Source organism: Campylobacter aviculae (assembly GCF_005406215.1).
GTDB classification, from domain to species: Bacteria; Campylobacterota; Campylobacteria; order Campylobacterales; family Campylobacteraceae; genus Campylobacter_D; species Campylobacter_D aviculae.
Genome location: NZ_NXMA01000001.1, coordinates 57,672 through 173,014 on the forward strand (window position 1 = coordinate 57,672; position 115,343 = coordinate 173,014).

The following is a 115,343-nucleotide window of genomic DNA, read 5'->3' on the forward strand; positions in this document are numbered from 1 at the left end:
GATTTGGATAATTTTAAGGAAAATGTTTCTAGGGAATGGCTTTTAAAGATTAAAGGTTTAGGTTTTGAAAGTGTGGATAGCATTTTAAACTATCTTTGCAAAAGAGAAATTTTGGTTGTCGATAGTTACACTCATAGACTTGCTTTATTTTTAGGATATGAATTTGAAGATTATGAAGAATTAAGGGAATTTTTTCAGAGTGGTATAGAAAACGAACAAGAAGATTTATGCAAAATTTTAAACAAATCTTATGAGCTTTATGAGCTTTATCAGATTTTTCATGCTTTGATTGTTGCTTTTGGAAAACTCGCTTTTAAGGGTAAAAAATTAAGCCTTGAGGGTGAAAAATTAATTCAAATTTTAAAGGAGGGATGATGAGAGCAAAAGGGAGTGATTTGATTCCTATTTTAACAATAGCGGGAAGCGATTGTAGTGGTGGAGCTGGAATTCAAGCAGATCTAAAAACTTTTAGTGCTCACGAGCTTTTTGGCATGAGTGTGATTTTAAGTGTTGTGGCTGAAAATACTGCAAGGGTTATTTCAGTACATGACGTGCCAACTTCAAGTGTGGATGAGCAAATGTTAGCTGTTTTTGAAGATATAGTGCCAAAAGCAACTAAGATAGGAATGATAGGAAGTTGTGAGCTTATGAGCTGTGTTGCGAAAAATTTAGAACTTTATAAACCACAAAATTTGGTTATTGATCCTGTGATGTTTGCTAAAAATGGCTACGCTTTAATGCCTGAAGAAAATTGTGATTTTTTTAAAAAAACGATTGTTGCTTTTGCGGATTTACTCACTCCAAACATACCAGAAGCGGAATTTCTTTGTGGTTTTAAAATCAAAAATGAAGAAGAAATGATAGAGGCGGCAAAATATTTATGTACTTTGGGTGCTAAAGCCGTTTTACTTAAAGGTGGACATAGTGAAAATAATGCCAATGATATACTCTTTGATGGTAAAGAAATTCATGTTTTAAAAGGTGAGCGTATAGAGACTAAAAATACACATGGAACAGGATGCACTCTTTCTTCGGCTATTGCAAGTAATTTAGCCAAGGGTTATGATTTGTTAGAAGCAGTTAGTAGTGCAAAAGAATACGTTAAAAATGCGATTTATTATTCTTTAAATTTAGGAAAAGGTTGTGGGCCAACCAATCATTTTTATAGGTTTTTAAGTGAAAAATAATCTTGATTTAAAATTATATCTTGTTGCAAGCAGGGGAAAAAGAAGCGATGAGGTATTTTTAAATATACTTGAAAATGCTATTAAGGGTGGAGTTGGTATAATTCAATTGCGTGAAAAAGAACTAAATTCTCGTGAGTTTTATGAGCTAGGAAAAAAGGTGCAAAAACTTTGTAAAACTTATAAAATACCTTTTTTAATTAATGATAGAATCGACATAGCCTTAGCTTTAAATGCTGATGGCGTGCATTTGGGACAAGAAGATTTAGAAGTTAAGATCGCAAGAAAGCTTTTAGGAGAGGAAAAAATCATAGGTTTAAGTTTAAAAACCTTAGAACAACTTGATTTTATAGAAAGTGCTGATTATTTAGGTTGTGGTGCGATTAGGACAACGCCAACCAAAGAAAGCTCCCTTATAAGTTTAGAAACTTTAGAGCAAATTTGCAAAAAAAGTCCCATACCTGTAGTGGCTATAGGTGGGATTGATGAAGAGGTGATATCTGAATTAAAAGGTATTGATTTAAGCGGAGTGGCTGTTGTTAGAGCTATTATGGATGCTAGTGATCCTTGTTTAAGCGCAAAGAAACTTAAGGAAGCTTTTTGTGCCAATTTATCTTCTAAATAAAGCTCCTTTTGAAGGAGTGAAAAATCTCATTTTAAATGAGATTATTTTTTTTAATATTGATATCAATTTAAGTTTATATGATGCTTTAATTTGTACTTCAAAAAATGCCTTAATAGCTCTACAAGAAAACAAAATTCCTTTAAATTTGGATATAGAAATTTACACTATAGGTGAGAGCACAGCTTGTTTTGCCAAAAAATTAGGATTTAAAAATATCAAAATTGCTAAAAAATCTTATGGCAGTGAATTTTTTAAAGAATTTAAAGAAGAATTGAAAAATAAAAAATGTCTTTATTTAAGAGCAAAAATTATAGCTTCGACTTTAAATTCAGATTTGAAAAATAACGGTATTGATTTAGATGAAGTTATTGTTTATGAAAATATTTTTAAGCCAAGCAATGAAAAATTAATTCATCCTTCGATATTTATTTTTACCTCTGCTTTGAGTGTGGAGAATTTTTTTAAAAATTACAGCTTACATGAAGATGATATTGCTATAAGTATTGGAAAAAGCACAGCAAAAAAACTTTCAAATTTTAAAAATCTTTTTGTGTGCGAAAAACAAAGCATTGAAAATTGTGTCACTTTGGCTAAAGAATTATCCCTTAAAACAAATTTTTAAAAATCGATAAGCTAGAAAAATGCTTAAAAATTCAGCTACAACACAACTTATAAATATCCCATAAAAATTAAATAAGAAAGCAAAAATCAATAAGCAAATTATAGGTATGAAAAAACTTTGCATAAGGGAAAAAACAAAGATTCCTTAACTTTATTTGCAGCTAAAAGATAAGTCGCAACTAAAGAATTAAACCAAGCAATTTGAACAGATGAACCTATGGCTATTAAATCACTCAAAGTAAAAAGTATAAAGATAAAAGGCATTGATAAACCCATTGCCGCCAAAGATTTTGTGCCCAAAAATTGACCTACAAAAATACCATTTACGATAATATAAAGTGAAAAAAATCCGGAACTTATCATGTTTGGTAAAGTGTATTTAAAAATAATTTTGTAATTTTTGATTTAAACATAAGTATTCTTATAAAAACTAATCGAGTATTTTTTGAAAATAAGTTAAGAAGTTTATAAATCAAATGAGAGCAATTTGCATAAGAGGTATATGCCAAGCAAATGACCACTTGATTTTATATTTTATTATATCCTCCATTATGAGCGAAATTTCTTGCTCCTACAACAAATATTTTTACATCTCAATGTTGCAAATAAGGGTTTACCATGCTAGCACTTTTATCATTGCTAGCACTTTTATCATTACCCATTATAGGCTTACGTATATAGAGAACCATACCAACCATTGCTAATCACATCATAATCAGCTAATTTTGGAGAAGTATAAAGGTTCTCTAGCCTCATCTCCTGCATTATGCCTTTTAATTTTGGATATCATAAATTCATAGAGCTTTTTTTATTTTGTGTAATTATAAGTTCTTAAAAGAGGTAAACTAAATTATTTACATGAGGTATAGAAATACCTTGTATGCTTATATAAGTTTATAAACAGAAGTGTTCTCAAATTTAGTTCTCAACCTCATATCCTGTTTACAGGATTTGATGTTATAGGTCTTGTTACGTTTTATCAAGCCTAAAGCTAACTCCAAAATCTAATCTGGAATGATCAAAATCGTAACAAATCGTAACAAATCGTAGCTTATACTCATTTTAAATTTGAGTTTAGAATCAATTTTAGTTATTTTTAAATTTTCTGTAGTTAGAATTGATTTAACTCAAATATACGAAACGTTTACGAAATGTTTCGGATTAACACTAATACATACTCGAAGGAGGAGATGTCTTATGATTTCAGATTCAAGGTACTGCAGACTGAGCAGCTCTCGTTCTGATTTAATTATTAAAACCCATCCACATGCAGAGATTATCTGGTGGGGCTCTGCACTGAAACATTTTTCACCGGATGACTGTGATAGCTTGGAAAGACCGGTTGCGAATGCTCGTCTGGATATTGATACACCGCTGACACTGATGGCTGAAAATGGCCTGGGACTTTTTAGTTCTCCGGGCCTAGAAGGACACAGAAATGGACTAGATGCATATCCTGTCTTTCATACAGTTGATGTGGAACATACCGAAAATACTTTGAGACTTACCAGTGAAGATTCAGTAGCGGGTCTGCGTATGATCAGTGAGCTGATTATGACATCGTCTGGGGTTTTGAAAGTTCGTCATGCACTAACAAATCTTAGAGAGGATGACTGGTGGATAAATCGTTTCGCCATCACTTTACCGGTAGCTGAACGTGCACAAGAAGTCATGGCCTTTCACGGACGCTGGACTCGTGAGTTTCAGCCGCACAGGGTGCGTGTCACTCATGATGCTTTTGTGCTGGAAAATCGCAGAGGACGGACATCTCATGAGCATTTTCCAGCACTTATTGTCGGTACACCTGGCTTCTCAGAACAACAGGGGGAGGTATGGGCAGTGCATCTGGGGTGGAGTGGAAATCATCGCATGAGATGTGAGGCAAAAACTGATGGCAGACGTTATGTACAGGCAGAGGCTCTGTGGATGCCCGGTGAAAAGGCTCTTAAGAAGAATGAAACCCTGTACACACCTTGGTTATATGCCTGCCACTCTGCGAATGGTCTTAATGGAATGAGTCAGCAGTATCATCGTTTTTTGCGTGATGAAATTATCCATTTTCCTGATCAAAAAAACCGCCCCGTACATCTTAATACCTGGGAAGGTATTTTTTTCAATCATAATCCTGATTATATCATGCAGATGGCTGATCGTGCAGCATCGCTAGGTGTTGAGCGTTTCATTATTGATGATGGTTGGTTTAAAGGACGTAATGATGACCGTGCTGCTCTTGGTGATTGGTATATCGATGAGCAGAAATACCCAAATGGACTGATGCCGGTTATTAAGCATGTGAAATCTCTCGGTATGGAGTTTGGTATATGGGTTGAACCAGAAATGATTAACCCCGATTCCGATCTGTTTCGTCTTCATCCAGACTGGGTATTATCAATGCAAGGATATTGCCAGCCAACCGGAAGATATCAGTATGTTCTTAATCTAAATATTCCAGAGGCCTTTGATTATATTTATGAGCGTTTATCATGGTTATTAGGAGAACATCCGATTGATTATGTGAAATGGGACATGAATCGTGAGCTTGTGCAAGCAGGTCATGAAGGCCGTGCAGCAGCAGATGCACAGACCCGTCAGTTCTATAGATTGCTTGATCTTCTTCGTGAACGTTTTCCAAATGTTGAATTTGAGTCTTGTTCTTCCGGTGGTGGGCGTATTGATTTTGAAGTCCTCAAACGCACACACCGGTTTTGGGCATCTGATAATAATGATGCTCTGGAGCGTTGTACCATACAGCGTGGCATGAGTTATTTTTTCCCTCCGGAGGTGATGGGGGCTCATATTGGCCCTAGTCGTTGCCATACAACTTTCAGACAGCACAGTATCGCTTTTCGTGGTCTGACTGCATTGTTTGGTCATATGGGACTAGAGCTAGATCCGGTGGCTGCAGATGAGATGGAGTCTGATGGTTATCGTAGGTATGCCTTGCTCTATAAAGAATGGCGACAACTGATTCATACAGGTGTTTTCTGGCGCGTGGATATGCCAGATTCTTCAATACAGGTTCAAGGAGTAATCAGCCCTGATCAGTCTCAAGCACTTTTTATGATCAGTCAGCTTGCAATGCCGGATTACACCTTGCCCGGCATACTTCGTTTTCCTGGACTGATACCAGAAGTGCGTTATCGACTTCGGGTTGTTGATCATCCAGAAATTCAGGTGGTCGGTGAAGGTGGTCATACCATGCGCAAATTACCAGCCTGGATGAACCAGCCTTTAGAGGCTAGTGGTGAATGGCTAACACAGGGAGGAATTCAGCTGCCTATACTGGATCCTGAGAGTGCGATTTTGATAGCACTTGAAAGAGTGGATGGTAAGAATAATGAATTCTGCAAACATGTATAAAAATCCAGATTTCTGGATTTTTGGTCCGTTTTTCTTTATCTACTTTTTCATCATGGCAATCTATTTTCCATTTTTTCCTATATGGCTGTCCGATGTGATTGGACTGAGTAAAACAGAAACTGGTATAGTTTTTTCATGTATTTCGTTGTTTGGTATCTGTTTTCAACCATTGTTTGGATACATATCAGATCGCCTAGGACTTAAAAAAAATTTGATCCTTAGCATCAGCCTGTTATTGTTATTTTTCGCTCCATTTTTTTTATATGTGTTTGAGCCTCTGTTGAGCTTCAATATCTGGATAGGTGCACTGACTGGCGGTGTTTTTGTTGGTTTTGTGTTTTCTGCAGGTGCTGGAACTGTTGAGGCCTATATCGAGCGGGTCAGTCGTAGTAGTGGATTTGAATACGGTAAAGTGAGAATGTTTGGATGTGTGGGTTGGGGGATATCTGCGAGTATGACCGGAATACTTTTTAGTATCGATCCTTCTTTAGTTTTCTGGATAGGATCCGGGTTGGGTGCATTATTGCTTTTTCTGTTGTATCTGGCGAGCCGTACCAGTCAAACGGCAATGGTTATAAATGCACAGAGTACCAACTCTTCTCCGATTTCTGCTAGAATGGTTTTCAGTCTGTTTCGCATGCGTCGGATGTGGATGTTTATTTTATATGTGATTGGCGTTGCTTGTGTCTATGAAGTATTTGATCAGCAGTTTGCCACGTTTTTTCGTTCATTTTTTGACAATCCTCAAGCAGGAACAAGGGCATTTGGGTTTGTTACTACTGCAGGTGAGTTTTGTAATGCCATTGTTATGTTCTTTGTACCATGGATAATTAATCGCATTGGTGCCAAAAATGCCCTGCTTATTGCGGGGGCAATTATGACCATCCGCATTACCGGTTCTGCTTTTGCCACTACTGTTACAGAAGTTGTGATTCTTAAAATGCTTCACTGTCTTGAAGTTCCATTTTTGCTGATTGGAGTGTTCAAATATATTACGACAATATTTAACACCCGATTGTCAGCAACCGTTTATTTGGTCGGTTTTAACCTTTCTAAACTACTTGCTGCAATACCTCTTTCTACTCTTGCTGGTTACTTGTATGATCGTATGGGATTTCAGAATACGTATCTTGTGTTGGGAATGATTACTCTGATTGTTACCGCGATATCAGCTTTCACACTGAGTACTTTAAGGAAAGACTAATGTAGAGAATTTGAAAAGTTAAAATAAAGAGTTTGAGGTCTCCGCGGATTTCTTTTTACAATACTTTCAAACCCTTACTAGTCCAGATTATCAAAAAGTTTGATCTGTTTGGGTTTGTTTGCTTTTTCTTTTGATTGTTTTAATTTATCTATAATACATCTCATATTGATTCTTATGGTTTGAATTTTCTGTTCGTCGTTTTTAATTGAAATACTAGAATAGTCTTCTTAGCTTTGTATAAAAATTTTTGATTTGTGAAATTATCTTTAATTATCTATTTTGGTTTCTGATAATAACTATTTTTTTAGATCATTATATTACTATTTAATTCTCTTTTGAGTCATTAGGGTTAATTTTAAATTTAAATATTTTATCTTTATTTTCAGACATTAGAAATTATTTTAGTAACTATTCTTCTCTAAATTTTTCAGCACATAAAGGTAAATTTTATTTTTTAAGCCAAAAATTCTTTTTTGTGTGTAAAATAAAAGTCTTGTTGATTAAAATTTCATCATTAACCCCTTTTTGTGAATTTAATGCTACGCTAATGTGGGCAATTATAATTCCATCTTTACTTAAATTTGCATCTTGGTTTATAGATGTGAGTTTAAAATTTTGACACTGAGCGATAGGGTAATGATAAGTGATTTGAATTTTATCGTTTGGATTTGGATAATTTAAAGTGATAGAATTTAAACATTCTTTATTTTCTAATTTAGCTCTATATAATAAATATTTGACAAGTTTTTCATCAATAAGCATTTGAGCTTGTAGATAATAATATGTATCCCTTATAAGCCTTGGCGTGTAACTTAAAAGTGTGGTGTTTAAACTTAACCAAAATCCTAAATAAGAGATTAAAAGGATAAGGGTGATTAAAATATATGCTTTTTTCATAAAAATAATCTTTTTTCAAGGCAATATTCTTGAACTTGATCTTTTATACATATTTTTAACTTAGAATTTTGTATTTTGAAAAAACTTATATTTTCAGCTAAAATAGCACTTTGTTTCAATTCATCATTAAATTTTGGTTTGATTTCATAATAAATCTGATTGTTTTTAAATGCGAGATTTAACTCAGCACTTATAGGGATAAAGCTTCCTTTAAAAGAACTAGATAAATTGTTTTCTTGAGAAACGAAAATTTTTTGAATTTGATGATTAACTAAAGCATAAAGGATATTTTGCTCATCTTTATAAAGCGCTTTTCTATTTTGCAACTGAGTTTGCAAATCGCTTTTTGGAGAATATAAAGTGGTATTGTTTTCTAAAATCAAAGTAGAATTAAGCAAGTGTGCTTTTTTACCATCAAGAGTCAATAAGTCATCTTTTAGAAAACAACTTAGCGAATAATTATCTGTGTCTATATTGATACAGGATTGAAGTAATTTTTCTATCCTTAAAAGCGTTAAGTGAGTTTTGAGTATAAGATCGTTTGTTTTTAAATTTTGATGATTAAAATAGTAAATTTCCCATAAGGGTTTAGAAAGTATGCTTGCTATAAACCCTAGCAAGATAAGTACAATGATCAATTCAAAAAGACTAAAAGCTTTACTCATTAGAAAAATAAATATTATAATTTTGATCTTGAATATGAAGTCTTTTAAATTTAAATAATCCATCATCAAGATAATATTCTTTTATGTTTATAGGCTTTAAATGCTGATTATAAATGATGATATCTTTTTGGTTAGGATGAATATAAAGTTCATTTTGTAGCCCATATAGCTTTTCAAAAAGATTTAAATTTTTGTAATTTCTATCAAAATAATAGAACAATTTTGAAATGCCTATAAAAATAATACCTAAAATAATCATAGAAATAACCAATTCTAAAAGTGAAAAAGCATTTTTCAATATTTTTTACCTTAATTGTTGAAACATTTTTTATTAACTTTTCAAAAAACAAGCTTTACGATCTTAAATTTTTAAAATCATAGTATTTATCTTGAGGTAGAAAGAAAAATACTATAAAATATTTTTTACTTAGTATTGATTAAATTTCTAAAATAAGCAATCAATTCTAATTAATTGTCATTCTTTTTAATATAGTTTGAAATTTGATCAGCTTGAAAAAAATCAGGATAATTGACCGTATCAAGGATAACTTGCACCATAGTATTGTTATCAAGATTGATAACCACAGGGGCTAAAAAATTTACAGTTGATTCTTCTATACTTTTAGCAATGGCTACTATATTGTATATTTTCATATTAGAATCAGGTGTTAAGGAAAGTAATTCTTGATAATAAGTAGGTATATCAAATTCATAATCAGGTCTTATAAGATAAGGATTAATAAGCACAAATGAAAAATTTTTCCCATCAAGGCTTTTTAATCTTACAAATACTTCGTCTATAGTTGAAAATTCCATATTTTTAGTTTCTTCAAAACCTAAAATGGGACATTTAACAGCTAGAGTCATTTTTTCTCCTCAAGATTTATAATTTATTATTCTATCATAAAATAAGCAATATTAGTTCCAAATTTTGAATTTATTTATCTAAATTTATTATAATTTACAAAAAATAATCATAAAATAATGATTTTAAATTAAGATATTTAAGTTAAATTATAAGGTAGCAAATTATGAAAAAAAATATTTTTTTTCTTATTTTATTAGGAATTTTAATCAATGCTTGTAGTACAAAAAGTAATGAAGGGTTATATAACTTAACTGCAAGCGAATGGTATCAACAAATCATTAAAGATTTGCAAGATAAGGATCTAGAAAAAGCTGATGAGCATTATAATGGTATGGCGAGTGAACATATAGCTAGCCCATTATTGGAAACTACCTTGATTATTTTAGCACAAGCACATATTGATGAAGAAGAATATCAATTGGCTGAATTTTATTTGGATGAATACAATAAAAAATTTGGAAGTTCTCGCAATGCTGATTATATCCGTTATTTAAAAATCAAGGCTAAATTTGATGCTTTTGCTGTACCAAATCGCAATCAAGCTTTAATGCTCGAGAGTCAAAAAGAAATAGGTGCTTTTTTACAAGATTATCCTTATACGGAATATGAACCTTTAGTTCAAACAATGCTGACTAAATTTAATTTAGCAGTTTTTTATCTTAATGATACAATACGAGATTTATATAATAGAACAGGACGTATTGAAAGCGCAGATGTTTATCAGCAGAAATTACAAGAAAGCGAATTTTATAAGCAAAACATTATTAAACCCGAACTTCCTTGGTATAGAAGTGTATTTGAAAAATTTTAGAAATTAAAGGAAAAAGATGCAAATAGAAGAAATGCAAAATTATCCAGTCGATTTGCCTATTTTAGTAGAGGACGAGCTATTTTTATATCCTTTTATGATTACTCCTATTTTTATAAGCGATTCTGAAAATATGAAAGCTTTAGATCTTGCAATCAAAAAAGATTCTATGCTTTTTGTCGCTCCTTCAAAATTTGAAAATGGAAGAGCTTTTGATGAAATTTATGATTGTGGAGTAGTTGGAACTATTATGAGAAAAGTTCCATTGCCTGATGGTAGGATAAAGATTTTATTTCAAGGTTATGCTAAAGCTAAAATCATAGAACCTATTTCAAATAAGCCTTTAGAAGCCAAAATAGATTTGATTCGAGAGGAGCCTTTGGATGAGGCCAAAAAAGAAGCTTTGCTTGATGTTTTAAAGGAAAAAATTAAAATTTTAGCCAATATAAGCCATTATTTTTCCCCTGATTTACTTCGAACTATAGATGAAGGAATGGATGCTTCTAGAATTTGTGATTTGGTCTTAAATATCGTTCGTATTAAAAAACAAGATGCTTATGACTTTTTTATTTTAACCAATTTAGAGGAAAAGCTTTTAAAGTTAATCGATTTAATAGCTCAAGAAATAGAAGCAAATAAAATTCAAAAAGAAATTAAAAATAAAGTTCATTCTCGTATCGATAAAGTCAATAAAGAGTATTTCTTAAAAGAGCAACTCAGACAAATTCAAAAGGAATTAGGAAGTGATACTCAAAAAGAAGATGAGATTAGGGATTATTATAAGAAGTTAGAAAGCAAAAAGAAATTTATGCATGAAGATGCTTACAAAGAAATCAAAAAGCAAATCGAAAAATTTGAACGCATCCATCAAGATAATTCTGAAGCCTCTATGATACAAACTTATATTGAAACAGCCTTGGACGTTCCATTTGAAAAAGTAGCAAAAAAGAAACTTGATATTAAAGAAGTTTCTAAGCATTTAAATAACGATCATTATGCCTTAAACAAGCCAAAAGAACGCATAGAGGAGTATTTTGCTGTAAGAGAGCTTTTAGAAAAACGTGCTATTGCAGATAAAGATGGGGCTAAGGTTATACTTTGTCTTTATGGACCTCCAGGAGTAGGGAAAACTTCTTTGGCTAATTCAGTTGCAAAAGCGTTAAAAAGAGAGCTTATTCGTATCGCTTTAGGTGGGCTTGAGGATGTAAATGAACTTAGGGGTCATCGTCGTACCTATATAGGAGCTATGCCAGGACGTATCACTCAAGGGCTTATAGAAGCTAAGCAAATCAATCCCGTTATTGTATTGGATGAAATTGATAAACTAAATAGAAGCTTTAGAGGGGATCCAAGTGCGGTGCTTTTAGAGATTCTTGATCCAGAGCAAAATTCTAAATTTAGAGATTATTATCTTAATTTCAATATCGATTTAAGTAAGATTATTTTTATAGCAACAGCTAATGATATAAGCAATATCCCTGCACCTTTAAGAGATAGGATGGAATTTATAGAGCTTAGTTCTTATACACCGAATGAAAAATTTCATATTGCTAAAAAATATCTTATTCCAGATGAGCTTAAAAAACATGGATTAAAAACTAATGAATTGAATATAAATGATGAAACTATAGAACTTATCATTAGTGAATATACAAGAGAATCAGGCGTTAGAAATTTACGCAGAAAAGTTGCTGAACTTTGCCGAAAAAGTGCAAAAAAATTACTTTTAGAAAATATTAAAAAGGTTAATATTAATACTAAAAATTTAGCAGATTTTTTAGATAAAAAGGTTTTTGAAATTGAAAAAAATGATGGAGAAAATCGTATAGGTCAGGTTAATGGACTAGCTTGGACGAGTGTGGGTGGTGATGTATTAAAGGTTGAAGCAATTAAAATAAAAGGTAAAGGAAATTTAACCCTTACAGGAAGTTTGGGCGATGTGATGAAAGAATCGGCAAAAATTGCCTTTAGTGTGATTAAGGTTTTAATCGATCAAGGCAAAATAAAAGTTCCTAAAAAATTTATTTTAGATCCTAAAGCAAATGTTTATGATAGCTATGATTTACATATCCATGTTCCAGATGGTGCTACACCTAAAGATGGACCAAGTGCAGGTATCACTATAAGCACTGCAATTGCTTCTGTTTTTAGTGACAAAAAAGTTTGTGCCGATGTAGCTATGACAGGAGAAATCGATTTAGCGGGGAATGTCTTACCTATAGGTGGATTAAAAGAAAAACTTATCGCTGCTTATAAAGCAGACATAAAAATTGCTTTAATTCCAAAGAAAAATTATAAAAGAGATTTAAAAGATATTCCTGATGAAGTTAAAGAGAATATGAAAATAATTGCTGTAGAAAATTTTGATGAGGTTTTGAAATACGCTTTGGTAAAATAAGGATTTTTGCAAAGGTAAATAATACCTTTGCTTACTTCCTATAATCCTTCAAAAGGATTGTTGATCACTTCTTTTCTATCAACTATATAAGGAATCAGTGCAACATGTCTAGCGCGTTTAATTGCAACTTCTACCATTTCTTGGTATTTTTTGCTTGTACCTGTTAAACGACGAGGCATGATTTTAAATCTTTCAGATAAAGCATGTTTTAACATAGCCGTATCTTTATAGTCTATAAATTCAACTTTTGCTTCTGTATATTTGCAATATTTGCGAGAATATTTTCTTTTTTCTGCCATAATTAATCCTTTTTAAAATGGTAAATCGGTGTCGTCACTATCATAAGCATCGACATCAATTTCTTTAATTTTTTCTTGGTTCTGGTTAGAATTTTGCATTCTTTGTGGAGTTTTTTCAAAATTATTTTGGCTTGCATAAGGATCATAGCTTTGATTTTCATAATTTCCATTGTTAAAATTTCCACTTTGTGTAGGAGCGTTATTTGATCCTAACATTTCCATATTTTCAACTTGGATGCTATGTTTGGAACGATTTTGACCATTTTGATCGCTCCATTGCTCAAATCTTAAACGTCCTTCTATAAGAACTTTTGATCCTTTTGTAAGATATTGATTTGCAACTTCTGCTGTTCGACCATAAAAGCTGATATCAATAAAGCAAGTTTCTTCTCTTTTTTCTCCATTTGTGGTAAAGCGTCTGGTTACAGCAATGGCTGAAGCACCTATGGCATTACCATTTTGTCCGTAACGCATTTCTATATTACGCGTAAGATTACCAACCAAAACAACTTTATTAAACATTTTTTTCCTTATTGAATTTCAGGGGTATCTAAAGGTTTGATCTCTTTTTTAGATTGCTTGATACCATGACTTAGTTTTTCCCAAGCCGCAATCTCTTTTTTATTTTCATATTTTACAATTAAAAATCTAATCACTTCTTCTGTAATTCTTAAAACCCTTTCTAATTCAGCAATGAGTTTTGGAGGAGCTTTAAAATAGATTACAAAATAAGTTCCACGTTCATATTTTTTGATTTTGTAAGCGAGTTTTCTAGTGCCCATCGGAACGACAGTTTCAATTTCTGCACCATTCTTTGTAAGGACTTCTTTTACGAATTCCAACTTAGTATTGACTTCCTCTTCTGTAAGAGTCGGTTTTAAAATAAATAAAACCTCATAGTGTTTCATGTATTCTCCTTGTGGATATTAAGCCCATTAAACATGAGCAAGGATTTTGCAAAGTTTTATAATGCAAACCTTAAATTATAGCAAAATATACTTAATCTATACTTGAATTGGAAATTTTATTACCGAAAGTAACACAGATATTTATAAAACATTAAAATATAATTTAATACAACGTAAATAAAATATTTTTATGTTATTATTCATATTATTTAGAATTTTCACTAAATTAATAATTTTTTTCAAGGAGGGCAATATTATGCAAACAAAGCCTATTCGCTGGTTTACTTTCATTGTTTTAGTCATAGGGGGGGGACCGTCTTTAAACTCTCTTCCTTAAAGGATGCTTTTTATGTTCCTATGCAAGAATTTATGAGTCTTAGTAATACTCAAATTGGTCTTGCACTTTCAGTTTATGGTATAGTCCAAACGGTTGGAAATTTCGCTTCAATTTACATAGCAGATAGATTTTCTAAGAAAATTCTTATTCCATTTTCCTTAGTATGTGTTGGTTTGGTTGGGATTTACATCTCTACTTTTCCATCATTTTATGGTATTTTAATCGCTTGGGGATTATTGGCTTTATTTGGCGAGGTGGTTTATTGGCCTGTTCTTTTAAAAGCGATTCGCTTGCTTGGAGATTCTACGCAACAAGGAAGACTTTTTGGTTTTTTAGAGGCTGGAAGAGGGGTGGTAGATACCATTGTCGCTTTTAGCGCTTTAGGAATTTTCTTACTTTTAGGTTCGGGTGCAGGTGGATTAAAAGCTGCTATACTTTTTTATAGCGTCTGTGTGATTGTTGCAGGTGTTTTGGCTTATTTTTTACTTGAGGATGATAAGATCAATACCACCGATGATCAAGGTAATGAAATTAGTAAAAATCAAGCTGCTTGGAATGGAGTTATAAAAGCTATAAAAACTCCTGAAATTTGGGTGGTTTCTTTAACTATTTTTACTATTTATTCTATTTATTGTGGTTTGACTTCATTTATACCTTTTTTAAAAGATATTTATGGTATGCCGGTAGCTTTAGTAGGGGCTTATGGAATCATTAACCAATACACCTTAAAATTAGTCGGTGGTCCAATAGGTGGATATTTGGCAGATAAAAAATTTCATTCATCAACTAAATATTTAAGATTTGCCTTAGTCTTAGCAGCTTTTGCGATTTTAATTTTTATTTTTATGCCTCATGAAAAATTAAATATTTATTTTGGAATGTGTTTAACCTTAGGTTTTGGAGCGATTGTATTTACTATGCGTGCGACATTTTTTGCTCCTGTAGATGAGATTAAAATTCCTAGAGAAATCAGCGGAGCGGCTATGAGTATCGCTTGTATTTTTGGATATTCTCCTCAACTTTTTTGCTTTGCGTTGTATGGTTTTATCATTGATCATTTTGATAAAAGTTTATTAGGCTATAGAATCGTTTTTGCTTTGATGGGATTTTTTGCAATTTGTGGTGTTGTGGTAACAACTATTTTATTAAAAATGATAGCTAAGAAACAAAATAATTAAGGATAAAAAATGAAAATTGGTTTAGAAAGTGAAAGTATGCATTTATGGTTTCAAAATGGTAGAATGGATATATTTTCTTATATTGATTTTGCAAAAGAGTTAGGTTGTGATGGGGTGATTATAAATATTATTAAAGATTTTGGCTTGGATGAGGAATGGGGGTGTTTGGGAAGTAATGAAGAACATCATCTTAAAAAGATTAAAGCAAAACTTGATGAATATAATATGTATTGCGAAATTGATGCTAAGGGTTTTGATAAAAATAAATTTGAAAAAATTGCTAAAGTAGCACAATTTTTAGATGCAAAAATTATCAGATCTTATGTGCCTTTAACAGATAGCAATAAAAAGGTTAAAAGTGCAAGCGAGGGTAGCTTTGATGATTCTAAGATCACGGCGCTTTTTAATAAAGAAGAATTTTTAAGCTCATCGGATGAAATTAAGGCCTTAATTGACATTTTGGAAACATACGATTTAAAACTTGCCATAGAAAATCATGAATATCAAACTTCAGGTGATTTACTTGAATTATTGGCTTTAATTAATCATCCTAGAATAGGATTTTTATATGATTTTGGAAATTCTATGATGGCTTATGAAGATCCTATTAAAGCTTGTAAGGATATGGCAAAATATACTTTTAGCACACATTGTAAGGATCACATTGTTTTTAATGAAGACGGGGTGGATTATGTTTGTGGTGTGCCTTTGGGTGAAGGAAATATTGATATTAAAGCTTGTGTGGAAATTTTAAAAAGTGAAGGTTTAGATCGTATTAATATAGAGCAATGCTATCCTTATTGTGCAACTTTTAAAAGAGAAAAAGGAACCGGTGGGGTTAGTGAGCTGGGTGAGGGTGCTTTTAAAATCGAAAAACCTTTATTTGAAGGCTTAAAAGCTATGCAATATTATTATCCTCAAGAGGTTTCAAAAGAACATTTAGAAAAGCTTTTAAAGCTACAAAAAGAAGGTTGTAAAAAAAGTGTTCAGTATTTAAAAAGCATTATTTAGAAAAAATTTCATTGATTTTTTTCTCAATTTCATCAAGTATTGCAAAACGCTTTTTATACATAGAGCGTTTTTGACTTGGAATTTCTTCAATCTTTTTTCTCAAATGAGAGAGTTTATAATAATTGCGTTTATTTATTTTTATAAGCTCTCCACCATTTTCAAGCCAAATTTTTTGATAATTTACATAATAACCTTTGCTTTGTCCTTTTTTGGATCGAATTTGATTTTTTTCATAAACGCCGAGTGTGGTATCGCAATTTAAAACTTTAGTTAAAATTTTAATGCATTCTATGATTAAATCTATAGGTCTTAATCCAAAAAATTTTTTAGTACAAATTTTATTGATTTTCAAAGAATCTAAATTTTCATGTTTATAGCCTTGTATACAAGCGATTAAAATATTATTTTCAAGGGTAAAGCAAAAACTTGCTTGTAGGATGACTTGAGTGTTAAATTTAAGCTTAATAGCCCAAAAACCTTCCTCGCAAACATGATAATTTTGATCAAGATCGATTTCAAAAATATTTTCTTCATCTTTAAGTGTAAAAATATTTTTCTTTCCTGGAAAAAAATGAAATATTTTTAAGCCTTTATTAACATCATAAAGTAGAGTCCTTACTCTTTCATCGGCATTAAAACTTTTATCACAAAATCTTCTAATAACATTATAACAGGCATAAGGCCTTTCTTGAAAAAAATATTTCAAATGATTATTTTTTTCTTCATTGAGTGTTTTAATGAAAAAATTTACTTGAGAAAAATATAAAATTTTTCTAGCCCAAAAACGAGAATAACGCCAAAAAATAATACTCTTTTTTTGATCGGAAAAATCAGGCAAAGGATAGGTGAAATTTTGACTCATTGCAAGGCTCTTAAGATATCATTAAAAGTAGCAAAAAGCATCAAGCTTAAAAGTATAGCCATTCCTCCATAACTTAAGTATTCAAAAGCTTTTTGTGGCACTTTGCGTCTAAAAATAATTTCATAAATATTAAATAGTATGTGTCCACCATCAAGCATAGGAATAGGCAAGAGATTTAAAATTCCTAAATTGATAGAGATTAAAGCTGTAATGAGTAAAAGTAGAGTAAAGCTAGTTTGTGCTGCTTTTGAAGTGATGTTTGCCATAGTGATAATACCACCTAAATTCTTAGCTTCTACTTCCCCAACGATAAGCTTTGCTATACCTTTAACAATAAGTGTTGAAGCTTTGATGCTTTCATCTAAAGCATAATTAAAACTTTGCAAACCGCTATGATAAACTAATACACTTGTGCCTTTTGGACTAACTCCAAGTTGTGCTTTTGGGACCAATTGTCCAAAATCATTATACCCTTGTCCTATTTTTGGAGTGAGATTGAATTCTATTTTTTTACCATTTCTATCTATAAGAAGTCTTAAAGGTTCTAATTTTACATGTTCAGAAATTTCATCAAAACTTTGAATTTTAACTCCATTGATAGCTAAAATGGTATCATCAGGTTTTATACCTGCCATTTGTGCAGCAGAATTTGGCATAATAGTGCCTATTTGGGCTGAGAGTTTTTGTATGCCTAAATTTCCTATGAGAATATAAAGTATAAAGGCTAAAATAAGATTAAAAAAAGGTCCTGCAAAAAGAATATAAATTTTTTTAAAAGGATTTAAAACGCTATAGCTATCCGGATCTAAATTTTCAAAACCTGGACGCATATCATCTTGTCCTTTAAGTTTTACATAGCCACCAAAAGGTAATGCGCTTAAACGATAAATCGTATTTTTAAAATTAAATTCTAAAAGACTTTTTCCAAAGCCTATGCTAAAAACTTCCACTTTTACACCTAAAGATTTTGCCGCTAAAAAATGCCCTAATTCGTGAAAAAATATTAAAAAAGAAATGACCAAAATCGTTGCTAAAAATTCAATAGAATAAAATTTAAAGCCGAGTATTAAAATAAGAATTAAAAAAATCAAAGATTTCATTATTTTCCTTTATTTTGCTGTATATAATCAAAGACATACTGAAAACCCGAATAAAGGGTTAAAAATAAAGCAATATAGAGTAAAATTTCACCTAAAAACCAATCCATAGTTAAAAAACCTATAGCTATCATTTGAAAGGTGGTTTTTAATTTACCTGTAAATGATGCTCTTACGTCTAAATTTTCACTCACCATTACGACACGAAAACCTGTGATAAAAAACTCACGCACGAGTATAAGATAAATCACCCACTCATTAGCTCTACCTGCCATCAATAAGCCTAAAAATGCAGCTAAGATTAGCATTTTATCTGCTAAAGGATCTAAAATTCCGCCTAATTTTGTGGCTTGATTCCAAGTTCTTGCTATATAGCCATCAAAAAAATCGCTTATTGCTGCTAATGAAAAAGTTAAAGCAGCAAAATAATTGATCCAGCTTTGATGAATTTCCTTAAAAGAATAAGTCAATAAAAAAAATAATAAAGGTGCTAAAATAATTCTTAAAAATGCCAAAGCATTGGGTAAATTCATATATAACCTTAATGAAAATATTATGAAATTTTAAAAATTATACAAAAATTTGGCAAAGTCTTGGTAAAAAATTCAATATTTTGTATTTAATAAAACTTGGTCTATTTTAGAAATTATAAAAATCGAACCACTTCATCAAATTTAAAACGATTTTTTTGGGGAAGTTTATCATCGTTAGAATAACCTAAAGCTACTACCAAGGTAACCCCTTCAACTTGTGTATTAAGGGATAAATAAGAATCGAGCTTCTCCTTATTAAAACCACCTATAGGACAACTTGCTATATTTAAAGCATTGGCACTATAAAGTATGCTTGCTAAAGCAATGTGTGCTTGTTCTCTTGCATAGGCAATTTTTTGTTCATTATTTAATGATTTTAAAAAAGGCATGTAAGTATCTAGACGTTTTTGAATTTCAACTTCGCTCATATCTCTTTTTCTAAGTTTTTCTTCAAAATAGTCTAAAAAATCAAATCTTGAAATAATAATGATCAAAGCAGAGCAATCTTTAACATGATTTTGATGATTGCAAATTTGAAATAATTCTTCTTTTTTATTTTGATCTTGCACGACTACAAATTTCCAAGGTTCCAACCCTAAAGAGCTAGGGCTTAAGCGAGCCATTTCTAATATAGTTTGTAAATCCTGTGGATTTAATTTTTTATCTTTTTTAAAATTTCTACAAGAATATCTATTGCTAAAAATTTCAAGCTCTTTTTTCATCATTTTCCCTTATAAAATTCAATCACTTCGTTAAAATTTAGACGTTTAGTTGTATGTTTTGGCTCTTGCGCCCTATATCCAAGAGCTAAAACAACAGCTGTTTCAAAAGGATGTTTTAGTTTTAAAAATTGATCTATTTTGTCTTTTTCAAATCCACCTATCATACAAGAATCAATCCCTAAGCTGATTGCTGCTAAAGACATTTGCATCATTGCAAGATAGCATTGAAGTTGAGCGTAATGATAAAGTTCTTTATCATTCATAGTATCAGTTTTTTGAGTATAAATTTGTAAAATTTTTTGAAATTTTTCTTCATCAGAATCAGCAAAACGACGCACTTGTTTTTGGGCAAAATCATCTTTGCTTTGTAAGTCTTTTCTAGCAACGATAACTATATTATGGCTTGCACTTGCAACATTTTGCTGGTTAAAACATAATTTAGAAAGTTGTAAATTATCTTCTTGTTTTTCAAAAATAACAAATTTCCAAGGTTCAAAACCATAAGAACTAGGGGTTAAAATTCCGCTTTCTAAGATGAAATTTAAGTCGTTGGTATTGATTTTTTTATCACTAAATAATTTACAAGCATGGCGTTTTGAAATAAGCTCTTTAAAATCCATAATCACCCCTTCATAATATTTTAGATTTACTGCATTATAAGTTATAAAAGTTTAATTGTTTATTAAAACTTAAAATTCAAAAATTTCTGGCTTGAGTTTTAAAAGTAAGCAAAAAGCAGCTATCATGGCTTGTTTTTGAATGAGTTTTCTATCGCCATCTAAGTAAAGAGTTTCTTGGACAAATGTTCCATCTTTAAACATTGCTCCTATATAAATAGTACCTGATTTAACTAATCCTTCGTCATTTTCTCCAGCTACTCCACTAATTGCCAAAGCAAAATCAGGTTTTGCAGTTTTAAAAACACCTTTTAGCATAAAATATACACAACGTTCACTATACTCTTTACCATCTTGCAGATAGCTTTCGCTAATTCCTAGCCATTCGTGTTTTATGCGATTGGAATAACTGACTATTGATCCTTCAAAAATTTGACTCACTCCACTAAATTGAGTGAGTGTGCTAGCACAAAGTCCGCCAGTGCAACTTTCTGCGAAAGAAATTTTAAGATTTTTTTCTAAAAGTTTTGAAACAATCAATTCAATTGGATCTTTGCCTAAGAATATTTTTTGCCCGAAAAGATTTTTTACGCTAGTTAAAAACCCATCCAATTTTCCAAAACTAGCACAAGTTGCTTTTATAAGAGTAAGATTTTCTAGTATTTTACTCGATTTAATTTCAACTTCATAAGATTTTGTTAATGTATCTAAAAGTACTACCGCACTTTCATCATCAATGCCAAAAAGACAAAAATAAGTAAAGTTTGGTTTTATATCTCCAAGAATTTCAGGAAGTTTTTGTCCTATAGTAGCTTTTATGACATTAATTTTTGAATGGATGAAATCACATATAAAACTATCTTTAGAAAAATATGCCTTATCAGGAACTAAATTATCTTCTTTTAAAACCAAAGCATCTTCATTGAGTGTTGCAAGAATTTTTGCTATGGTGGCGTAATGATTAGGTGTAGTAAAAAGAGTTATAAAATCATATTCCATAAGTAATTTTTCAAGTAAAAAAGGTAATTCTTTGTCAGTTTTATTTTGGAAGCGAATTTCACAAATTTCTTTAAATTTTTTTTTATAAGAACGATAGATGTAGTCTCTAAAATTATCATTCATTTCTAATTCATCACCAACAAGAAAAAGCAAATGTCTCATAAAATTTCCCTTTTTTATGTAATTATAGCTAAATTTTAAACTAATTTTAGTAAAATTTATAATTATAAAAAATTTAGGTGGAAAAATGGATTATAAAGATACCTTGCTTTTACCCAATACTACTTTTTCAATGCGTGCGAATTTAGCTGAATTTGAGCCTCAAAGATTTGAAAAGTGGTTTAAACAAAATTATGCCTATGAAAAAATGAAACAAAGCTGTAAAGATGTTTGTGCTACCTTTACTCTGCACGATGGCCCCCCTTATGCTAATGGTCATATACATATCGGTCATGCTTTGAATAAAATTTTAAAAGAAACTATCGTTAAGCTGCATTATTTTAATGGAGAAAGAATTCGTTTTACCCCAGGTTGGGATTGTCATGGTTTGCCTATAGAGCAACAAGTTGAAATTAAACTTGGTGAAAAGAAGAAAAGTCTAAGCAAAAAAGAGATCCGAGAATTTTGCAGAAAACATGCTGATGAGTTTGTAAATATCCAAAGAGAAGAATTTAAAAAACTTGGTATTATTGCAGATTGGGATAAGCCTTATCTTACAATGAAATTTGAATTTGAAGCAGCAATTTATAGGACTTTATGTGAGATTGCTAAGAAAGGGTTGCTTTGCGAGCGTTCCAAACCTGTTTTTTGGAGCTGGGCTGCAAAATCAGCTTTGGCAGAAGCTGAGGTAGAGTATGAAGATAAAGAGGACTATTCTATCTTTGTAGCTTTTGATTTGGATGAAAATGCTTGCAAAAAAATAGGAGTTTCAAAAGCTAGTGCGGTTATTTGGACTACTACGCCTTGGACTTTGGTGGCAAATCAAGCCATTGCTTTAAATCCTAATGAAAATTATGTGATTACCAAAGAGGGCTTTATTTTTGCAAGTGCTTTGCTTAAAAGTATGGTAGAAAAAGGCTTAACAAAAGGAGAGGTACAAAAAGAACTGAGTGCAAAAGAATTTGAAAGATTAGAAGCGATCAATCCTTTAAATTCTAGAAAATCCACTCTGATTATGGGTGATCATGTGTTGATGGATGGTGGAAGCGGGCTTGTCCATACTGCTCCAGGTCATGGAGAAGATGATTATTATGCTTGTTTGAAGTATAATATTGAAGTTTTAATGCCCGTAGATGATGCAGGATGTTATGATGAAACTTTAAGAACTAAAAAACTTTTGCCAGAAAATTTGTTAAATGAGTTTATAGGACTTCATATTTTTAAAGCCAATGAGAGAATTTTAGAGCTTTTAGGATCTCATTTACTCCATTCTTCCAAATTTATACATTCCTATCCGTTTTGCTGGAGAACTCACAAACCTGTTATTTATAGAGCAACCAAACAATGGTTTATTTTGATGGATGAAGCACTTTTGGAGGGTAAAACTTTAAGGGAATGTGCAAAAGAGCAAATTTTAAAAACAAAATTTTACCCACAAAGCGGAGTTAAAAGAATAGGAACTATGGTTGAAAATAGACCTGATTGGTGTATTTCAAGACAAAGAGATTGGGGAACGCCTATAGCTTTTTTTAGGGATAAAACTACTAAAGAAGTGATTTTTGACACTGAACTTTTTGATTTTGTGGCAAATATTTTTGAAAAACATGGAGCCGATGCGTGGTGGGAATTTGAAATCAAAGATTTAATCCCTAAAAATTCAAAATATAATCCAGAAAATTTAGAAAAAGTTTATGATATTTTAGATGTTTGGTTTGATAGTGGAAGCACTTGGAATGCGGTTTTAAACAGCGGAGTTTATGATGCTGGAGAAAAAAGAGCTAATATGTATTTAGAAGGAAGTGATCAGCATAGAGGTTGGTTTCAAAGTTCTTTACTTATTGGAACTGCTATTAAGCAAATCGCTCCTTATGAAAGTATTTTAACCCACGGATTTACTACGGATGAAAAGGGACAAAAAATGTCTAAATCCAAGGGTAATGTTATAGCGCCAGAATACGTAGCTAAAACCTATGGGGTTGAAATTTTAAGACTTTGGATACTTTTAAGCGATTATTCTAGTGATTTAAAAATTTCTGATAATATCTTAAAGCAAGTGAGTGAGCAATACCGCAAAATAAGAAACACTATAAGGTTTTTACTTGCAAACACTCATGATTTGGAAAATTTAGAGATTAAAGAATTTAGCTTTATAGATAAATGGATACTCACACGTGCAACTCGCGTTTTTAAAAATGTTAAAGAAAATTTCTTAGCCTATGAATTCGCTAAAGGTTTTAATACACTTTTAAATTTTTTAAGTGCGGATTTGAGTGGAATTTATCTTGATATTAGCAAGGATAGATTGTATTGTGATACTAAAAATAGTGATCGTAGAAAATCAGCTCAAGTGGCGATGGCTTTAATTACTAAAGAGCTTTTAAATTTACTTGCTCCAACTTTAACTTATAGCGTTGATGAGGCTTTAGAACACGCTAATGATTTAATTAAAGACAATATTACTGATGTTTTTGATCTTAGTTTGAAAGAAAAATTTGAATATGATTTTGGTATAGATGATAAATTTTTACTCAATGTGCGTGAGAAATTTTTTGAAAGCATTGATACACTCAAAAAAGATAAACTGATAAAATCAACTTTAGAATTGAATCTCATCACAGATTCTAAACGATTTGATTTTATACCAAAAGATGATTTAAATGATTGGTTTATAGTGAGTGGTGTTAAAGATAGTTTTGGTGAAATTTTATGTGAATTTGAAATTGAGGGTGAAAAATTTAAAATTGCTAAAGCCGTACTATGCAAATGTCCTAGATGTTGGAAGGTTGAAAGCTTGAAAGAAGACGAACCTTGTATGCGTTGTAGCGAGGTTTTGAAAAATGCTTGAAAATCCTATTTCAAATAGTATAGTGATTGTAACTATTTTTACAATCGCTTTTTTTTGTGGTGTATCAATTGTTTTGATTAAAAAATATGCAAAAAAATATAAGGAAAAAAAATGATAACTTTAAAAGAAGCTTTGAAATTGTCTCAAGAAGAAATTCAAAATTTAAAAAAAGAATTAAACGAAAGGGCTAAAAAAGAAAGTCACCTAGGAGCTTATATAGAACAATTTTTAGGTAAAGATCTAAGTCAAAGTTGCGAAGGGGTACCTGTTGCTATTAAAGATAATATCAGTGTAAAGGATTGGGAATTAACCTGTGCGAGTAAAATTTTACAAGGTTATATAGCACCTTATGATGCAAGTGCTATTGTGAATTTGAAAAAAAATGGTTTTGCTCCTTATGGGCGAACTAATATGGATGAATTTGCCATGGGAAGTTCAACGGCGACTTCTTGCTATGGAAAGACTTTAAATCCTTTTAATTTAAATAAAGTTCCAGGAGGATCAAGCGGAGGTAGTGCCGCAGTTGTCGCAAGTGGTTTGGCTTTAGCAAGTTTAGGCAGTGATACAGGTGGATCTGTGCGTCAACCTGCTGCTTTTTGCGGTTGCGTTGGGTTTAAGCCAAGTTATGGTAGAGTGAGTCGATACGGTTTAGCTTCTTATTCTTCAAGTCTTGATCAAATAGGTGTTTTGACACAAAATGTTGAAGACGCTGCGATTTTGTATGATGCTATCGCGGGATACGATAAAATGGATAGCACAAGTGCAAATATTGAATTTATAAAAACAGCACCTAAGTTAAACGCAAATAAAAAACTAAAAATTGCAGTGATTGAAAATTATATCAATGATGCAAGCGAAGAAGTTAAAAAAGCTCTTTTAAAAACCATAGATATGTTAAAATCACATGGACATGAAATTATTTATAGACAAATGCTTGATTGTAAATACGATATAGCCGCGTATTATATTATTGCTACGGCTGAAGCGAGTGCGAATTTAAGTCGTTATGATGGCGTGCGTTATGGAAGACGTTCTGAAAATATAGAAAATCTTAAAGATATGTATATTAATACCCGCAGTGAAGGTTTTGGAGAGGAAGTAAAAAGAAGAATTTTGCTTGGAACTTTTGTATTAAGTAGTGGGTATTATGATGCGTATTATATTAAAGCACAAAAAGCTCGAGCACTTATAAAGGCTAAGTATGAAGAAATTTTAAATGATTGTGATTTGATTTTTATGCCTGTAACTCCAACAACTGCTTTTGATTTTAATGCTAAAAAAAGTCCTATGGAAGTATATTTAGAAGATGTTTATACCATTTCCTTAAATTTAGCTGGTCTTGGAGGTATTAGTGTACCTGTAGGTAAGGATAAAGATGGACTTAATATTTCAGCTCAGCTTATTTGCAAGGCGTTTGAGGAACAAACCTTACTCGATGGTGCGTTAAGTCTTGAAAATATTATAAAGGAAGGAAAATAATGAATATAATCAAACGTGCTTTAACTTTTGAAGATGTACTTTTACGTCCTTGTTATTCTGAAATTTTGCCAAAACAGGTTAAAATTCATACTCAACTTACGAAAAATATCACTTTAAATATGCCTTTGATTTCTGCTGCAATGGATACGGTAACTGAACATAGAGCTGCTATTATGATGGCAAGACTTGGTGGGCTTGGAGTGATTCATAAAAATATGGATATTGCTTCTCAAGCAAGAGAAGTTAAAAGGGTAAAAAAAAGTGAAAGTGGCGTGATTATAGATCCTATTTTTATTAGTCCAAAATCAAGCGTAGCTCAAGCTTTAGAAATAATGGCAGAATATAGAATATCTGGTGTTCCAGTGGTTGATGAGTCAAGAAAATTAATTGGAATTTTAACCAATCGTGATTTAAGATTTGAGAGTGATTTTTCAAATTTAGTTGAAAATGTCATGACAAAAGCTCCTTTAATCACTGCTCCAAAAGGATGCACTTTAGATGATGCTGAAGAAATTTTTAGTAAAAATAAGGTAGAAAAATTACCTATTGTTGATAGCGAGGGTCATTTAGAAGGGTTGATTACCATAAAAGATCTTAAAAAACGTAAAGAATATCCGGATGCAAATAAAGATAGCTTTGGAAGACTTCGCGTTGGTGCTGCTATAGGTGTAGGGCAAATCAATCGAGTGGATGCTTTGGTAGAAGCCGGGGTTGATGTTGTCGTGCTTGATTCTGCACACGGGCATTCTAAGGGGATTATTGATACGATAAAAGCTGTAAAACAAAAGTATCCAAATTTAGATTTGATTGCGGGCAATATCGCTACTGCAGCAGCAGCGAAAGCTCTTTGTGAAGCGGGTGCGGATGCTGTAAAGGTGGGAATAGGACCAGGAAGTATTTGTACCACACGTATAGTTTCTGGCGTGGGTGTTCCTCAAATTTCTGCGATTGATGAGTGTGCTATAGAAGCTAAAAAATACGGAGTTCCAGTGATTGCTGATGGAGGGATTAAGTATTCAGGTGATATAGCCAAGGCTTTAGCGGCGGGTGCGAGTTCTGTTATGATAGGGTCGCTTTTAGCAGGAACCGATGAAAGTCCTGGAGAGCTTTTTACCTATCAAGGAAGACAATACAAGTCTTATCGTGGAATGGGGTCGCTTGGAGCTATGCAAAAAGGTAGTTCTGATCGTTATTTTCAACAAGGAACGGCTCAAGATAAATTAGTTCCCGAAGGCATAGAAGGACGTGTGCCTTATGTGGGTAGTATTAAAAGTGTGGTGCATCAACTTTTAGGAGGACTCCGTTCTTCTATGGGTTATGTGGGTGCTAAAGATATACAAGATTTTCAAGCTAGAGCTGAATTTGTGGAAATCACAAGTGCGGGTCTTAAAGAAAGCCATGTCCATGATGTAACTATAACTCATGAAGCACCAAATTATAAGGTTAATCAATGAGTTTTGAGGAAAAATTAAAAAAAGCTAATGAAGCTTTAGATAAACTTAATAGTGATGAATTGACTTTAAATGAAAGTATAAAAATTTATAAAACAGGTTTAGAAAATATCAAAAAAGCTAGAGAGGAATTAGAAAAAGCAAAATTAGAAGTGGAGAATATCGATGAGTAAAATTTCAGCCTTGCAATTTCCTACTTTAGCTTTAAGTGAATCAAGATTGGATTATTATTTAAAAGCTTCAAAAGATAGTGGAGCCGATCTTGTTGTCTTGGGTGAATATGTTATCAATAGTTTTTTTACCGAATTGCTTTTGATGCCAAAATCTATGATAAAAGAGCAAAGCGAGGCTAAAAAAGAAAGCTTAATGCGCCTTTCAAAAAAATATGAATTAGAAATCATAGCTCCATTTGTAAGTGTAGAAAATAAGGGTTATAAAAAACTTTGCTTAAAAGTTTCTCCAAATGGGATAAAAAGCTATGAACAGCAAATTCTTATGCCTTATACTCATTGGAATGAAAAAAGCTTTTTTAGTAATAAATGTGATAAATATAAACTTTTTACTTTTTCTTATGCAGGATTAAAATGTGCTTTACTTTTTGGTTTCGAGGCTCATTTTGATGGCTTTTGGAAAATGATCATGCAAAAAAAGATTGATTTGGTTATCATTCCTACAGCTTCGACTTTTGAAAGTCAAAAAAGATGGGAAGAGCTTTTAAAAACGAGAGCTTTTTTAAATTCAACCAATATTTTAAGGGTTAATCGCATAGGCAAGCTTAAAGAGGATTGGAATTTTTATGGCGATACCATGTTTATCGATGCTTTTGGAGAAATTCAAGAAAGGTTGGGTAATGAAGAGGAGATGTTGATCATAGAGCCTAAAAAGACCGATGAAGCAAAGAAGCTTTGGTGTTTTGAAAAAATGGCAAAAGGTTTCGAAGGATAATAAGCGCATAATTTAAAAATATTTATTTTTATATGTTTATAATATAATTTTTATACTTGAGGTTTTATATGAGAAAAGTTTTACTGCAAATTATCATTTTTAGTTTATTATTTATAGTCGTTTTTACCATCAATAGAGCTTTAATGCAGCTTAATTTTATCCCTGGTAATTTAGTAAGTGATAAAAATGAATTTATACAAATGTATCTTTTAGGAGCTTATCATGACATAAGATTTTTAAGTGTTGCATTTTTACCTCTTTTACTTTGTAGCTTTATAGCTTTGGTTTTTTCTAAAAAAAAACGAAATTTAACAATTGGGGGGGGGGTATTAAAGACTTACCGCATTGCCTCTAGTTTTTATATAGCTTTTATTTCCTTTATTTGTATAGGTTTTTCTTATGCAAAATATTATTATTACGAAATTTACAAAAGTAAATTTGATATTTTTATATTCGGTTTAAAAGATGATAATGCTCAAGCGATTTTAAATATTATCTACAACGATTATCCTATTTTAAAAATTCTTATTTTGATGTTTGTTTTTGGAATTTTTTGTGTTTTTATCAATTTAAAAATTTTAGGATTAAAACTGAAACCAATCAATTTAAAATTTTCTATGTTGATATTGTTAAATTTTATATTGATTGGAATTTATATTCTAGCTTTAAGAGGTCCTTTTAGACATGTAGCCATTAATGTACAAAATTATTCTTTTAGCCAATTGAGTGTTTTAAACGATACTATGCTAAATCCTATAATGGCTTTTTCTTGGGCGTTTAAACAATATCGCCAAGAAGAAAGTTTTAAAACAATCAGTTCTTTAAAAGCACAAGAACTTAAAAATAAACTTTTTGATGATTTGCATACAAGTCCTAAAAATATACAAGCTGAAAAAATTCATCCTAGTGTTTTTGTCAATTTAATGGAAAGCTTTGGGCTTAATTTGGCGGATTTTTCAAACGAGGAACATAATTTCTTAGGTGCTTTGCAACCGCATTTTGAAAAAGATTTTGTATTTAAAAGATTTTTAAGTGCTTATAATGGAACTATACCAAGCTTTGCTAATTTGTTCTTTTTAAGTCCCTTTCAATACATTTCTACAAGTAAATTTCAAAAAACTTATCTAGATTTAACCCCTATTGCTGTTTATAAAAAAGCAGGATATAGAGTTATTTTTGTAAGTGCTGGGAATGGTTCTTGGCAAAATGTTAAAAATTATTTGGGTGTTTTAGGTGTTGATGAAATTATTGATGAAAATGTTTTAATGAAAGAGTATAAACAAGCTAAAATAAGTGAAAATGGTTATGGGATAGCTGATAAATATTTATATAAAAAAGTTTATGAATTATTGCAAGAAAATCCGCATAATACCTTGATCATCGGCTTAACAATTTCCAATCATCCTCCTTATAAAATCGCACAAGAAGGCTTACCTAAGCTAGAAAATATCCCACAAGCTTTACTTGATTTACTTCCTTATGAGAAAAGTAAGCAAGAAAATATTATCAAAGCTTATACCTATGCAAATAATGAATTTGGTAAATTTTTAGATAAAGTCAAGCAAAGCTCATTTAAAGATAGTGTTATCATTGCAGCTACTGGAGATCACAGGGTTCGTGAAATGGGGATTGATTTAAATTCTCAAAAGGCTTTTGCTTATAGTGTGCCTTTTTATCTTTATGTGCCTAAGATTTTGCAAAATGATATTTATTATGATAAAAATCGTTTAGGATCTCATAAAGATATTTTTCCAACCCTTTATGCTTTAAGTCTTAGCAATGTTCATTATTTAAGTCTTGGTGGAAGAAATATGTTAGCAAAACCTAAAGATGAAAAATTAGAATTTGCTTTTAATGATGTAGTTTGGGCAGATAAAAATGGAGTTTATATAGGAGATAAGGGGTATTTTTTTGAAAACAATCATACTTTAAAAGATAACAATAAAGCTTTTAAACTTGACGAGTATCATAAAAATTTTGCTCAATTTTACAATGAGTTAAATTTTTATCAACTCGGACAACGTTTAGGTATAGCAAAATAGAATTTATATTTTCTTTTTAGTAAAGAAGTGTTAGAATTTAGCCTTTTAAAATAAAGGCTAAAAATATGCAAAAGATTCATTTTATCGGTATAGGTGGTATAGGAATTTCTGCACTAGCGAGATTTTTAAAGGAGAAGGGTTATGAGATCAGCGGGAGCGATCTTAAAGAAAGTAAGATCACTAAAGAGCTTGAAAAAGAAGGCGTTAATATAGCCATTCCTCATCATCAAGATAATGTTTTAAATAAAGACTTAGTCATTTATTCAGCGGCTATAAAAGAAGAAAATCCTGAATTTAAATACGCTAAAGAACTAGGCATTAAATGCCTTTCGAGAAAAGAAGCTTTACCGCTTATTTTACAAGATAAACGTGTTTTTGCCGTTGCTGGAGCACATGGAAAAAGCACAACTTCTAGTATTTTAGCATCCTTAATAAATGATAGTTCGGTTATTATCGGTGCTATTTTAAAAGAATTTGGTTCTAATATGATCTATAAAGAAAGCGAAGATCTGATTTTCGAAGCCGATGAAAGCGACAGCTCTTTTTTAAATTCCAATCCTTATTTGGCAATCGTTACCAATGCTGAAGCAGAACACTTGGATCACTATGGAAATGAACTTTCAAAACTACATAATGCATATACTCAGTTTTTAGATATAGCTAAAATTCGCGTGATCAATGCAGAAGATGATTTTTTAGATGATTACAAAAATGAAGCAACTCGATTTTATCCTAGTAAAGATATTAAAAATTGTATTATGAAAGTTGAAAATTTTAAACCTTTTACAAGTTTTGAGTTAAAAGATTTGGGAAAATTTAGCGTTTTTGGTATGGGCTATCATTTAGCTATTGATGCTTCTTTAGCGATTTTGGCGGCTTTAAATTTTATAGATGTAGAGACTATAAAAACTAGACTTAAAAACTACCAAGGAATTAAAAAAAGATTTGACATTTTACATGCGGATGAAAGTTTAGCTTTAATCGATGATTACGGCCATCATCCAACGGAAATCAAAGCGACTTTAAAAGCTGCTAAAGAGTATGCTAAACTTGGTGGTTATACTAAGATCACGGCTATTTTTGAGCCTCATCGTTATACGCGTTTGTTAGCAAATTTGCAAGATTTTGTCCATGCTTTTGATGGGGTGGATGAGCTTGTGATTTTACCGGTTTATGCCGCAGGGGAAGAAAAAGTCGAAATTGATCTAAAAAAATACTTCCCTAAGGCTTTATTTGTGGAAGATATCAAAAGAGAGGGTAAATTTTTAGTCAGTGATAAAGGAAGAGTTTTTGATAAAGGACTCATTATAGGATTTGGAGCGGGAGATATTAGCAATAAACTAAGGAAATTTAATGGGTAGAATTTTTTTCTATATCCTCGTTATTTTTATTTTAGCTTTGATTGTTTATTTTTTACGTGAAAAATTAGGAAATAAGACAAAACCTTTTTTTAGTTTTTTGCTTGTATGCTTCATCGCTTTAGCTGTGTTTTTTGAATTTAAAAATTCACAACAAAGCCGTTTAATAAATGATATCATTGTGGCTTTTGATCAAAATAAAAATATTTCATGTAAAGATATTAATGTTTCTAAGGCTTATTTTAATTATGAATTTGGCACCCAAAGTTTTATTTCAAAAGACAATAATGAAAGTTTGAAATCTTTGATTATAGATATTAAAGATTGCAGGTTAAACAATGAATGATTTAAAAGATGAGCTAGTTTCAAAACTCGATCTTAATAACTATTTAGCTGAAATAAGAGAACTTTTTTCAAGAGATAAAGATATATTTTTGCAAGGAGATTCTCATCTTCATTTTAAGCGAATCGGTGAGCTTTGCGAAGTAGAATTTCCTACTATGCCAGAAGTAACCAATCTAGATAAAGCTTTAACTCATTTAAGCAAGCAAGGAATTTTACATTTAGAAGAAATTTATGAATTGGTTAAAATTTTTCTTTACTTTGATAAAATAAAAAAGATAAATTTTGGATCAAATCTCAATGCTTGGCTTGAAAAAATTGAATTTCCGAATGGAATTTTAGAGCTTTGTGAAAAATTTGATGACAAGGGCGAGTTAAAAGAAAACCTAGATGAAAGACTGATAAATCTTAATACAGCTTTTAAAATGAAAAATGAAGCCATACAGACCGAATTTAAAAAGTACTGCTATAGCAAATCCTTAACCCCTTATCTTATGGATACTCAAATTCATCTTGTTAATAATTTAGAATCTTTACTCGTTAGAGGCGGGTTTAATCACGCTATAAAAGCAAAGATTATAGGAAGAAGCACCGGAGGAGGCTTTTATATCATTCCTGAAGGTGTTGAAAAATTGCAAAATGATTTAGAAAAATTGCAAAATCAAAAAGAAGAAATTTATTATGAATATGCTAAAAATTTTTCCATTTTTTTAGCCAAAAATTTATTGTTTTTAAAATTTATCAACAACGCTTTTGATTTGTTCGATCATTATAGTGCTAGAGTTTTGACGGCTAAAAAGAAGGATTATGAATTTGTTTTATGTGAAAATTCAGACACGATTGTTTTAAAAGATTTTGCCCATCCGGCTTTAAAAAATCCTAAAAGCGTTTCGCTTGAATTTAAAAAGCAAGTTTTGATTATCACTGGGGTAAATGCTGGTGGAAAATCGATGCTTTTAAAAAGCATTTTAAGTGCTTGTTTTTTAGCCAAACATCTTTTGCCGATGCACATTAATGCAAATGAAAGCAAAATAGGAACTTTTAAGGAATTTGATACCATTATCGAAGATCCGCAAAATGTGAAAAATGATATTTCTACCTTTGCTGGAAGAATGCTTCATTTTTCCAAACTCTTTACAAAGAAAAATTTACTTTTAGGTATAGATGAAATAGAGCTTGGGACAGATTTTGAAGAAGCGGCTTGCTTGTATAGCACTTTGATCTCTCATTTGATTTGCAATAAACTAAAAATCATCATCACTACACACCACAAACGCCTTGCTATGCTTTTAGCTGAAAATGAACAAGTTGAATTGATAGCGGCTTTATATGATGAGGAATTTTCAAGACCAAAATACGAGTTTTTAAAAGGCACCATAGGAAAATCTTATGCTTTTGAAACGGCTTTGCGTTATCAAATTCCGCCAAATTTAGTTAAAAAAGCCAAAGAGCTTTATGGGGAAGATAAGCAAAATTTAGAAGAAATGGTGAGTAAAAATATCAATCTTGAGCTTGATTTAAAGCTAAAATTAAATGAAGTGGATAAAAAAGAACAAAAGATTGATGAAATTTTACTTTCTTTAAAAGATCAAAAAGAAAAAAATGAAAGCGAATTGCGTCAAAAACTAAGGGACTTAGAGCTTAAATTTTATCAAGCCATAGAAGAAGCTAAAAAAACTATACGCTTAAAAGACACTAAAGAAAAACAAAGAAGTTTAAACAAAGCTAATGAGCTTAAGAAAAATATCGTTTTGCCAAGTATGGATCAAAATGAAGAGTTAAGGGTTGGGGATTTTGTAAAATATGAAAAGATCAAAGGAAAAATCGTAGGAATTTCTAAAAATGATGCTTTAGTGGAAAGTGAAGGGATAAAACTTCGTGTGCCTTTAAAACTCCTTAAAAAAAGCGGTGCTATCCCTAAACCTAGTCCAAAAACAAGTATAAATATCACAAAGCCTAGTAATTTGGGCGTGAGTTTGGATTTGCACGGGCTTAGAAGTGATGAAGCGATTTCAAGGCTTGATAAATTCATTTCAGATGCTTTGATAGCGGGTTTTGATGAGGTGATCGTTTATCATGGTATAGGTACAGGAAAACTCGCTTTTGCGGTAAGAGAGTTTTTAAAAACACACAAAAGCGTAAAAAGCTTTAGTGATGCTCCGATCAATCAAGGCGGCTTTGGTGCTAAGGTAGTGAGATTATAAAAATTAGAAAAAATCTTGCAAAAATATTTATTTTCTTAAAGTATTTTGTGCTAGACTTTGAAAAATTCAAGGTTTAGTGATGAAAAATATAATGATATTAAGCGGAGCAGGCTTATCTGCTCCAAGCAGACTTAAAACTTTTAGGGATAATGACGGACTTTGGGAAGAATACGATGTGATGGAGGTTTGCTCCGCAACAGCTTTTAGAAAAAATCCTAAAAAAGTGCTTGATTTTTACGATGAAAGAAGAGAACAACTTAAAAATGTAGAGCCAAATCACGCCCATAAAAAAATAGCAGAACTTAAGCAAAAATGGGGTAAAAATCTTTTTGTGATTACGCAAAATGTCGATGATTTGCTTGAGCGTGCAGCGTGTAAAGATGTGATCCATTTGCACGGCTTTTTACCTGAACTTCGTTGCCTAAAATGCGGTGAAATTTTTAGCATCGGCTATGAGAAAATGGCGGGTAAAATTTGCCCTAAATGCAAAAGTGAAAATTTAAGACATAATATAGTAATGTTTGAAGAGGCGGCACCTATGTATGCCACTCTTTATTCTTTGCTTGAGCAAACCTCGCTTTTTATCAGCATAGGCACAAGCGGAGCGGTTTTGCCTGTTGGATACTATGCTAGTATGTGTGAAAAAAGTATTTTAAATATTTACGATAAAGATGATGATTTGGAAAAATATTTTGATAAAATTTATATTGAAGATGTTGTAAGTGTGATTGATAAAATTGCACTAGATATTGAAGAATTTATGGAGAGTTGATGTTTGATTCTTTATTAAATGGCCTAGCTTTGGGTTTTGGAGTAAGTGTTCCTTTTGGTCCAGTAAATATTTTAGTTTTAACTTATGCGTTAAAATCTTTTAAAAATTCATTAGCGGTTGGTTTTGGTGCTTTTAGTGTCGATATGCTTTATCTTTTTTTATTACAATTTGGGCTTTTAAGCTTTTTAAATAATGATATTTTTAAATACATTTTGGCGATTTTTGGTTTTTGTTTTTTAAGCTATATGGCTTTTTTGATGGTTAGAAAAAAAAGTGAGGCTTTAGATGTGCAAAATCAAGAATTTAAAGAAAGTCTTTTAAAAAGTTATATTAAAGGATGTTTTTTAAATGGATCTAATCCTTTTGTTATAGGATTTTGGTTGAGTGCAGCGGGTATGATCGTTGGCGATATACATCCTTATTTTATGACCTTAGGACTTGTTGTTTCGATTATCTCTTGGGTTTTTGCTTTATCTTTTTTTGTTGCAAAATATAAGCATTTTTTTAATGCAAAAGTTGTTAAGATTGTCAATATAGTTTCAGCTTTAATTATAGAATATTTTGCTATTAGTTTATTATATAGAACTTTTATAGGATAAAAAATGAATGCTAAAGAACTTTTAATCGAACTTTTAAAATTTAAATCCATCACACCAAAAGATGATGGAATTTTAAATTTTATCGCCTTAGAACTTAGCGATTTTGAAGCTTTTTTTGTGGAAAAAGAGGGTGTGAAAAATTTATTACTGACAAAAAAATTTCAAGATGAAGGCGATCATTTAGCATTTTGTGGCCACATAGATGTTGTTCCTGCGGGTGAGGGTTGGCAAAGCGATCCTTTTAAGCCTGTAGAAAAAGATGGGTTTATTTACGCAAGAGGCGCACAAGATATGAAAAGTGGTGTGGCGGCTTTTATTGATGCGGTTAAAAATGCAAATTTTAAAGGTTCTAGGCTTTCTTTAATGCTAACAAGTGATGAGGAAGGAGAGGCAAAATACGGAACTTTAGAGCTTCTTAAATTCATGCAAGAAGAAAATATCTTGCCTGATTTTGCCTTAGTGGGTGAGCCAACTTGTGAAAAATATTTAGGAGATAGTATCAAAATAGGACGCAGAGGTTCAATCAATGGTAAAATTCTCATACGCGGAAAGCAAGGACATGTAGCTTACCCTGAAAAATGTATCAATCCTATCCATGATTTTTCTCATGCTTTGAAATTTTTAGCGGGTTTTGATCTTGATCCTGGTAGTGCAGATTTTACTCCTTCTAAGATAGTCATTACTGATATTAGGGGAGGACTTGAAGTGTGCAATGTAACTCCAAATGATCTAAAATTGATGTTTAATGTTAGAAATTCTCCAGATACGACTTTAGATGATGCGAAAAATTATATCGATAAAATTTGCCATGGTTTAAATTATGAATTAGAAATCAAACAAAGTTCAAAACCTTTTTTAACTCATCATGATAATAAAGTGGTGCAAAAATTAAACGAAAGTATCCAAAAGATCACGCAACGCGTTCCAAGTTTCAATACCAAAGGCGGCACAAGTGATGCAAGATTTTTAGCAGAATTTGGTATAAGTGTATGCGAATTTGGAGTATGCAACGATAGAATTCACGCTATTGATGAAAGAGTAAGTGTGGAAGATCTTGAAAAACTTTGTGAAATTTATAAAGATTTTATAGAAAATTTTTAGAGGTTAGTAATGATTATCAATGGTGAAAAGCTTGATTTAAAAGAATTAAGATTGATGGATTTTTTAAAAGAAAAGGGTTATAAAACCGAACTCATCGCTTTAGAATTAAACGGAGAAATTATCCCAAAGGATCGTTTTGAAAATTTGATTTTAAAAGAAAATGATAAGGCTGAAATTGTAAGTTTTGTAGGGGGTGGCTGATGAAAATAAAATTCAATGGTAAAGAGCTTGAAACCTCTTTTAAAAGCACTTTGGAATTTTTTCAAAGCGTGAGTGAAAATGAAAATGATGTTTGGATAGTCAATGGCTTTGCGACAAAAGAAGATCTAAATTTAAATGAAAATGATGAGCTTTTTTGCATACAAAAAAATACTTTGCCTCCAAAAGATGCACTTGATGCGATGATGAGAGCAAGACACACCCCAAAACTTCACGATAAATTAAAAAATTCAAGCGTTGCAGTGTGTGGCTTAGGTGGCCTTGGCTCTCACATAGCCATCATGTTAGCAAGAAGTGGAATAGGGGCTTTAAAACTCATCGATTTTGATGTGGTAGAGCCTAGCAATCTTAACCGCCAAGCTTATCGTGTGTGTGATTTGGGCAAATTTAAAACCGAAGCTTTAAAAGAGCAAATCAAAGAAATCAATCCTTACACACAAGTTGAAATCGAAACTTTAAAGATAGATGAGCAAAATTTAGCCCATTTATTTAAGGGTGTAAATATCGTTTGTGAAGCCTTTGATACGCCTTTAGCAAAAGCTATGATCGCGCAAAATTTTCATAAATTTTATCCTGATATAACTTTAATCTGTGCTTCAGGACTTGCAGGTTATGGCGATAGCAATAGCATACAAACGAGAAAAATTGCAAAAAATTTCTATGTTTGTGGGGATTTGGTGAATGCAGCACAAGTTGGAAATGGACTGATGGCACCACGGGTTAATATTTGTGCGGGACATCAAGCTAATTTGGTTTTAGAACTTTTAGCTAGCAAGGAGTAAAAATGGATGATAAATTAAAAATTGGAAAATATGAATTTAACTCACGTTTTATTTTAGGATCGGGTAAATTTTCACTTGAGTTGATCAAATCAGCCATCGAAGAAGCAGGAGCACAGATCATCACTCTAGCTTTACGCCGTGCTTATACGGGAGAGGTTGAAAATATCTTAGATTATATTCCAAAAAATATTACTCTTTTACCTAACACTTCAGGAGCAAGAAATGCTCAAGAAGCTTTACGCATAGCAAGGCTTTCAAGGGAGTTAGGATGCGGAGAGCTTATAAAGATCGAGGTGATCAGTGATAGTAAATATTTATTGCCGGATAATTACGAAACGATCAAAGCTTGCGAGCTTTTAGCAAAAGATGGTTTTACGCCTTTGCCTTATATGTATGCTGATCTTTATGCAGCTAGAGCGATGAGAGATGCTGGAGCGGCGGCTATTATGCCTTTAGCTGCACCCATAGGAAGTAACAAAGGCCTGTGTGCTAAAGAATTCATACAAATTTTACTTAATGAAATCGATCTTCCTATTATCGTAGATGCGGGCATTGGCAGTCCATCTCAAGCTTGTGAGGCAATGCAAATGGGAGTGAGTGCTGTTATGGCAAATACAGCTATAGCTGAAGCAAAAAATATCGCTTTAATGGCTAAAGCTTTTTCTTTGGCAATAAAAGCGGGAAGAGAGGGTTATTTGGCCGGTTTAGCAAGTGTGAGTGAGGCTAAGGCAAGTTCTCCTTTAACAGGATTTTTAAGGGATTGATCATGCAAGATTTTATGCAATATTTGCCTCACATGCAAGAAATAAAAAGTGATATTTTAGATAAAGTTTTGTTTGAAATAAAAGATTATGATGAGGCTAAATTTAGCGTTAAAGATGTTGAAGAGGCTTTAAATTCTACGCATTTAAGCATAGAAAATTTAAAAGCTTTGCTTTCAAGTGCGGCTGAAGAATTTATCGAGGAATTAGCTTTTAAGTCATCAAAGACAAAAATAAAATATTTTGGAAATTCTATATCGCTTTTTACTCCGCTTTATTTGTCAAATTATTGTAATTCTAAGTGCGTGTATTGTGGTTTTCAAAAAGGCAATAAAATCGCAAGAGCAAAACTTAATGAAGATGAAATTCATCAAGAGATGAAAGCGATTGCAAAAACAGGTTTGCAAGAAATTTTGATGCTAACAGGCGAGGGAAGAGAATTTGCAAATGTAGAATACATTGCAAAAGCTTGTGCTATCGCAAAAGAGTATTTTAAAGTCATAGGGGTTGAAATTTACCCTATGAATGAAGATGAGTATAAAATTTTGCATGAAAATGGCTGTGATTATGTGACTATTTTTCAAGAAACTTATAATCCTTTAAAATATTCCAAAATTCATCTTGGCGGTGAAAAACGCATTTTTCCTTATCGTTTTAACGCTCAAGAAAGAGCTTTAAAATCAGGGATGAGAGGGGTTGCTTTTGCTGCGCTTTTGGGCATAGATGATTTTAGAAAAGATGCTTTAGCGACGGCTTTACACGCGTATTTTTTACAGCAAAAATATCCACATGCGGAAATTTCTCTTTCTGTACCACGTTTAAGGCCTATCATTAATAATGTCAAAATTCATCCTAAAGATGTAAATGAAAAACGTCTTTTACAAGTGCTTTGTGCGTATAGGCTTTTTTTACCTTTTGCAGGAATTACTATATCAAGTCGTGAAAGAATAGGCTTTAGGGATGAGGTGATTAAGCTTGGAGCGACTAAAATGAGTGCGGGAGTTAGCGTAGGGATTGGTGAGCATAGCGGTGAAAAAAAAGGTGATGATCAGTTTGAAATTTCAGATGAAAGAAGTGTAGAAGAAATTTTAACTATGCTTAAAAATGCAAATTTGCAGGCTGTGATGAGTGATAGTATCTATGTGGGATAAAAAGATTATCGCTATAAGCGATCGAAAAATTGTTGAGGGTGATTTTTTAACACAGGTTGAAAAAATCGTCAAGTCAGGCGTAGATGCTTTTGTACTTAGAGAAAAAGATTTGAGCGAGTTTGAGTATTATGACTTGGCACAAGAAGTTTTAAAAATTTGCTCTAAGCAAAAAGTTACTTGTATTTTGCATTTTTTTGACAGACAATGCTTGAAGTTGGGTCATAAGTATTTTCATGCACCGCTTAATCTATTAAGACAAGATCCTAGATTGGCTCGGTATTTTCATTTGCTTGGAACTTCCATCCATAGCAAAGAAGAACTTTTAGAAGCTATGAATTACAAAGTTAATTATGCTTTTGCTGGACATATTTTTGAAAGTTCTTGTAAGAAGGATTTAAAGCCTAAAGGAATTGAGTTTTTAAATTCTTTACTCGCTTTTAGCAAAATTCCACTTTATGCTATAGGCGGGATTAATCTAGAGAATATCGAAAAGCTTAAAAATTTAGATATAGCTGGAGTTTGCATGAGAGAAGCTTTGATGAATGGAAAAAAATTGAAAGTTTATTTAAATGAATGCAGGCAAAAATGCGAGTAAGTGGTTTTTGGTGTTTTATAAAACTATAAGAAGGTAAAGGATAAAATATTTTTTCTTAGACTTTAAAGATTAAGGAATTTATGCTCTCTTTTAAGAAAATTTTTTGGCTTAATGTTTTTATCGTTATTATTATTGCTTTTAATCTTAGAGCTCCTATTACGACTATAGGTCCAATGGTTGATGCAATAAAGAATGAATATGGTTTAAATTCTACCTTTATAGGAATTTTGACAAGCTTACCTTTAATGGCCTTTGGAAGTATTTCTTTTATCGTAGGTTATTTTTCTCCTATTCGTGCAGTTATCGTAGGAATTTTTTTAATTTTCATTGGAGAGCTTTTACGTTCTTATGTTGGAATTTACGGCTTATTTATAGGAATGCTTGCTATAGGCTGTGGAATAGCTATTGCTAATGTGGTTTTACCAAGTTTTATTAAAGAAAAATTTCCTAAACAAATGTCTAGTATTATGGGTATATATAGTTTTATTTTAAGTGTTTCTTCTATAGCAGGGATTGCTTTAGCTACACCCTTACTTCATATATTTAATTTACCTTTAGCTATGGTATTTTGGGCTATTTTTGCTTTTATAGCTTTAGTGATGTACTTTCCTCAAGCGAAAAATGGAAGGTTTTTTAGAACCAAAAAACCATCCTCTAAACAAGTGAGTATTTTAAAACATCCTACCACGTGGAAAATCACTCTTTTTATGGGTTTTCAAAGCTTTTTAGCCTATTCTTTGTTTTTTTGGTATGTTGAGATTATAACCGAAAAAGGTTTTAGCGAGGATTTTGCTACAAATATGCTTTTATTTGGACAATTAGTTGCTATGCCAGTTTCTCTTTTTGGACCTTTGCTTTTGGGAAAAATAAAAAAAGAATATCATACAAGCTATATTGCGGTTTTATGTGCTATGTATGCTATATCTTTTGGAATTTTATTCCTCTGTGATAGCAAAATAATGATTATTTTAGGTGCGTTTGCTATGGGTTTTCCTTGGGGCGGGGTTTTTGGTATAGTTTTGCTTTTTATTGCTCAAAAAAGCCATAATGCACAAATAGCAGCGAGGCTTTCAGCTTTTGCTCAAGGCTTTGGATATTTAATTGCTGCACAGGGGCAATGGATTATAGGAGTTTTACACGATAAATTTGGAAACTTTTCGGGTTCTATTTTTATGCTTTTTGTGGTTGGTATCATAGTCAATGTTGTTGGGTATTTATCTTATAAAAGCGAAATTATTAAATAAATGCTAACACTTTTTCAAGTAAAATATCTGCACCATTTTTTTGAGTGATATTTTGCAATCTTATCGAGATATTTTCTAAATTTAGCTCTAAAATTGTTTTTAAAATTTCATCTATATTAGCATTATTTTGTGTAAAAATTTTACATAAATTTTGATCTTGTAAAAATTTGGCGTTAAAATATTGATGATTTTTTGCTGCATAAGGGTAAGGGATGAAAATAGCAGGCAAAGTATTAGCACACAGTTCAAAAAGCGTGCTTGCACCCGCTCTTGATATAGCTAAATCAGCCGTATGCATTTTTTCTTCTAAATTTGGACTAAAGTCAAATATATCAGCTTTAATATTTAAGTTTTGATAAATTTGCTTATATTTTTCTAGATCATTTTTCCCACACTGATGGATAATATTAATATTTTTTTCATTTAAACTAGGTGCTAATTGTATGGCTAATTCATTGATAAAACTAGCTCCTTGAGAGCCTCCTAAAAAAATAATATTTTTTAATTCTTTGCGAATTCTTGCGCGATCAAAAAATTTATTTGCCACAGGATAAGGCGTAAAATCTTCTTCAAAAGCGCTAAAAAACCTTTTAGAAAAAGGTTTTAGAAGCTTATTTAAAGAGCCGCTTTTTGAATTTTGTTCATGTATAAATAAAGGTATATGGGAAAACAAAGCGCCAAAAGATGCAGGAGCAGCACTATATCCTCCTACGCTAATAACAGCTTTTACTTTATAGTCTTTAAAAATTTGTCTGCATTCTTTAGAAAGCTTTAAAATGTGTAAGAAAGAATTAATTTTATTAAATTTGCTTTGATTAACAACTCCTTGAGAGCTTAGAAAAAATTTATCTCTAAAACGCGTTTCTTTTTCAAACCACGCTTTATCCTGCCCATTTTGACTGCCTATATAAATACAAGCTATATTTTTTTGATTAAGACTTTCTAATAAACATCTTACTATGGCTAGATGTCCTCCTGTACCACCTCCAGTTAAAACTATCATAATTTAACCTTTTTGGAAATCATCAACACATATCCTATACCTATACAAATTGCCCACATAGAACTTCCGCCATAGCTTAAAAGTGGAACCGCAACACCCTTAAGTGGGGTAAGAGAAATAATACCAAAGGCATTCATGAAAAATGAAAAAAGCAAAAGTAAAGCTATGCCAGAACAAAAAATAAAATGTTCTTTTTTTTCACAGCGTCCTGCTATTCTAAAAATTCTTAAAATCATCCAAAGATAAATAAAGCAAATAATTCCAAGTCCAAAAAGTCCCACTTCTTCTGTGATACCAGAGAGGATAAAATCAGTATGCACTTCGCTTAAAAACCCTAGTTTAAAAGTTCCAAGCCCCAAGCCTTCTCCAAATATTCCTCCATGAGCTATCGCATTTAAAGAGTGTGAGATTTGATAAGGCTCTGTATTGGTGCTTACTCTTAAAGCATTTGCCATCCAATCAGGAAGCATTGGCAAAAATGCATCCTGTATATTACCCCACCAAGAAGCGATTCTTTGAATACGTCTTTGGTTGCTAAAAATTACCATTATCCCTACCATCATAATAATCAATATTCCAAAAGCAAAAAGCCTTTTGCTTGCTCCTGCAAAAAAAGCTAAAGCTAAGATTAAGAAGAAAGAAATAACGCTTTGTCCTAAATCATTTTGGGTAGTATAGATATATCCTATAACTATAGTCGCAACTATACAATAGGGTAAAAGGATTAAAATTTCGTGTTTGATAGCTTTTTTATTATCATCAATACGTCTTGTATAACTCCAGGCTAAAAAATAAATGAGTCCTATTTTAAAGAATTCAACTGGAGATATAGAAAGAGGCCCCAAACGAATCCATCTTTTAGCGCCCCCACTGGCTGTTGCCAAAGCAGAAGGTAAAAAAGGTAAGATGATAATAAAAATAAAAGAAATGATAAGTATTGCTAGAATTATTCTTTCAGAGTTTTTCTTATCAGGATCAAGTCTTGAAATAAAAAACATGATTAAAATTCCACTCACTCCAAAAAAAAGTTGACGTGCAAAAAAATGAAATTCGCTATAATTAAAAAAAAGTACAGTAAAAACCGTAAGTGAATATGAAAAAACTATCCCTATGGTGATCAATATACAACTTAAATAAAATAATTTTTTATCAGCAACCATATAAAATTTACTTTTCTTTCAAGACAAATATTTACAAGAGCTTATTATAGCTAAAATAAATTAATTTTTTTGCTAAGTTTTTATAAGGATATTTTGATAGAATTGCTATAAGATTATTTTTAAGGGCAAGCTGTGATGCAAATTTATAAAATTCTTATAGCAAATCGTGCTGAAATAGCAGTTAGAATTATCCGTGCTTGTAGGGATTTGCATATAAAAAGTGTTGCAATTTATACCGAACCTGATCGCGAGTGTTTGCATGTAAAAATTGCTGATGAAGCTTATCAAATAGGTAGTGATGCAATAAAGGGTTATTTAGATATTGCAAAGATTATAGAAGTTGCTAAGGCCTGCAAAGCTGATGCTATCCACCCAGGCTATGGATTTTTAAGTGAAAATTATGAATTTGCTAAGGCTTGCGAGCAAGCAAATATTGTTTTTATAGGTCCAAAATCTGAAGTGATTCATAAAATGGGCAATAAAAATATTGCACGTAAATTAATGACACAAAATGGAATTCCTATTGTCCCAGGAACTGAAAAATTAAATTCTTATAGTATAGATGAGATTAAAACGATAGCAGAAAAAATCGGATATCCTGTAATTTTAAAAGCTTCAGGTGGTGGAGGAGGGCGTGGAATTCGTGTTGTTTATAAACAAGAAGAACTTGAGAATGCTTTTGATTCTTGCAAAAGAGAGGCGTTTGCATACTTTAAAAATGATGAAGTATTTATGGAAAAATTTGTCACAAATCCCCGTCATATAGAATTTCAAATTTTAGGCGATAATTATGGCAATATAATACACCTTTGCGAAAGGGATTGTTCTATACAAAGAAGACATCAAAAAGTGATTGAAATCGCTCCTTGTCCAAGTATTTCTGATAATCTTAGAAAAACTATGGGTGTAACGGCTGTTGCAGCTGCAAAAGCAGTGGGTTATACCAATGCAGGGACGATAGAGTTTTTGCTTGATGATTGCAATCATTTTTATTTTATGGAGATGAATACAAGAATTCAAGTTGAACATCCTATCACTGAAGAAATTACCGGAATTGATCTTATAGTGCGTCAAATTCGCATTGCCGCTGGAGAAATTTTAGATTTAGAACAAAGCGATGTTAAGCCTAGAGGTTTTGCCATAGAAGCTAGAATTACAGCTGAAAATGTATGGAAAAATTTTACCCCGAGTGTAGGTAAAATCGGTGAATATTATCCTGCACTCGGACCTTCTGTAAGAGTGGATAGCCATATTTATAAAGATTATACCATACCTCCTTATTATGATTCTATGCTTGCTAAATTAATCGTTAGAGCAACGAGTTATGATTTAGCGGTTAATAAACTTGAAAGAGCTTTAAAGGAATTTACTTTAGATATTAGAACAACGATTCCTTTTTTAATCGCCATAATAAGGACAAGAGAATTTAGAAGAGGGTATTTTGATACTTCTTTTATAGAAACCCATCTTCAAGAATTGTTAGAAAAGACGCAAGATCATCCTCAAGAAAATAAAGAAGAGATAGTGGCAGCAATTGCAATAGCTCTTGAAAAAATTAAAAAAGGATAATAATGGATTTTTTAGATAGCTTAAAAAATATTAAAAAAGAAATGCAGGCTAACTCTCATAAAGTGAGTAAAAAGTCAAGTAAAATAAGTATGAAAAATTCAGAGAAGTTGGCTAAAGATATTCACATCAAGACGCAAGAGACTGATTTAAATAAAGAAATGCAAGATATTTTTTTAAAACAAGAAAAATTACAAGATGAATTTTCTGAATTTATAAAAAATTCAGATATTAAGAAAATTTAATGCTTGAAATTGGATTTTGTACTCTTGAAGATCAATGTCCATATTTAGAAGCAAAACGCTCAAGAATAGAATATAAATATATACAAAATTGCTCCAAAAAAGTCAATACAAAATTAATTCAATGTGGATGGAGACGTTTTGGAAGATATTTCTCCCGTCCGATTTGTAAGGATTGTCAAGAATGTCTTAGTCTTAGAATTTTAGCGGATGAATATAAATTTTCTCGTAGTGAAAGAAGAGTCTTTAAAAAAAATATCAACACCAAAATGATACTTAGAAGACCAGCCTTAAGCAATGAACACTTATTTTTGTATGATAAATACCATCGTTTTATGGAAGAAAAAAAGAATTGGAAAAGGTATGATTTAAATTTCAGACAATATTATAATCTTTACATAGATGGATTTATGGATTTTGGATACGAGCTTGCTTTTTATGTAGAGGATAAATTGGTTTGCGTAGATCTTATAGATGAGGTTGAAGATGGAATTTCAAGTATTTATTGTTTTTACGATCCTGATTTTTCACATCTTTCTTTGGGTAAATTTTCTTTATTAAATGAAATTAAATTGGCCAAAATTAAAAAATTAAAATATATTTATTTAGGATATTTTGTAAAAAAGTGTCAATCTTTATCGTATAAAGCCGATTATACACCCAATGAAATTCTAAAAGGAACAAGTGATCTTTTAGAAAATGAGATTTTATGGGAGAGAGAAGATGCAAATTGTGCAGACTTTAGAGACGATCAATGTTAATACTGATGATATTAGCGTTTTTCAGTATTTTAAAGACTTAATTACCAAAAATTTCACAAAGGTAATAGGACGTAAGAATAAGATTTTTTCTTTTTTTGAAGAAAGTGAAATTCCTCAACGTCGTTATTTTTTAAAGGTTTTAGATCAAAAATACCGCAAAAGTACTAACGAAAGCATAGAAAATTTAAAAGACGCTCATTTTAAGACTTTTAGATTGAATTTTGAACAAAGCAATACTTTAAAGCCTATGCTTTTTATTAAGACTGAATTTGCGGCAAATCAAATTTTATTGCAATTAAGTTCCAATGAAAAATTATTTGCGACTTATGCAAAAAATTATTTTAAGGATCATCATATAGAATATGATGAAATGACTAATATTTTGATGCTTAAATACAAGAATGAAAGCACTTTAGAGCTTTTTGAAGCTTTTGCAGATGAAAGTGACCATTTAAAGTATTGTGTTAATTTTGAAGTGAATCGAGATGAGTATAAAAATTTCCGTCAAAATATTAATCATAAAGAAAACTCAAAATGGAAATTTAATGCTTTAGCAAAGCTTTTTAATAATTATTTTACAATTTTAGAATGCACTCCACAAAATGATCTTAGCGAAATCAGACAAAAATATTTAATGCTAGTAAAACTTTATCACCCTGATTTTTATCAAGGTAGAAGTGCTATAGAAAAAGCTTACGCAAGAGAACAATTTGAAAAAATCCAAATTGCTTATGATAATCTTAAGGCTCTTTATAAAAACAATACCTAAAAGACTGGTTTGGTCTTTTAGTCTAATTTTTCCCTTTCGTATATCTTTCTTAATTTGCTATCTAAAATATAACAAAATTTAAAAAGAGCTGGTACAACAAGTAAGGTTAAAATTGTAGAACTTACAAGACCAAAGATAATTGCTATCGCCATAGGAGAATTAGACTCGTATCCCGCACCTCTTGAAATAGCAAGAGGAAGCATGGCAAAAATCATCGCAAAAGTAGTCATTAAAATAGCTCTTAAGCGAGATTTTCCAGCAATCAATAAAGCCTTGTCAGGTTCCATACCCTCATGACATTTTTTATTGGCTACATCCACTAGTAAAATCGCATTTTTACCTACCATGCCAAAAAGTAAAATAATGGCAATTAAAACAAAAAGTGAGAAATTATGTCCGGTAATAAAAAGTCCAACAGATGCTCCTCCAAAGGCTAAGGGCATTGTTATCATTATAATAAGTGGCAAAATAAGGCTTTCATAGAGTGCGGCCAAAACAAGATAGATGAGTACAAAAGCCAAGATTATAGCCATACTAAAACCTTGTACGGTTTCGCCCAAAAGATTGATAAAACCTGAAAAGGCATAATTAAGATTTGTATTTTTGCCTAAAATATAGTCCATATTATCAAGCAATAGTTTTTGAACAGCACCTAAAGAAAGATCATTCACTCCAGCTGTAACTTTTACTGAACGATTTTTATTATAACGATTGATGGTTTTTAAATCTTTACCATAAGAGAAATCAACAACACTTGAAAGTTCTAAATTAACGCCTTGATTATTTTTTATACTGATGCGTTTTAATGCTTCTATATCTTTTTTAAAGTTTGGCGAGAAACTTAAAATAAGATCATCTTTTGAATTTCCCCTATCCATGCTACCAACACTAAGTTGTGAAAAAGAATAACTTAGCACAGCGGCTATATATTCTGGATTGACATCTAAAAGTTTGGCCTTTTCTTTGTTTATATGTAATGCAACCGCATCTTTAACGGCATTTGCATTATCACTTATATCAACAATGCGAGAATTGCTTCCTAAAATTTCTTTAGCACGATCAGCTGCCTCTTTTATGGTATTTAAATCATCGCCTAAAACCAAAAATTGAACAGGATCATCAATTCCAGCACCTTCAATTTTTGGAAGTTCTAAAACTTTAATTTTTAAACTATCATCTTGGAATTTATGGCGATATAGATTGACTATTGCACTTTGTCTTAGCTTTCTCTCGTCCAAATTTTTAAGCTTTATATAGATTTTGGCCTTTGTAGCATCTTTAGCATCATCGTATCCTACAATTAAAAATGCATATTTTACATTTTCATCTGCTTGAATTTTTTCAAGCAAATCAAAACTTTTTTTACGCATAGCTTCAAGGCTTAAATCCTTTTTGCTTTCAAGCAAGACTTGAATTTCACTATCATCTTCCATAGGTAAAAAATCAAGTCCAATACGCGTTGCTAGGCCAAAGGATAAAACAACAAAGATAAGGCTTGCTAAAATAAATTTAGTTTTATTTTGCAAAATCTTATAAAGTGTATTTTGGTATTTTTGTTCTATATTTTGAAAAAATAATTCACTTTTTTGATAAAATTGGCTTTCTTTTGGATTTAAAAATCGAGCACTTAGACTTGGAATTAAAAATATAGAGACAAAAAAACTGATAACAATACCACTTGCAACGCTTATTCCTAAAGCATTAAAAAAAAGTCCCGGAATGGATTTCATATAAGAAATAGGGATAAAAACACAAAGCAAAACAATGCTGATACTCAATACACTAAAACCTATTTCACTTACTCCTAAAAAAGCGGCCTGTAAAGGCGAATGCTCTTTTAGTTTTTTAGCTATATTTTCAATTACAACGATAGCATCATCTATAAAAATTCCTATACTTAAGGTTAGAGCAATAAAGGTAAGACGATTTAAATCATAACCTAAAAGATCAATGATAAAAAATGTCGAGATGATTGAAGTAGGTATCGCCACACAAGCAATAAGAGTAGCGCTTAAATTTCTTAAAAATAAAAATACAATCACAAGGGTTAGAAAAATTCCTAAAACCATATCGAAAATAACTTGAGAAAGGTGTTTATAAATGTTTAAACTTTTATCATAAACGATATCCAATTTAATATCGCTAGGAAGTTGTTTTTCTAACGTGCTTAGAGATTTTTTAACATTTTTTATCATTTGCAATGTATTGTAATTACTTACTTTGCCAAGTTCTAAAAGCACACCTTCTTTACCTTGATAAATCGCACTTTGTTTTTCATCCTCATAAAGGCTTTTTATGTCTGCAATATCGCTTAAGAATACACCCGTTTTGATGCGTAAATTTTTTAACTCATCTAAATCATTAGCTTCAAAATAACCCTTAATAATATAATTATCATCTTGATTGTTTAATTCTCCTAAGGCTTGTTTAAAATTTTGACTTTTGATGATATTGGCTACATCATAGGCGTTAAGATTGTATTTTCTTAATTGTTCTGGTTTAAGATTGATTCGAATTTGAGGTTTTAAAAAACCTTTGGTATCTATTTTTCCTACTCCATCTATCCTTTGTAAAAAAGGTTTGATCTTATCATTGATATTTTGCATAAGGGTAAGTTTATCTGGCGAGTATAGAAAAATTGAAATAGCAGAACCGGAGTCAGAACTTATTTTTTCAACTTCAGGTTTGGTTGGAAGACTTAGAGTTCCGATTTTATCACGAACATCATTAGCAGCAACTTCTAAGTTTTTTCCGAGCTTAAACTCGACTACACTAACGCTAAAATTATCATAAGCGGCCGAAGAAATCGTTTTCACTCCATCTATCTCACTTAAAGCATTTTCTATTTCTTTGGTGATTTTTGATTCTATAAAATTTAAATCCCCATTTGCCTTACTCGTAATCTTAATAAGTGGGATAGAGACATTAGGAAATAAATTAACACTCATGCTAAAAGCAGAAATAAGTCCAAAAATAATGAGTGCTAAAAAAAACATTAATATAGTGATAGGTCTATTAATAGCTAATTTAAACATATTTAATCTTTTGTGATAATTTTACCTTCTCCAAAAAGTCCAGGCGTAAGCTCTGAAGCTTCAACTTCTGCATAAATCTTTCTTGTTTTAACTTCTATACTAGGATAAATAAGACTGATTTTTCCTTTGATTTGATTATCGCTTTGATCTATTTTATAGATAAATTCATCCCCAACTCTTACTTTGTCTTTGTATTTTTCATCAAAACTTAAAACAAGCTTACTTTGTGGATAAGAAAAAATTTCTACTAAAGGTTGGGCTACTCCACCAACCCCTTCTCCAATCTGTATAAATTTATTTGCAATGATTCCATCATAAGGTGCTCTTAGCTCTTTTTTTTCAAGTATGTTTTTATAATAATCTATATTGATTTTAGCCTTAGTCAGATTTAAATTAGCAGCGTTAAATTGAGTTTTCATATCTTCATAGCTTTGTTTATCAATTACATCTTGAACAGAATTAATTTTTTTCATCTTGCTTTTAGTATTTTTATATTGAGCCAAAGCCAAATCGTATGAATTTTTAGCATTTTCAAGTGCTATTTTTTCGCTAGTTTGATCAAGAGCAAGCAAAAGATCCCCTTTTTTAACCTTTTGTCCAATTTGAATTGGAATTTGAGAAACTATTCCTATGCTCTCAAGGGCTAATTTGCTTTGCTTTGAAGCTTCTACGTTAAAACTTGCGTAAATTTCTTCCGCAAAAACTATATTGAAAGAAAGCATTAAAAATAAAAACATTTTCATTGTTTTACCTTTGAAATGATTTGTATTCCAGCATTGAAATAATAATTTGCTTTTGTAATTTCAAATTCATTGCGTGCGAGCTCTAAATCACTCTGTGCTTTAAATTTTGCTTCTAAAGCTTGTAAATATTCTACATAAGAAACAAGTCCCGCGCTATATTTTTTATCTATACTTTCAAAAGCTATATTAGCAGCTTTAAGGGCTGATTTTAAAGCCATAATTTGTTCTTTTAAAACTTCTATATTTTTTAATAAAAACAATAATTCTTCTTTGTTTTTGCGTTCCTGTAGTCTTGCATTTGCATTAGCAATCTGCATATTTAAACGTTCTTTTTCTACTTCTTTAACTCTTGAATTGAAGTCAAAAATTTTCCATTCTACGCCCAAAATAATTTGATTATTTTGTGAATATTTTTGTAAAAAATTATTAGCTATGCTAGTATATGGAGCTGGAACTTTTGGGTTATAGTTGTTTTTATAAAATCCAAAATTATCTTGTATGTAAAATTTAGGGTAGTATTGAGATTTAGCTAAGTTCACACTTTCTTTAGCTAAATTTATATTTTCTCTAGCTATTAGCACATCGTAGTTATTTAAAACCTTGTCAAAAAAAGGTTTTTCCAATGTAGCATATTCTTTAGGATTAAAATTTTGTCCTGTTAAAACTCTAATTTCTTTTTGAATATTTTCAAGCTTCAACTCATTTTGATGTAAGGCTAAAACACTCAAATGAAATTTAGCTTCTATGCTTTCTAATTCATCTTTAGAGCTAAGTCCAGCAGAATAAAATTTTTTCAATCTTTGCAAGGTAGAATTCAAAAATTTAATCTTTTGTTGATCTGCAAGTATAATTTTTTTGAGACTTAAGAAATTAAAATAAAGAGTGGTTGCGTTTAGGGCTAAATAATTTCTAGTTTGTTCTTTGCTGAGTAAGCTTATTTTTTCTTTATTTTTTAAAGCCCTTAAATTTGCTTCTCTAGCGCCTCCATCAAAAAGTAAAAGATTTAAGGAAAATTTAGCAAATAAACTTTCTTGTGGATCAATAATAAAACGATCTTTATTGTTAGCAACATAGGCCGAATTTAAACTAAGACTCGGCAAATAGCTTCTAAAAACTTCACTGCTTTTTAATCTTGCTTGTTCATTTTGTATTTGTTTAATAAGATATTGTTCATTATTTTGACTTAGGGCTATTAATTCACTTAAATTTGAGCCAAACACTATCAAAGGTAAAAATAAAATGATAAAAAGTCTCATAAGCTAAAGTATATCACACTAAAGCTTAAGAGTATTTGCTTTTTATTTTAATATTTATAAGAGACGGATAAAATTCCTCTAATGCCTTCTCCGTAATAACAAGAATAATAACATCCACTAACATATTTTTTATCAAAAATATTATCGATATTGAGTTGAAATTGCCATTTGTCATAATTATATCCAAAGGCAAGATCATAAAGTGTATATGAAGGTACTCTAATACCAATATTCCCAGCCTCATCAGTGCTACTTCCTACATAGCGTATGCCAAAGCTGCTTTTAAAATTTTGTTTATGATCAATTTTAAAAGTATGAGAAATTTTGGTAGCTAAAACATTTTTTGGCATCATAGGCGTTCTTATTTCTCTTGTTGCGTCTAATGAAGTATGAGTTTGAAAATAATGATTATATGCCAAAGAATAATCAATATTTTCGCTTAAAGCTATACTTGAGCTTAGTTCTAAACCTTTGGCATTTTGCTTTCCAGCTTGTATGGATACAGGTATAGCTGCACTTGGATCCGCATTAACTAGAGCGTTTTTTTCTTGTATATCAAAATAAGACAAATTAATTTCCCCATCCATAAAAAAAGGAAGATATTTAATACCGGCCTCATATTGCCTACTTTGATAAGGTTTGTAATCCTTGCCATCTCCATCACTTCCAGCTATGGGTCTAAAGGCTCCAGAATAGCTTACAAAAGGCATTAATCCTAAATTTTCAAATACATACATTAGACCTGTTTGAAAACTTGTATGATTTACATTATAGTCACTTTTACTTCCAAAGCTTTTTGCATTGCTTTTAGCTTTATCAAAACGCATACCAAGATCTAAAATCCATTTATCATATAATTTAGCTCTATCTTGAACATATAAACCTAGTTGAGATTGCTTGACTAAATACGTAGGTACTTTGCTTTTGATTTGTGGAGTGTGATCAGGATTAAAGATATTGACATTGTCTGCACTTCCATAACCATATTTTCCATTCACATAGATATATTGATAATCTATCCCACCTGTGAGGGTATTTTCAAGTTCTTTATAAGTATTTTTTAAAATCAGCCTATTATCTAAGGTATGGCTTCTTGCTATACCATCTAAGATAATGGAACTTCTTGTAGCCATATTGGAGTTATTTGGATCTAAAGCCGAAAAGCTCACAGCAAATTGCTCTTTATCTTCCATATTGTAACGATAGTTTTGCATAAAGGATAATTCATCGTTAAAATAATGTATAAATTCATATCCTAAGGAATATTGCTTTCTTTTTAGATAATCACTCAAAGGCGATCCTAAATTGGTACTCGGTTTAATTGTTCCTTGTGGTGTGTCAATGAGAGTTCCATAAATAGGAAAAAATCCGGTTGTAGGGACTCCTTGATCATATTGAAAACTTGCAAGAAGTGTTAAGAAAGTATCATCATCTATATCTATAGCCAAACTTGGAGCAAAATAATAATGCTCTTGCCATGTTCCATCAAGCTGTCCATCTTGTCTGAAATAATTTCCAACAATTCTAAAATGACTATTTGTATTAAAAACCCTATCTCCAACATCAAAAAATAAACCATTTTGAGACGAATTTCCTATTTTGGCTCCAATTTCTGCTATAGGAGTTTTTTGAGGCCTTTTGCTGACTAAGTTGATCACGCCACCGCTTTGTGAAGATCCGTAGCTTAAAGAATCAGCTCCTTTAATAACTTCTATTTTTTCTAAACCATATAAATCAGGAGACCATCCAAAATATCCACCCTTATAAATGGCTGTTCCATCTAAAACTAAGCTTGCATCAAATCCTCTTAATTTAAGCCAATCTGTCGTATCCAAATCCGCACCATAAATTTGGGAAACAAACCCACTTTCATAACGGGTAATCTCATCAAGCTGTTCCACACCTTGTTCTTTGATTTGTTCAGAATTTACAACAGAAACACTTTTTGGACTAAGATATTCTACCTTATCATTCCCTTTTTCAACAGAGCCTACAACACTAATGGCATTAAGTTCGTAAGAGGATTCTTTGGCTAAAGCTAAACTTGCACTTATTGAAATAAGTAAAAAAGAATTAAATATTTTTTTATGCATAAAAGTATAGTTTCCTTTCTGATGATTTTCAAATATTTTGGATTTTTTAATTATAATAATGAAATTGACTTTCAAAATGTGAATTATATAATTTTAAAATTTAAAGAAAAATTATTTTTTATTTATTTTTTATTTTTCTTTATGTTATAATCCGAGCTTAAGTTTTTCAAAGAGGATATGATGAGTAATGGCACTCATAAAAAGTTGCAATGTAAATTTTAAAAATCAAAATCAATATATTATTTATCCTGCAAATTTATGTTTTGAAAACGATAAAATTTATGCTCTTATGGGGCATAATGGTTCAGGAAAATCTACTTTGTTGAAAATTTTAGCCAGACAATTAAAACCATCTTCTGGAAAAGTTTGCTTTAATGATGAAGATATAGCCAAATTTCCTTCAAAAAAATTAGCCCAAAAAATAGCTTATTTACCGCAACATTTGCCTAATTTAGGATATTTAAGCGTAAAAGAACTTGTAAAAATGGGGCGTTATTCTTATGAAAAATTGTTTTTTAAAGATCAAGATGAGGGATTGATTGAGGAGGTGATGAGATTGACAAATACCTTAAGTTTGTCAAATAGAGAAATTCATACCCTTTCTGGTGGAGAAAAAACAAGGGCTTTTTTAGCTATGCTTTTAGCTCAAAAAAGTGAATTTTTATTTTTGGATGAACCTTTGGCTGCTTTGGATATCGTGTATCAATTTGAATTGATGGAATTAATATCTAGATTAAATAAAGAATTTAAAGTGGGTATAGTGCTGATTTTGCATGATATTAACTTAGCGGCATTGTATTGTGATGAAATCGTTGCCTTAAAAGAAGGAAGGGTTATTTTTAATGCAAGCAAGCAAGAATTTATGCAAGAAGAAAGATTGAAAGATATATTTAATATTGATGCTAGTATTATAAAACACCCTAAAAGAAAGTCTCCTATTGCGCTTTTTTGATATGAAAAAAATTGCTGTTTTATTTTTAATTTTATTTGAATTGATACAAGCTAAAGAATTAAAAATCATTGCTTTAGATTGGACTATGGCTGAAACAATGATGATGTTAAATTATCAGCCTTTAGCGGTTGGAGATAAAAGGATATACAATACTTGGGTGAAAGAACCTGCTTTGCCTAAAGATGTAAAGGATGTTGGTCTTAGAGTTCAACCTAATATAGAATATATGATCAATTTAAAACCTGATTTAATCATCACTTCATCTTTATTTAGCATTGATAATCATATTTTAAAAAATAAAATCAAAATTATTGATTTTTATCAAAATAAAAAAGATGTGTATTCTAGTATCAACGAAGGTGTTTTACAGATAGGAATTCTCTTAAATAAAAAGCAAGAAGCCTTAGATCTTATCGAAGATACAAGAATCTTTTTTGAAACTTCTAAAAAGAAATTGCGTTATACCAAACCCATTGCTATAGTTCAATTTATAGATAAAAAACATTTAAGAATTTATAATAAACATAGTCTTTTTGGTGCAGTCTTGGATCAACTTGGTTTAAAAAATGCTTATGATAAAAATACAAACAATGCTTGGGGCGTTGATACGATAAGTTTTTTAGATCTTTTAAAACTTCCAAAAAAGACAAAATTTATAGTGATTAAGCCAACTCCTTTTGTGCTTGATGAAGAATTAAAGCAAAATCCTTTTTATCAAAAAATGAATATTTTTAAAGATTATAATGAATTAGAGCCTATTTGGAGTGCAGGATCATTGATGAGTATGAGACGTTTTGCTAAAGATCTTTTGAAGGTGATTGAGTGAAAAAAATTATTTTTTCATGTACATTTGTATCGGTTATTTTGCTTTGTATTTTTCTTTTTTTGGAATTTGATTTTTTAAAAAAATATAATCAAGAAAATTTACTTTCTTTTGTTTTTGTAAATTATAATTTAAGCCGTTTTTTTATGTGTTTATTGTGCGGTTTTTTACTCGCTTTTTCTTCTTTGATTTTACGTATCGTGATGCAAAATCCTTTAGCCAGTGATACAACCTTAGGTGTAGCTCCAAGTGCTAGTTTTGCTATTTTAATCGCTACTTTATTTTTTCCTGATTTTTTAAATATTTCAAAAGTATTGATGGGCTTTTTAGGGGCTTTTTTAATTTTGTTTTTAATTTTTATTTTTATGCTTAAAAAGCATTTAAATTCTACAAGTATCATCCTTTTAGGTCTCATAAGCGGGATGGTTTTTGGTGCTTTAAATTCTTTGATGATTCTTTTTTATCCAGAAGAAAGCAAGGCTTTTTTACTTTTTAATAGCGGTTATTTTACTCAAAGTGGTTTTAAAGATGTTATAGAGCTTTTTTGTTATTCTAGTATAGCGTTGATTAGCTTGTATTTTTTTATCCCTTATTTGAAAATTTTAAATTTAGGAGATGAGCTTGCAAGCAGTGTTGGGCAAAATATCTTTTATGTTAAATTTTTTGCCTTGTGTTTGAGTGCTTATTTTATCACTTTGGTGGTTTCTTTTGTAGGGGTGATTAGTTTTTTAGGTTTGTTTGCGAGTATTTTTGTGGAATTTTTTAAGATAAAAAATGCAAGAAAAGAGTTTTTGATTTGTGGCTTTTTAGGCTTTTTTTTATTGTTTGGAGTGGATTTATTTTTGCAAATTTTGCAAATTACAAAAGGGACTGATTTACCTACCGGTGGAGTTTTGGCGCTACTTGGTTCTCCGCTACTTATTTTTGCTGTTTTTAAGATGTTGAAGGAGAATTTTAACAATGATGATATTTATATTTTTTCTTATTTTAAGGAAAAATATATCATTTTAGGTTTAACCTTGCTTGTTTTGATATTATTTTTTCTTAATTTGTATTTTGATTTTTCAACTTTGAGTTTTAAAAATATATCGAATGAAATTTTAGCATTAAGATTAAATAAACTTATTATTTTGCTTTTATGCGGTGTTTTACTAGCCTTGGTTGGTTTTATCTTGCAAAGATTGAGTTTTAATCCTATGGCATCGCCTGAAATGCTAGGGGTTAATTCCGGAGCAAGTTTGGGTGTCTTGTTTGCTTTGTATTTTTCTTTAGAATATGTTCAAATTTTTGCTATTATAGGAGCTTTATCGGTTTTATGCTTTTTATTTTTTTTAAGCTTTAAATTTAATATCAATATGCAAAAAATCATCCTTATAGGTATAGCTATAATGTTTTTTGCAGATGCTTTGGGTAAAATTTTTCTAGCTAGTGGAGATTTTAAAGCTTATACTTTTTTAGCTTATACTCAAGCAGGACTTATTAATATAGATGAAAATTTAAGTTTATTTTTGTTAATTTATACAGGTATTTTTTTATCGGCTTTGTATATATTGTATCCTAGTTTAAAGATTTTTTCTTTAGGAGAAAATTGTGCTTTAAGCGTAGGACTTAATGTAATAAAAATTAGAATTATCTTTCTTGTTTTAAGTGCCTTTGCTTGTGCTTTAAGCACTTTGTGTATAGGTCCTTTTAGTTTTGTGGGTTTATTGGCTCCTCATATTATGAAATTATTGGGTATTAAAAAGCTTTATAATCAACTTTTTGTGGCAGCTTTGCTTGGAATTTGCTTAATGTTTTTAGCTCATTTTATATCTAAAATCGCATTATTTCCTTATGAAATTCCTTTGGGTATTGTAGCGACTTTACTAGGAAGTATTTATTTATTTTTTATGATAAAAAGATATTAAAATTTTTTATTAAGCTCGTATTAAGTATAATCAAATTTTGATTTCACCATAAAGGATTTTTTTGCTCACCCACATCTATGACTTCTTAGAAAAAAGTGTTGAAAACTTTAGTGAAAAAATAGCCTTTGTTGAACCCTTTGCTAAAGAGGGAAGAAAGGAAATTACTTATAAAGAATTTGATCTTTATTCTAAAAAAGTTGCCAGTGAAATTTTAAGAACTTTAGATAATGATACCCTACCTTTACAAAAAGCCATTCTTATTATACTGCCTAAAGGCATTGATTGTTTGATTTCTTTTTTTGGCGTAGCCTTAAGTGGAAACTTTTATACACTCTTAGATGAAAAAAGTCCTAAAGAAAGAATAGAAAAAGTTATAGAAGTTTTAAAACCAAAACTTCTAATCACTTCTAAAGAATTAAAATTAGATTTAAATTTGACTACTCTTTATACAGAAAATTTTAAAAATTTTAATATCGATGAAAATCTAATCACTAAGGCTAAAGAAAACCATATCGATACTAATTTACTTTATGTGCTTTTTACGAGTGGGAGTACTGGAATTCCTAAAGGAGTGAGTATAGCTCATAAGAGTGTGGTGGATTATACATTTAGTATTTATCAAATATTAGAAGTTGATTCTCAAAGTTTGTTACTTAATCAAACTCCATTTGACTTCAGTGCTTCCGTGAGAGATATTTTTTCAAGTGTAAAAGCAGGTGCAACTTTACACATTATTCCTAATCATCTTTTTGCTTTTCCAAATGAAATTTTTTCTTATATTGAACAAGAAAAAATCACTATCATTTCTTGGGTACCTTCAGTTTTAACCCATCTTTGCAAAGGAAACGCTTTAGAGAAATTTAGGCTTGATTCTTTAAAAACTGTAGCTTGGGTGGGTGAGATTATGCCTACTAAAACTTTAAATATTTGGAAAAATCATCTTAAGGAAGCTAAATTTATCAATCTTTATGGCCCTACTGAAATTACAGGTGTTTGCACCTACTACATCATCAACCGCCCCTTCAAAGATGATGAACTCTTGCCTATAGGTAAAGAATTAAAAAATGTTCAAGTGATGGTTTTTGATGAGAATATGAATTATATAAGTCCTAAAGAAATAGGTAAAAAAGGAGAATTGTATGTAAGAGGTTCATTTTTATCCTTAGGATATTACAATGATAAAGAAAAAACCAAAAAAGCTTTTATACAAAATCCTTTACATGATAATTATTTAGATTTACTCTATAAAACAGGAGATATTGTTGCTTATAATGAATTTGAAGAATTATTGTGTTATGGAAGAGCTGACAATCAGATCAAATACATGGGTCATAGAATAGAACTAGGAGAAATAGAAAGTATTATTAATTCTCATGATAAAGTAAGAAATTCTGCTTGTATTTTTAAAGAAGAGATCATTTGTTTTTATGAGAGTAAAGAAGAAATTGATTTTAGAATGTTTTTAAAAGATAAATTACCTCTTTATATGATACCTAAACATTTTAAAAGAATCGATGGTTTTAAACTCAATCAAAATGGTAAGATTGATAGGAATTATTATAAAGAACTTTAAGGAGAGAAAATGGAAGAGATTAAGCAGTTTTTTATCAATATAGGCAGAGCTGATGTTGATGAAAATATGCAAAATTTGGTTAGTGATAATATCATCGATAGCTTAGATGTAATGAATTTAATCAATGAGATAGAAAAACATTATAATAAAACTTTAGATTCTGATTTTATGCGACCTATGTATTTTGAAAGCTTTGAGAGCATTAAGCAAATGTTAGAACTTGCCATGAAAGATTAATTTGTTTGAATTTATTTCAAACAAGTTAAAAAATCTAATATAAAGTTAAATTTGGGATAAAAATTTTTATCTTTTAAATAATTTCTAGCTTAAATTTATCCCCTTCATCTTTAAATTTGAAAACTTTGTTTTTGCAAGGATAAGAAATAGAATTTTCCTTCATAAGAAATTTTCTATCTTTTAATTTTTCAAGCATTAAAGGAAGCTCTTTTTCAAATAATGCCCTATTGTTTAATCTCATACCATGTTCCAAACTTTTAATATATTTACCATCGATATCCTTTTCATCTTGGATTAGGTGTAAAGTTGCATCAAGATTAAGTTGCTTAAGACATTTATAAAGTTCTATTTTATCTTTAGCTGGAGTATTTGCATCTTTAACGCTATGGTAAGAAACATAAATGATGTCTGGATTAGCATTAGCCCCAAGAATAAGATGAGAAGAATTTAAAATCGCTCTTATCATATAATTTTCATCTTTAAAATAATAAGGAGAATTAGGATCTTTTCTTGTCCAATGGGTTTTTACAAAACAATTTATTATGGTATTTGGATCATCAAAAATATAGTCATATAAATTTGCATCTCTCCCTATTATCAATCTTAACGAGGGTAATATTTCTCCTGAATTGCCAATCACTCCATCCACATACCAAGGAGCAATTTTGGCTATAAGCAAAGATAGGTATTCTCCATGAGACCCCCCCCCGTAGATCTTTGGTAAATTTGCAAATTGTGGATAATTTTTAGCAATGTCTTTTAAGGCATTAATATGATCAATAGCGGCCATAATGCCATAGTTTTGATATTCGTCATTAGGAGGGATAAAAGTTGAAGTAAAATAAGCCTTATAATCTTGTGGAATTTGATGGTTCGATTTTAAATTTGATATTGTTTGATTTAGGATTTGATAGTAACTATTTGCATTATAAATGCTTAAATCTTGCGCATCTATATTTATATCGTTTAAGGCTTTTCGTAAATTTTCTAAATCATCTTCCGTAAACATTGTTGTAGCACTGTATTTTTCTATATTTGATCTTCTTTGACAAAAGCAATGATAAAAAACATTTACTACGACTACATTAAATTTTTTAGCAATATATTCTCGATCAAAATCTAAAAAAGAAATATCAGCATTAGCCCCATATCCTTTTAGAACAAAAACTATAGCCTTTATTTCTTTTTCATCATCATAAGTCATGCGGTATTCTAGTTTTGAAGTTCTTTTGATATTAAGCTCTACATCATCACAAGAAGAAATTTCATAAGTTTTATCAACGATCATTAATAACCTTTTAATATTTTAAAGATGATTATACTTAAAATTTGGTAAAAATAAAAATATACATCCATCTAAGATTAAATTTAATCATTTCTGAAAAATATTTTTGCTAAAATTTTATAAAGTATATTTTTTAGGAAAACTATGGAAAATATTAGAAATTTTTCAATCATAGCACATATTGATCATGGAAAAAGCACTCTAGCGGATAGAATCATTTCAGAATGTGGAGCCATTAGCGATAGGCAAATGAGTGCTCAAGTTATGGATACTATGGATATAGAAAAAGAACGAGGCATTACGATAAAAGCTCAATCTGTTCGTTTAGAATACACCTTTAATAATCAAAAATATATTTTAAATTTGATTGACACTCCAGGTCATGTGGATTTTTCATATGAAGTAAGCAGATCTTTGGCAAGTTGTGAAGGAGCTTTGCTTGTAGTGGATGCTTCTCAAGGAGTTGAAGCACAAACCATAGCCAATGTTTATATCGCACTTGAAAATAACCTTGAGATTATTCCAGTTATCAATAAAATTGATCTTCCAAATGCGGATGTGGAAAAAGTTAAGCACGAAATCGAGCACATTATAGGTATAGATTGTAAAGATGCAATTTGCGTGAGTGCTAAAACAGGCTTAGGAATAAAGGATCTTATAGAAACGATTATCACTAAAGTTCCAGCACCAAAAATAGACAATGAAGCTCCAACTAAAGCTTTAATCTATGATTCTTGGTTTGATAATTATTTGGGTGCTTTGGCTTTAGTGAGAATTTATGAAGGGCAAATTTCTAAAAATGATGAAGTTTTGGTAATGAGTACTGATAAAAAGCATATTGTTCAAGATCTTTTTTATCCTCATCCTCTAAGTCCGGTAAAAACTCAAAGTTTAAAATCAGGAGAGGTTGGAGTTGTCGTTTTAGGGCTTAAAACTGTTGGTGATGTTCAGGTTGGAGATACCATCACTTTAACTAAAAATAAAGCCAAAGAAGCTATAGGAGGCTTTGAAAAAGCAAAAGCCTTTGTATTTGCAGGACTTTATCCTATAGAAACGGATAAATTTGAGGATTTAAGGGATGCCTTAGATAAATTAAAACTTAATGATAGCTCCATTACTTACGAACCAGAAACTTCTTTGGCTTTAGGTTTTGGCTTTAGGGTTGGTTTTTTAGGTCTTTTGCACATGGAGGTTATCAAAGAAAGACTAGAAAGAGAATTCAATCTTGACCTCATTGCGACAGCTCCGACAGTAACATACGAAATTTATCAAACCAATGGAGAACTTTTGAAAATTCAAAATCCTAGCGAACTCCCACCGGTTAATAAAATCGATCATATTAAAGAGCCTTATGTTAAAGCTACGATTATCACTCCGAGTGAGTTTTTAGGAAATTTAATCACTCTTTTAAATCGCAAAAGAGGGGTGCAGGTGAAGATGGATTATATCACACCTGAACGTGTTTTGTTAGAATACGATGTGCCTTTAAATGAAATTGTGATGGACTTTTATGATAAATTAAAATCTTTAACTAAAGGGTATGCGAGTTTTGATTATGAGCCGATCGAATTTCGTATTGGGGATTTGGTTAAGCTTGATATTAAAGTAGCAGGAGAAAACGTCGATGCTTTAAGCATTATCGTGCCAAATGAAAAAGCACTTAGCAAAGGAAGAGAGCTTGTAAGTGCGATGAAAGAAATCGTTCCTAGGCAGCTTTTTGAAGTTGCTATTCAAGCAAGTATAGGGAATAAAATCATTGCAAGAGAAACGGTTAAATCTATGGGAAAAAACGTAACCGCAAAATGTTACGGCGGGGATATTACCAGAAAAAGAAAGCTTTTAGAAAAACAAAAAGAGGGTAAAAAAAGAATGAAGGCCATTGGTAAAGTCCATTTACCTCAAGAAGCCTTTTTGAGTGTTTTGAAAATCGATTAATTTTATATAAATAAAAATTTATTTCAAAATTAGACTTGAATTTTATTGATAATTTTAATACAATGCTTGAAAAATAATTTTCTATAAAATAAATCTAAGGAGAAGAAATGATTAAAAAGTTTTTACTTTTTACACTTGTAGCTTTGTTTTTAAATTCTTGTGCTAGTAAGAATACTTTTGATCAAGTTAATCAAATTTCTAAAGATTCAGCGTGCAGTCCTTGTGAGAGTCCAAATGGCTATGAAGCTAAAATAAAAGGTCTTTTATATATAAGCGATATTGGAATTCAATGTTGTGCTAATAAACGTACTTTAGATACTGCAGTGGCTTTAAAAAAGGTTTATTTGCATCGTTTTTATGATTTAAAAGAAAATCAAAAAGTATTTTTTACGAAAAATCAAAAATTACTTGTAGATCTTAATTTTAATGCTATTTTTTATACATACTTAAAACAAGAACTTGAAGCTCGTGGTATTGTAGTACTTGATGACAATAGTGCAGATTCTCCTTATGTGACTAAAGTAGATCTTGCTTTTGTTGGATATAGTGCAAAGCAAGACGGAATAGGATTGCATTCAAAGCTTGTTGGAGTTTTAAATTTAAGTGATGTAAATAAAAATAGAAAATTCACCTTACGCACAAAGCAAGATGTACAAGGTTTTGAAAATTTAAAAGATATTACTTTTTATACACATTTACTTATAAAACAAATGGCCAATAAAGCAGCAAGCATCATTTCAGAACTTTGAAATGCTTAAATTGCGGAGGCTTTACTCTGCTTTGTTTTTGTGATGATTGTTCTCAAGAATTATCCGATTTTTCTTTAGGGATAAGAATTCTTGAGGATGATTTTAAAGTATATTCTTTTTATAAATACCATGAAATAAAACATTTATTGCACTCTAAGCATCATTTTTATGGTTATTTCGTTTTTCATTTTTTAGCAAGGCTTAGTTTTGCTAAATTTAAAAATTTCTTTTCTCCTGATGAAAAAATTAATGCTATAGCTTTAGATGACAAGGTGGAAAATTTACTTTATTCTCATTCGGCTATTTTGGCTAAATATTTAAAAACTCAATTCATTAAGCCTGTATTTGGAGCTTTACATTCTCAAAATTCTTTAAAATATTCTGGAAAAAGTTTAGAATATAGGCAAAAAAATAAAAGAAATTTTAAACTTTTAAAAAGAATTTCTCATCCTGTGATTTTGGTTGATGATATTGTAACTTCAGGATCTAGTTTAATAGAAGCTAAAAATTTTTTAGAAAAAAATGAAATTTCTGTTCTTTTTGCTCTTGTTTTAGCTGATGCAAAAGTTTAATATGGTAAAATAAAAATTTCAATATTGTGGAAGGATTTTTATGGAAAATATTTTTAACAAAGATTCTGATATTGAGATTGTCGATATAGAAAATTCCATTAAAAGTAGTTATTTAGATTATTCTATGAGTGTTATTATCGGGCGTGCTCTTCCGGACGCAAGAGATGGTTTAAAGCCTGTGCATAGAAGAATTCTTTATGCTATGAATGATCTTGGTGTTGGGAGTCGCAGTGCTTATAAGAAATCCGCACGTATTGTCGGGGATGTGATCGGTAAATACCATCCACATGGCGATACCGCTGTTTATGATGCCTTAGTAAGAATGGCGCAAGATTTTTCTATGCGTTATCCAACCATAGATGGGCAAGGAAACTTTGGATCTATAGATGGAGATGGTGCGGCTGCAATGCGTTATACTGAAGCTAGAATGACGATTTTAGCTGAAGAACTTTTACGTGATATTGACAAAGATACGGTGGATTTTATTCCAAATTATGATGATTCCATGAATGAGCCGGATGTTTTACCTGCTAGGGTGCCAAATTTATTACTTAATGGATCTAGCGGTATTGCAGTGGGTATGGCAACCAATATTCCTCCACATAGTTTAAATGAATTAGTTGACGGTCTTTTATATTTACTTGATAATAAAAATGCCACTTTAGAAGAATTGATGCAGTTTATCAAAGGCCCTGATTTTCCAACCGGTGGTATTATATATGGTAAAAAAGGTATTATTGAGGCTTACCAAACAGGACGCGGTCGCGTAAAAGTTAGAGCAAAAACTCACATAGAGAAAAAGTCAAATAAAGATATTATTGTTATAGATGAACTTCCTTATCAAACTAATAAAGCAAGACTCATAGAGCAAATTGCCGATCTTGTAAAAGAAAAGCAGATTGAAGGAATTTCTGAAGTTAGAGATGAAAGCGATAGGGAAGGAATTCGCGTTGTTATAGAGCTTAAACGTGAAGCAATGAGTGAAATTGTTTTAAACAATCTTTTCAAATCCACGACGATGGAAAGCACCTTTGGTGTGATAATGCTTGCTATTCATAATAAAGAACCAAAGATTTTTTCTTTAAGTGAACTTTTAAATCTCTTTTTAACTCATAGAAAAACAGTTATTATAAGAAGAACTATTTTTGAACTTCAAAAAGCAAGAGCAAGAGCACATATTTTAGAAGGCCTTACAATTGCACTTGATAATATCGATGATGTGATAGCTTTGATTAAAAATAGTCCTGATAATGCTAGCGCAAGAGATGCTTTAGTAGCTAAATTTGGTTTAAGCGAAATTCAGGCTAATGCCATTTTAGATATGAAACTAGGTCGTTTAACAGGACTTGAAAGAGAAAAGATTGAAAATGAACTTGCGGATCTTATGAAAGAAATTACAAGATTGGATGAAATTTTAAAAAGTGAAAAATTGCTTGAAGATTTAATTCGCGATGAATTAAAAGAAATTAAAGCCAAATTTAATGTGCCACGTATCACTCAAATAGAAGATGATTATGATGATATTGATATAGAAGATTTGATTCCAAATGAAAATATGGTAGTGACTATCACTCATCGTGGTTATATTAAGCGTGTTCCAAGCAAGCAGTATGAAAAACAAAAACGTGGCGGCAAAGGTAAACTTGCTGTTACGACTTATGATGATGATTTCATAGAAAATTTCTTTACGGCAAATACGCACGACACTTTGATGTTTGTAACTGATAGGGGTCAGCTTTATTGGTTAAAAGTTTATAAAATTCCAGAAGGATCAAGAACTGCTAAAGGAAAGGCTGTTGTTAATTTGATCAATTTGCAAGCTGAAGAAAAAATTATGGCGATTATTCCAACGACTGATTTTGATCAAAGCAAATCTTTATGTTTCTTTACAAAAAATGGTATTGTTAAACGTACTAATTTAAGCGAATACCAAAATATACGTAGCGTAGGTGTAAAAGCGATTAATCTAGATGAAAATGATGAATTAGTTACAGCAATCATTGTTCAAAGAGATGATGAGGAATCTAATCATTTAGATAATGAAGAAGGTATAAATACGGAAGTTGATAATGAAAATATCGAATTAACAGGTGAAGAAGTAAAAGGAAAAATGCTTTTTGCGGTTACAAAAAAAGGTATGTGTATTAAATTCCCTCTTGCAAAGGTGCGTGAAATTGGCCGCGTAAGTCGTGGGGTAACGGCTATTAAATTTAAAGAAAAAAATGATGAATTAGTAGGAGCAGTCGTTATAGAAAATGACGATCAAGAAATTTTAAGCGTGAGTGCTAAGGGTATAGGAAAACGTACAAATGCTGGAGAGTATAGACTTCAAAGTAGAGGAGGTAAGGGTGTTATTTGTATGAAACTCACTGATAAAACCAAAGAGCTTATTAGTGTGGTGATTGTAGATGAAGGTATGGATCTAATGGCTCTTACAAGTAGTGGGAAAATGATTCGTGTGGATATGCAAAGTATTCGTAAAGCAGGACGCAATACTAGTGGGGTTATTGTCGTCAATGTGGAAAGTGACGAAGTGGTGAGTATTGCTAAATGTCCTAAAGAAGAAGTTGATGAAGATTTTATTGATGAAAATTTAGATTTAAGATGATTTTTTAGTTAAAAAAGTTGGAACGATTTTTGCTTAATTAAAAATAATTACAATAAATTTGAAGGTGTGAATATGAAAAAAATATTTGTGATGCTAGCAATAGCAGGAATTTTTGTTGGTTGTGTGCCAAGCATAAAAAGCATGAGTAAAAGTGCAAATAAACCTAGCACAAACTCTCAGGCGTCTGATATTATCGTACAGAAAGTAGATAAAGATGATGTTCGCGACATCATAAAGCAAGAAAAAATGTTAGCTCCTGATGCAACTGATAGTGAGCTTAGTTTTACAGCAGTTGGAGAAGGTATTGCTCCTATGAATACGGTTTCTTCCGCTCAAGCACTTGCATTAGCAAAAAGAGCTGCAATTACAGATGCTTATAGACAACTTGCAAGTAAGCTTTACGGCGTGAAAGTTAATGGTAAAGATACTGTTAAAGATGCTATGCTTAGAAGCTCAACTATCACTGCACAAGTGAATGGATTGATTAAAAATGCTAGTATCATTGATGAAAGTTTTAATCAAGGTCTCTATAGAATAAATTTAGAACTTAAGATTGATGCGGACAAGTGGAAAGAGTTGTTTGCTTATTAATCTTATTGAGTTTTAAAATTTTTGCCCAAGATGAATTTATATTTTGGGCAGAACTTTCTAGTAGAAATTTAATTCTTTTTCATCAAAATCAAAATATATCTCTTGCAATGACTAAAAGTGATAAGGCTATAAGCGAATTTGCTTGCGAGGTGTCTTATAATGATAATGATTTGAAAAAATTTCCAAGAACAGAACTCGGTATGATTGATGATTATATGCCTAAATCTATTAAACTTGATTTTTTAAATTCTCATAAAGAAGAATTAAGCGATTGTTTTACTGGTGCAAATATTTCTATAAAAGATATTACAAAAACCAATTTTATGAAAGCACAAAATGAAACTTATGTAAAAATATTACCTCTGCGTTTTAGTGTAGATTTTAAAGAACATAGTGCTTTAATTTATTATCTTAAAAAAAAGTGAATTTAAGTCATTTTTTGCTATTATTCTAAAAAAGTTAAAGGCTAATAATGAATTTGGTGATTGTTGAAGATGATATCAATATGAGAAAATCTCTAGAAATAGCTTTGGGTGAATATGAAGAATTTAAAATCAAATCTTATAAATCCGCTACAGAAGCTCTAAAAAAAATAGATTCTAATACAGATTTAATCATTACAGATATAAATATGCCTGGTATGGATGGACTTGAATTTGTTAAAGCTTGCGAAGATAAATATGATTTCATTATTATGACCGGAAATGCAACTTTAAATCGTGCTATTGAAGCTATGCGACTTGGAGTGAAAGATTTTTTGACTAAACCTTTTGATATAGAAACTTTAGTTGAAGCTATTAAACGTGCAAAGATTATACGTGAAAAAACTTCTGATAGAAAATCTAAAAGTCAAAATACCCATAAAAATACAGGCTTTTTTTCTACATCTGAAAAATTAGAACAAACTTTAAATTTAAGCAAGAAGGCAGCTAAAACTGATGTTTCAGTAATGTTTTTTGGAGAAAGTGGGGTAGGTAAAGAGGTTTTTTCTCGTTTTATCCATGAAAATTCGCAACGTTTTGATAAACCTTTTGTAGCTATTAATATGGCTGCAATTCCTGCAAATTTAATAGAAAGTGAATTATTTGGATTCGAAAAAGGAGCTTTTACGGATGCTAACACAACCAAAATAGGTCTTTTTGAAATGGCCAATGGAGGAACTTTATTTTTAGATGAAATTGGTGAAATGCCTTACGAGATACAAGCAAAACTTTTAAGAGCCTTACAGGAAAAAGAAATTACAAGACTTGGAAGTACAAAAAATATCAAAATAGATGTAAGAATTATAAGTGCAACCAATGCTAATTTGGACGAAAAAATAAAAAATGGAGATTTTAGATCAGATCTTTATTATCGTTTAAATACCATTCCTATTAACATTCCTCCTTTAAGAGAGCGTAAGGAGGAGATTTTAGAAATCGCAGATAAAGTCCTTGAACAAACCTGTCAAGAGTATAATTTTGAAAATAAATGTTTAAGCAAAGAGGCTGAAAAAACTTTACTAGAATACAATTATCCAGGTAATATCAGGGAGCTTATTTCTATAGTACAACGTGCTTGTATTTTAAGCGAAGGAAATGAAATTTTATCACAAGATTTATTTTTAGAAGCTAGAACTTTTAAAAAAGATGTGAAAAATTTAGAAAAAGAGTTGCTAGAACAAATTCTAAAAGAGGTTGGTTTCAATAAGCAAAAAGCAGCTAATGAGCTTGGAATGAGTCTTGAAATTTTAGAGAAAAAAATTGGACAATATCAAATAAAGGAATAAAATGGCAAAAAAACAAAAAATAGCCATAGTAGGTGCAACCGGTGCTGTCGGTGAAGAACTTTTAAATGTTTTGGAAGAACTTGAATTTCCAGTTGAAAGTATCTTGCCTTTAGCAAGTGCTAAAAGCGTAGGCGATGAGATAGAATTTAAAGGAAAAGTCTATAAAGTAAAAGAACTAAAAGAAGATACCTTTAGAGAAAATCCAGTAGATATCGCTTTTTTTAGCGCAGGTGGAAACATAAGCAAACAATACGCTAAATTTGCCGTTGAGTGTGGTGCTGTGGTTATTGATAATACAAGTCATTTTAGAATGGATAAAGATGTTCCTTTGGTTGTTCCAGAATGTAATTTTGAAGATATTAAGAATTGGAAAAAAACAGGTATTATTGCAAATCCAAATTGCTCAACAATACAAATGGTACATGTTTTAAAACCACTTGATGATGCTTTTGATCTTAAGCGAGTGGATGTAAGCACTTATCAAGCTTCTAGTGGTGCAGGTAAAGAAGGAATGCAAGAATTAGTTGAGGGAATGCAAAGTTTTTTTGCTTTTAAATTAGACGAGTTTAAAGCTAAGGCTTTTCCATATACTTTAGCTTTAAATTTAATCCCCCAAATAGATGAATTTGCAGATAATGGCTATACTAAAGAAGAATTGAAAATGATCAATGAGACTCAAAAAATTTTACATAAAAAGCTTCAAATTTCAGCAACTTGCGTAAGAGTTCCAGTTTTAAGAAGTCATAGCGAGTCTATTACAATGCATTTTAATCAAGAGGTAGATGTTGCTAAAATATATCGAATTTTGAAAAAGGCTCCAAACATTGTGGTTTTAGATGATCCAAAAAATAAAAAATATCCTATGCCTTTAACTACAAGCGATACCAATGAAACCTATGTGGGAAGAATTCGTTTAGATCAATATGATAAAAAAATACTTCATCTATGGTGTGTTGCCGATCAAATTCGTGTAGGAGCAGCAACTAATGCTGTTAGAATTGCTCAGAAATGGTTGGAATTAAAAAATAAGTAGGAAAAATTAATGTTAGAAAAAATTTTTGAATCTTTATTGGTTAAAAGTCGTATGGTTACAATTTTACCAGTGATTTTTGGACTTATAGGTGCTTTTGTGCTTTTTATTATAGCAAGTTATGATGTTTTAAAAGTTATTTTTTACACCTATAATTATTTTTTTACAGGCTTGAGTGTAGATTTGCACGAGGATGTCGTTGGTTTAATTATTGGAGCTGTTGATCTTTACTTAATGGCCTTGGTTTTATTTATTTTTTCTTTTGGTGTTTATGAGCTTTTTATTAGCGAGATTGAAGAATTTAAGCAGATGAAACAAAGTAAAGTTTTGGAAGTACATAGTTTAGATCAGCTTAAAGATAAGCTTGCTAAGGTTATTATTATGGTTTTGGTAGTAAATTTTTTTCAAAGAGTTTTACAGATGAAATTTACAACACCAGTTGATATGGCTTTTTTAGCAGGTTCTATTTTAGCACTTTGTGTTGGACTTTATTTTTTACATAAGGGAAATCATTGAGTTTGGTTATCTTTTTTTGATATAATTAAGTCTTTATTTTTATTAAGGGTTTTTATATAGTGAAATTGATTATAGCTTTTGTGCTACTGGGTAGTTTTAGTTTTTCTGAGGCGACTTTTTTGGATGATACTTTTAAGGATATTGAAGTGTCTGGAACTGTGCGTTATCGATATGAAACAAAAAATAAGAAAATAAATAAGAAAAATCAAAAACATAGCATCAAAAATCAAATTCAAATTACTATAAAGTAGAAGGTAGGATATGTTTCGTTTTTTGTTTATAAGTTCAGTTTTTATTGTTGCACTTTTTGGAGTAAATTTAAAGTCTTTTTTGACTTATACTTTTGACACTAATAAGCAATATGATATGGCTAAGGCTAAAGATTTATATTTTAAAAATAAATGCAATACGTGCCACGGAGATAATGCGGAAAAAAGCACAGCCAGGTTTAAGGCATTAAAAGATATGTCCGCAGAAGATATTAAGACGGCCTTAATAGGATTTACTTTAGAAAATAGTTCAACTAGAACTTCTCAAATGGCTTTGGTTGCTAAGAATTTAAGTCATGATGATATAGATAATATTATTGCTTATATTAAGGGCGATGATTTTGCTATAGAATTACAAGTTAAAGATCTGATAGAAGAGGAACCGGAACAAAAAACTAAACATAATATTTTTTTAAAATAAAATATTAAATTTTTAAATTAAGGAAAGATTAATGAAAAAAACAACTTTAATAATAGGCATTTTGCTTTTAATAAACTACCACTTATGTGCAAAAACGATCAATTTAGGAGTTATTTTACCATTAACAGGATCTGTGGCTGCATATGGACAAGACGTTTTTAATGGGATTGAGCTTGCGAACAAATTAAATTCAAAACTTGATAACGGAGATATAGTTAAATTGGTTGTTATTGATACTAAAGGCGATAAACTTGAAGTAGCAAGCAGTATTAATCGTTTAATTACACAAGATAAAGTATTGGGAATTATCGGAGAAACAACTACTCCAAATACGATTCAAGCAATTTCCATTATCGAAAATAAAAAAATTCCTTTAGTAGCTCCAGTAGCTTCAGGAGATAAGCTTTTAGATGGTAAAAAATATGCTTCACGTGTTTGTTTTAATGATAGTTTTCAAGGAGACAAATTTGCCTCATATGTTACTAAAGAATTAAATTTGAAAAATGCTGTAGTTATTATTGATCAAAGTAATGTTTATTCTTTGGGTTTAGCAAAAGCTTTTGAAAAATCTTTAAAAGCAAATGGTGGTAAAGTTCTTAAGAAACTTGTGATTAATTCAGGAGATAAGGATTTTAGAGCAGTTGTTTCTCAGCTTAAGAGCCTAAATCCGGATTTTGTATATATGCCAATTTACCATCCAGAGGCAGCGTTGATTGCGAGACAGGCAAAACAATTAGGATTTGACAAATTGTTAACCGCGGGAGATGGAGTGAATAATAAAACTTTCATAGAGTTAGGTTCTAGTGCAGTAAACGGTGTAATTTTTACTGATAGCTTTGATTCTAGTAATCCTTCAACAAATCGTGGTAAAAAATTCATTGCTGAGTATGAAAAAAAAGAAGGAGATAAAAATCTTCCTGCTTTTTCAGCAATGGGAGCTGATGCCTATTTTGTAATGTTTAATGCTATGAATGCATGCAAAGACACTCTTACAAGCGAATGTATCAATAATAAAATTCACCAAACTAAAAATTACGAAGGCGTTGGAGGTTTTATAAGTATAGATGCCAGTGGAAATGCTTTACGTCCAGTTGTCATAAAGGAAATTCAAAATGGTAAACAGGTTTATAAAACCTTGATAAATCCTTAGGAGCACCAATGAATAAAAAAATTATTTTATTAGCGTTTTTAGCTTTTAATTTGGAAGCTAAAGATATTAATATAGGAGTCGTTTTACCTTTAAGCGGATCTACGGCAGCTTACGGACAAAGTGCTTTAGACGGTATTGAAATTGCAAATAAAATGCAAGGATCTTTGCAAAATGGTGATAAGATAAAATTAATTGTTTTGGATACTAAGGGTGATAAAATAGAATCTTCAAGTGCAGCAACTCGTCTTGTTACACAAGATAAAGTTTTAGGACTTATTGGCGAGATGATTACTGCCAATACTTTGCAGGTGATGCGAGTGGCTGAAGAAAATAAAATTCCACTCATTGCGCCTGCAGCAACTGGAGATAAACTTTTGGAAAATAAATTCTATTCTAGCAGAGTATGTTTTACAGATAGTTTTCAAGGTTCTTCTTTAGCAAAATATGTTAGCCAAAAGTTTGGTTTTAAAAGAGCCGTTGTAGTGGTGGATCAGAGTACAGATTATTCTTTGGGTTTGGCAAAAGCTTTTGAAAAGGAATTTAAAGCAAGAGGCGGAAAAATCTTAAAGGTGTTAAGAGTAAATTCAGGAGATAAAGATTTTAGAGCTATTATTACTCAGATTAAAATTTTAAATCCAGATTTTATTTATTTACCACTTTATTATAGTGAAGCGGCTTTGTTTGCTAGACAATCAAAAATTATAGGCTTAAATACTCCTATGGGTTCTGCTGATGGTGTTGCGGATGCTACTTTTATAAAATTAGCTAAGGAAGCATCTGATAACTATATTTTTACTGATAGTTTTGATTCTTATAATCCTGTAACAAAATTAGGCAAAGATTTTATTTTGGTTTATGAAAAGGAGAAAAAAGACAAAGATGTCCCTGCTTTTTCAGCAATGGGAGCTGATGCCTATTTTGTAATGTTTAATGCTATGAATGCATGTAAAGAAACTCTTACAAGCGAATGTATCAATAATAAAATTCACCAAACTAAAAATTACGAAGGTGTTTCTGGAATTATTAGTATTGATGAAAGCGGTAATGCAATTCGTTCTATTATCGTAAAAGAAATTAAAAATCAAAAACCAATATATAAAGATATAATAAATCCTTAGGACTAAAATGGACTCTGTTTTATTTTTACAACAAATTGTTAATGGCTTAAGTTTGGGGAGTATGTATGCTCTTATTGCTGTAGGTTATACTATGGTGTATGGTGTTTTAAGACTTATTAATTTTGCACATGGCGATATCATGATGGTGGGAGCCTATATTGCACTTTTGCTTATCAATTGTTTATCTCCATTTGTAAATATTTCTTTGGTTGATGATGGAATTGGAAAATATGTTTTAGCAATTTTTATAGTTGCTTTAATAGTTTCTATGTTTTTTTCTTCTATGGTTGGAGTTATTATTGACAAAATTGCTTACAAGCCTTTAAGAAAAGCTCCTAGAATTTCACTTTTAATTACAGCTATTGGAATCAGTTTCTTTTTGCAAAATTTATTTAATATGATTTTCACTTCAACAGAACAGCAATTTCCAGTTCCTCCTGTTTTTGAGAAAATGATAACAATAGGTAAGATCAGTATAACTTTAGGTTCTTTATTGGTTCCTTTAGTAACATTATTTGTAATGACAGTTGTACTTATTCTTCTATATAAAAGTAAATATGGTATAGCTATTCGTGCTTTAGCTTTTGATATACAAACAGTAAATTTAATGGGTATTAATGCAAATCGTATTATAGCTATTGTTTTTGCTTTAGGTTCAGCTTTGGCGGCTATAGCAGGAATTTTTTGGTCCAGCAATTATTATTCTGTTTACCCTACTATGGGAACATTGGTTGGACTTAAAGCTTTTGCAGCTGCTGTTTTGGGTGGAATTGGATCTGTCGTCGGAGCTGTTTTGGGAGGGTTAATCATCGGTCTTACCGAGGTTATGGTTGTTGCTTTTTTTCCGGATCTTTCAGGTTTTAAAGATGCTTTTGCTTTTATTTTTTTAGTGCTTATTTTACTTTTTAAACCAACAGGAATTTTGGGTATTAATTTTGAAAAAAGTAGGTTTTAGATGACAAAGATAAAAATTTCTGCCTTAATTTATATTATTTTAGCGATTGCTTTTATAAGTCTTTCTCCATATTTTTTTGATAGCTATGGAATGGGTATATTGAATCAAATTGCTATCTATATTACCTTAGCTGTTAGTTATAATCTTATCAACGGGGTAACAGGACAATTTTCTTTAGGACCAAATGGTTTTATAGCTATTGGAGCTTATGCAGCTGCTTTAGTGCTTTTAAGTACTGACCAAAAAAATGATTTGTTTAATTTAGAAGATCCAAGTCCTATAATCTTAGCCTTGCATACTAATTCTTTTATTTTAGCTCTTTTAATGGCAGGTATTAGTGCTTGTATTTTATCTTTAATCCTTTCTTTTGCGGTATTTCGTGTAAGAGGTGATTATTTAGCAATTGTAACTTTAGGTTTTGGTATTATCATACAAAAACTAGCAATTAATTTCCCAAGTTTAACCAATGGTTCTATGGGGTTAAATGGAATACCTTTATTTTCAAATTTGTATTGGACGGGTGGAATTGCCATCATTTCAGTTATTTTGATTTTAAATTTAGTTTATTCTAAATTTGGTAGAGCTATGAAAGCTGTAAGGGATGATGAAGACGCTGCAAGTGCTATGGGTATCAATACTTTTTGGATTAAAACTCTCGCTTTTACAGCCTCTGCTTTTTTAGAAGGTATTGGCGGAGGGCTTTTGGTTTGTTTGCTTGGTTCTGTTTCACCTGAGCAATTTGGTTTTGAATTCACTTTTATACTATTAACTATTATAGTATTGGGAGGATTAGGTTCTACTACAGGAGCTATTATAGGTACAATTTTGATTGTAGGCGGTAGAGAATGGCTAAGATTTTTAGATGAAATACAAATTAAAATTGATATTTTAAATATTGATATACATTCTATGCCAGGTCTTCGTATGGTTGTTTTTTCTTTAATATTAATCTTAGTTATGCTTTTTGCAAGACGAGGAATTTTTGGAGATAAGGAGTTAAATTCTTTCTTTAAAAATAAACAATGCTCTAAAAAGGAATATAAATGATACTAGAGCTTAAAAAAATTACTAAAAAATTTGGAGAAATTCAAGCAATTAATGAGACTTCTTTTTGTATAAAAGAAGGAGAAATTTTTGCCCTTATTGGTCCAAATGGAGCTGGAAAGACAACTCTTTTTAATATTATCACAGGAAATTATAAACCAACCAGCGGAGAAGTTTTTTTTCAAAAGCAAAGAATTAACCATCTTAAACCTTATGAAATTGTACATTTGGGTATAGCAAGAACTTTTCAAAATATAAGACTTTTTTCAAGTATGAATGTTCTTGAAAATGTAATGATAGGCTTTAATAAGCAGATGAAATATAGCGTTTTAGAAGCATTCTTTCATTTTGGTCGTTTTTGTAAAGTTGAAAAAGAATTTAATCGTAAAGCCTATAGTATTTTAGAAGAATTAGGAATTGCTGATTTGGCAAATGAAAAAGCTACGAGTTTAAGTTATGGACAGCAAAGAAAGGTTGAAATTGCTCGTGCGATGGCGACAAATCCGAAACTTTTATTATTAGATGAACCAGCTGCTGGAATGAATTCAAGCGAAGGTGATGAATTAGCTGATCTCATTTTAAAACTTAGAAAAGACTATAAAATCAGTATTTTACTTATAGAGCACGATATGAAATTTGTTAATCAATTATGTGATAGGGTTTTAGTTCTTGATTATGGAAAAACCATTTTTGAAGGAAAGTTAAGTGATGCAGTGGAACATAAAGAAGTTATAGCTGCTTATTTAGGAGATTTTGATGCTAGTAGTTAAAGATTTGCACGTATATTATGGCTTGATTGAAGCAGTCAAAGGTATTGACTTTAAGGTAGAGACAGGTCATATAGTATCGCTGATTGGATCAAATGGTGCTGGCAAAACTTCTACTTTAAATGCTCTTTTAAATTCGGTTAAACGCACAGGAGAGGTTAATTTTTTAGGTTACGATACAAAAAGACACTTAACACATACTTTGGTTCAAAAAGGAATCGCTTTAGTTCCAGAAGGAAGGCGTGTTTTTATTAATCTTAGCGTAGAAGAAAATTTAAAGATCGGAGCCTACAACAATAGTGAAAATTATGAACATTTAAGAGAGCAAATGTATAAATTATTTCCAAGACTTGCAAGCAAAAAGCACTCTATGGCTGGAAGTTTAAGTGGTGGGGAAGCTCAAATGTTGGCTATTTCAAGAGCCTTGATGAGTGAACCTAAGCTTTTGATGCTTGATGAGCCTTCTTTAGGACTTGCTCCTAAAATTGTTGGAGAGGTTTTTGATATTATAGTGCGTTTAAAAAATGAAGGAATAACTATACTTTTGGTGGAACAAAATGCTTATTCTGCATTAAAAATAAGTGATTATGCTTATGTTTTAGAAAATGGTAAAATTGTAATGCAGGGAGAAGCTAAAAGCTTGGTAGGCAATGATGATATTAGAAAAAAATATTTAGGACTTTAAAAAGGATTATAGCAATGAAAAAAATTGTCAAAAGTGTAGGAGATTTAAAAATTTCTATAGCTTTATTTTTGCTTTTTGCATTATTTTGTGCTTTAGCAACTTTTATAGAGAGTGCTTATGGTACTTCTACAGCTTGGGCGATGATTTATGATACCTTTTGGTTTGAATATATACAATTATTACTCGGAATTAATTTGTTTTGCGGTATGTTTCGCTATAAGATGTTTAATTTAAAAAAAATACCTTTGATAATTTTTCACATATCTTTTCTTTTCATCCTCGTCGGATCTGCAATTACCAGATATTATGGATTTGAAGGGAGTTTATCCATAAGAGAACATACTCAAAACTCACTTATAGAGAGTTCAAAAACTTCGCTTAGAATTTCTGCTATTAAAGATGGAGAACGCTATACAGCGGTCAATGATCGATATATTGGAAATTTGCCTTTTGCTAACTCTTTCAAACTCAGTTTAGATATAGGTGGTGATAAGGCGGTTTTAAAATATAAAGACTTGATTTTAGATGCAAGCTATGTTTATAAAGAAAATAACACTTCAGATCCTTTACTTGCTTTAACACTTTCTCAAAAAGACATGCAAGGCATTACATTAGAATTTAAAAAAGGGGAAATTCGCAATATAGATGGAATTAATTTTGCTTTCATGAATGATAATGTTTCTAAACCTTATATTAAAATAGATGAAAATTTAAAACTAAGCTCTAGTGAAAATTTAAATGTTTTTAATATGAAAGAAAATGAAAATTTGACTTTAAAATCCGGAGAAAGTGAAAATGCAAAAGAACTTAGACTTTATAGTCTAAATGATTTAAATTTTGTTGTTAAATTTGCTTCTTTACATGGAGTAAAAGAAATTCAGGGTGTAAATAGACCTCAAGATGAAAGTTTTTGGTTATGGTTTAAGTCTGCTTGGTTGGAATTTATTAGAACAATGATGGTTTCTACTTTTGGGGAACCTCAAAATTGGAAAACTTCCTGGCTATTAAAATTTAAAGATTTTGCAATGAGTAAAGAATATCAGGCTTTAAATTTAAAAGGTGTTTATGCTTTAAAACTTGAGCTAGACTATAAAAATCAAAAAAAAGATTTTTATATTTTTGAATATGATAAACCAATTATGGTTGAAATTGATGGGCAGAAATTTTTTATCTCTTGGACGCTTTCTTACAGGCAACTTCCTTTTGAAATTTATTTAAAAGATTTTATTATAGATCGTTATCCGGGTTCTATGTCTCCTGCTTCTTATGCAAGTGAAATTACAGTTAAGAATGGTAATGAAAATTTTGATTACAGGATATTTATGAATAATGTTTTAGATTATCATGGTTATAGATTTTATCAGAGTTCTTATGATCAGGATGAAAAAGGAACCATACTTTCAGTCAATAAAGATCCAGGGAAAGTACCTACTTATATAGGTTATTTTTTACTCATTCTTGGAATGTTTTTAAATTTTTTAAATCCAAATTCAAGATTTAGAACTCTAGCGAGACTTATAAATCAGGACTCTTTAAAAAATATTGGATCTTTTTTATTGATATTTTTTATATTTTTTGGAGTTGATAAAATTTTTGCAAAAAATATTGATTTACCCATTGTAAATTCAGAACATGCCAAAGCCCTTGGATCGCTAGTTTTGCAAAAGTCGGTAGACGGTAGAATGATTCCTTTTGACACTTTAGCGAGAGAAATTCTGGAAAAAATTCACCAAAGTGAAAGCTATAAAGGACAGAGTGCTAATGCTATAATGCTTTCTATGCTTGTTGATGTAGATAAATGGGAAAATGAACCTTTTATTTTGATGCCTCAAAATAAAATTGTTCGTGAAAATATTGCTAAAATTTTAGGAATTTCTAATCAAAAATATATTTCTTATAAAGATTTTTTTGATGAAAATAGACATTATAAACTTCAAAAATACGTTGAAAATGCAAATCGCAAAAATCCAAACGCAAGAAGTGTTTTTGACAAAGAAATGATCAAATTAGACGAAAGAGCCAATATAGTGAATTTAGTTTTTAGCGGAGAACTTTTTAAATTTATTCCTATGCAAAATAGCGAGAATAATATTTGGTTGGCACCTTTTTCTGCTGTTACAACTTTAAAAGGGGAAGAGGGTCAATTTGTTTTGGCATTGATCAGGAATTATTTTAATGCCGTAGATCAAGCTTTTGAAGATAATAATTGGACTGGAGCTAATGAGGGCTTAGCACTAATCAAACAATATCAAGAAAAAGTAGGATATAAGGTTATGCCTAGCAAAACAAGAATCGACCTGGAAATTTTTTCAAATAAGGCTAAAATATTTGTAAAACTTTCACCTATTTATTTGCTTGCGGGATTTTTGCTTTTAATTCTTGTTTTTGCAAAGATGATTGCACCAAATTTAAAAATTGCTAAGATATTCAAAGTAGTCTACATCTTAAATATTTTAGCTTTTTTGATCCATACTATAGGCCTGATATTGCGTGCTTATTTGGCAGAACATGCTCCTTGGAGTAATGGTTATGAAAGTATGGTTTATATTGCTTGGGCTTTGTCTTTATCTGGGATATTCTTTTCCAAAAAAAGTCCTATAGCACTCTCTCTTACTTCTATTTTATCCGGAGTTGTGCTTATGGTGGCATATTTAAGCGAGATGAATCCACAGATTACAAATCTCGTGCCAGTTTTAAATTCTTATTGGCTTAGTATTCATGTATCTGTAATTACTGCTAGTTATGGATTTTTAGGGCTTTGTGCCTTACTTGGTATTTTTGTTTTATTGTTAATGTGTTTTCTTAAAACAGATGGAAAATATAATTCGCATATTTTAAGAAATATTACAGAAGCGACAAGAATTAATGAAATGGCGATGATTTTAGGTCTTTGTCTGCTTACAGTTGGAAATTTTTTGGGTGCAATTTGGGCGAATGAAAGCTGGGGAAGATATTGGAGTTGGGATTCTAAAGAAACTTGGGCTTTGATAAGTATTTTAGTTTATGCGGCAATTTTACATCTTAGAATGATTCCAAAATATTGCAATCAATTTATATTTTCTTTATGGAGTATGTTTGCTTATTGGGTGATAATCATGACTTATTTTGGTGTAAATTATTTTTTAAGCGGACTTCATTCTTATGCAGCAGGAGAAGCAGTCCAAATTCCTGATTATGTTTATTGGGGTTTTGCTCTTATGTTGATTTTGGCATTTTTTGCAAGAAGAAAACGCTATTTTGTAGGTAAACTTTAATGGGTAGTTATATTTTTTTAGCAATATTTTGTGTTGCCATCTTTCTTTTGTTATTTCTAAGCTTAATTGCTTATCTTATTACAAGTGGAGATAAAAAAATATCTAAAAAAAATAAAAACACTCCTTCTGTTAAGCAAAAAAAAGCTAAAAAAGTATTTGATACCGATTTAGATAATATGATTGCAACGGCGGCTGATTCAAATTTAACGGATTCTGACTTGCAAGAACTCGCTAAATTGTATGTAGCTACACATAAATTAGGATCTAAAACTTCTAAAGAATTAGATGACGCTGTTAAGAAAAAATTGGAGTTTGTCTCTGCATTGGCTTCAAATATGAACGCAAGCGCACAAACTGTGAGTTTTTTAAATAAAGAACTTAAGAAAATTTCTGGTTCTTATAAAAAAGAAATCGATGCTTATGAGCAAATGGGATTAGCAAAGAGAAAGATCAAAGAAGAGCAATAAAAATGGTGCGCTCAAGAGGATTCGAACCTCTGGCCTTTTGAACCGCAATCAAATGCTCTATCCAGCTGAGCTATGAGCGCAAAGATGTTATTATATAATATTTTTCTTAAAAATAAGTTATTTATGGGTTTTTTTAGATATCTTATCATCAAATTCTAGCTCTTTTTTCCTTTTTTTATAATAAACAACGAGTCCAATAATTAAAATGAAGCATATAAGAGTAAAAATATACCAAGTAGCGTTTTTATTTCCATTTAAAAACAATCCATTGGTATTCATTCCAAAAAATCCCACGATTAAATTTAGAGGTAAAAATATTGCAGAAAGTACGCTTAAAAAATATAAACTTTGATTGATTCTTTCATTTTTTATGGCACTGATTAATAAATGCAATTCATTTAATCTTGTTAAAATTTCTTTGCTATTTTTTAAAGCTATATTAACACCAAAAATTAAGGGTCTTAAAGCTTTTTTATGAGGACTTGTTTCAGCAAGTAAATTTAAAGCTTCATTAAGCAGAGAAAGATTTTTTAAATTCCTATTAATTTTTTGCTTTAAAATAAAGCTTTTTTTAAAAAAGTTTTTAATTAAATTTCCTTTTAAAAGTATATTTTCTTTATGTTCTATAATGCTTTCAAAATGAGCATTTTCAGCTTTATATTCGTCTAAATTTGTGCGAATAATATTTAAAAAATCATTAAGACTTAAAGGTTTAAATTCTACATTATCTAATTTAAAAATATTTTCTTCTTCAAATCCGAAAACATATACTTTTTCTTTCTCATTCTTGATATTTAAAGAGGATAAAATCAAAATTTTTTGTCCTAAAAAGTCTATATATAAAGTGTTAGGATTTTTACTTAGAAATTTGGCTAAGTTTTCATCATATTGCATTATTTAGCCTTTTAGAATAAAAATCTTTTTTAAATTGTTCAAATTTATTTTTTTTAATCGCTTCTCTCATTTGTTTTACTAAATCAAGATAATAATGTAAATTATGCAAACTTGCTAAACGGAAAAAAGTTAGTTCCTTAGCTTTAAAAAGATGGTTTAAATAAGCACGTGAGAAGTTACAGCAAGTGTAGCATTGACAAGTTTTATCTATAGGATCATGATCGTTGATAAATTCTGCTTTTTTGATATTAAATTTACCAAAACTAGTGAAAAAAGTTCCATTTCTAGCATTTCTTGTTGGCATAACACAATCAAACATATCCACTCCACGTGCAACATTTTCTACTAGATCTTCAGGAGTGCCAACACCCATTAAATATCTTGGTCTGTTTTCATCTAAAAAAGGATTTAAATTTTCTACAGTTTCATACATGAGAGCATTTTCCTCCCCGACACTAAGCCCTCCTATAGCCAGTCCATCAAATTCCATTTCATTTAAAGCTAAAGCACAACGTTTTCTTTCCTCATAATCAGTTCCACCTTGGATGATTCCAAAAATATTTTGATCTAAACCTATATTTTCATTTTGCATTTTTTTATGGTATTCTATGGCTTCTTTTGCCCATAAAATAGTTCTATTGACAGAAATTTTTATCCTTTCTTTGGTTGCAGGCAGGGCAACTAGATCATCTAAGATCATCATAATGTCTGATTTAAAAGTGTATTGGATATCCAAAACGCTTTTAGGGGTAAAAAGATGTTTGCTTCCATCAATATGGCTTTTAAATTCTATACCCTCGCTAAAATGTTTTGAATTTTTACTTAAAGAAAAAGCTTGAAAACCACCACTATCGGTTAAAAAACTTCTATCAAATTGAGTAAAACCATGCAAACCCTTAAAATTTCTAATCACCTCCAAACCAGGACGTAAATACATATGGTAAGTATTAGCAAGAATAATTTTTGCATCTAATTCATTTTTAAGATCATTAGCATCAAGACTTTTAACCGCACCTACTGTTCCAACAGGCATAAAAATAGGAGTTTCGAAGATGCTATGTGCTGTAGTGATTTCACACACTCTGGCTATGCCATCCTTATGCTTTAATTTAAATTCCATTTGATATAATTCCTTTTTTTGGAGATAAACACAATGAATCATATTTTAATTATAATTGATGGAATTTTAGCAAAGCATTTCTTAGAAAGGCTTTGTTTTGAAAAGGGATTGGGTTATTTTTTTACTATCGTTTGCCAGAATAAGGAAGAACTAAATATAAATAACGATTCTTTTGAAATACATTATTTTGATCCTACAAGCACTGCACGTTTTGAAGTAATCATAGGTAGAAATTTTAAACAAGCTTTTATTTATATGCAAGATGAGTTTGAAACAAGAAAGAGTTATGAAGCTCTGCGTTTATTGGATATTAATTTAGAGATTGAAATTATGGATTTTTGGGGTTTAAATATTAATGATTCTCGTGTGAATTTGATTGATGCTAGGATGACTTTAAGTCGCAGACTGATGAATTTTTTCCCAGATATTGCACTTACAGCTCAATACATAGGTCTTGGTGAAGGTGAGATTATGGAAGTAAAAATTCCCTCAGGATCTATTTTTGCTTATAGGCACATTAGCTCAATTCAGCAAAAAAGATGGCGTATAGTTTTAATTTATAGAAATTCAAAAATTTATTTTGTGAAACCTAGTTTTGTTTTAGAACCCAACGATAGCATTTTAATCGTGGGAGATCCCGCAGTTCTTCAAAGTATTTTTCATAATATCAAAGATAAAGCAGGGCAATTTCCTATTCCTTTTGGAAGTAATATTTTTACTTTGATTGATATGAAAAATATGAGTGAAAAAACTCAGGAAAACTTAATCAATACAACCTTACAGCTTGAAGAAAAGAGCAATGCAAAAAAAATTTTTATAAGAGTGATTAATCCTAAATTCGGTTTTATATTTAATAAACTTAAAGAGTTATTTTACAAAAGACAAGGGATATTTTTCGATTATTTTAATACTGATTTTAAAAACTTAAATTCTTTTTTGGAAAATAATGATATAGGTATGTTTATTACGGATAATAGGCATTTTGAAAAAGAAAAAAAGATATTATTTGATTTAAAAATTCCTATACTGAAAATAGGTGAGTGTAGTTTTGAAAGTTTAAAAGAATCGGTGATTTTAAGTTCCAATGAGAGTGAGCTTGAAAATAATGCCAATGTAATTACTGATTTTAGCAAACAGCTTGATTTTAATTTAACGCTTTATTATTACAATCCAAATTCACAAAATATTAGTGATATGAAAGAATATTTTAGAAGTTTGGCTAAAATTTATGACAAGAATATTCAAATCATTCACAAAAGAGATGAAAATCCTATTTTAAATTTACAATATCGTGATGATTTATTGCAGTTTGTAAGCTTTGAAGAAGAGCTTTTAAATGGAAATTTTAGCAAGAGTTTAAGCACTAATTTAAATAGACATTATGCAAAAATGAAACAAAATTATCAGCTTTTTATACCAGTTGAGTAGGGTATTTCAAAAAATTAAGTATTGTAAAATTTTAACTGATAATTTATCATTTTTTTGAACAAATTAATTTTTTTTCTAAAAAAACAAAAAGATTAAAATAATAATTAATCTGATTTTGTTAGAATAGATTTATAAAAATTAAAAAGTGAAAAAATGCAAATAAAAGTCAATTTAAAAGAAAATGCGTATCAAGTTTATATCGATGAGTTGGAAAATTTGGAATTTGATACTAAAGTTTTTATACTTTCAAATCCTAAAATTTCAGGATTTCATCTAAAAAAATTACTCAATAAAATTAAAGCCAAAGAAATTTTTATCGCCACGATAAAGGATGGAGAAGAATATAAAAATTTAAACACTATAGAAGAAATTCTAAATCAAATGTTTAATTCTAAGCTTGATAGAAAAAGTATTCTAATAAGCTTTGGTGGCGGAGTTATCAGCGATATGGGTGGCTTTGCAGCGAGTATTTATAAAAGAGGCATTGATTTTATCAATATCCCTACGACGCTTTTAGCTTGTGTTGATGCTGCTGTTGGAGGAAAAACTGGAATCAATAATTCTTTTGGAAAAAATCTTATAGGCACTTTTTATCAACCAAAAGCTGTGTATTGTGAAAGTGAATTTTTAAGAACTTTAGGCGAAAGAGAATTGGCTGCTGGTATGGCAGAATTTATTAAAATGGCAGTGATATTTGATAAAGATTTGCTTGATTTTATAGAAAGTATGGATGAAAAAGCTTTTTTAAGCGCAAAATGTGAAAATGAAATTTTTTCCAAAATTATCGCTAAAAGCATAGAGCTTAAGGCTAAAGTGGTAGAGCAAGATGAAAAAGAAAACCATCTTAGAATGCTTTTAAACTATGGTCATACTTTTGCTCACGTGATAGAAAATTTAACCAAATATAGCGTATATTTACACGGCGAAGCTGTGGCTATAGGTATGAATATGGCAAATCATCTGGCTTTAAATTTAAGTCTTTTAAGTGAAAAAGAATGCGACAAAATTGAACAAATTTTAAAAAAATTTAATCTACCAACGCGATATAAGATTGATAATGTCGAAGCTTTCTATGAAGCTTTTTTTATGGATAAGAAAAATTCTAACCGAAAATTAAATTTCATTTTAATCAATTCTTTAGGTAGAGGCTTGATTAAAGGCGATATTGATCCAAAGGATATCATTAAAACTTTAAAAGAATTCTCATGAAAAAAATTATTATTTTAGCTTTATTTTTTATCGCAGTTTTTGGAGATACTAATCGTACAAACAATATTAAAGAAAAAATTGATGCTTTAAATTCAATTATTAATGCAAGTATTTGGAATATTAGGTATGAGAATTTTATAAAATATCAAGGTATTAGTGATGAAATTGCTATCTTAAATTTAGAATTAAAAAAAAGTACAGATCTGCATACACAAGAAGAGATAAAACGAAAAATTAGCAATTTAAAAGAACAATTGAACTTATTAAAAGAATATAAAGATTTAAATTTTGCACAAATTTTAAGTGCACCAAATAATATTGAAGTTTTACCAAAACTTACCAATCCCTTGGCTATTATTGGGGCTTTTTCTCATATAAAAAAATTAAAAGGAGAAAAAGAAGAATATATATCCAAATTTAATGAATTTAAAAATTTAGTCGATAAGATCAAGGAAAAAAATTTAAAACTTAAGGAATTGATTGAACTTGATCCAAATACTAAAAATATACAAGCTTTAAAAGAATCTGATCAAAAACTAGAAGAATTTGGGCAAATTTTAAATTTTATCAGCGTCTCTTATTCGGTTTATGAAAAAAAAATTGATGAAGAAATTACAAGAGTAAGTGCCGAAATTAAAGTACAAGGCTTAAGAGCGGTCAATATACTCATAGCAATTGTTTTGGTAGTTGCAATTGCTTTTGTACTTAAATTTATCGCTAGAAAATACATCAAAGATAATGAAAGATATTATACTGCAACTAAAATTATTAATTTTATTAATATTAATATAATTTTACTCATCTTGTTGTTTGCTTATATAGAAAATATAAGTTATCTTGTAACCATACTCGGATTTGCTTCTGCGGGTTTAGCTATCGCTATGAAAGATATGTTTATGTCTATGCTTGGATGGTGCGTGATCGTTTTTGGCGGTAGTTTTAGAGTAGGTGATCGCATAAAAGTTTTTCAAAATGATACTACTTATGTGGGTGATATTATAGATATTTCTTTTTTAAGAATTACTCTTTATGAAGAGCTTACTCTTGAAACTTATACTAAAAATCGCCGTAGCGGTCGTATTATTTTTATACCAAATAATTATGTTTTTACAAATTTATTGGCTAATTATACTCATCATGGTATGAAAACTATCCTTGATGGTATCGATATTAATATAAGCTTTGATAGCAATATTGATAAAGCCCAAGAGATAGTGGAGAATATTGTAACTCATCATGCAAAAAAATACACAGAGCTTGCAAGAAAAACTATGTATCGTTTGCAAGATGAATATAGCATTAAAAATCCTAAAGTGGAACCTAGATTTTTTGTATTTTTTGAGCATTGGGGAATGAGAATTTCTGCTTGGTATATGACAAATTCTTACGCAGCTTTAGTTCTTAGAAGTACAATTAGTAAAGAAATTATTAAAGAGTTTAAAAAACACAGCGACATAAAAATCGCCTATCCAACACAAAATTTATATTTGGATAAAATGAATTTAAGTCATAAGACTAAAGATTTTTCCATAAAGGAATAAAGATTGAAAGAAAAAGTTTTTTTTAAAACCTTTGGATGTAGAACAAATATTTATGATACAGAGCTTTTAAAACGTTATGTGAAAGATTTTGAAATCACTAATGATGAAAAAGAAGCACAAATTGTAGTTGTAAATTCCTGCACGGTTACAAATGGAGCTGATAGTGGGATAAAATCGTATATCAATACCATGAAAAAACAAGGAGTCAAAGTCATACTTACAGGATGTGGGGCTGTGAGCAAAGGAAAAGAGCTTTTAGAGCAAAAGCAGGTTTTTGGAGTGCTAGGAGCGTCTAATAAAGATAAAATCAATGAATTTTTAAACGCAAAAACAAGTTTTTATGAGCTTGGAAATTTAAATTTTATCGATAAAGATATCGTTTGTGAGTATGAAAACCACACTAAAGCCTTTGTTAAAATTCAAGAAGGATGCGATTTTGCGTGTTCATATTGCATCATACCTAGTGTAAGGGGCAAATCAAGAAGTGTAGAAGAAAAAGATCTTTTAAAACAAGTAGAAATTCTTGCACAAAATGGTTATTCTGAAATCGTTTTAACAGGAACTAATATAGGATCTTATGGTATAAAAAACGGCACAACGCTAGGAAAACTTTTGCAAAAAATGGGAAAAATTTCAGGGATAAAGCGTATAAGGCTTGGCAGTTTAGAACCTGCACAAATTGATGAAAGTTTTTTAGAAATTTTAGATGAGGCTTGGATCGAAAAGCATTTGCATATTGCTTTACAACACACGAGTGAAAAAATGCTACGCATTATGAGAAGGCGTTCGCATACTGATAATGATTTAAAACTTTTTAATTTTATAGCAAACAAGGGTTTTGCCTTAGGGACTGATTTTATAGTAGGCCATCCTGGAGAAAATGAACAAATATGGAGTGAAGCTTTAAATCATTTTAAAAATTTCCCACTCACTCACATACACGCTTTTATTTTTAGCCCTAGAAACAATACTCATTCAGCCACTATGAAAGAAGATCTTGTTAGTGGTGATGTGGCTAAGGAAAGATTGAATCTTTTAAAGGATATCGTAGAAAAAAATAATTATGAATTTAGAAAAAAAAATAAAGTTCCGCTTGAAATTTTAGTCGAAACTCAAAAAGATGGCGTTTTTGAAGGTTATGATCAATTTTTTAATAAAATAAAAATAAAAAGCGAACAAGATATAACTAAAGAATGGTTGCTAATAAACCGATATGAAGTGCAAGAAAAATATAATTTTTCAAATTTGTAAGGTTGAAAAATGAAAAATAAAAAAATCATACTCGTATCTTTTATAATTTTGTGCGTACTTTTTGGAATTTTATACGTCAAAAACGAACCAGAATATATTGATGAAAATCTTTATCAAGGTTTATTAAGTGAAAATTTGATTCAAAAAGCCGTCATTGATGATGAAAAAATTTTATTAAAAACTAAAGAAGGAAATTATGCTATTATAAAAGATGGCATCGATCTAAAAACCCTTTTAGCTAAAGTTCCAGTAGAAATAAAAAAAGATAATACCTTGTGGATATTTTTTATTGCGATTGTTATTTTTATCATTCTTTTTTTAATCTTAGCTTTTATTCGCAAAAAAGAATTTTCTAAATATCCAATTTCATCTAAAAAAACTCAAACACAAACTTCGATTGCGAATTTAGAATCAAATATAAAGCCTGTCATTTCCAGTATTACTTTCGATGATGTTGCAGGCGTAGATGAAGTAAAAATGGAATTGAGCGAATTGGTGGATTTTTTACAAAATTCCAAAAAATACAAAGAATTTGGTGTAAAAATGCCCAAAGGGGTTTTGATGGTTGGTCCTCCAGGGGTAGGAAAAACTCTTATAGCCAAAGCCGTTGCAGGGGAAGCAGGAGTTCCCTTTTTTTATCAAAGTGGATCTAGTTTTGTAGAAATTTATGTTGGAATGGGTGCTAAAAGAGTTAGGGAGCTTTTTTCTAAAGCTAAAATGATGGCACCAAGCATTATTTTTATCGATGAAATCGATGCCGTGGGTAAAGCAAGAGGTGAGATGTCAAACGTTGAAAGAGATAGCACCTTAAATCAACTTTTAACTCAAATGGATGGCTTTGAGGACAATAACGGCGTTATCGTTATAGCCGCTACCAATAAAATAGAGCTTATGGATCCGGCTTTATTGCGTTCAGGGCGTTTTGACAGACGTATTTTTTTATCCTTGCCTGATTTTAAAGATAGACTTAAAATCTTAGAAATTTATATGAAAGGCAAAAGCAATAATGTTGATTTAAGCAAAATTGCTAAAGCAAGTGTTGGTTTTAGTGGAGCAGGGCTTGAAACTTTAGTTAATGAAGCGGCAATTAATGCCTTAAGAAGAAATAGTACTTTAGTTGAAGAAAATGACTTTTATGCCGTGTTAAATAAAGTTCTTGTAGGTAAAAAGAAAATTTTAACTTTTAATGATGAGGAAAAGAAAATTCAAGCTACTTATCAAGCGGCTAAGGCATTAAGCGCGTATTATTTTGATATAGGATTTGAAAAATTCACTCTCATTGAAGATCGCTTTAAAGAATATGAAAAAAATATCAGATCCAAATCCGAACTTATCAATCGTATCAAGGTTTATTTATCCGGTTCTAGAGCCATGAATTTAATTTATAATGAGACTTATACAAACTCACAAAATGATTTTTTAAAGATCAAAGAATTGCTAGAATATATGATCAATTTTGATATGATAGAAGAGGCCAATTTGGACGAATATAAAAAGGAAGTGGATGAATTTTTATCTTCTATGAAAGAAAAAATTTTAAAACTATCAGAACTTCTTCTTGATCAAGAAAAAATCGAATACAAAGATATCAAACTTTTCATGCAAATTTAATTTTAAAATTCACAACACATTGAAATTTTTATATTTTCAATGTGTTCTTATAAATTGATAAAATATATTATATAATTCTAACTCATAAAACTTTAGTTATATAGACTAAATTAAATTAAGTAAATTTTTTTATATATATACTTGACAAAATAACACTCAAAGTTGTATAATACATTTAGCAATTAAAAAAGAGAGTGCTAATTTAAAGAAAGGAAGTCATGAAAAATCACGATAAAAAAGGTTTGATTTTAGATTCTATTATCGAAACTTATTTATTAGATAATGTTCCTATAGGTTCTAGTGAGCTTAATTTAAATTTATGCATTCCAGCATCGACTATACGTGTTTATTTGAAAAGATTGAGTGATGAAGGATTGATCACTCAACTTCATATAAGCAGTGGTAGAATTCCAACTGTTTTAACGATGCAAAATTATTGGCAGAGTTTTTGGAAAGAGAGTCAAAATGAAAGCGTGATAAATATAACAAATGAAGATTTTTTAAAAGAACTAAGCAAGGAATTTGAAATTTATTGCTTGATTTATGGAGGCAGAAATTTAATCTTAAAAGAAATTTTTAATCTCAATGCTAAATTTATAGTTTTGGATTTTAAAGAAGAAGAACTTGTATTAAAATACACCAAAGAGGCTTGGGAATTTTTAAAAACCTTAATCGGTTTTGATCTTTTTAGCATAGAAAATATAGCCTTGAAAGTTTCTTTCATCGAGCTTGTAGAAAAGATCACTTGTTTAAGACAAAATTTAGTTTATTACAGAAGCAACGAAGAAAGAGCTTACCAAATTTATCAAAACGATGAATTTGTTAAGCTCTTAGATTGCGGTGTGCATCATTATTTTAAGGACAGCTTAGAATTTGAACCTTTGTTTAAAGAAGGTTTTATGGGGCTTAAAGTAGATGGGCAATTTTTGGGCGAAGATGTAAATATTATCTTAGCGGGTAGTGTTTATACGGATTATAAAAAAATATTAAAACAAATAAAGGAGGCAGCGTGAGCGAACAAAAGCAAGAAGTCGAAAACGAAAATTCACAAGATTGCGAAAATGTGCAAGAAGAAAATACATGCAATGAAGAAAATGAACAGGATAAATTGCAAAAAGAATTCGATGAATTAAAAGATAGATATATGCGTGCAAACGCTGAATTTGAAAATATCAAAAAAAGAATGGAAAAAGAAAAAATCACTGCAATGCTTTATGCCAATGAAAGCTTTGCGAAAGATTTGCTTGATGTTTTAGACGCTTTAGAGGCGGCTTTAAACGTTGAAGCAAGTGATGAAATCAGTTTAAAAATCAAAGAAGGAGTGCAAAATACTTTAGATTTGTTTGTTAAAAAACTTGAAAAAAATGGTATCAAAACCATAGAGGAATTAAAAGATTTTGATCCTAATTTACACGAAGCGATGTTTCATGTAGATAGTGCGGATCATGAAAGCGGAGGTATCGTGCAGGTTTTACAAAAAGGATATAAAATTAACGATCGCGTGATACGTCCAACAAAGGTAAGTGTAGCAAAATAAATTATAATTGAAAGGATAAAAAATGAGTAAAGTTATAGGTATAGATTTAGGAACAACCAATTCTTGCGTTTCTGTTTATGAACGTGGCGAAAGTAAAGTAATCCCAAATAAAGAAGGTAAAAACACAACTCCTTCAGTGGTTGCTTTTACAGATAAGGGTGAAATTTTAGTTGGAGATAGTGCAAAGCGTCAAGCTGTGACTAATCCTGAAAAAACTATATATTCTATAAAAAGAATTATGGGTTTGATGATCAATGAAGAAGCAGCTAAAGAAGCTAAAAGCAGACTTCCTTACCACATCACTGAAAGAAATGGAGCTTGTGCGATCGAGATTGCAGGAAAAATTTATACTCCACAAGAAATTTCAGCGAAAGTTTTGATGAAATTAAAAGAAGATGCGGAAGCTTTTTTGGGTGAAACTGTAGTGGATGCGGTTATTACTGTTCCTGCTTATTTTAACGACGCGCAAAGAAAGGCAACTAAAGAAGCTGGAACCATTGCAGGACTTAACGTTTTAAGGATTATCAATGAGCCAACAGCAGCAGCTTTAGCGTATGGACTTGATAAAAAAGATAGTGAAAAAATCGTTGTTTATGATCTAGGTGGTGGTACATTTGACGTTACTGTGCTTGAAACAGGCGATAACGTAGTGGAAGTTTTATCAACTGGCGGTAATGCTTTCTTAGGTGGGGATGATTTTGATAACAAATTAATCGATTTTCTTGCAAGTGAATTTAAAAATGAAACAGGAATCGATCTTAAAAATGATGTAATGGCTTTACAACGTTTAAAAGAAGCGGCTGAAAACGCCAAAAAAGAACTTAGCTCAGCTAATGAAACTAACATCAACTTGCCATTTATCACAGCGGATGCAAGTGGCCCAAAACACTTAACAAAAACCATCACTAGAGCTAAATTTGAAAGTATGATTGAAAGTTTAGTGGCTGAAACCATCACTAAAATCAATGAAGTGGTTGATGATGCAGGGCTTAAAAAAGATGAAATTAAAGAAATCGTTATGGTAGGGGGATCTACTCGCGTTCCTTTAGTACAAGAAGAAGTTAAAAAAGCTTTTGGAAAAGATCTTAACAAATCTGTAAATCCTGATGAAGTTGTGGCTATTGGTGCAGCGATCCAAGGTGCGGTTATAAAAGGTGATGTTAAAGACGTGCTTTTACTTGACGTGACTCCACTTTCTTTGGGTATCGAAACTCTAGGCGGTGTGATGACTAAGATTATAGAAAAAGGCACAACCATTCCAACTAAAAAAGAGCAAATTTTCTCAACCGCAGAAGACAATCAAAGTGCTGTAACCATCAATGTTTTACAAGGTGAAAGAGAATTCAGCCGTGACAATAAATCTTTAGGAAATTTCAATCTTGAAGGAATTCCACCAGCACCACGCGGTATGCCACAAATTGAGGTGACTTTTGATATCGATGCAAATGGTATTTTAACCGTTTCTGCTAAAGATAAAGCAACAGGCAAAGCGCAAGAAATCAAAATCACAGGTTCAAGTGGCTTGAGTGAAGAAGAAATCGATAAAATGGTAAAAGATGCAGAACTTCACAAAGAAGAAGACAAAAAACGCAAAGAAGCTGTAGATGCAAGAAATGCAGCCGATAGCTTAGCACATCAAGTTGAAAAATCTTTAAGTGAGCTTGGGGAAAAAGTTCCAGAAGATGAAAAAGCAAAAATACAAAAAGCTTTAGATGAGTTAAGAGAGACTTTGAAAAATGAAAATTCAAGCAAAGAAGAAATCGAAAGCAAAATGAAAGCTTTAAGCGAAGTTTCTCACAAATTAGCTGAAAATATGTATAAAAAAGACGACGCACAAGCTAACGATAAAAAGAAAAAAGACGACGATGTTATCGACGCTGAAGTAGAATAATTCTTTCTTTTATCTTCATGCCAAGCTATTTTTAGCTTGGCTTTAAAATTCTAAAGGATAAATAAATTTGTCTGATATTTTTAAAATTTTTAATCTTTGCGATGGCAAAAGACTAAAAGCCAAAAGAGCACAAGGCAAGAAATACGAAATATTTCTCAATGAAAATGAAGAAAGCTATAAGAATTTTAAAGTTCCTTTTAAAGAGGTTTTAAAATATTATTACCTTTACCCTAAAAATGCCATTGCCCCTTTTAAACTTCCTTTTTATAAGCCTAACTTAAGCGATTTTGACGCCCCACATATTACTTGGTTGGGCCATTCTTCGCTTTTTGTAAGTTTTAAAAAATATAAAATCTTAATCGATCCGATTTTCAACACTCACGCTTCGCCTTTTTCTTTCATCAACCGTGCTTTTAAAAATGCTCCTGTTTATAGTGCGGATGATTTTGGCGAAATTTTTGCAGTGATTATCACGCATTCTCATTTTGATCATTTGGACGCAAAAAGCGTAAAAGCTTTAAAGCATAGAGCGAAATTTTTCATTACACCTTTAAAAGTGGGAAATTATCTTAAAAGTTATGGAGTGAGTGAAAAAAAGATCATAGAGCTTGATTGGTGGGATGGGATAGAATTTGATGACTTAAACATCATCGCAACACCTTCACAGCATAGCTCTAGCCGTGGAGATGGTAAAAATAAAACCCTTTGGGCGTCTTTTGTGATAGAATTTAAAAGCGTGGGTAAAAAAGTATTTTTTAGCGGTGATGGTGGATATTTTACGCATTTTAAAAAAATCGGAGAATATTTTAAAGAATTTGATCTTGTTTGCTTTGAAAGTGGTCAATTTAACAAAGCTTGGCCTTTTTCGCATTCTTTTCCGGATCAAATTTTGCAAGAAGCAAAAGATCTCAATGCAAAGGCTTTAATGCCTATACATTGGGGAAGATTTTTAGCGGGAACTCATGCTTGGAATGAGGTCGTAGAATTTTTGTATAAAAATCTCGATATCGACCTTATAACGCCTAAAATGGGCGAGGGTTATAAAATAGGCGATGAATTTAAGCAGGATTTTTGGTGGAGATAAATTAAAGACAAGGAAATATTATGAAAATAACTCAATGGAATACGACAAATTTTCTTTCAAAGGAAGTTAAAATCAATGTTTTAATCGATGATGAAAGAAGTAAAGAAATACAAATTTTACTTGCTAAAGATAGTATTATGAGAGAACATAAAGCCCCATTTGCAATACATGTTCAAGTTTTAAGCGGCAAAATTTGGTTTGAGGTACAAGGGCAAAAATTGGAATTAAATACTTTAGATATGATCAGTCTAGAGGCTAATATCCCTCATTCTTTAGGCGGATTGGAAGATTCTATAATAAGACTTAGTTTGAGTAAATCAGATAATATCCAAAGGATAAATGCTATTCTTAAAAAACCTAAAGTGCAAATTTAACAAAATAAATTTCTGTCAAATTTGCAATAAATTTGCTTAGTTATAATTTTTGATGAATTTGGCTATTCTTTCTAAGCCTTTTTTGATCAAATCTTCACTTGTGGCATAAGAAATTCTAAAATATCCATCCATACCAAAGCCAATTCCTGGAACGACTGCTACTTTTTCTTGTTCGAGTAATTTTTTGCAAAATTTCATAGAATCTTTTTCGATTTTTTGGATATTGATAAAAAAATAAAAAGCACCTTCTGGCTTATAAAAACTGATATTTGGGATCTTTTCTAAGATATCCAAGGCCACATTGCGACGCTTTTCAAAGGCTTGACGCATAGTTTCTATATCTTGATCGCATTCTCCATTAAGCGCAGGAATGGCAGCATATTGAGTGATAGAGCAGATATTAGAAGTGCTTTGTCCTTGTAATCTTTTAACAGCGGAAACTAAAGCTTTATTTTTACTGGCCATATAGCCAAATCTCCAACCAGGCATAGCACCGCATTTGCTAAGCCCATTGATGGTTACTGTGCGTTTTAAGGTATCTTCATTTAGACTTGCAAACGCTGTAAATTTAGTATCATCATAACGAAGTTTTTCATACATTTCATCACTTAAAACCATAATATTTGTATTTTTTAAAACTTCAGCAATAGCTAAAAGTTCTTCTTTGCTATAGATTGAACCTATAGGATTTGATGGAGAATTGAGCATTAAAACCTTTGTTTTAGGTGTGATGGCTTTTTGAAATTGCTCGGCTGTAATCTTAAAGCCATTTTGCTCTAAGCCTTCGATAAATATAGGCTTTCCTTCTGCAAATTTAACCATTTCTGGATAACTAACCCAATAAGGAGCAGGGATAATAACTTCATCATCTTTTTCAACTAAGCATTCTATACATTGAAAAAGGGAATGTTTAGCACCAACGTTTGTAATAATTTCGTTAATTTCATAATCTAAACCATTATCTTTTTTTAATTTAGTTTGTATGGCTTTTAAAGTTTGCTTTATACCAGCGACTGCAGTATATTTTCCACAACCCTTTTCTATAGCGGCAATAGCAGCGTCTTTTATGATCTTAGGAGTGTCAAAATCAGGTTCTCCTGTTGAAAAACTGATCACATCTTCACCTTTAGCTTTTAACTCATCAGCAAGTGAAGCAATGGCAAAAGTAATAGATTCTTCTAAAACTTGAGATCTTTGGGCTAACATTGATTTTCCTTTTAACATTTTTGTTTATTTTATCTAAAAATTATACACTTTGAGATAAAAAGCAATAAAAATCGATCGAAAAATAAGGAAGCGTGAAAAATGGTAATAATTGAAGAAAAATAAAAATTTTTAACTTCCTTTTACGTCGATGCTTTTCAAATATCCATTATCATTTAAAAACAAGTAAAGCTCCCCTAAGATATGTTTTTTTTGCTTTTCATTGACTAATTTTGAATTGCTGATTCTTTCGTTGAGTATATCCATAATTTCATGGATATCATAATCAAGATCCTCAAGCGTATCGAGTATGGATTGAGCTTCTATAATCCCTTCGATTTCATAGCCTTTTTCATTAACACTAATGATCGCTTCAGTAGGATGGGTGAAAAGATTGTGTTTCATTCCAAGCACTTCTTGATAAGCCCCCACAAGAAAAAACCCTAAGAAATAATTTTCCTTTTCTACATCAATATCATGCAAAAATAAAGGTTTGTCTTTAGAGTATGAAATTTCCCCATCACTATCGCAAGTGATATCCCAAATACTCGCACTTCTTGTTGGCTCTTTATCCAAATGATCAAGCGGCATGATAGGAAAATTTTGTTCTAGTCCCCAAAAATCAGGCAGGCTTTGAAAAAGTGAAAAATTGACCAAATATCTTTCTTGTACTTCATCTTGTATGGCAAGCAAATCAGCAGGATTTTGTTTATCTCCTAAAAGTAAAATGGCTTTTTTGATGTTTAAATGAGTTAAAATTTCAGCATTGGATCTATCTTGCAAATCCACATATCCTAAGTCAAAAAGCGTTAAAATACTTTCTAAATGATCAATACTATCATGCAAATACTCCAAAGCATTTGAAGGCTTTATACTCTTAAAAAGATCGTATAATTCATCGATAAGCTTTGGATTTTTTTCCTTGAGTAAAAGTTTATCTTCAGAATACTCTTGAGAGAAAAGTTCTAAAACAGGAGCGATTAAAACAGCGTGATTTGCTGCGATAAAACGACCACTTTCTATAAATATATCAGGTTCTAAGTCGCTTTTTTGCTCCGCGATATTTTTAAGGATAAATACCACATCATTTGCGTATTCTCTAAGTGTATAGTTCCTGCTATTTTCATTTTTAAATTGAGAGTACTCTACAGCTAAACCACCACCAAGATTGATCGCTTTTAAATTTTTAGCTCCCATTTTTCTAAGTTCAGTATAGATATTTCCAGCTTCATTTAAGGCTTTTTTTAAAGGATGAATTTCAGTAATTTGAGATCCTAAGTGAAAATGTATCATGGTAAATTGATCTAGTAATTTATTTTTCTTAAGCAAATTAACAGCCTCTATAAGCTCGGTTGAAGTGAGTCCAAATTTGGAATTTATACCTCCGCTTTTCGCCCAAATTCCAACACCAGCAGAATGCAAACGCACTCTTAAGCCTATATTTGGCTTAGGTTTGAAGCGCTCCTTGGCTATATCAATGATCGCTTCAAGTTCGTTAAGTCCTTCGATAGTTAAAGTGATATTGTGTCCCATTTCAGCTGCAATAAAACCTATATTGATAAGTTCTCTATCCTTAAAGCCATTTACGGTTATTGGAGCGTTTTCATTGTTAAAAGCCATAGCTAAAAGAAGTTCAGCCTTACTACCAGCTTCGAGTCCGTAATTGTATTTTTTTCCGAGTCTAACGAGATTTTTAACAAAGCCAGGGTATTGATTGACTTTTAAAGGATAAACCGCGTTAAATTTGCCCTTGTAATTAAATTCCTTACGAGCTTTATTAAAACTTCCATAAATGTTTTCAATTTGCTTTTGGATTAAATGTGGAAATCTTAAAAGCAAAGGTCCTTTATAACCATCATTTCTTAAATCTTTTACGATATCAATAATAGCGGGATTTTTTTCATAATTGATACAAACTTTACCATTTTTAATAATAAAATTTTCATTTCCCCAAATATTAATCCCATAATCCATCATAAAAACTGCTCCAAATCTGAAATTTTAATAGTTTTTTCATCTTTATTTTCTAAATTTTTATAAAACAAGCTTTCGTTTTTAAATTCATTTTCCCCCATGCAAAGAAAAATTTTAGCCTCGGCTTTATCAGCGTTTTCTAAGTGTTTTGCGAGTTTTTTTGCATCATAGCTTAAAAGAACTTTGTAGTTTTTTCTAAGTTTGGTTGCAATTTTAAAAATTTTTGAAATATAAATTTCATCCAAAGAGCAAAGATAAATTCCCTCTCTTTGTAATTTTTCTTCTTTTTGTTCTAAAATAGCCATGATTCTTTCTATGCCCATAGCAAAACCTATGCCAAAACCGCTTTTTCCTCCTAAATATTCTATAAGTCTATCGTATCTTCCTCCACCGGCAATGGCTGATTGTGCACCGATTTCATCACTTATAAATTCAAAAGCTGTTTTAGAATAATAATCCAAGCCTCTAACAAGCTTAGAATCTAAAGTAAAATCAATTCCATTTTCTTTTAAAATGCTTTGCAAATGATTAAAATCATCTAAACAGCATTGACATAAATTTTCTTCTAAAAGTGGAGCTTGATGAAGCAAATTTTGACATTGCTCATTTTTACAATCTAAAACGCGTATAGGATTTAAGCTTTTGCGTCTTTTGCAATCCTCGCAAAATCCTTCTTGATTATCAAGATAATGAATGAGTTTTTCTCGGTAAGGTGGAAGACATTTTGAGCAGCCTAAAGAATTAATAATGAGTTTAAATTTAATATCAAGGCGTGAAAAGATTTCAGCCAACATTAAAACAATACTTGCATCTTCATAAACACTACTTATTCCAAAACTTTCTACACCAAATTGATGAAATTCTCTTAAGCGTCCTTTTTGAGGCCTTTCATATCGAAACATAGAACCATGATAAAACCAACGTTTAACGCTTATATTTTTATCAAATTTCTTCTCGATATATGCACGAACTGCTCCAGCAGTTCCTTCAGGACGCATACAAACTTCATTGCCTCCTTTGTCTATAAATTCATACATTTCTTTACCCACAATATCAGAGCTTTCACCCACACTTCTTTTAAAAAGAACACTTTGTTCTAAATGTGGCGTATTGATAAATTCAAAACCGTAATTATTAGCCACATTCTCGCAAACTTCAATGATTTTTTTGTAATATTTAGCACTTTGATCGGTTAGATCTTTCATTCCTTTAAGAGCGTTAATCATTGCAAAAATTCCTTTATTTTGGCGTGTAATTCTTCTATACTTTTGTTTGCATCAAGCTGTAAAATTTCTATTTGAATTTTATTTTGCAAAAATAATAAAATATTTTCTAGCTTTTTTTGGACATTTAAAAAATATTCTACTCCGCGTTGTTCTATAATATCTTGTTTTTTTCCTCCTAAGCGTTGCTTGATTAATTTTTCATCCGCTTTTAAAAATATAATTTTTTTTGGAAAAAAATGATCAAGTGCGAAAGAGTTTAGAGAAAAAAGCAATTCATCATCAAAATCAACCGCATAAGCCATACCTGATATAAAACTTCTATCACTGATGATAAGTTTATCTTTATTTGGATGGATAACTTCTTCGTAATGTTGTGCGCGATCAGCTAAAAAAAGTAAAACTTCAGCTCTTTTTTTAAGATTTAAATTTTGATAAAGCAAGATATCTCTTAAAGATTTTCCTAAATCAGTTCCACCTGGTTCTAAAGTAAAAATAGCTTCTTTATAAATTTCTTTTAAGAGTGAAATTTGCGTACTTTTACCAACGCAATCAATCCCTTCAAATGCTACATACAAGTTTTATCCTTTAAAAATGGTAAAATTTCCTTTGGAACTAAAGAGCTTACATTGCCTCCATGCGTGACTATAGAACGCACTATAGAGCTTGAAATAAAAGCATGTTTTAAACTCGGCATTAAATAAATCGTTTCTATCTCATCCCAAAGAGCATGATTTGCATATCCAATTTGTAATTCATATTCAAAATCACTCACAGCCCTAAGCCCGCGTATGATGGTATTGATCTTAAATTCTTTAGCTAAATCTACAAGCAAATTATCAAAGGTAATGATCTCTACATTTGAAATATCTTTTATTGCAAGTTCTGCTAATTTTTTACGCTTTTCTAAACTATAATAAGGTTTTTTATGATCGCTCTTTGCAATAGCTATAATGATTTTATCAAAGATTTTAAGAGCGCGTCTTACTACATCTAAATGTCCATTTGTAATAGGATCAAAAGTTCCAGGATATAAACAGGTCATTGCAACTCCAAAAATTCAAAATATAATGAATTTAGCCTTAAAAAATAGTAAAAATTCTTAGTTTATTTCCATCTTTGATATAGCTTGTGAGAAATTTCTAATAAATCAAGCCATTTGCCGATGATAAAATTTTCCATCTCTTTTAAGTTTTTAGCCTTTGAATAGCTTGCAATAACAGGCGGAGCTATAATAACGCCCATTTGACTTAATTTTGCCATGTGTTCTAGATTGATGGTAGAAAAAGGCATCTCTCTAACGCCTAAAATGAGTTTTTTTCTTTCTTTAAGTGCTACAGCAGCACAGCGAGTTAAAAGAGTGTCTGCTAAACCTGCATGAATTTTTGCCAAAGTGGAAATAGAGCAGGGTGCAATGATCGTTTTTTCTATCCCAAAAGAACCACTAGCTACACTAGCACTTAGATCGCTATCTGATAAAAAATGGGTATTTTTAAATTTTTCATCACATATTTTTTTTAAATTTTCTTGAGTTTCAGCATGAAAGCTTAATTTTGCTCCTTCGCTAAGGATACAATAAAGCTCGCATTTTTTTTCTAAATTTTCTAGCAATTTTAACCCCAATGAAACACTACTTGATCCTGAAATTCCTAATAAAATTTTCATTGGATAATCATCCTATTTTTTCCTATGACTATACCTTGCATCACTTTACCTTCTTTGTTCTTTGCACGAATTCTTTCTCCCATATTAGCACTTTGCAAAGCCATAAGTTCTATGGAAACATCTACATTTCCGTCACTTAAAATTCCTATTATAGAATCATTTTTTCGGATTAAGGCTGAAGTCTTGAACATATTTTCTTTTAAAATAGTATTTTTGCTGATATTGCTTTTAGCTATGAGATTATTTGTATCTTCTGGGCTTAATGCATTAGCAGGAACTTTATCAAAATCCAATAGAATGCTTTTGTAGTCAAAAGCACCAAGTTTGTCTCCTCTTTTTATAGCACGATTGCTTTTTAAAACTTCTAAATTTGCCTGAATAAAATATCTAAAAAATACATTTTTTTGTATATTTTGCGGGGTTTTAAATTCAGCTCTTAAAAATCCTTGAGCTTGATTAAAGCGACCATTAGCAATTCTTAAAAATTCATACTGGTTAAAATCTTTAGGCAGGGAAGTAGTTTTTAAATCAATTTGAGTGATTAGTATTTTTGGAAAATTGTTTTTTATTTCTTTTGCAAGGGCGAGTTTTATTTCTTCTAAATCCGCCCCATCAGCCAAATTGATAAAAATTATAAGTATAAAGAATAGATTTTTCATCATATTTTGTTTTATTAGAAAGCAGGTAAGACAGATCCATTATATTTGTTTAAAATAAATTGTTTTACTTTATTGCTTTGCAAAGCTTTAATTAAAGCTTTTATTTTAGGATCATTTTCATGTCCAGCTTTAACAACCAAAATATTTGCATAAGGACTATTTTTATCTTCCATAAATATACTATCTTTAATAGGATTTAAATCAGCAGATAAAGCGTAATTGGAATTAATAACAGCAAAATCAACATCTTCTAAAGATCTTGGCAATTGTGCAGCTTTTAATTCTACAAATTTTATTTTTTTTGGATTATCTGTTATATCTATAGGAGTTTTGAGATTATTGTTTTTAAATTTTAATAAACCTTTACTTGCAATGATGTCTAAGGCTCTACTTTCATTAGTAGGATCATTCGGTATAGCTATTATAGCACCTTCTTTGATATTGTCTAAATTTTTATATTTTTTAGAATAAACAGCCATAGGTTCAAGGTGAATGTTAGCTACTTTAACAAGTTTTGTACCCTTATTTTTATTAAATTCTTCCAAATAAGGAGTGTGCTGAAAAAAATTCGCATCAACTTCACCGCTATCTACAGCTAGATTTGGTAAAACATAATCTGTAAATTCTTTAATGACGAGTTTATAGCCTTCTTTTTCAAGATCGGGTTTGACTTGCTCTAATATTTCAGCGTGAGGCACGGGAGTAGCAGCAACGCTGATAGTTTCTAGGGCATTTAGATTTAAAAATAAGCCTAATAAGCTTGATATCAATAAAATTCTAATTCTCATTATTTTTTCCTTTTTAGATAAATAATTTGTTTTTATATCCAATTTTTATTCATATTTTGCTTAAAAGTTGTGAAATAATTTTTTCTTTTTTATAAATATGAAAATAAACGATACAATTAAAAAAAGGCAAATTATAAGCTGAAAAATGTAATTTTTTTCATTGTTCGATATAATACTTATAGCAAATAGAATAATTAAAGAGAAAATGATATTTAGAGTTTTATTATTTTTTGACCAAGAATAAAAAAGATTTCCTAGAATTTGTATAATTTGAACTAAAATAAGTAGAATTACAACTGTTTGTATCATGATTTCTTTATTAAATCGTTCATATCCGTAGCGAATAGCAATATCACCAAGTCCGCCACCTCCAACCGTTCCGGCTAAAGCTGAAAAGCCTATAGTAAAGATTAGGATTAGGGTTAAGCCATTGATGATATTAGGCAAAGATTCTACAAAAATAACTTTAAAGATAATTTGCATATTGCTTGCACCATAGCTTTTGGCAGCCTCTATAATCCCTTTATCTACTTCTTTAAAGGCACTTTCTAATGTTTTAGCCAAATAAGGAGCTACGCCTATGGCTAAAGGCACGATCGCTGCATCAGTTCCTATGCTCGTTCCAACGATGATTTTAGAAAGGGGTAATAAAATTACAATGAGTATTAAAAAAGGAAAAGCACGTAAAATATTGATAATAAAATCTAAAATAGAATAAGCAATTTTATTTTCTTTGATACCATTTTTATCCCAAGTTGCAAGTAAAATTCCAGGTACAATAGCCAAAATAAAACCAAAAGATACAGACATTAAACTCATATAAATGGTTTCATTTAGTGCGGGTTTTAAGATAAGATCATAATTTTGAGGAAAAGTAAGAATAGAATCTGTCGCGACTTCTTTTATATCTTTCCAAGAAATTTCAGAAATAAATTGTGATATTCTATCAAAAAAAGCATTCAAGAAATTTTCTTCATTCATGATGCAAACTCCCACAATACTCCGTTTTTTTCTATGTAGTTAAGCACTTTATCTTTATCTTTGTGATCGATATTGATCACTAAATTTCCTAAGGCTTTGCCGTTTAATTTTTCTATTTTTCCCCAAACTATATTAAAATCTATATCCAAAGTTCTAGCCATATGAGTAATGATTGTATTTTCAACCACTTCTTTAGGAAAGTATAATTTTATATTTAATCCATGTGCAGGTAAAAAATCGCTTTCACCTAAAAACTCTTTCATTTTTTGATTAGGCTTTAAGAAAAGCTCATCAATGGCACCACTTCCTATAATCTTACCTTGTTCTAGTAAAAGTGCCTTTTGTGCTATATCTTTTACCACATCCATTTCATGAGTTACTAAAACTACGGTAATTCCAAATTCAGCATTGATTTTACTAATAAGCTCTAAAATATTTTTAGTGGTATTGGGATCTAAAGCCGAAGTTGCTTCATCACTGAGTAGAATTTTTGGATTTAAGGTTAAAGCTCTAGCAATAGCTACTCTTTGTTTTTGCCCCCCACTTAATTCTTTTGGATAAGCGTTAAATTTGTGTTTAAGTCCTACAATTTCAAGCAAAGAATGCACTTTTTCATTGATTTCTTTTTCACTCATGTATTCTTTGTTGAAAATTTTAGAATGAATTTTGCATTGAGAAAAATGTGTTCTAAGTGGCATAGCGACATTTTCAAAAATGTTTTTTCTTTCCATAAGAGCAAAATTTTGAAATATCATTCCTATATCTTTTCTTAGCATTCTAAGTTTTTTAGGATCTTTTTGCTTTAAATCTTTAATCTCTTCATCTAAGACTTTCAAGCTTCCTTTTTGATAATCTTCAAGTCCATTGATACATCTTAAAAGAGTTGATTTTCCAGCTCCACTATGCCCAACGATGGCATAAATTTCACCCTGTTTTATTTCTAAAGAAACATCATCAATGACAAGTTCTTTTCCGTAATATTTTTTTAAATTTTTTATTTTTATCAAAATTTAACCTCTTAGATTAGCAAGTTCGGCGGATATTTTTTCAAGTTGTGTTTTTAAATTTGTTAAGGCGGTTTTATTTTGCTCTACGACTTCTTTAGGGGCATTGGCTACAAATTTTTCATTACTAAGCATTGAATTTATCTTAGCACTTTCTTTTTCAAGTTTGGCTTTTTGGTTTTCAAGTCTTGATATAATCCCGCTAAGATCGACATTATCAAGTGTGATAAAAATTTCTAAATTATCACTGACATCGCAAATTGCTTTTTCTAATTTCCGATTTGTAAATTCTATATTTTCACATTTTGCTAAAGTTTTTATAAATACAATAGATGAGTTTAATTCTTTTTCAAAAATAGGATTGTTAAGCTTGATATAGGCTTTTTCTATTTTGGAATTTCCTAAATCAATAAGGCTTTTAGCTCTTCGTATGCTTACAATGCTTTCGATCAATAAAGAAAAAGTATTTTCTATATCATTTTCATTTTGTAAAACGATTTTAGGATATTGCGCGATCATGATGGAAGGGCTAGTTTCTAAGCTTGTATTGCTAAGCTCGTGATATAAAAATTCGCTGATAAAAGGCATAAAGGGATTTAAGAGTTTTAATGCTTCTTTGAAAATACTTCCAAGCTCTTTTACGCTTGATTTTTCAGCCTTGCTAAGTTCTATTCCCCAATCGCAAAAATCATCCCAGAAAAATTTATAAATCGTATTTGCAGCGTCATTGAAACGATAATTATCCAAATTTTCTCTAACATTTTTAACGCAATTTTGAAATTTTGAAAAAATGTATTTTGCAAGTTTTGATTCTAAGCTAATGTGTTCTAAATCTTCAAATTTACTTTCATTTAAAAGTAAATAATTTGCCGCATTTATAATTTTGTTAGTAAAGTTTCTAACTTGCAAAAGCTTATCGTTACTAAGTTTGATATCCCTTCCTTGTATGGCAAGTAAAGCTAAGGTAAAACGCAAAATATCCGCACTATATTCTTTAATGCTTTCATTAGGATCGATCACATTTCCAAGGCTTTTACTCATTTTTCTACCTTGTTCATCTTTAACAAGGGCATGCAAATAAATATCTTTAAAGGGTAAAGCGTTTAAAGCATTTGTGCTTTGAAACATCATTCTTGCTACCCAGAAAAACAAAATATCAAAGCCAGTTATCAATAAAGAATTAGGATAAAATTCTTTCAAATCTTCTTCAAACCAAATTTGATCTTTGCCCCAGTTTCTATTACCCCAGCCTAAAGTGCTCATAGCCCAAAGTCCAGAAGAAAACCAAGTGTCTAAAACATCTTCATCTTGTTTGAAATTTTTACTTTGGCATTTTGGGCAAATTTCAGGAGTATCTTCGCTCGCCCATTCATGTGTGCATTCGCAATAATACACAGGAATTTGATGTCCCCACCAAAGTTGTCTAGAAATACACCAATCTTTTAAATCTTTCATCCAAGCGTTAAAGCTATTGATCCAATGATTTGGATAAAATTTACTTTCACCTAAAGCCACTTTTTCTATACTTTCTTTGGCGATTTCTTTTTTAACAAACCATTGTTTTGAAATATAAGGTTCAACGACATTGTTACAGCGATAACAATATCCTACTTGATTATTGTATTCTTCTATTTTTTCTATAAAGCCTAGTTCTTCAAGTTTGGCAACGATTTTTTCTCTTGCGTCTAAACGCTCTAAACCTTGAAATTCTAAACAATGTTCATTTAAAATACCTTTTTCATCAAAAACGGTTATAAAATCTAATTGATGTCTTAAACCAACTTCATAGTCGTTTATATCGTGTGCTGGTGTAACCTTAACCACTCCCGTTCCAAATTCTTTCTCAACATGAGTATCTGCTATAATCTTGATAGCTTTTTGAGTGAGTGGTAAAACCACTTCTTTTCCTATAAGTTTATTGTAGCGTTCATCCTCTGGATGGATCATAACCGCTGTATCGCCAAAAAAGGTTTCTGGACGAGTGGTAGCTACGACTAAGTATTTATCACTATCTTTTAAAAAATATTTAATATGATAAAGTTTTCCTTTGTTTTCTTTGTATTCGACCTCAATATCGCTTAAAGCTCCATCATGAGTACACCAATTGATCATATAATTTCCACGAACGATAAGCTTTTTATTGTAAAGCTCAACAAAGGCTTTTTTAACGGCATTAACCAAACCTTCATCCATGGTAAAGCGTAAGCGACTCCAAGCTGGAGTTATGCCTAAAGTTCTCATTTGATCTAAAATTTTACCACCACTTTGTTCTTTCCACTGCCAAACTTTTTCTATAAATTTTTCTCTACCTAATTCTTCTTTTTTAAGTCCTTGTGCAAGAAGTTGCTTTTCAACTACGTTTTGAGTGGCAATACCCGCATGATCAAGTCCTGGCTGATAAAGAACTTTATAACCATCCATTCTTTTATAACGAGTCATTATATCTTGCAAAGTGAAAGTTAAAGCATGTCCGATATGAAGTACTCCAGTTACATTTGGAGGAGGCATCATGATACAAAAATTTTTATTTTTTTCTTGTATAGATTTATTTCCGTCTATTTCAAAATATCCACGTTCTTCGCAAATTTGATAATATTTTCCTTCTATATATTTATCATAAGTCATTACTACAACCTAAAATTTACTTTGATTTTAATTAGATTCTATCTTTATTTTTTCACAAAATGGGAAGAAATACTGTGCTGTATTAACCCCTGTTTTTAAGCTTTTTATATGTTTAGAAAATTCGCTTCCTTTACCATCTTTTGTAATTTTAAGTTTTAACTCTTTAAGTTTTTCTTCGCGTGCAACATGGCTGTCAATTTCTTCTGGAGTATTAATATAGGGCTTAATTTTGTCAATACTTATATATTTATAAGCTTTTCTCATATCTGAAAATATAATATCTTTGTTATAAATAGTTAATTTCATTTCGCCTTTTGGTAGCATTTTAACAAAGATAGCCAGGTTATAGTCCTTAGCATTGTTTTGTATAGGTTCTAATATATCTTTTAATAAATCAATTCTATAATTACTTAAAAATTTTCCATCTAAAACATAAACTTGCATACCTTCAGTACTTAATTTTGGTTCTAAGCGACTATTCTTTCCAATGGTTAAATATTCTTCAGCAACACCAAAATTATAATTGTGTTTTTTAGTATTTTTAGCCATTTTGTCTCTAAGTGCTTTTTCTTTTTCTAAAATTTTTTTCTGTTTATTTATTTCTTGCTGGAGAGCTTGAATTTTTGCTTGTTTATCATCTTTTATCGTATGTTGTGTTTTGCTTTGAACAATTTGATTTGATTCATTAAATGCAGGTATAGTTGCGTTTTTAGTTTCGTTATTATTATTATTATTATCTAAAGCATTATTAGCTTGCGTTGTATTCGTTTCTTGTTTATTAGAATAATCATTATTGATATACGGATTGTTTGCATAAGAATTATAATTTTCATTAGAATGTTTATCTTGGCTGTTTGAGTCAGATTGATTGTCATTTTGAACATTGTTTATAGAAGAAGTGTAATTATAATTTGGTTGAGAATATTCAAAAAGATAATAATATGTTCCTCCTAGTGTTAAAATAACAACGATTAATATTCCAACAATAACAGAAAAAATTTTTAGATTCATTTTTAATCCTTAAAAATCAATATTTTTAAAACCATAATTTTTTATTTTACTATGAATGAAGTAAAAGAAATGTTAAATTTTATATTTTTAAGTAATTTTTTTTTATAATTTTAACTTTTTTAAGGAAAATAATGCCACTTTCTAGATTAAATGAAGAGCAATATAAGGCTGCAACCACTGATTTTGGACATAATTTAATTATTGCAAGTGCAGGTACGGGTAAAACTTCTACTATAGTTGCAAGAATATCTTATCTTTTAAGCAAAGGTATTGATCCGAAAAAAATAATGTTATTAACCTTTACTAATAAAGCTAGTAAAGAAATGATCAATCGTTTAAATATTTTTTTTGATAAAAGCATTACAAATAAAATTCTTGCAGGAACTTTTCATAGTACGGCTTATTCTTTATTGAAAAATGCGAATAAAGATATCATTTTAAAGCAAGCTAGTGAATTAAAAACTTTATTAAGAAGCGTCTATGAAAAAAGAACTTTTAGGCACTTAAGTGATATAAAGCCCTATCAGGCAAGTTATTTATACGATATATATTCTTTATTTCAAAATAAGGCACATAATCAAGATTTTTTTACTTGGTTTTGTAAAAATTATGAAGAACAAAGCATATATGCTGAAATTTATGAAGATATTCTTAAAGAATATGAAGATGAGAAAAAACGCTTTAATTACGTTGATTTTAATGATTTGCTTTTAAATTTAAAAGAGCTTTTAAAAGATAATAAATATGAATTTGATGAAATTTTAGTGGATGAATATCAAGATACAAATACCTTGCAGAGTTCGTTAATAGAATCTTTTAAGAGCAAAAGCTTATTTTGCGTAGGAGATTATGATCAAAGTATTTATGCGTTCAATGGAGCAGATATTAATATTATCGGTAGTTTTAAAGATCGTTTTAAGGATGCAAAAATATTTTCTTTAAATAAAAATTATCGTTCTTCAAAAAGTATTTTAGCTTTAGCAAATAAAGTGATTTTAAATAATGAGAGACTTTATCCCAAGGAACTTATTGTCACAAGAAAAGATGAATTTAAGGCGCCGACTTTATTAACCTTTGAAGAATTATTTGATCAATATAAAAATATCGCTAAAATGATATTTACAAGTGGAGTAAATTTAGAGGAAATCGCAGTTATTTTCAGAAACAACTCAAGTGCTGACGGGATTGAAGTGGCACTAAGAGAGCAAGGGATCGCTAGTGCTAGAAAAGGCAGTGGTAGCTTTTTTGAAAGTTTGGAGGTTAAAGCTTTTAATGCAATGCTAGCCTTAGTGATTAACCCAAAAGATATCATGGCTTTTATCCATCTTATCCAATACACTAAAGGAGTTGGAGGGGTATTAGCAAAAGAAATTTTTGACACGCTTTTAAAATTGGGACATGGAAGTTTGATCAAAGGTTTTTTAGAACCTGATAAAAATATTAGCTTACAAAACCACCAAAAAAGAAATTATCAACTCGGTCTTTTTGGGGATTTGGAAGAGCTATCTGATGAAAAACGTTTCAATTTAGAGAGTGAATTTAACACTCATCCTATTTTAAAAATTTCAAAAATCAATGACTTATGTGCAAAAAATTTAGAAAAGATTTATTTTTTTCTAAAAGAAGCTATAGAGATTAAATATTCTTTAACTTTGGTAAAATTAATTTGTCAAAATTCTTTTTATAGAGAAATTTGTGAAGAACTTGCTATTAAAAGGGCAACAAACAAAGCAGGACAGGTTGATTTAACACGAAAAACTGAAAATTTAGAAAAAATAGAAGGTAAGTTAAATGTATTAAGAGAATTGGCTAAAAACTATAGCGATATATATAAATATTATAATTTTCTTACTTTAGGTGCTAGTGAAATGGGTAGCGAAAAAGGTGTTAATTTACTCAGCGTTCATGCGAGCAAGGGTTTAGAATTTGATCTTGTTTTTGTTGTGGATCTTGCACAAGGTCGTTTTCCCAACCAAAAACTTATGAGTATGGGTGGAAGTTTGGAAGAAGAAAGAAGACTTTTTTATGTGGCGGTAACTAGGGCAAGAAATATACTTTATTTAAGTTACGCAAAATATGATAAAAATAAAAAAACTTCGTTCGCACCTTCGTGTTTTTTGATAGAAGCAGGACTTTGTAAAGCAGAGATAAAATAGTTTTATGAATCTTAAAAAAAACATTAGCTTTTTCAAGATATAATTTCAATGTTTTAAATTATTTAAAAAAAGGAAATTATTATGAGTTCAGTAAATTTTAAAGGTAGTCCCGTAAATCTTAAAGGAAATATAGAGGTCGGAGATCAAGCGCCAAAAGTAAATTTGAAAGCAAAGGATTTAAGTTTGGTTGAAATTGGTGCAGCAGGTAAAACTCAAATCGTTTTAAGTGTGCCAAGTCTTGATACCCCAGTATGTGCTACAGAAGCAAGAGATTTTAATAAAAAAGTTGCAAGTTATAATGGAGCTGAAGTTATTGTTGTAAGTATGGATTTGCCTTTTGCAATGGGTAGATTTTGCAGCACAGAAGGTATAGAAAATTTAGTTGTGGCGAGTGACTTTGTTGCTAAAGAATTTGGAGAAAAATACGGCGTTTTAATTAATGACAGTGCTTTAGAAGGGCTTTTGGCACGTGCTGTGTTTGTAATTAAAGATGGTAAGGTAGTTTATAAAGAATTAGTGAATGAAATCACAGAAATGCCAGATATCTCAAAGCTTGATGCTTTTTTTAGCAGTTGTGGTTGTGGCGGATGTGGTTGTCATTAATCTAAAATATTTTGGCCACAAGTTTTTTGTGGCCATTTTATAATTCAAACTCTCTGATTATTCTTATCTCTAATATTTTTTAAATTCTTCACGAGACGTATTATTTTAACTCAATTGTTGTTTATTGCATACAATGAATCACTTTTAATAAATTAAAAGAATAATTTATGCTTGATTTCGTTATAATCGAATGCTTTTTATTATTTAAAGGAGAATAGTATATGAATAGAAGGGATTTTATCAAAAATACTGCTATTGCAAGTGCTGCTAGTGTAGCAGGATTGAGTGTTCCAACTTCTATGCTTGCCAAGCAAGAAGAAAATTGGAAATGGGATAAAGCTGTTTGTAGATTTTGTGGAACAGGTTGCGGAATCATGATAGCTAGAAAAGACGGCAAAATAGTAGCTACAAAAGGCGATCCTGCGGCTCCAGTCAACCGCGGTCTTAATTGTATTAAAGGTTATTTTAATGCCAAGATTATGTATGGAGAAGATAGGCTTGTTATGCCTTTATTACGCGTCAATGAAAAAGGAGAATTTGACAAAAAGGGTAAATTTGAACAAGTTTCTTGGCAAAGAGCTTTCGATGAAATGGAGAAACAATTTAAAAAAGCTTACAATGAATTAGGTGTAAGCGGTGTAGGTATCTTTGGTAGCGGACAATATACTATTCAAGAAGGTTATGCAGCTTTAAAACTTGCAAAGGCTGGTTTTAGAACGAATAATATTGATCCAAATGCAAGACATTGTATGGCTTCAGCTGTGGTTGGTTTCATGCAAACTTTTGGTATCGATGAGCCATCAGGTTGTTATGATGATATAGAGCTTACAGATACTATTATTACTTGGGGTGCTAATATGGCAGAAATGCATCCTATTCTTTGGTCTAGGGTGAGCGATAGAAAATTAAGCAATCTTGATAAAGTTAAGGTTGTTAATTTAAGTACTTATTCTAATAGAACTTCAAATATTGCAGATATTGAAATCATTTTTAAGCCAAATACTGATTTAGCAATATGGAATTATATCGCAAGAGAAATAGTTTATAATCATCCAGAAGCGATGGATAAAGAATTTATCAATAAACATTGTGTATTTGCTACAGGATATGCGGATATTGGGTATGGGATGAGAAATAATCCAAATCATCCTAAATTTAAGGCCAGTGAAAAAGATACAGTTGAAAAAGAAAATGTCATCACTTTAGATGATGAGGAAGCGACTTCCTTAGCATATCTTGGAGTAAAAAAAGGCGATAAATTCCATATGAAGCATCAAGGTGTAGCGGATAAAAATTGGGAAATTTCTTTTGAAGAATTTAAAAAAGGTTTAGCTCCTTATACGCTTGAATATACAGCAAGAGTTGCTAAAGGTGATGATAATGAATCTTTAGAGGATTTTAAGAAAAAACTTGAGCAATTAGCAAAATTATATATAGAAAAAAATCGCAAAGTGGTGAGTTTTTGGACTATGGGATTTAATCAACATACTCGTGGTTCTTGGGTTAATGAACAAGCTTATATGGTGCATTTATTACTTGGAAAGCAAGCAAAACCAGGAAGTGGGGCATTTTCTTTAACAGGACAACCAAGTGCTTGTGGAACGGCTAGAGAAGTGGGAACTTTTTCTCATCGCTTGCCTGCTGATATGGTTGTAGCAAATCCAAAACATAGAGAGATTTCGGAAAAAATTTGGAAAATTCCTGCCAAAACGATCAATCCAAAACCTGGTTCACCTTACCTTGGGATTATGAGAGATTTGGAAGATGGTAAGATCAAATTTGCTTGGGTGCAAGTGAATAATCCTTGGCAAAATACTGCTAATGCAAATCATTGGATTAAAGCTGCTAGAGATATGGATAATTTCATCGTTGTGAGTGATTGTTATCCAGGAATTTCAGCAAAAGTAGCTGATCTTATTTTACCAAGTGCTATGATTTATGAAAAATGGGGTGCCTATGGAAATGCTGAAAGAAGAACTCAACACTGGAGACAGCAAGTTTTACCAGTTGGAGCTGCCATGAGTGATACTTGGCAAATTTTAGAATTTGCAAAAAGATTTAAGCTTAAAGAGGTTTGGAAAGAACAAAGAGTTGATGATAAGCTTATCTTGCCAAGTGTTTTAGAAGAAGCAAAAGCTATGGGATACAGTGAAGATGATACTTTATTTGATGTATTGTTTGCCAATAAAGAAGCAAAAAGTTTTAAGGCAAATGATCCTATTGCGAAAGGCTTTGATAATACAGATGTAAATGGAGATGAAAGAAAGATTGAAGGTAGTGATGGAAAAGAATTTAAAGGTTATGGTTTCTTTGTTCAAAAATATCTTTGGGAAGAGTATCGTAAATTTGGCTTAGGACATGGACATGATTTGGCTGATTTTAATACCTACCATAAAGTAAGAGGTTTAAGATGGCCAGTTGTAAATGGCAAAGAAACTCAATGGAGATTTAATACAAAATTTGATTATTACGCAAAGAAGGCTTCTCCAAATTCTGATTTTGCTTTTTATGGTGGATTTGATAAAATGCTAACAAATGGAGATTTAAGAGTTCCAGTTGATGAAAAACCACATAGTATTAAAAATAAAGCAAAAATTTTCTTTAGACCTTTTATGAAAGCTCCTGAAAGACCAAATAAAGAATATCCGTTTTGGTTAGCAACAGGAAGAGTTTTAGAGCATTGGCATAGTGGCACAATGACTATGCGTGTTCCGGAACTTTATAGGGCTGTTCCAGAAGCACTTTGTTATATGAGCGAAAAAGATGGAGAAAAATTAGGTTTAAATCAAGGGGATATTGTTTGGGTAGAATCACGTCGTGGTAAGGTAAAGGCAAGAGTGGATATGCGTGGAAGAAATAAACCACCCGTTGGACTTGTGTATGTTCCTTGGTTTGATGAAAATGTTTATATCAATAAGGTTACTTTGGATGCAACTTGCCCACTTTCAAAGCAAACCGATTTTAAAAAATGTGCAGTAAAAGTCTATAAAGCTTAATTTAGGATTATGTAAGCAATGAAAGATAGAAGAGAATTTTTCGGTTCTATTTTTAAAGGCTTATGTCTTTGCACGGCGGGAGGTTTTTTAGCCAATTTAGCTTTAAAAGCTAACGATAGCTATGCTTTACGCCCTCCCGGGGCCGAAGACCAAGAAAGATTTTTAAGTAAATGTATTCGTTGCGGACTTTGTGTTAAGGCTTGCCCTTGGGATACTTTAAAACTTGCTAGTTTGTTAGATAGTCCAAAAACGGGTACGCCTTTTTTTAAAGCTAGAGAAATTCCTTGTTATCTTTGCAAAGACATTCCTTGTATAAAGGAATGTCCAACAGATGCTTTAGATAAAAAACATTTAGAACAAGGTATAGAATCTTTAAAAATGGGTATTGCAGTGGTAGATTCTTCAACTTGTATTTCTTTTTGGGGATTACAGTGCGATGCTTGTCAAAGAGCTTGTCCTTTGATCGATAGGGCTTTAAAATTGGAATACAAAAGAAATGAAAGAACTGCTAAGCACGCTTTTTTAGTTCCTGTGGTAGATAATGAAGTATGTGTAGGTTGTGGAATTTGCGAACTTGCCTGTGTTACTGAAGAACCTGCTATCCGCGTTTTACCACGTGAATATGTTTTAGGCAAGGCAAGTGCTCATTATGTAAAAGGTTGGGATAAAAATGATGAGGATCGTATAAAACAAGCTGATACTTCTAAACATTTTAATGCTAAAAAGGCTCAAGATTATCTTAATAATGGAGATGATTTGTGAAGTATTTACTTGCTAGACGTGTGATTCAAATAGGAATTTTATCTCTTTTTAGCTTTAAAGCTACAGATTTTATTTTAAAAGGAAATTTGAGTTCATCTAAGCTTTTTGATTTTATTCCTTTAAGTGATCCTTTTGCAGTATTACAAATTTTTTTATCTAGTTTTAGTATCGATTTGACAGCGTTTTTGGGTGCTTTGTTGGTTTTAATGCTTTATGGAGTGTTTTTGGGTAGAGTTTTTTGTGCATGGATTTGTCCTGTGAATATGATTACAGATTTTGCTGCTTTTATGCGCTCTAAATCAAATTTTAAAAATAGTAAATTTTTAATTTTAAATAAAAATTTACGTTATTATATTTTGTTTTTAGTTTTAGTCCTTTCTTTTGTGCTATCATTGCCTGTGTTTGAAAGTTTTTCTTATATAGGCATAATTCATAGAGGAATTATTTTTGGCACAGCTTCTTGGATTTTTGTAGCGTTTATAATTTTTTGTATAGATGCATTTTTAAGTCCTAGGGCGATTTGTTCTTATCTTTGCCCTTTAGGGGCTTTTTATGCTTTGATCTCTCGTTTTGCTTGGTTGAAAATCAAACACAATGTTCAAAATTGCACTAAGTGTTACCATTGTGTTTCAATTTGTCCTGAAAAGCAAGTTCTTTGGATGATAGGTAAAGAAAGTGCAAACGTAAATTCTGGAGAATGTATAAGATGTGGGCGTTGTATAGAAGTATGCAATGATAATGCTTTGGATTTTAATATATTTAATTTAAGGAAAAAATAATGAAAAAGAAAATAATTTCAGTTTCGGTTGTTGCAGTTTTTTTAGTCGCTTGTGGAATTAATAATAGCTCAAATTCTGATCAAATTGGGCTTAGAAAAGCAAGTTTGGAAAATGAGAATAAGGTTTTTTTAGTGGAGGCAAATTATACAAATTTGCAACCTGGCGAATCGCATCGTTTTGAACGATCATATGAAAATGCACCTCCTTTAATTCCACACGCTATTGAAGATATGCTCCCTATTACAAAGGATAATAATACTTGTTTGAGTTGTCATGATAAAGCTATTGCTAAAGATGTAGGTGCCACTCCACTTCCGGCAAGTCATTATTACGATTTTAGACGTAACAAAAATACAGGAAGTAATATTAGTGATGCTCGTTTTAACTGCACTCAATGCCATGTGCCACAAAGTGATGCCAAGCCTTTG

The 115,343-nt window shown here is 30.8% G+C and carries 106 protein-coding genes, 1 tRNA gene and 1 pseudogene (2 of these 108 cut by a window edge); 72 read left to right on the plus strand and 36 right to left on the minus strand.

Translation table 11 applies throughout. The annotated features are described in order from the left end of the window. The 4 genes in view from CQA76_RS00265 to CQA76_RS00280 are tightly spaced (each overlapping or abutting the next) and all read left to right on the plus strand, a layout consistent with a single transcriptional unit that may run on beyond the window. Positions 1-375: the 3' portion of a 3-methyladenine DNA glycosylase gene (locus CQA76_RS00265; protein WP_137621457.1), read on the plus strand. It extends 309 nt beyond the left edge of the window; the window shows 375 of its 684 coding nt (coding positions 310-684); its start codon lies off the left edge, out of view; it ends in the stop codon at positions 373-375. Further along, complete coding sequence (gene thiD, locus CQA76_RS00270; RefSeq protein ID WP_137621458.1) at positions 375-1,187, plus strand: bifunctional hydroxymethylpyrimidine kinase/phosphomethylpyrimidine kinase; 813 nt, start codon at positions 375-377, stop codon at positions 1,185-1,187. The genes CQA76_RS00265 and thiD overlap by 1 nt, the downstream gene beginning before the upstream one ends. Beyond that, on the plus strand, positions 1,177-1,809 hold the full coding sequence (gene thiE, locus CQA76_RS00275; RefSeq protein ID WP_137621459.1) for a thiamine phosphate synthase: 633 nt from the start codon (positions 1,177-1,179) through the stop codon (positions 1,807-1,809). The genes thiD and thiE overlap by 11 nt, the downstream gene beginning before the upstream one ends. Then, positions 1,787-2,431, plus strand: a complete 645-nt coding sequence (locus tag CQA76_RS00280; protein ID WP_137621460.1) for a uroporphyrinogen-III synthase — start codon at positions 1,787-1,789, stop codon at positions 2,429-2,431. Before thiE ends, CQA76_RS00280 begins: the two co-directional genes overlap by 23 nt. A gap of 98 nt (positions 2,432-2,529) precedes the next feature. On the opposite strand, the gene CQA76_RS00285 is transcribed toward CQA76_RS00280, so the two are convergent. Next, positions 2,530-2,730, minus strand: coding sequence for a hypothetical protein (locus CQA76_RS00285; protein ID WP_137621461.1), 201 nt, complete (start codon positions 2,728-2,730; stop codon positions 2,530-2,532). Between the two features lie 897 nt (positions 2,731-3,627). Here CQA76_RS00285 and CQA76_RS00290 point away from each other — a divergent pair. Together CQA76_RS00290 and CQA76_RS00295 are read left to right on the plus strand one after the other, a co-directional pair. Beyond that, positions 3,628-5,790: an alpha-galactosidase gene (locus tag CQA76_RS00290; protein ID WP_137621462.1), complete on the plus strand. Its 2,163-nt coding sequence runs from the start codon at positions 3,628-3,630 to the stop codon at positions 5,788-5,790. Beyond that, positions 5,768-6,994 (plus strand): MFS transporter, encoded by a 1,227-nt coding sequence (locus tag CQA76_RS00295; protein ID WP_269747296.1) that lies wholly within the window; start codon positions 5,768-5,770, stop codon positions 6,992-6,994. The genes CQA76_RS00290 and CQA76_RS00295 overlap by 23 nt, the downstream gene beginning before the upstream one ends. A gap of 447 nt (positions 6,995-7,441) precedes the next feature. On the opposite strand, the gene CQA76_RS00300 is transcribed toward CQA76_RS00295, so the two are convergent. The 4 genes from CQA76_RS00300 to fliW all read right to left on the minus strand — a co-directional run bounded on the left by CQA76_RS00300 (position 7,442) and on the right by fliW (position 9,423). Further along, positions 7,442-7,891 (minus strand): hypothetical protein, encoded by a 450-nt coding sequence (locus tag CQA76_RS00300; protein WP_137621463.1) that lies wholly within the window; start codon positions 7,889-7,891, stop codon positions 7,442-7,444. After that, positions 7,888-8,556, minus strand: coding sequence for a hypothetical protein (locus CQA76_RS00305; protein ID WP_137621464.1), 669 nt, complete (start codon positions 8,554-8,556; stop codon positions 7,888-7,890). The genes CQA76_RS00300 and CQA76_RS00305 overlap by 4 nt, the downstream gene beginning before the upstream one ends. Further along, positions 8,549-8,854 (minus strand): prepilin-type N-terminal cleavage/methylation domain-containing protein, encoded by a 306-nt coding sequence (locus CQA76_RS00310; RefSeq protein WP_137621465.1) that lies wholly within the window; start codon positions 8,852-8,854, stop codon positions 8,549-8,551. Before CQA76_RS00310 ends, CQA76_RS00305 begins: the two co-directional genes overlap by 8 nt. Positions 8,855-9,024: 170 nt before the next feature. Next, positions 9,025-9,423, minus strand: coding sequence for a flagellar assembly protein FliW (fliW, locus tag CQA76_RS00315; protein ID WP_137621466.1), 399 nt, complete (start codon positions 9,421-9,423; stop codon positions 9,025-9,027). 164 nt (positions 9,424-9,587) lie between these two features. Here fliW and bamD point away from each other — a divergent pair, with 164 nt between their 5' ends. Beyond that, on the plus strand, positions 9,588-10,235 hold the full coding sequence (bamD, locus tag CQA76_RS00320; protein WP_137621467.1) for an outer membrane protein assembly factor BamD: 648 nt from the start codon (positions 9,588-9,590) through the stop codon (positions 10,233-10,235). 16 nt (positions 10,236-10,251) lie between these two features. Then, positions 10,252-12,630 carry an endopeptidase La gene (gene lon / locus CQA76_RS00325; protein WP_137621468.1) on the plus strand — a complete coding sequence of 793 codons (2,379 nt, stop codon included), beginning with the start codon at positions 10,252-10,254 and terminating at the stop codon, positions 12,628-12,630. 38 nt (positions 12,631-12,668) lie between these two features. On the opposite strand, the gene rpsR is transcribed toward lon, so the two are convergent. From rpsR to rpsF, 3 genes are read right to left on the minus strand one after another with little or no spacing between them, the layout of a single operon-like run. Next, entirely contained in the window at positions 12,669-12,929 is a 261-nt protein-coding gene (gene rpsR / locus CQA76_RS00330) for a 30S ribosomal protein S18 (RefSeq protein ID WP_002853032.1), read from the minus strand. A 12-nt stretch (positions 12,930-12,941) separates the two neighbouring features. After that, positions 12,942-13,451: a single-stranded DNA-binding protein gene (locus CQA76_RS00335; protein ID WP_137621469.1), complete on the minus strand. Its 510-nt coding sequence runs from the start codon at positions 13,449-13,451 to the stop codon at positions 12,942-12,944. An 8-nt stretch (positions 13,452-13,459) separates the two neighbouring features. Next, positions 13,460-13,837 (minus strand): 30S ribosomal protein S6, encoded by a 378-nt coding sequence (gene rpsF / locus CQA76_RS00340; RefSeq protein WP_137621470.1) that lies wholly within the window; start codon positions 13,835-13,837, stop codon positions 13,460-13,462. A 253-nt stretch (positions 13,838-14,090) separates the two neighbouring features. On the opposite strand from rpsF, the pseudogene CQA76_RS00345 reads away from it, so the two are divergent. Continuing rightward, a pseudogene (locus CQA76_RS00345) lies at positions 14,091-15,352 on the plus strand (MFS transporter). A gap of 9 nt (positions 15,353-15,361) precedes the next feature. Continuing rightward, positions 15,362-16,363, plus strand: coding sequence for a sugar phosphate isomerase/epimerase family protein (locus CQA76_RS00350; protein WP_137621471.1), 1,002 nt, complete (start codon positions 15,362-15,364; stop codon positions 16,361-16,363). Here the strand turns inward: CQA76_RS00350 and CQA76_RS00355 are convergent. From CQA76_RS00355 to CQA76_RS00380, 6 genes are all read right to left on the minus strand, one after another. Continuing rightward, positions 16,356-17,225, minus strand: a complete 870-nt coding sequence (locus tag CQA76_RS00355; RefSeq protein WP_137621472.1) for a VirK family antimicrobial peptide resistance protein — start codon at positions 17,223-17,225, stop codon at positions 16,356-16,358. The two genes, CQA76_RS00350 and CQA76_RS00355, sit on opposite strands and share 8 nt — an antisense overlap. Next, positions 17,222-18,325: an RIP metalloprotease RseP gene (gene rseP, locus CQA76_RS00360; protein ID WP_137621473.1), complete on the minus strand. Its 1,104-nt coding sequence runs from the start codon at positions 18,323-18,325 to the stop codon at positions 17,222-17,224. Before rseP ends, CQA76_RS00355 begins: the two co-directional genes overlap by 4 nt. Continuing rightward, positions 18,325-18,855 carry a CDP-diacylglycerol--glycerol-3-phosphate 3-phosphatidyltransferase gene (pgsA, locus tag CQA76_RS00365; RefSeq protein ID WP_137621474.1) on the minus strand — a complete coding sequence of 177 codons (531 nt, stop codon included), beginning with the start codon at positions 18,853-18,855 and terminating at the stop codon, positions 18,325-18,327. The genes rseP and pgsA overlap by 1 nt, the downstream gene beginning before the upstream one ends. A gap of 113 nt (positions 18,856-18,968) precedes the next feature. Further along, positions 18,969-19,577 carry an NAD(P)H-dependent oxidoreductase gene (locus tag CQA76_RS00370; protein ID WP_137621475.1) on the minus strand — a complete coding sequence of 203 codons (609 nt, stop codon included), beginning with the start codon at positions 19,575-19,577 and terminating at the stop codon, positions 18,969-18,971. Continuing rightward, positions 19,577-20,197, minus strand: coding sequence for an NAD(P)H-dependent oxidoreductase (locus tag CQA76_RS00375; RefSeq protein WP_137621476.1), 621 nt, complete (start codon positions 20,195-20,197; stop codon positions 19,577-19,579). Before CQA76_RS00375 ends, CQA76_RS00370 begins: the two co-directional genes overlap by 1 nt. 69 nt (positions 20,198-20,266) lie before the next feature. Beyond that, positions 20,267-21,355 carry a CinA family protein gene (locus CQA76_RS00380; RefSeq protein ID WP_137621477.1) on the minus strand — a complete coding sequence of 363 codons (1,089 nt, stop codon included), beginning with the start codon at positions 21,353-21,355 and terminating at the stop codon, positions 20,267-20,269. 85 nt (positions 21,356-21,440) lie between these two features. Between CQA76_RS00380 and ileS the strand changes: the two genes are divergently transcribed. The 18 genes from ileS to CQA76_RS00470 all read left to right on the plus strand — a co-directional run bounded on the left by ileS (position 21,441) and on the right by CQA76_RS00470 (position 41,242). Continuing rightward, positions 21,441-24,197: an isoleucine--tRNA ligase gene (ileS, locus tag CQA76_RS00385; protein WP_137621478.1), complete on the plus strand. Its 2,757-nt coding sequence runs from the start codon at positions 21,441-21,443 to the stop codon at positions 24,195-24,197. Between the two features lie 111 nt (positions 24,198-24,308). Next, positions 24,309-25,676: an Asp-tRNA(Asn)/Glu-tRNA(Gln) amidotransferase subunit GatA gene (gene gatA / locus CQA76_RS00390; protein WP_137621479.1), complete on the plus strand. Its 1,368-nt coding sequence runs from the start codon at positions 24,309-24,311 to the stop codon at positions 25,674-25,676. Then, positions 25,676-27,130: an IMP dehydrogenase gene (gene guaB, locus CQA76_RS00395; protein WP_137621480.1), complete on the plus strand. Its 1,455-nt coding sequence runs from the start codon at positions 25,676-25,678 to the stop codon at positions 27,128-27,130. The genes gatA and guaB overlap by 1 nt, the downstream gene beginning before the upstream one ends. Next, positions 27,127-27,300 carry an exodeoxyribonuclease VII small subunit gene (gene xseB, locus CQA76_RS00400; RefSeq protein WP_137621481.1) on the plus strand — a complete coding sequence of 58 codons (174 nt, stop codon included), beginning with the start codon at positions 27,127-27,129 and terminating at the stop codon, positions 27,298-27,300. The genes guaB and xseB overlap by 4 nt, the downstream gene beginning before the upstream one ends. Continuing rightward, positions 27,293-28,072: a carbon-nitrogen hydrolase family protein gene (locus CQA76_RS00405; protein ID WP_137621482.1), complete on the plus strand. Its 780-nt coding sequence runs from the start codon at positions 27,293-27,295 to the stop codon at positions 28,070-28,072. Before xseB ends, CQA76_RS00405 begins: the two co-directional genes overlap by 8 nt. 68 nt (positions 28,073-28,140) lie before the next feature. After that, positions 28,141-30,114, plus strand: a complete 1,974-nt coding sequence (locus CQA76_RS00410) for an LTA synthase family protein (RefSeq protein ID WP_137621483.1) — start codon at positions 28,141-28,143, stop codon at positions 30,112-30,114. Between the two features lie 65 nt (positions 30,115-30,179). Next, positions 30,180-31,475, plus strand: coding sequence for a UDP-N-acetylmuramate--L-alanine ligase (murC, locus tag CQA76_RS00415; protein ID WP_137621484.1), 1,296 nt, complete (start codon positions 30,180-30,182; stop codon positions 31,473-31,475). Then, positions 31,468-31,818, plus strand: coding sequence for a hypothetical protein (locus CQA76_RS00420; protein WP_137621485.1), 351 nt, complete (start codon positions 31,468-31,470; stop codon positions 31,816-31,818). Before murC ends, CQA76_RS00420 begins: the two co-directional genes overlap by 8 nt. Continuing rightward, positions 31,811-34,018 carry an endonuclease MutS2 gene (locus CQA76_RS00425; RefSeq protein ID WP_137621486.1) on the plus strand — a complete coding sequence of 736 codons (2,208 nt, stop codon included), beginning with the start codon at positions 31,811-31,813 and terminating at the stop codon, positions 34,016-34,018. Before CQA76_RS00420 ends, CQA76_RS00425 begins: the two co-directional genes overlap by 8 nt. Before the next feature lie 79 nt (positions 34,019-34,097). Next, complete coding sequence (locus tag CQA76_RS00430) at positions 34,098-34,790, plus strand: SIR2 family NAD-dependent protein deacylase (protein ID WP_137621487.1); 693 nt, start codon at positions 34,098-34,100, stop codon at positions 34,788-34,790. After that, on the plus strand, positions 34,790-35,389 hold the full coding sequence (locus tag CQA76_RS00435; RefSeq protein WP_137621488.1) for a LysE family transporter: 600 nt from the start codon (positions 34,790-34,792) through the stop codon (positions 35,387-35,389). Before CQA76_RS00430 ends, CQA76_RS00435 begins: the two co-directional genes overlap by 1 nt. Positions 35,390-35,392: 3 nt before the next feature. Further along, positions 35,393-36,490 (plus strand): succinyl-diaminopimelate desuccinylase, encoded by a 1,098-nt coding sequence (dapE, locus tag CQA76_RS00440; RefSeq protein ID WP_137621489.1) that lies wholly within the window; start codon positions 35,393-35,395, stop codon positions 36,488-36,490. Between the two features lie 9 nt (positions 36,491-36,499). Beyond that, on the plus strand, positions 36,500-36,691 hold the full coding sequence (gene thiS, locus CQA76_RS00445; RefSeq protein WP_137621490.1) for a sulfur carrier protein ThiS: 192 nt from the start codon (positions 36,500-36,502) through the stop codon (positions 36,689-36,691). Next, complete coding sequence (gene thiF, locus CQA76_RS00450) at positions 36,688-37,491, plus strand: thiamine biosynthesis protein ThiF (protein WP_137621491.1); 804 nt, start codon at positions 36,688-36,690, stop codon at positions 37,489-37,491. The genes thiS and thiF overlap by 4 nt, the downstream gene beginning before the upstream one ends. A 2-nt stretch (positions 37,492-37,493) precedes the next feature. Next, the gene (locus CQA76_RS00455) at positions 37,494-38,255 is read left to right on the plus strand and encodes a thiazole synthase (protein ID WP_137621492.1); all 762 of its coding nucleotides are present in this window, start codon (positions 37,494-37,496) and stop codon (positions 38,253-38,255) included. A gap of 2 nt (positions 38,256-38,257) precedes the next feature. Then, the gene (thiH, locus tag CQA76_RS00460; protein ID WP_137621493.1) at positions 38,258-39,403 is read left to right on the plus strand and encodes a 2-iminoacetate synthase ThiH; all 1,146 of its coding nucleotides are present in this window, start codon (positions 38,258-38,260) and stop codon (positions 39,401-39,403) included. Then, a complete protein-coding gene (locus CQA76_RS00465) occupies positions 39,393-39,998 on the plus strand; it encodes a thiamine phosphate synthase (protein ID WP_137621570.1) in 606 nt (201 codons plus the stop codon). Before thiH ends, CQA76_RS00465 begins: the two co-directional genes overlap by 11 nt. An 80-nt stretch (positions 39,999-40,078) precedes the next feature. After that, positions 40,079-41,242, plus strand: coding sequence for an MFS transporter (locus tag CQA76_RS00470; protein WP_137621494.1), 1,164 nt, complete (start codon positions 40,079-40,081; stop codon positions 41,240-41,242). On the opposite strand, the gene murG is transcribed toward CQA76_RS00470, so the two are convergent. Beyond that, positions 41,235-42,248 carry an undecaprenyldiphospho-muramoylpentapeptide beta-N-acetylglucosaminyltransferase gene (murG, locus tag CQA76_RS00475; RefSeq protein WP_137621495.1) on the minus strand — a complete coding sequence of 338 codons (1,014 nt, stop codon included), beginning with the start codon at positions 42,246-42,248 and terminating at the stop codon, positions 41,235-41,237. The two genes, CQA76_RS00470 and murG, sit on opposite strands and share 8 nt — an antisense overlap. After that, on the minus strand, positions 42,242-43,405 hold the full coding sequence (gene ftsW, locus CQA76_RS00480) for a putative lipid II flippase FtsW (protein WP_137621496.1): 1,164 nt from the start codon (positions 43,403-43,405) through the stop codon (positions 42,242-42,244). Before ftsW ends, murG begins: the two co-directional genes overlap by 7 nt. 132 nt (positions 43,406-43,537) lie before the next feature. Between ftsW and CQA76_RS00485 the strand changes: the two genes are divergently transcribed. Genes CQA76_RS00485 through CQA76_RS00500 form a run of 4 tightly spaced genes read left to right on the plus strand, consistent with a single transcriptional unit; the run spans position 43,538 to position 46,743 of the window. Continuing rightward, complete coding sequence (locus CQA76_RS00485; RefSeq protein ID WP_137621497.1) at positions 43,538-44,974, plus strand: acetyl-CoA carboxylase subunit A; 1,437 nt, start codon at positions 43,538-43,540, stop codon at positions 44,972-44,974. A 2-nt stretch (positions 44,975-44,976) separates the two neighbouring features. Further along, a complete protein-coding gene (locus tag CQA76_RS00490) occupies positions 44,977-45,216 on the plus strand; it encodes a hypothetical protein (protein WP_137621498.1) in 240 nt (79 codons plus the stop codon). Next, on the plus strand, positions 45,216-45,974 hold the full coding sequence (locus CQA76_RS00495; RefSeq protein ID WP_137621499.1) for an arginyltransferase: 759 nt from the start codon (positions 45,216-45,218) through the stop codon (positions 45,972-45,974). The genes CQA76_RS00490 and CQA76_RS00495 overlap by 1 nt, the downstream gene beginning before the upstream one ends. Next, positions 45,937-46,743: an adenylosuccinate lyase gene (locus tag CQA76_RS00500; RefSeq protein WP_137621500.1), complete on the plus strand. Its 807-nt coding sequence runs from the start codon at positions 45,937-45,939 to the stop codon at positions 46,741-46,743. The genes CQA76_RS00495 and CQA76_RS00500 overlap by 38 nt, the downstream gene beginning before the upstream one ends. A gap of 17 nt (positions 46,744-46,760) precedes the next feature. Here the strand turns inward: CQA76_RS00500 and CQA76_RS00505 are convergent, their stop codons facing one another. Genes CQA76_RS00505 through CQA76_RS00520 form a run of 4 tightly spaced genes read right to left on the minus strand, consistent with a single transcriptional unit; the run spans position 46,761 to position 53,870 of the window. Then, a complete protein-coding gene (locus tag CQA76_RS00505) occupies positions 46,761-49,778 on the minus strand; it encodes an efflux RND transporter permease subunit (RefSeq protein ID WP_137621501.1) in 3,018 nt (1,005 codons plus the stop codon). 2 nt (positions 49,779-49,780) lie between these two features. Then, on the minus strand, positions 49,781-50,521 hold the full coding sequence (locus CQA76_RS00510; RefSeq protein WP_137621502.1) for an efflux RND transporter periplasmic adaptor subunit: 741 nt from the start codon (positions 50,519-50,521) through the stop codon (positions 49,781-49,783). Then, complete coding sequence (locus tag CQA76_RS00515) at positions 50,518-51,777, minus strand: TolC family protein (protein ID WP_137621503.1); 1,260 nt, start codon at positions 51,775-51,777, stop codon at positions 50,518-50,520. The genes CQA76_RS00510 and CQA76_RS00515 overlap by 4 nt, the downstream gene beginning before the upstream one ends. Before the next feature lie 47 nt (positions 51,778-51,824). Then, positions 51,825-53,870: a TonB-dependent siderophore receptor gene (locus CQA76_RS00520; protein ID WP_137621504.1), complete on the minus strand. Its 2,046-nt coding sequence runs from the start codon at positions 53,868-53,870 to the stop codon at positions 51,825-51,827. Positions 53,871-54,057: 187 nt separating this feature from the next. Here CQA76_RS00520 and CQA76_RS00525 point away from each other — a divergent pair, with 187 nt between their 5' ends. The 5 genes from CQA76_RS00525 to CQA76_RS00545 all read left to right on the plus strand — a co-directional run bounded on the left by CQA76_RS00525 (position 54,058) and on the right by CQA76_RS00545 (position 59,362). Further along, positions 54,058-54,822, plus strand: coding sequence for an ABC transporter ATP-binding protein (locus CQA76_RS00525; protein WP_137621505.1), 765 nt, complete (start codon positions 54,058-54,060; stop codon positions 54,820-54,822). A gap of 1 nt (position 54,823) precedes the next feature. Next, the gene (locus CQA76_RS00530; RefSeq protein WP_137621506.1) at positions 54,824-55,648 is read left to right on the plus strand and encodes an ABC transporter substrate-binding protein; all 825 of its coding nucleotides are present in this window, start codon (positions 54,824-54,826) and stop codon (positions 55,646-55,648) included. Beyond that, the gene (locus tag CQA76_RS00535; protein ID WP_137621507.1) at positions 55,645-57,552 is read left to right on the plus strand and encodes an iron ABC transporter permease; all 1,908 of its coding nucleotides are present in this window, start codon (positions 55,645-55,647) and stop codon (positions 57,550-57,552) included. Before CQA76_RS00530 ends, CQA76_RS00535 begins: the two co-directional genes overlap by 4 nt. A 61-nt stretch (positions 57,553-57,613) precedes the next feature. Then, complete coding sequence (locus CQA76_RS00540) at positions 57,614-59,125, plus strand: amino acid adenylation domain-containing protein (protein WP_137621508.1); 1,512 nt, start codon at positions 57,614-57,616, stop codon at positions 59,123-59,125. Positions 59,126-59,134: 9 nt separating this feature from the next. After that, positions 59,135-59,362 carry a phosphopantetheine-binding protein gene (locus CQA76_RS00545; protein ID WP_137621509.1) on the plus strand — a complete coding sequence of 76 codons (228 nt, stop codon included), beginning with the start codon at positions 59,135-59,137 and terminating at the stop codon, positions 59,360-59,362. Positions 59,363-59,435: 73 nt separating this feature from the next. Here CQA76_RS00545 and CQA76_RS00550 read toward each other — a convergent pair whose 3' ends face one another. Then, positions 59,436-60,650, minus strand: a complete 1,215-nt coding sequence (locus CQA76_RS00550; protein ID WP_137621510.1) for a DUF2920 family protein — start codon at positions 60,648-60,650, stop codon at positions 59,436-59,438. A 141-nt stretch (positions 60,651-60,791) separates the two neighbouring features. Between CQA76_RS00550 and lepA the strand changes: the two genes are divergently transcribed. From lepA to CQA76_RS00645, 19 genes are all read left to right on the plus strand, one after another. Next, the gene (gene lepA, locus CQA76_RS00555; RefSeq protein WP_137621511.1) at positions 60,792-62,582 is read left to right on the plus strand and encodes a translation elongation factor 4; all 1,791 of its coding nucleotides are present in this window, start codon (positions 60,792-60,794) and stop codon (positions 62,580-62,582) included. 107 nt (positions 62,583-62,689) lie between these two features. Then, positions 62,690-63,331, plus strand: a complete 642-nt coding sequence (mapA, locus tag CQA76_RS00560; protein ID WP_137621512.1) for an outer membrane lipoprotein MapA — start codon at positions 62,690-62,692, stop codon at positions 63,329-63,331. Next, entirely contained in the window at positions 63,328-63,903 is a 576-nt protein-coding gene (locus CQA76_RS00565; RefSeq protein ID WP_137621513.1) for a ComF family protein, read from the plus strand. Before mapA ends, CQA76_RS00565 begins: the two co-directional genes overlap by 4 nt. A gap of 40 nt (positions 63,904-63,943) precedes the next feature. After that, entirely contained in the window at positions 63,944-66,511 is a 2,568-nt protein-coding gene (gyrA, locus tag CQA76_RS00570) for a DNA gyrase subunit A (RefSeq protein ID WP_137621514.1), read from the plus strand. 72 nt (positions 66,512-66,583) lie between these two features. Continuing rightward, positions 66,584-67,102 (plus strand): flagellar assembly lipoprotein FlgP, encoded by a 519-nt coding sequence (gene flgP, locus CQA76_RS00575; RefSeq protein WP_137621515.1) that lies wholly within the window; start codon positions 66,584-66,586, stop codon positions 67,100-67,102. Then, positions 67,078-67,527, plus strand: a complete 450-nt coding sequence (locus CQA76_RS00580; RefSeq protein WP_137621516.1) for a hypothetical protein — start codon at positions 67,078-67,080, stop codon at positions 67,525-67,527. The genes flgP and CQA76_RS00580 overlap by 25 nt, the downstream gene beginning before the upstream one ends. A 47-nt stretch (positions 67,528-67,574) precedes the next feature. Further along, positions 67,575-68,870, plus strand: coding sequence for a sigma-54-dependent transcriptional regulator (locus CQA76_RS00585; protein ID WP_137621517.1), 1,296 nt, complete (start codon positions 67,575-67,577; stop codon positions 68,868-68,870). A gap of 1 nt (position 68,871) precedes the next feature. Continuing rightward, positions 68,872-69,903 carry an aspartate-semialdehyde dehydrogenase gene (locus tag CQA76_RS00590; protein WP_137621518.1) on the plus strand — a complete coding sequence of 344 codons (1,032 nt, stop codon included), beginning with the start codon at positions 68,872-68,874 and terminating at the stop codon, positions 69,901-69,903. A gap of 9 nt (positions 69,904-69,912) precedes the next feature. Further along, a complete protein-coding gene (locus CQA76_RS00595) occupies positions 69,913-70,416 on the plus strand; it encodes a YqhA family protein (RefSeq protein ID WP_137621519.1) in 504 nt (167 codons plus the stop codon). A gap of 56 nt (positions 70,417-70,472) precedes the next feature. After that, positions 70,473-70,667, plus strand: a complete 195-nt coding sequence (locus CQA76_RS00600; protein WP_137621520.1) for a mini-MOMP protein — start codon at positions 70,473-70,475, stop codon at positions 70,665-70,667. Between the two features lie 10 nt (positions 70,668-70,677). Beyond that, a complete protein-coding gene (locus tag CQA76_RS00605; protein ID WP_137621521.1) occupies positions 70,678-71,106 on the plus strand; it encodes a c-type cytochrome in 429 nt (142 codons plus the stop codon). Positions 71,107-71,137: 31 nt separating this feature from the next. Further along, on the plus strand, positions 71,138-72,256 hold the full coding sequence (locus CQA76_RS00610) for an ABC transporter substrate-binding protein (protein ID WP_137621522.1): 1,119 nt from the start codon (positions 71,138-71,140) through the stop codon (positions 72,254-72,256). Between the two features lie 8 nt (positions 72,257-72,264). Beyond that, a complete protein-coding gene (locus tag CQA76_RS00615) occupies positions 72,265-73,374 on the plus strand; it encodes an ABC transporter substrate-binding protein (protein WP_137621523.1) in 1,110 nt (369 codons plus the stop codon). A 7-nt stretch (positions 73,375-73,381) separates the two neighbouring features. Then, positions 73,382-74,329, plus strand: a complete 948-nt coding sequence (locus CQA76_RS00620; protein ID WP_137621524.1) for a branched-chain amino acid ABC transporter permease — start codon at positions 73,382-73,384, stop codon at positions 74,327-74,329. Beyond that, entirely contained in the window at positions 74,330-75,376 is a 1,047-nt protein-coding gene (locus CQA76_RS00625; RefSeq protein WP_137621525.1) for a branched-chain amino acid ABC transporter permease, read from the plus strand. Beyond that, entirely contained in the window at positions 75,373-76,143 is a 771-nt protein-coding gene (locus CQA76_RS00630; RefSeq protein ID WP_137621526.1) for an ABC transporter ATP-binding protein, read from the plus strand. The genes CQA76_RS00625 and CQA76_RS00630 overlap by 4 nt, the downstream gene beginning before the upstream one ends. After that, positions 76,130-76,825: an ABC transporter ATP-binding protein gene (locus tag CQA76_RS00635; RefSeq protein WP_137621527.1), complete on the plus strand. Its 696-nt coding sequence runs from the start codon at positions 76,130-76,132 to the stop codon at positions 76,823-76,825. Before CQA76_RS00630 ends, CQA76_RS00635 begins: the two co-directional genes overlap by 14 nt. 14 nt (positions 76,826-76,839) lie before the next feature. After that, positions 76,840-80,079, plus strand: coding sequence for a cytochrome c biogenesis protein (gene ccsA, locus CQA76_RS00640; RefSeq protein WP_137621528.1), 3,240 nt, complete (start codon positions 76,840-76,842; stop codon positions 80,077-80,079). Beyond that, on the plus strand, positions 80,079-80,546 hold the full coding sequence (locus CQA76_RS00645; protein WP_137621529.1) for a hypothetical protein: 468 nt from the start codon (positions 80,079-80,081) through the stop codon (positions 80,544-80,546). Before ccsA ends, CQA76_RS00645 begins: the two co-directional genes overlap by 1 nt. Positions 80,547-80,549: 3 nt before the next feature. On the opposite strand, the gene CQA76_RS00650 is transcribed toward CQA76_RS00645, so the two are convergent. From CQA76_RS00650 to tgt, 3 genes are all read right to left on the minus strand, one after another. Next, positions 80,550-80,626, minus strand: a tRNA-Arg gene (locus tag CQA76_RS00650). Between the two features lie 37 nt (positions 80,627-80,663). Next, positions 80,664-81,440, minus strand: coding sequence for a CorA family divalent cation transporter (locus CQA76_RS00655; protein ID WP_137621530.1), 777 nt, complete (start codon positions 81,438-81,440; stop codon positions 80,664-80,666). Beyond that, positions 81,430-82,560: a tRNA guanosine(34) transglycosylase Tgt gene (tgt, locus tag CQA76_RS00660; RefSeq protein WP_137621531.1), complete on the minus strand. Its 1,131-nt coding sequence runs from the start codon at positions 82,558-82,560 to the stop codon at positions 81,430-81,432. The genes CQA76_RS00655 and tgt overlap by 11 nt, the downstream gene beginning before the upstream one ends. 33 nt (positions 82,561-82,593) lie before the next feature. Between tgt and CQA76_RS00665 the strand changes: the two genes are divergently transcribed. From CQA76_RS00665 to CQA76_RS00710, 10 genes are all read left to right on the plus strand, one after another. Next, positions 82,594-83,988, plus strand: coding sequence for a COG3400 family protein (locus CQA76_RS00665; protein ID WP_137621532.1), 1,395 nt, complete (start codon positions 82,594-82,596; stop codon positions 83,986-83,988). Positions 83,989-84,141: 153 nt separating this feature from the next. Further along, the gene (gene aroB, locus CQA76_RS00670) at positions 84,142-85,197 is read left to right on the plus strand and encodes a 3-dehydroquinate synthase (protein WP_137621533.1); all 1,056 of its coding nucleotides are present in this window, start codon (positions 84,142-84,144) and stop codon (positions 85,195-85,197) included. Continuing rightward, positions 85,194-86,738 (plus strand): mechanosensitive ion channel family protein, encoded by a 1,545-nt coding sequence (locus CQA76_RS00675; RefSeq protein WP_137621534.1) that lies wholly within the window; start codon positions 85,194-85,196, stop codon positions 86,736-86,738. The genes aroB and CQA76_RS00675 overlap by 4 nt, the downstream gene beginning before the upstream one ends. A gap of 3 nt (positions 86,739-86,741) precedes the next feature. Next, positions 86,742-87,989, plus strand: coding sequence for a tRNA (N(6)-L-threonylcarbamoyladenosine(37)-C(2))-methylthiotransferase MtaB (gene mtaB, locus CQA76_RS00680; protein ID WP_137621535.1), 1,248 nt, complete (start codon positions 86,742-86,744; stop codon positions 87,987-87,989). 9 nt (positions 87,990-87,998) lie between these two features. Further along, the gene (locus CQA76_RS00685) at positions 87,999-89,600 is read left to right on the plus strand and encodes an AAA family ATPase (RefSeq protein ID WP_137621536.1); all 1,602 of its coding nucleotides are present in this window, start codon (positions 87,999-88,001) and stop codon (positions 89,598-89,600) included. A gap of 218 nt (positions 89,601-89,818) precedes the next feature. Next, the gene (locus CQA76_RS00690) at positions 89,819-90,613 is read left to right on the plus strand and encodes an HrcA family transcriptional regulator (protein ID WP_137621537.1); all 795 of its coding nucleotides are present in this window, start codon (positions 89,819-89,821) and stop codon (positions 90,611-90,613) included. Continuing rightward, the gene (grpE, locus tag CQA76_RS00695; RefSeq protein WP_137621538.1) at positions 90,610-91,137 is read left to right on the plus strand and encodes a nucleotide exchange factor GrpE; all 528 of its coding nucleotides are present in this window, start codon (positions 90,610-90,612) and stop codon (positions 91,135-91,137) included. Before CQA76_RS00690 ends, grpE begins: the two co-directional genes overlap by 4 nt. Positions 91,138-91,159: 22 nt before the next feature. Beyond that, positions 91,160-93,028, plus strand: a complete 1,869-nt coding sequence (dnaK, locus tag CQA76_RS00700; protein ID WP_137621539.1) for a molecular chaperone DnaK — start codon at positions 91,160-91,162, stop codon at positions 93,026-93,028. A 61-nt stretch (positions 93,029-93,089) separates the two neighbouring features. After that, positions 93,090-94,112 (plus strand): MBL fold metallo-hydrolase, encoded by a 1,023-nt coding sequence (locus tag CQA76_RS00705; RefSeq protein WP_137621540.1) that lies wholly within the window; start codon positions 93,090-93,092, stop codon positions 94,110-94,112. Between the two features lie 20 nt (positions 94,113-94,132). Next, positions 94,133-94,486: a cupin domain-containing protein gene (locus CQA76_RS00710; protein ID WP_137621541.1), complete on the plus strand. Its 354-nt coding sequence runs from the start codon at positions 94,133-94,135 to the stop codon at positions 94,484-94,486. Positions 94,487-94,522: 36 nt separating this feature from the next. Here CQA76_RS00710 and CQA76_RS00715 read toward each other — a convergent pair whose 3' ends face one another. The 12 genes from CQA76_RS00715 to CQA76_RS00770 all read right to left on the minus strand — a co-directional run bounded on the left by CQA76_RS00715 (position 94,523) and on the right by CQA76_RS00770 (position 107,619). Next, positions 94,523-95,692 carry a pyridoxal phosphate-dependent aminotransferase gene (locus CQA76_RS00715; protein WP_137621542.1) on the minus strand — a complete coding sequence of 390 codons (1,170 nt, stop codon included), beginning with the start codon at positions 95,690-95,692 and terminating at the stop codon, positions 94,523-94,525. 129 nt (positions 95,693-95,821) lie between these two features. Next, complete coding sequence (gene speA, locus CQA76_RS00720) at positions 95,822-97,666, minus strand: biosynthetic arginine decarboxylase (RefSeq protein ID WP_137621543.1); 1,845 nt, start codon at positions 97,664-97,666, stop codon at positions 95,822-95,824. Then, positions 97,663-98,889: a histidine--tRNA ligase gene (gene hisS, locus CQA76_RS00725; protein WP_137621544.1), complete on the minus strand. Its 1,227-nt coding sequence runs from the start codon at positions 98,887-98,889 to the stop codon at positions 97,663-97,665. Before hisS ends, speA begins: the two co-directional genes overlap by 4 nt. Then, on the minus strand, positions 98,886-99,464 hold the full coding sequence (tmk, locus tag CQA76_RS00730) for a dTMP kinase (protein WP_137621545.1): 579 nt from the start codon (positions 99,462-99,464) through the stop codon (positions 98,886-98,888). Before tmk ends, hisS begins: the two co-directional genes overlap by 4 nt. Beyond that, positions 99,455-99,931, minus strand: coding sequence for a pantetheine-phosphate adenylyltransferase (gene coaD / locus CQA76_RS00735; protein ID WP_137621546.1), 477 nt, complete (start codon positions 99,929-99,931; stop codon positions 99,455-99,457). Before coaD ends, tmk begins: the two co-directional genes overlap by 10 nt. A 62-nt stretch (positions 99,932-99,993) precedes the next feature. Then, the gene (locus tag CQA76_RS00740) at positions 99,994-100,551 is read right to left on the minus strand and encodes a UbiX family flavin prenyltransferase (RefSeq protein WP_137621547.1); all 558 of its coding nucleotides are present in this window, start codon (positions 100,549-100,551) and stop codon (positions 99,994-99,996) included. After that, the gene (gene flgA / locus CQA76_RS00745) at positions 100,548-101,210 is read right to left on the minus strand and encodes a flagellar basal body P-ring formation chaperone FlgA (RefSeq protein ID WP_137621548.1); all 663 of its coding nucleotides are present in this window, start codon (positions 101,208-101,210) and stop codon (positions 100,548-100,550) included. The genes CQA76_RS00740 and flgA overlap by 4 nt, the downstream gene beginning before the upstream one ends. 14 nt (positions 101,211-101,224) lie before the next feature. Then, the gene (locus CQA76_RS00750) at positions 101,225-101,998 is read right to left on the minus strand and encodes a MetQ/NlpA family ABC transporter substrate-binding protein (protein ID WP_137621549.1); all 774 of its coding nucleotides are present in this window, start codon (positions 101,996-101,998) and stop codon (positions 101,225-101,227) included. A 60-nt stretch (positions 101,999-102,058) separates the two neighbouring features. Continuing rightward, positions 102,059-102,979, minus strand: coding sequence for a methionine ABC transporter permease (locus CQA76_RS00755; RefSeq protein WP_137621550.1), 921 nt, complete (start codon positions 102,977-102,979; stop codon positions 102,059-102,061). Next, positions 102,976-103,986, minus strand: coding sequence for a methionine ABC transporter ATP-binding protein (locus CQA76_RS00760; RefSeq protein ID WP_137621551.1), 1,011 nt, complete (start codon positions 103,984-103,986; stop codon positions 102,976-102,978). The genes CQA76_RS00755 and CQA76_RS00760 overlap by 4 nt, the downstream gene beginning before the upstream one ends. A gap of 3 nt (positions 103,987-103,989) precedes the next feature. Continuing rightward, on the minus strand, positions 103,990-106,608 hold the full coding sequence (locus tag CQA76_RS00765; protein WP_137621552.1) for a valine--tRNA ligase: 2,619 nt from the start codon (positions 106,606-106,608) through the stop codon (positions 103,990-103,992). Between the two features lie 27 nt (positions 106,609-106,635). Further along, positions 106,636-107,619, minus strand: a complete 984-nt coding sequence (locus CQA76_RS00770) for a hypothetical protein (protein ID WP_137621553.1) — start codon at positions 107,617-107,619, stop codon at positions 106,636-106,638. 131 nt (positions 107,620-107,750) lie between these two features. On the opposite strand from CQA76_RS00770, the gene CQA76_RS00775 reads away from it, so the two are divergent. The 6 genes from CQA76_RS00775 to CQA76_RS00800 all read left to right on the plus strand — a co-directional run. Beyond that, positions 107,751-109,775: an ATP-dependent helicase gene (locus tag CQA76_RS00775; protein ID WP_137621554.1), complete on the plus strand. Its 2,025-nt coding sequence runs from the start codon at positions 107,751-107,753 to the stop codon at positions 109,773-109,775. An 81-nt stretch (positions 109,776-109,856) separates the two neighbouring features. After that, positions 109,857-110,378 carry a thiol peroxidase gene (gene tpx, locus CQA76_RS00780; RefSeq protein ID WP_137621555.1) on the plus strand — a complete coding sequence of 174 codons (522 nt, stop codon included), beginning with the start codon at positions 109,857-109,859 and terminating at the stop codon, positions 110,376-110,378. 221 nt (positions 110,379-110,599) lie between these two features. Beyond that, on the plus strand, positions 110,600-113,374 hold the full coding sequence (gene napA / locus CQA76_RS00785) for a periplasmic nitrate reductase subunit alpha (RefSeq protein WP_137621556.1): 2,775 nt from the start codon (positions 110,600-110,602) through the stop codon (positions 113,372-113,374). A gap of 18 nt (positions 113,375-113,392) precedes the next feature. Continuing rightward, the gene (gene napG / locus CQA76_RS00790; protein WP_137621557.1) at positions 113,393-114,136 is read left to right on the plus strand and encodes a ferredoxin-type protein NapG; all 744 of its coding nucleotides are present in this window, start codon (positions 113,393-113,395) and stop codon (positions 114,134-114,136) included. Next, positions 114,133-114,915: a quinol dehydrogenase ferredoxin subunit NapH gene (gene napH / locus CQA76_RS00795; protein WP_137621558.1), complete on the plus strand. Its 783-nt coding sequence runs from the start codon at positions 114,133-114,135 to the stop codon at positions 114,913-114,915. The genes napG and napH overlap by 4 nt, the downstream gene beginning before the upstream one ends. Continuing rightward, positions 114,912-115,343, plus strand: partial view of a nitrate reductase cytochrome c-type subunit gene (locus tag CQA76_RS00800; protein ID WP_137621559.1) — the 5' portion only. Its footprint extends 90 nt past the window's final position; 432 of the gene's 522 nt are visible here — the first part of the coding sequence; its start codon is at positions 114,912-114,914; its stop codon lies beyond the right edge, outside the window. The genes napH and CQA76_RS00800 overlap by 4 nt, the downstream gene beginning before the upstream one ends.

Excerpts from the sequence above, each read along its gene's own strand:
- napA (WP_137621556.1), top strand. The coding sequence starts at position 110,600 with ATGAATAGAAGGGATTTTATCAAAAATACTGCTATTGCAAGTGCTGCT.
- hisS (WP_137621544.1), bottom strand. The coding sequence starts at position 98,889 with ATGATTAACGCTCTTAAAGGAATGAAAGATCTAACCGATCAAAGTGCT.
- CQA76_RS00425 (WP_137621486.1), top strand. The coding sequence starts at position 31,811 with ATGAATGATTTAAAAGATGAGCTAGTTTCAAAACTCGATCTTAATAAC.
- CQA76_RS00380 (WP_137621477.1), bottom strand. The coding sequence starts at position 21,355 with ATGAGACATTTGCTTTTTCTTGTTGGTGATGAATTAGAAATGAATGAT.
- CQA76_RS00755 (WP_137621550.1), bottom strand. The coding sequence starts at position 102,979 with ATGAATGAAGAAAATTTCTTGAATGCTTTTTTTGATAGAATATCACAA.
- thiH (WP_137621493.1), top strand. The coding sequence starts at position 38,258 with ATGCAAGATTTTATGCAATATTTGCCTCACATGCAAGAAATAAAAAGT.
- CQA76_RS00750 (WP_137621549.1), bottom strand. The coding sequence starts at position 101,998 with ATGAGAATTAGAATTTTATTGATATCAAGCTTATTAGGCTTATTTTTA.
- CQA76_RS00665 (WP_137621532.1), top strand. The coding sequence starts at position 82,594 with ATGAATCATATTTTAATTATAATTGATGGAATTTTAGCAAAGCATTTC.
- flgP (WP_137621515.1), top strand. The coding sequence starts at position 66,584 with ATGAAAAAAATATTTGTGATGCTAGCAATAGCAGGAATTTTTGTTGGT.
- CQA76_RS00710 (WP_137621541.1), top strand. The coding sequence starts at position 94,133 with ATGAAAATAACTCAATGGAATACGACAAATTTTCTTTCAAAGGAAGTT.
- tgt (WP_137621531.1), bottom strand. The coding sequence starts at position 82,560 with ATGGAATTTAAATTAAAGCATAAGGATGGCATAGCCAGAGTGTGTGAA.
- rpsF (WP_137621470.1), bottom strand. The coding sequence starts at position 13,837 with ATGAAACACTATGAGGTTTTATTTATTTTAAAACCGACTCTTACAGAA.
- murC (WP_137621484.1), top strand. The coding sequence starts at position 30,180 with ATGCAAAAGATTCATTTTATCGGTATAGGTGGTATAGGAATTTCTGCA.
- gatA (WP_137621479.1), top strand. The coding sequence starts at position 24,309 with ATGATAACTTTAAAAGAAGCTTTGAAATTGTCTCAAGAAGAAATTCAA.
- rseP (WP_137621473.1), bottom strand. The coding sequence starts at position 18,325 with ATGAAATCTTTGATTTTTTTAATTCTTATTTTAATACTCGGCTTTAAA.
- ftsW (WP_137621496.1), bottom strand. The coding sequence starts at position 43,405 with ATGGTTGCTGATAAAAAATTATTTTATTTAAGTTGTATATTGATCACC.
- lon (WP_137621468.1), top strand. The coding sequence starts at position 10,252 with ATGCAAATAGAAGAAATGCAAAATTATCCAGTCGATTTGCCTATTTTA.
- fliW (WP_137621466.1), bottom strand. The coding sequence starts at position 9,423 with ATGACTCTAGCTGTTAAATGTCCCATTTTAGGTTTTGAAGAAACTAAA.
- coaD (WP_137621546.1), bottom strand. The coding sequence starts at position 99,931 with ATGACCTGTTTATATCCTGGAACTTTTGATCCTATTACAAATGGACAT.
- ileS (WP_137621478.1), top strand. The coding sequence starts at position 21,441 with ATGGATTATAAAGATACCTTGCTTTTACCCAATACTACTTTTTCAATG.
- mapA (WP_137621512.1), top strand. The coding sequence starts at position 62,690 with ATGATTAAAAAGTTTTTACTTTTTACACTTGTAGCTTTGTTTTTAAAT.
- dnaK (WP_137621539.1), top strand. The coding sequence starts at position 91,160 with ATGAGTAAAGTTATAGGTATAGATTTAGGAACAACCAATTCTTGCGTT.
- xseB (WP_137621481.1), top strand. The coding sequence starts at position 27,127 with ATGAGTTTTGAGGAAAAATTAAAAAAAGCTAATGAAGCTTTAGATAAA.
- CQA76_RS00420 (WP_137621485.1), top strand. The coding sequence starts at position 31,468 with ATGGGTAGAATTTTTTTCTATATCCTCGTTATTTTTATTTTAGCTTTG.
- CQA76_RS00770 (WP_137621553.1), bottom strand. The coding sequence starts at position 107,619 with ATGAATCTAAAAATTTTTTCTGTTATTGTTGGAATATTAATCGTTGTT.
- CQA76_RS00370 (WP_137621475.1), bottom strand. The coding sequence starts at position 19,577 with ATGAAAAAAGAGCTTGAAATTTTTAGCAATAGATATTCTTGTAGAAAT.
- CQA76_RS00685 (WP_137621536.1), top strand. The coding sequence starts at position 87,999 with ATGAAAAATAAAAAAATCATACTCGTATCTTTTATAATTTTGTGCGTA.
- CQA76_RS00690 (WP_137621537.1), top strand. The coding sequence starts at position 89,819 with ATGAAAAATCACGATAAAAAAGGTTTGATTTTAGATTCTATTATCGAA.
- CQA76_RS00520 (WP_137621504.1), bottom strand. The coding sequence starts at position 53,870 with ATGCATAAAAAAATATTTAATTCTTTTTTACTTATTTCAATAAGTGCA.
- CQA76_RS00765 (WP_137621552.1), bottom strand. The coding sequence starts at position 106,608 with ATGACTTATGATAAATATATAGAAGGAAAATATTATCAAATTTGCGAA.
- speA (WP_137621543.1), bottom strand. The coding sequence starts at position 97,666 with ATGATGGATTATGGGATTAATATTTGGGGAAATGAAAATTTTATTATT.
- CQA76_RS00525 (WP_137621505.1), top strand. The coding sequence starts at position 54,058 with ATGGCACTCATAAAAAGTTGCAATGTAAATTTTAAAAATCAAAATCAA.
- CQA76_RS00435 (WP_137621488.1), top strand. The coding sequence starts at position 34,790 with ATGTTTGATTCTTTATTAAATGGCCTAGCTTTGGGTTTTGGAGTAAGT.
- aroB (WP_137621533.1), top strand. The coding sequence starts at position 84,142 with ATGCAAATAAAAGTCAATTTAAAAGAAAATGCGTATCAAGTTTATATC.
- CQA76_RS00305 (WP_137621464.1), bottom strand. The coding sequence starts at position 8,556 with ATGAGTAAAGCTTTTAGTCTTTTTGAATTGATCATTGTACTTATCTTG.
- CQA76_RS00430 (WP_137621487.1), top strand. The coding sequence starts at position 34,098 with ATGAAAAATATAATGATATTAAGCGGAGCAGGCTTATCTGCTCCAAGC.
- CQA76_RS00405 (WP_137621482.1), top strand. The coding sequence starts at position 27,293 with ATGAGTAAAATTTCAGCCTTGCAATTTCCTACTTTAGCTTTAAGTGAA.
- CQA76_RS00455 (WP_137621492.1), top strand. The coding sequence starts at position 37,494 with ATGGATGATAAATTAAAAATTGGAAAATATGAATTTAACTCACGTTTT.
- CQA76_RS00510 (WP_137621502.1), bottom strand. The coding sequence starts at position 50,521 with ATGAAAATGTTTTTATTTTTAATGCTTTCTTTCAATATAGTTTTTGCG.
- CQA76_RS00350 (WP_137621471.1), top strand. The coding sequence starts at position 15,362 with ATGAAAATTGGTTTAGAAAGTGAAAGTATGCATTTATGGTTTCAAAAT.
- CQA76_RS00620 (WP_137621524.1), top strand. The coding sequence starts at position 73,382 with ATGGACTCTGTTTTATTTTTACAACAAATTGTTAATGGCTTAAGTTTG.
- CQA76_RS00740 (WP_137621547.1), bottom strand. The coding sequence starts at position 100,551 with ATGAAAATTTTATTAGGAATTTCAGGATCAAGTAGTGTTTCATTGGGG.
- CQA76_RS00530 (WP_137621506.1), top strand. The coding sequence starts at position 54,824 with ATGAAAAAAATTGCTGTTTTATTTTTAATTTTATTTGAATTGATACAA.
- CQA76_RS00505 (WP_137621501.1), bottom strand. The coding sequence starts at position 49,778 with ATGTTTAAATTAGCTATTAATAGACCTATCACTATATTAATGTTTTTT.
- gyrA (WP_137621514.1), top strand. The coding sequence starts at position 63,944 with ATGGAAAATATTTTTAACAAAGATTCTGATATTGAGATTGTCGATATA.
- CQA76_RS00715 (WP_137621542.1), bottom strand. The coding sequence starts at position 95,692 with ATGTTAGCCCAAAGATCTCAAGTTTTAGAAGAATCTATTACTTTTGCC.
- thiD (WP_137621458.1), top strand. The coding sequence starts at position 375 with ATGAGAGCAAAAGGGAGTGATTTGATTCCTATTTTAACAATAGCGGGA.
- thiS (WP_137621490.1), top strand. The coding sequence starts at position 36,500 with ATGATTATCAATGGTGAAAAGCTTGATTTAAAAGAATTAAGATTGATG.
- CQA76_RS00675 (WP_137621534.1), top strand. The coding sequence starts at position 85,194 with ATGAAAAAAATTATTATTTTAGCTTTATTTTTTATCGCAGTTTTTGGA.
- CQA76_RS00290 (WP_137621462.1), top strand. The coding sequence starts at position 3,628 with ATGATTTCAGATTCAAGGTACTGCAGACTGAGCAGCTCTCGTTCTGAT.
- dapE (WP_137621489.1), top strand. The coding sequence starts at position 35,393 with ATGAATGCTAAAGAACTTTTAATCGAACTTTTAAAATTTAAATCCATC.
- CQA76_RS00775 (WP_137621554.1), top strand. The coding sequence starts at position 107,751 with ATGCCACTTTCTAGATTAAATGAAGAGCAATATAAGGCTGCAACCACT.
- CQA76_RS00655 (WP_137621530.1), bottom strand. The coding sequence starts at position 81,440 with ATGCAATATGATGAAAACTTAGCCAAATTTCTAAGTAAAAATCCTAAC.
- pgsA (WP_137621474.1), bottom strand. The coding sequence starts at position 18,855 with ATGAATTTACCCAATGCTTTGGCATTTTTAAGAATTATTTTAGCACCT.
- CQA76_RS00595 (WP_137621519.1), top strand. The coding sequence starts at position 69,913 with ATGTTAGAAAAAATTTTTGAATCTTTATTGGTTAAAAGTCGTATGGTT.
- CQA76_RS00630 (WP_137621526.1), top strand. The coding sequence starts at position 75,373 with ATGATACTAGAGCTTAAAAAAATTACTAAAAAATTTGGAGAAATTCAA.
- CQA76_RS00470 (WP_137621494.1), top strand. The coding sequence starts at position 40,079 with ATGCTCTCTTTTAAGAAAATTTTTTGGCTTAATGTTTTTATCGTTATT.
- rpsR (WP_002853032.1), bottom strand. The coding sequence starts at position 12,929 with ATGGCAGAAAAAAGAAAATATTCTCGCAAATATTGCAAATATACAGAA.
- CQA76_RS00610 (WP_137621522.1), top strand. The coding sequence starts at position 71,138 with ATGAAAAAAACAACTTTAATAATAGGCATTTTGCTTTTAATAAACTAC.
- CQA76_RS00355 (WP_137621472.1), bottom strand. The coding sequence starts at position 17,225 with ATGAGTCAAAATTTCACCTATCCTTTGCCTGATTTTTCCGATCAAAAA.
- tpx (WP_137621555.1), top strand. The coding sequence starts at position 109,857 with ATGAGTTCAGTAAATTTTAAAGGTAGTCCCGTAAATCTTAAAGGAAAT.
- guaB (WP_137621480.1), top strand. The coding sequence starts at position 25,676 with ATGAATATAATCAAACGTGCTTTAACTTTTGAAGATGTACTTTTACGT.
- CQA76_RS00635 (WP_137621527.1), top strand. The coding sequence starts at position 76,130 with ATGCTAGTAGTTAAAGATTTGCACGTATATTATGGCTTGATTGAAGCA.
- CQA76_RS00500 (WP_137621500.1), top strand. The coding sequence starts at position 45,937 with ATGCAAATTGTGCAGACTTTAGAGACGATCAATGTTAATACTGATGAT.
- CQA76_RS00545 (WP_137621509.1), top strand. The coding sequence starts at position 59,135 with ATGGAAGAGATTAAGCAGTTTTTTATCAATATAGGCAGAGCTGATGTT.
- CQA76_RS00625 (WP_137621525.1), top strand. The coding sequence starts at position 74,330 with ATGACAAAGATAAAAATTTCTGCCTTAATTTATATTATTTTAGCGATT.
- CQA76_RS00465 (WP_137621570.1), top strand. The coding sequence starts at position 39,393 with ATGTGGGATAAAAAGATTATCGCTATAAGCGATCGAAAAATTGTTGAG.
- CQA76_RS00335 (WP_137621469.1), bottom strand. The coding sequence starts at position 13,451 with ATGTTTAATAAAGTTGTTTTGGTTGGTAATCTTACGCGTAATATAGAA.
- CQA76_RS00590 (WP_137621518.1), top strand. The coding sequence starts at position 68,872 with ATGGCAAAAAAACAAAAAATAGCCATAGTAGGTGCAACCGGTGCTGTC.
- CQA76_RS00375 (WP_137621476.1), bottom strand. The coding sequence starts at position 20,197 with ATGGATTTTAAAGAGCTTATTTCAAAACGCCATGCTTGTAAATTATTT.
- CQA76_RS00645 (WP_137621529.1), top strand. The coding sequence starts at position 80,079 with ATGGGTAGTTATATTTTTTTAGCAATATTTTGTGTTGCCATCTTTCTT.
- CQA76_RS00495 (WP_137621499.1), top strand. The coding sequence starts at position 45,216 with ATGCTTGAAATTGGATTTTGTACTCTTGAAGATCAATGTCCATATTTA.
- CQA76_RS00300 (WP_137621463.1), bottom strand. The coding sequence starts at position 7,891 with ATGAAAAAAGCATATATTTTAATCACCCTTATCCTTTTAATCTCTTAT.
- flgA (WP_137621548.1), bottom strand. The coding sequence starts at position 101,210 with ATGAAAAATCTATTCTTTATACTTATAATTTTTATCAATTTGGCTGAT.
- CQA76_RS00515 (WP_137621503.1), bottom strand. The coding sequence starts at position 51,777 with ATGAGACTTTTTATCATTTTATTTTTACCTTTGATAGTGTTTGGCTCA.
- CQA76_RS00295 (WP_269747296.1), top strand. The coding sequence starts at position 5,768 with ATGAATTCTGCAAACATGTATAAAAATCCAGATTTCTGGATTTTTGGT.
- CQA76_RS00615 (WP_137621523.1), top strand. The coding sequence starts at position 72,265 with ATGAATAAAAAAATTATTTTATTAGCGTTTTTAGCTTTTAATTTGGAA.
- CQA76_RS00585 (WP_137621517.1), top strand. The coding sequence starts at position 67,575 with ATGAATTTGGTGATTGTTGAAGATGATATCAATATGAGAAAATCTCTA.
- ccsA (WP_137621528.1), top strand. The coding sequence starts at position 76,840 with ATGAAAAAAATTGTCAAAAGTGTAGGAGATTTAAAAATTTCTATAGCT.
- CQA76_RS00605 (WP_137621521.1), top strand. The coding sequence starts at position 70,678 with ATGTTTCGTTTTTTGTTTATAAGTTCAGTTTTTATTGTTGCACTTTTT.
- lepA (WP_137621511.1), top strand. The coding sequence starts at position 60,792 with ATGGAAAATATTAGAAATTTTTCAATCATAGCACATATTGATCATGGA.
- napG (WP_137621557.1), top strand. The coding sequence starts at position 113,393 with ATGAAAGATAGAAGAGAATTTTTCGGTTCTATTTTTAAAGGCTTATGT.
- CQA76_RS00550 (WP_137621510.1), bottom strand. The coding sequence starts at position 60,650 with ATGATCGTTGATAAAACTTATGAAATTTCTTCTTGTGATGATGTAGAG.
- CQA76_RS00410 (WP_137621483.1), top strand. The coding sequence starts at position 28,141 with ATGAGAAAAGTTTTACTGCAAATTATCATTTTTAGTTTATTATTTATA.
- CQA76_RS00490 (WP_137621498.1), top strand. The coding sequence starts at position 44,977 with ATGGATTTTTTAGATAGCTTAAAAAATATTAAAAAAGAAATGCAGGCT.
- bamD (WP_137621467.1), top strand. The coding sequence starts at position 9,588 with ATGAAAAAAAATATTTTTTTTCTTATTTTATTAGGAATTTTAATCAAT.